Origin of the sequence: Alkalicoccobacillus plakortidis, from assembly GCF_023703085.1 — a bacterium.
Lineage (GTDB): Bacteria > Bacillota > Bacilli > Bacillales > Bacillaceae_D > Alkalicoccobacillus > Alkalicoccobacillus plakortidis.
Window position 1 is genome coordinate 2248946 of the sequence record NZ_JAMQJY010000001.1, and the last position, 115343, is coordinate 2364288.

109 protein-coding genes and 12 pseudogenes (2 of these 121 running past the window's edge) are annotated in these 115343 nt (G+C 40.7%); 35 read left to right on the forward strand and 86 right to left on the reverse strand.

The genetic code is table 11. The features are described 5' to 3' along the window. The 14 genes and pseudogenes from NDM98_RS11880 to iolG form a co-directional block, all read right to left on the reverse strand. Positions 1–363, reverse strand: the 5' portion of a protein-coding gene (locus NDM98_RS11880; RefSeq protein ID WP_251609122.1) for an alpha-ketoacid dehydrogenase subunit beta. It extends 621 nt beyond the left edge of the window; 363 of the gene's 984 nt are visible here — the first part of the coding sequence; its start codon is at positions 361–363; the stop codon falls past the left edge of the window. A gap of 13 nt (positions 364–376) precedes the next feature. Continuing rightward, a pseudogene (locus tag NDM98_RS11885) lies at positions 377–1356 on the reverse strand (thiamine pyrophosphate-dependent dehydrogenase E1 component subunit alpha). A gap of 126 nt (positions 1357–1482) precedes the next feature. Beyond that, a complete protein-coding gene (locus tag NDM98_RS11890; protein ID WP_251607842.1) occupies positions 1483–1827 on the reverse strand; it encodes a bh protein in 345 nt (114 codons plus the stop codon). Between the two features lie 98 nt (positions 1828–1925). After that, positions 1926–3146, reverse strand: coding sequence for an NAD(P)H-dependent oxidoreductase (locus tag NDM98_RS11895; RefSeq protein WP_307728796.1), 1221 nt, complete (start codon positions 3144–3146; stop codon positions 1926–1928). A gap of 26 nt (positions 3147–3172) precedes the next feature. After that, a complete protein-coding gene (locus tag NDM98_RS11900; RefSeq protein WP_251607844.1) occupies positions 3173–3550 on the reverse strand; it encodes a PTS glucitol/sorbitol transporter subunit IIA in 378 nt (125 codons plus the stop codon). Positions 3551–3578: 28 nt separating this feature from the next. Then, entirely contained in the window at positions 3579–4604 is a 1026-nt protein-coding gene (srlE, locus tag NDM98_RS11905) for a PTS glucitol/sorbitol transporter subunit IIB (protein WP_251607846.1), read from the reverse strand. Between the two features lie 23 nt (positions 4605–4627). Then, positions 4628–5167 carry a PTS glucitol/sorbitol transporter subunit IIC gene (gene srlA, locus NDM98_RS11910; protein ID WP_251607849.1) on the reverse strand — a complete coding sequence of 180 codons (540 nt, stop codon included), beginning with the start codon at positions 5165–5167 and terminating at the stop codon, positions 4628–4630. Between the two features lie 12 nt (positions 5168–5179). Next, positions 5180–5560: a transcriptional regulator GutM gene (locus NDM98_RS11915; RefSeq protein ID WP_251607852.1), complete on the reverse strand. Its 381-nt coding sequence runs from the start codon at positions 5558–5560 to the stop codon at positions 5180–5182. A 148-nt stretch (positions 5561–5708) separates the two neighbouring features. Further along, positions 5709–6518 carry a sugar-binding transcriptional regulator gene (locus NDM98_RS11920; protein ID WP_307728797.1) on the reverse strand — a complete coding sequence of 270 codons (810 nt, stop codon included), beginning with the start codon at positions 6516–6518 and terminating at the stop codon, positions 5709–5711. A 258-nt stretch (positions 6519–6776) separates the two neighbouring features. Continuing rightward, complete coding sequence (locus NDM98_RS11925; RefSeq protein WP_251607854.1) at positions 6777–7139, reverse strand: DUF1516 family protein; 363 nt, start codon at positions 7137–7139, stop codon at positions 6777–6779. Positions 7140–7228: 89 nt separating this feature from the next. Further along, on the reverse strand, positions 7229–8821 hold the full coding sequence (locus NDM98_RS11930; RefSeq protein ID WP_251607856.1) for a glutathione ABC transporter substrate-binding protein: 1593 nt from the start codon (positions 8819–8821) through the stop codon (positions 7229–7231). 384 nt (positions 8822–9205) lie between these two features. After that, positions 9206–11287 carry a Fe(3+)-hydroxamate ABC transporter permease FhuB gene (gene fhuB / locus NDM98_RS11935; RefSeq protein WP_285803918.1) on the reverse strand — a complete coding sequence of 694 codons (2082 nt, stop codon included), beginning with the start codon at positions 11285–11287 and terminating at the stop codon, positions 9206–9208. 22 nt (positions 11288–11309) lie between these two features. After that, complete coding sequence (locus NDM98_RS11940; RefSeq protein WP_251607859.1) at positions 11310–12311, reverse strand: ABC transporter substrate-binding protein; 1002 nt, start codon at positions 12309–12311, stop codon at positions 11310–11312. 162 nt (positions 12312–12473) lie between these two features. Further along, a pseudogene (gene iolG, locus NDM98_RS11945) lies at positions 12474–13473 on the reverse strand (inositol 2-dehydrogenase). A 196-nt stretch (positions 13474–13669) separates the two neighbouring features. On the opposite strand from iolG, the gene NDM98_RS23520 reads away from it, so the two are divergent. Then, the gene (locus tag NDM98_RS23520) at positions 13670–14890 is read left to right on the forward strand and encodes a globin-coupled sensor protein (RefSeq protein ID WP_285803919.1); all 1221 of its coding nucleotides are present in this window, start codon (positions 13670–13672) and stop codon (positions 14888–14890) included. 129 nt (positions 14891–15019) lie between these two features. Here the strand turns inward: NDM98_RS23520 and NDM98_RS11960 are convergent, their stop codons facing one another. The 11 genes and pseudogenes from NDM98_RS11960 to NDM98_RS12010 form a co-directional block, all read right to left on the reverse strand. Continuing rightward, positions 15020–16327, reverse strand: coding sequence for a TRAP transporter large permease (locus tag NDM98_RS11960; protein ID WP_251607862.1), 1308 nt, complete (start codon positions 16325–16327; stop codon positions 15020–15022). Further along, entirely contained in the window at positions 16324–16527 is a 204-nt protein-coding gene (locus tag NDM98_RS11965; RefSeq protein ID WP_251607865.1) for a TRAP transporter small permease subunit, read from the reverse strand. Before NDM98_RS11965 ends, NDM98_RS11960 begins: the two co-directional genes overlap by 4 nt. A 25-nt stretch (positions 16528–16552) precedes the next feature. Further along, complete coding sequence (locus NDM98_RS24465) at positions 16553–16813, reverse strand: TRAP transporter small permease (protein ID WP_251607867.1); 261 nt, start codon at positions 16811–16813, stop codon at positions 16553–16555. Between the two features lie 14 nt (positions 16814–16827). After that, entirely contained in the window at positions 16828–17553 is a 726-nt protein-coding gene (locus tag NDM98_RS11975; RefSeq protein ID WP_251607870.1) for a TRAP transporter substrate-binding protein, read from the reverse strand. Between the two features lies 1 nt (position 17554). Continuing rightward, the gene (locus tag NDM98_RS11980) at positions 17555–17833 is read right to left on the reverse strand and encodes a hypothetical protein (protein WP_251607873.1); all 279 of its coding nucleotides are present in this window, start codon (positions 17831–17833) and stop codon (positions 17555–17557) included. 138 nt (positions 17834–17971) lie between these two features. After that, positions 17972–19117: a Gfo/Idh/MocA family protein gene (locus NDM98_RS11985; protein ID WP_251607875.1), complete on the reverse strand. Its 1146-nt coding sequence runs from the start codon at positions 19115–19117 to the stop codon at positions 17972–17974. Beyond that, positions 19114–19944 carry a Gfo/Idh/MocA family protein gene (locus NDM98_RS11990; protein WP_251607877.1) on the reverse strand — a complete coding sequence of 277 codons (831 nt, stop codon included), beginning with the start codon at positions 19942–19944 and terminating at the stop codon, positions 19114–19116. The genes NDM98_RS11985 and NDM98_RS11990 overlap by 4 nt, the downstream gene beginning before the upstream one ends. A 94-nt stretch (positions 19945–20038) precedes the next feature. Further along, positions 20039–20203: a hypothetical protein gene (locus NDM98_RS11995; protein ID WP_251607880.1), complete on the reverse strand. Its 165-nt coding sequence runs from the start codon at positions 20201–20203 to the stop codon at positions 20039–20041. A 26-nt stretch (positions 20204–20229) separates the two neighbouring features. Next, positions 20230–21052, reverse strand: a pseudogene (locus NDM98_RS12000) (sugar phosphate isomerase/epimerase family protein). Then, a complete protein-coding gene (locus NDM98_RS12005; protein WP_251609126.1) occupies positions 21049–22227 on the reverse strand; it encodes a dihydrodipicolinate synthase family protein in 1179 nt (392 codons plus the stop codon). Before NDM98_RS12005 ends, NDM98_RS12000 begins: the two are co-directional and overlap by 4 nt. A gap of 10 nt (positions 22228–22237) precedes the next feature. Beyond that, positions 22238–23388, reverse strand: a pseudogene (locus tag NDM98_RS12010) (Gfo/Idh/MocA family protein). A 175-nt stretch (positions 23389–23563) separates the two neighbouring features. Here NDM98_RS12010 and NDM98_RS12015 point away from each other — a divergent pair. From NDM98_RS12015 to NDM98_RS12025, 3 genes are all read left to right on the forward strand, one after another. Next, entirely contained in the window at positions 23564–23803 is a 240-nt protein-coding gene (locus NDM98_RS12015) for a YuzF family protein (RefSeq protein WP_373370377.1), read from the forward strand. Between the two features lie 31 nt (positions 23804–23834). Beyond that, the gene (locus NDM98_RS12020; RefSeq protein ID WP_251607882.1) at positions 23835–24725 is read left to right on the forward strand and encodes a manganese catalase family protein; all 891 of its coding nucleotides are present in this window, start codon (positions 23835–23837) and stop codon (positions 24723–24725) included. 183 nt (positions 24726–24908) lie between these two features. Then, on the forward strand, positions 24909–26084 hold the full coding sequence (locus tag NDM98_RS12025) for an MFS transporter (RefSeq protein WP_251607884.1): 1176 nt from the start codon (positions 24909–24911) through the stop codon (positions 26082–26084). 109 nt (positions 26085–26193) lie between these two features. On the opposite strand, the gene NDM98_RS24470 is transcribed toward NDM98_RS12025, so the two are convergent. From NDM98_RS24470 to NDM98_RS12055, 6 genes are all read right to left on the reverse strand, one after another. Continuing rightward, the gene (locus tag NDM98_RS24470; RefSeq protein ID WP_251607887.1) at positions 26194–26994 is read right to left on the reverse strand and encodes an AraC family transcriptional regulator; all 801 of its coding nucleotides are present in this window, start codon (positions 26992–26994) and stop codon (positions 26194–26196) included. 77 nt (positions 26995–27071) lie between these two features. After that, the gene (locus NDM98_RS12035; protein WP_251607890.1) at positions 27072–27809 is read right to left on the reverse strand and encodes a glycerophosphodiester phosphodiesterase; all 738 of its coding nucleotides are present in this window, start codon (positions 27807–27809) and stop codon (positions 27072–27074) included. A 16-nt stretch (positions 27810–27825) separates the two neighbouring features. Then, entirely contained in the window at positions 27826–28644 is an 819-nt protein-coding gene (locus tag NDM98_RS12040) for a carbohydrate ABC transporter permease (protein WP_251607893.1), read from the reverse strand. An 18-nt stretch (positions 28645–28662) separates the two neighbouring features. Further along, the gene (locus tag NDM98_RS12045) at positions 28663–29529 is read right to left on the reverse strand and encodes a carbohydrate ABC transporter permease (RefSeq protein WP_251607895.1); all 867 of its coding nucleotides are present in this window, start codon (positions 29527–29529) and stop codon (positions 28663–28665) included. Then, positions 29526–30596, reverse strand: a complete 1071-nt coding sequence (locus NDM98_RS12050) for an ABC transporter ATP-binding protein (protein WP_251607897.1) — start codon at positions 30594–30596, stop codon at positions 29526–29528. The genes NDM98_RS12045 and NDM98_RS12050 overlap by 4 nt, the downstream gene beginning before the upstream one ends. A gap of 20 nt (positions 30597–30616) precedes the next feature. Next, a complete protein-coding gene (locus NDM98_RS12055; protein ID WP_251607900.1) occupies positions 30617–31897 on the reverse strand; it encodes an ABC transporter substrate-binding protein in 1281 nt (426 codons plus the stop codon). A 228-nt stretch (positions 31898–32125) separates the two neighbouring features. Between NDM98_RS12055 and NDM98_RS12060 the strand changes: the two genes are divergently transcribed. The 5 genes from NDM98_RS12060 to NDM98_RS12080 all read left to right on the forward strand — a co-directional run bounded on the left by NDM98_RS12060 (position 32126) and on the right by NDM98_RS12080 (position 37577). After that, complete coding sequence (locus NDM98_RS12060; protein WP_251607903.1) at positions 32126–33295, forward strand: iron-containing alcohol dehydrogenase; 1170 nt, start codon at positions 32126–32128, stop codon at positions 33293–33295. A 290-nt stretch (positions 33296–33585) separates the two neighbouring features. Beyond that, complete coding sequence (locus NDM98_RS12065; protein WP_251607906.1) at positions 33586–34275, forward strand: carbonic anhydrase; 690 nt, start codon at positions 33586–33588, stop codon at positions 34273–34275. A 422-nt stretch (positions 34276–34697) separates the two neighbouring features. Next, entirely contained in the window at positions 34698–35423 is a 726-nt protein-coding gene (locus NDM98_RS12070; RefSeq protein WP_251607908.1) for a (Fe-S)-binding protein, read from the forward strand. 14 nt (positions 35424–35437) lie between these two features. Continuing rightward, positions 35438–36883, forward strand: a complete 1446-nt coding sequence (locus NDM98_RS12075; RefSeq protein ID WP_251607910.1) for a LutB/LldF family L-lactate oxidation iron-sulfur protein — start codon at positions 35438–35440, stop codon at positions 36881–36883. Then, positions 36861–37577 carry a LutC/YkgG family protein gene (locus NDM98_RS12080; protein ID WP_251607912.1) on the forward strand — a complete coding sequence of 239 codons (717 nt, stop codon included), beginning with the start codon at positions 36861–36863 and terminating at the stop codon, positions 37575–37577. Before NDM98_RS12075 ends, NDM98_RS12080 begins: the two co-directional genes overlap by 23 nt. A gap of 20 nt (positions 37578–37597) precedes the next feature. Here NDM98_RS12080 and NDM98_RS12085 read toward each other — a convergent pair whose 3' ends face one another. The 6 genes and pseudogenes from NDM98_RS12085 to NDM98_RS12105 all read right to left on the reverse strand — a co-directional run bounded on the left by NDM98_RS12085 (position 37598) and on the right by NDM98_RS12105 (position 44625). Beyond that, positions 37598–38323, reverse strand: a complete 726-nt coding sequence (locus NDM98_RS12085; protein ID WP_251607914.1) for a FadR/GntR family transcriptional regulator — start codon at positions 38321–38323, stop codon at positions 37598–37600. A gap of 443 nt (positions 38324–38766) precedes the next feature. Further along, positions 38767–40831: pseudogene (locus NDM98_RS12090) on the reverse strand (bifunctional aldolase/short-chain dehydrogenase). A gap of 30 nt (positions 40832–40861) precedes the next feature. Further along, positions 40862–42115, reverse strand: coding sequence for an L-rhamnose isomerase (gene rhaA / locus NDM98_RS12095; protein ID WP_251607916.1), 1254 nt, complete (start codon positions 42113–42115; stop codon positions 40862–40864). Further along, positions 42108–42803, reverse strand: a complete 696-nt coding sequence (locus tag NDM98_RS24055; RefSeq protein WP_308807718.1) for an FGGY-family carbohydrate kinase — start codon at positions 42801–42803, stop codon at positions 42108–42110. Before NDM98_RS24055 ends, rhaA begins: the two co-directional genes overlap by 8 nt. A 13-nt stretch (positions 42804–42816) precedes the next feature. Further along, complete coding sequence (locus tag NDM98_RS24060) at positions 42817–43392, reverse strand: FGGY family carbohydrate kinase (protein WP_307728798.1); 576 nt, start codon at positions 43390–43392, stop codon at positions 42817–42819. A gap of 270 nt (positions 43393–43662) precedes the next feature. Next, positions 43663–44625: an AraC family transcriptional regulator gene (locus tag NDM98_RS12105; protein WP_251607918.1), complete on the reverse strand. Its 963-nt coding sequence runs from the start codon at positions 44623–44625 to the stop codon at positions 43663–43665. A gap of 132 nt (positions 44626–44757) precedes the next feature. Here NDM98_RS12105 and NDM98_RS12110 point away from each other — a divergent pair, with 132 nt between their 5' ends. The 3 genes and pseudogenes from NDM98_RS12110 to NDM98_RS12120 all read left to right on the forward strand — a co-directional run bounded on the left by NDM98_RS12110 (position 44758) and on the right by NDM98_RS12120 (position 47088). After that, the gene (locus tag NDM98_RS12110) at positions 44758–44907 is read left to right on the forward strand and encodes a hypothetical protein (RefSeq protein WP_251607921.1); all 150 of its coding nucleotides are present in this window, start codon (positions 44758–44760) and stop codon (positions 44905–44907) included. 75 nt (positions 44908–44982) lie between these two features. Further along, positions 44983–45387 (forward strand): annotated as a pseudogene (locus tag NDM98_RS12115) (carbon starvation CstA family protein); the annotation flags it as partial. Between the two features lie 114 nt (positions 45388–45501). Then, on the forward strand, positions 45502–47088 hold the full coding sequence (locus tag NDM98_RS12120) for a glutathione ABC transporter substrate-binding protein (RefSeq protein ID WP_251607923.1): 1587 nt from the start codon (positions 45502–45504) through the stop codon (positions 47086–47088). Between the two features lie 39 nt (positions 47089–47127). On the opposite strand, the gene NDM98_RS12125 is transcribed toward NDM98_RS12120, so the two are convergent. The 6 genes from NDM98_RS12125 to NDM98_RS12150 all read right to left on the reverse strand — a co-directional run bounded on the left by NDM98_RS12125 (position 47128) and on the right by NDM98_RS12150 (position 54485). Then, positions 47128–48729 (reverse strand): response regulator transcription factor, encoded by a 1602-nt coding sequence (locus NDM98_RS12125; RefSeq protein ID WP_251607926.1) that lies wholly within the window; start codon positions 48727–48729, stop codon positions 47128–47130. 13 nt (positions 48730–48742) lie between these two features. After that, positions 48743–50509: a sensor histidine kinase gene (locus tag NDM98_RS12130; RefSeq protein ID WP_251607929.1), complete on the reverse strand. Its 1767-nt coding sequence runs from the start codon at positions 50507–50509 to the stop codon at positions 48743–48745. 111 nt (positions 50510–50620) lie between these two features. Continuing rightward, positions 50621–51169, reverse strand: coding sequence for a DUF624 domain-containing protein (locus NDM98_RS12135; RefSeq protein WP_251607932.1), 549 nt, complete (start codon positions 51167–51169; stop codon positions 50621–50623). Between the two features lie 122 nt (positions 51170–51291). Further along, positions 51292–52134 carry a carbohydrate ABC transporter permease gene (locus NDM98_RS12140; protein WP_373370407.1) on the reverse strand — a complete coding sequence of 281 codons (843 nt, stop codon included), beginning with the start codon at positions 52132–52134 and terminating at the stop codon, positions 51292–51294. Between the two features lie 2 nt (positions 52135–52136). Then, positions 52137–53084, reverse strand: coding sequence for a carbohydrate ABC transporter permease (locus tag NDM98_RS12145; RefSeq protein ID WP_251607938.1), 948 nt, complete (start codon positions 53082–53084; stop codon positions 52137–52139). 108 nt (positions 53085–53192) lie between these two features. Beyond that, on the reverse strand, positions 53193–54485 hold the full coding sequence (locus tag NDM98_RS12150) for an ABC transporter substrate-binding protein (RefSeq protein WP_251607941.1): 1293 nt from the start codon (positions 54483–54485) through the stop codon (positions 53193–53195). 261 nt (positions 54486–54746) lie between these two features. On the opposite strand from NDM98_RS12150, the gene NDM98_RS12155 reads away from it, so the two are divergent. Genes NDM98_RS12155 through NDM98_RS12165 form a run of 4 tightly spaced genes read left to right on the forward strand, consistent with a single transcriptional unit; the run spans position 54747 to position 57763 of the window. Beyond that, a complete protein-coding gene (locus NDM98_RS12155) occupies positions 54747–55988 on the forward strand; it encodes a glycoside hydrolase family 95 protein (protein WP_251607944.1) in 1242 nt (413 codons plus the stop codon). After that, a complete protein-coding gene (locus NDM98_RS24675; protein ID WP_373370408.1) occupies positions 55942–56061 on the forward strand; it encodes a glycosyl hydrolase family 95 catalytic domain-containing protein in 120 nt (39 codons plus the stop codon). The genes NDM98_RS12155 and NDM98_RS24675 overlap by 47 nt, the downstream gene beginning before the upstream one ends. 22 nt (positions 56062–56083) lie before the next feature. Further along, positions 56084–57118: a glycosyl hydrolase family 95 catalytic domain-containing protein gene (locus NDM98_RS12160; protein ID WP_373370378.1), complete on the forward strand. Its 1035-nt coding sequence runs from the start codon at positions 56084–56086 to the stop codon at positions 57116–57118. Positions 57119–57139: 21 nt separating this feature from the next. Then, positions 57140–57763 (forward strand): SGNH/GDSL hydrolase family protein, encoded by a 624-nt coding sequence (locus tag NDM98_RS12165; RefSeq protein ID WP_251607949.1) that lies wholly within the window; start codon positions 57140–57142, stop codon positions 57761–57763. 39 nt (positions 57764–57802) lie between these two features. Here NDM98_RS12165 and NDM98_RS12170 read toward each other — a convergent pair whose 3' ends face one another. From NDM98_RS12170 to NDM98_RS12185, 4 genes are all read right to left on the reverse strand, one after another. Continuing rightward, positions 57803–58081: an AI-2E family transporter gene (locus NDM98_RS12170; protein ID WP_251607951.1), complete on the reverse strand. Its 279-nt coding sequence runs from the start codon at positions 58079–58081 to the stop codon at positions 57803–57805. Continuing rightward, positions 58014–58895, reverse strand: coding sequence for a sporulation integral membrane protein YtvI (gene ytvI, locus NDM98_RS12175; protein WP_251607954.1), 882 nt, complete (start codon positions 58893–58895; stop codon positions 58014–58016). The genes NDM98_RS12170 and ytvI overlap by 68 nt, the downstream gene beginning before the upstream one ends. Before the next feature lie 173 nt (positions 58896–59068). After that, positions 59069–59737, reverse strand: a complete 669-nt coding sequence (locus NDM98_RS12180; RefSeq protein ID WP_308807741.1) for an SDR family NAD(P)-dependent oxidoreductase — start codon at positions 59735–59737, stop codon at positions 59069–59071. Between the two features lie 178 nt (positions 59738–59915). Continuing rightward, entirely contained in the window at positions 59916–60062 is a 147-nt protein-coding gene (locus NDM98_RS12185) for a hypothetical protein (protein ID WP_251607956.1), read from the reverse strand. Positions 60063–60270: 208 nt separating this feature from the next. Here NDM98_RS12185 and NDM98_RS12190 point away from each other — a divergent pair, with 208 nt between their 5' ends. After that, a complete protein-coding gene (locus NDM98_RS12190; protein ID WP_251607958.1) occupies positions 60271–60897 on the forward strand; it encodes an FMN-dependent NADH-azoreductase in 627 nt (208 codons plus the stop codon). Positions 60898–60950: 53 nt separating this feature from the next. Here the strand turns inward: NDM98_RS12190 and NDM98_RS12195 are convergent, their stop codons facing one another. Both NDM98_RS12195 and NDM98_RS12200 read right to left on the reverse strand, forming a co-directional pair. Further along, on the reverse strand, positions 60951–61736 hold the full coding sequence (locus tag NDM98_RS12195) for an SDR family NAD(P)-dependent oxidoreductase (RefSeq protein ID WP_251607960.1): 786 nt from the start codon (positions 61734–61736) through the stop codon (positions 60951–60953). A gap of 54 nt (positions 61737–61790) precedes the next feature. Next, a complete protein-coding gene (locus NDM98_RS12200) occupies positions 61791–62135 on the reverse strand; it encodes a hypothetical protein (RefSeq protein ID WP_251607962.1) in 345 nt (114 codons plus the stop codon). A gap of 271 nt (positions 62136–62406) precedes the next feature. Between NDM98_RS12200 and NDM98_RS12205 the strand changes: the two are divergent. The 8 genes and pseudogenes from NDM98_RS12205 to NDM98_RS12240 all read left to right on the forward strand — a co-directional run bounded on the left by NDM98_RS12205 (position 62407) and on the right by NDM98_RS12240 (position 69428). Next, positions 62407–63751: pseudogene (locus tag NDM98_RS12205) on the forward strand (LLM class flavin-dependent oxidoreductase). After that, a complete protein-coding gene (locus NDM98_RS12210) occupies positions 63744–64265 on the forward strand; it encodes a GNAT family N-acetyltransferase (protein WP_251607964.1) in 522 nt (173 codons plus the stop codon). The pseudogene NDM98_RS12205 and the gene NDM98_RS12210 overlap by 8 nt, the downstream one beginning before the upstream one ends. A 20-nt stretch (positions 64266–64285) precedes the next feature. After that, on the forward strand, positions 64286–65092 hold the full coding sequence (locus NDM98_RS12215; RefSeq protein WP_251607965.1) for an amino acid ABC transporter substrate-binding protein: 807 nt from the start codon (positions 64286–64288) through the stop codon (positions 65090–65092). 15 nt (positions 65093–65107) lie between these two features. Then, complete coding sequence (locus NDM98_RS12220) at positions 65108–65779, forward strand: amino acid ABC transporter permease (RefSeq protein ID WP_251607967.1); 672 nt, start codon at positions 65108–65110, stop codon at positions 65777–65779. Positions 65780–65790: 11 nt separating this feature from the next. Beyond that, positions 65791–66546 carry an amino acid ABC transporter ATP-binding protein gene (locus NDM98_RS12225; protein WP_251607969.1) on the forward strand — a complete coding sequence of 252 codons (756 nt, stop codon included), beginning with the start codon at positions 65791–65793 and terminating at the stop codon, positions 66544–66546. Positions 66547–66605: 59 nt separating this feature from the next. After that, positions 66606–67025, forward strand: a pseudogene (locus tag NDM98_RS12230) (MmgE/PrpD family protein); the annotation flags it as partial. A 1-nt stretch (position 67026) separates the two neighbouring features. Further along, positions 67027–67950 carry an MmgE/PrpD family protein gene (locus tag NDM98_RS12235; RefSeq protein WP_251607971.1) on the forward strand — a complete coding sequence of 308 codons (924 nt, stop codon included), beginning with the start codon at positions 67027–67029 and terminating at the stop codon, positions 67948–67950. A 107-nt stretch (positions 67951–68057) separates the two neighbouring features. Then, a complete protein-coding gene (locus NDM98_RS12240) occupies positions 68058–69428 on the forward strand; it encodes a sodium-dependent transporter (RefSeq protein ID WP_251607974.1) in 1371 nt (456 codons plus the stop codon). 243 nt (positions 69429–69671) lie between these two features. Here NDM98_RS12240 and NDM98_RS12245 read toward each other — a convergent pair whose 3' ends face one another. The 7 genes from NDM98_RS12245 to NDM98_RS12275 form a co-directional block, all read right to left on the reverse strand. Continuing rightward, on the reverse strand, positions 69672–70013 hold the full coding sequence (locus NDM98_RS12245) for a YxeA family protein (RefSeq protein ID WP_251607976.1): 342 nt from the start codon (positions 70011–70013) through the stop codon (positions 69672–69674). Positions 70014–70105: 92 nt separating this feature from the next. Further along, entirely contained in the window at positions 70106–70783 is a 678-nt protein-coding gene (locus NDM98_RS12250; RefSeq protein ID WP_251607979.1) for an AEC family transporter, read from the reverse strand. Next, on the reverse strand, positions 70776–71036 hold the full coding sequence (locus NDM98_RS12255; protein ID WP_251607982.1) for a hypothetical protein: 261 nt from the start codon (positions 71034–71036) through the stop codon (positions 70776–70778). Before NDM98_RS12255 ends, NDM98_RS12250 begins: the two co-directional genes overlap by 8 nt. Positions 71037–71060: 24 nt before the next feature. Continuing rightward, on the reverse strand, positions 71061–72104 hold the full coding sequence (locus NDM98_RS12260) for an enoyl-CoA hydratase/isomerase family protein (protein WP_251607984.1): 1044 nt from the start codon (positions 72102–72104) through the stop codon (positions 71061–71063). A gap of 126 nt (positions 72105–72230) precedes the next feature. Then, positions 72231–72857 carry a hypothetical protein gene (locus NDM98_RS12265; RefSeq protein ID WP_251607986.1) on the reverse strand — a complete coding sequence of 209 codons (627 nt, stop codon included), beginning with the start codon at positions 72855–72857 and terminating at the stop codon, positions 72231–72233. Beyond that, the gene (locus NDM98_RS12270; RefSeq protein WP_251607988.1) at positions 72857–73276 is read right to left on the reverse strand and encodes a permease prefix domain 1-containing protein; all 420 of its coding nucleotides are present in this window, start codon (positions 73274–73276) and stop codon (positions 72857–72859) included. Before NDM98_RS12270 ends, NDM98_RS12265 begins: the two co-directional genes overlap by 1 nt. Next, positions 73273–73605: a PadR family transcriptional regulator gene (locus NDM98_RS12275; RefSeq protein ID WP_251609129.1), complete on the reverse strand. Its 333-nt coding sequence runs from the start codon at positions 73603–73605 to the stop codon at positions 73273–73275. Before NDM98_RS12275 ends, NDM98_RS12270 begins: the two co-directional genes overlap by 4 nt. Positions 73606–73938: 333 nt before the next feature. Here NDM98_RS12275 and NDM98_RS12280 point away from each other — a divergent pair, with 333 nt between their 5' ends. Next, positions 73939–74286 carry a hypothetical protein gene (locus NDM98_RS12280; RefSeq protein WP_251607990.1) on the forward strand — a complete coding sequence of 116 codons (348 nt, stop codon included), beginning with the start codon at positions 73939–73941 and terminating at the stop codon, positions 74284–74286. Between the two features lie 41 nt (positions 74287–74327). Here the strand turns inward: NDM98_RS12280 and NDM98_RS24065 are convergent, their stop codons facing one another. From NDM98_RS24065 to NDM98_RS12295, 3 genes are all read right to left on the reverse strand, one after another. Beyond that, positions 74328–75155 (reverse strand): ankyrin repeat domain-containing protein, encoded by an 828-nt coding sequence (locus tag NDM98_RS24065; protein ID WP_251609131.1) that lies wholly within the window; start codon positions 75153–75155, stop codon positions 74328–74330. Next, on the reverse strand, positions 75118–75630 hold the full coding sequence (locus tag NDM98_RS12290; RefSeq protein WP_251607992.1) for a M48 family metallopeptidase: 513 nt from the start codon (positions 75628–75630) through the stop codon (positions 75118–75120). Before NDM98_RS12290 ends, NDM98_RS24065 begins: the two co-directional genes overlap by 38 nt. Positions 75631–75738: 108 nt before the next feature. Then, entirely contained in the window at positions 75739–77208 is a 1470-nt protein-coding gene (locus tag NDM98_RS12295) for an FAD-binding oxidoreductase (RefSeq protein ID WP_251607994.1), read from the reverse strand. A 166-nt stretch (positions 77209–77374) separates the two neighbouring features. Here NDM98_RS12295 and NDM98_RS12300 point away from each other — a divergent pair. Both NDM98_RS12300 and rluF read left to right on the forward strand, forming a co-directional pair. Next, a pseudogene (locus tag NDM98_RS12300) lies at positions 77375–78350 on the forward strand (iron-hydroxamate ABC transporter substrate-binding protein). A gap of 126 nt (positions 78351–78476) precedes the next feature. Next, on the forward strand, positions 78477–79184 hold the full coding sequence (gene rluF, locus NDM98_RS12305; RefSeq protein WP_251607996.1) for a 23S rRNA pseudouridine(2604) synthase RluF: 708 nt from the start codon (positions 78477–78479) through the stop codon (positions 79182–79184). A 52-nt stretch (positions 79185–79236) separates the two neighbouring features. Here rluF and NDM98_RS12310 read toward each other — a convergent pair whose 3' ends face one another. Both NDM98_RS12310 and NDM98_RS12315 read right to left on the reverse strand, forming a co-directional pair. Beyond that, positions 79237–80244, reverse strand: a complete 1008-nt coding sequence (locus tag NDM98_RS12310; RefSeq protein WP_251607999.1) for a zinc-binding alcohol dehydrogenase family protein — start codon at positions 80242–80244, stop codon at positions 79237–79239. 29 nt (positions 80245–80273) lie between these two features. Next, entirely contained in the window at positions 80274–80978 is a 705-nt protein-coding gene (locus NDM98_RS12315; protein ID WP_251608002.1) for a hypothetical protein, read from the reverse strand. Positions 80979–81129: 151 nt separating this feature from the next. Here NDM98_RS12315 and NDM98_RS24070 point away from each other — a divergent pair, with 151 nt between their 5' ends. From NDM98_RS24070 to NDM98_RS12325, 3 genes are read left to right on the forward strand one after another with little or no spacing between them, the layout of a single operon-like run. Next, positions 81130–81570, forward strand: a complete 441-nt coding sequence (locus tag NDM98_RS24070; protein WP_307728800.1) for a DMT family transporter — start codon at positions 81130–81132, stop codon at positions 81568–81570. Next, positions 81539–82030, forward strand: a complete 492-nt coding sequence (locus tag NDM98_RS24075; protein WP_308807719.1) for a DMT family transporter — start codon at positions 81539–81541, stop codon at positions 82028–82030. The genes NDM98_RS24070 and NDM98_RS24075 overlap by 32 nt, the downstream gene beginning before the upstream one ends. A 10-nt stretch (positions 82031–82040) precedes the next feature. Then, a complete protein-coding gene (locus NDM98_RS12325; protein WP_251608005.1) occupies positions 82041–82622 on the forward strand; it encodes a cysteine dioxygenase in 582 nt (193 codons plus the stop codon). Here the strand turns inward: NDM98_RS12325 and NDM98_RS12330 are convergent. The 9 genes and pseudogenes from NDM98_RS12330 to NDM98_RS12370 all read right to left on the reverse strand — a co-directional run bounded on the left by NDM98_RS12330 (position 82581) and on the right by NDM98_RS12370 (position 94466). Next, positions 82581–83501 (reverse strand): AEC family transporter, encoded by a 921-nt coding sequence (locus NDM98_RS12330; RefSeq protein ID WP_251608008.1) that lies wholly within the window; start codon positions 83499–83501, stop codon positions 82581–82583. The genes NDM98_RS12325 and NDM98_RS12330 overlap by 42 nt on opposite strands. Before the next feature lie 599 nt (positions 83502–84100). After that, a complete protein-coding gene (locus NDM98_RS12335; protein WP_251608011.1) occupies positions 84101–85831 on the reverse strand; it encodes an ABC transporter ATP-binding protein in 1731 nt (576 codons plus the stop codon). Between the two features lie 213 nt (positions 85832–86044). Beyond that, positions 86045–87397 carry an aminotransferase gene (locus tag NDM98_RS12340; protein ID WP_251609133.1) on the reverse strand — a complete coding sequence of 451 codons (1353 nt, stop codon included), beginning with the start codon at positions 87395–87397 and terminating at the stop codon, positions 86045–86047. A gap of 20 nt (positions 87398–87417) precedes the next feature. Beyond that, positions 87418–88653 (reverse strand): Zn-dependent hydrolase, encoded by a 1236-nt coding sequence (locus NDM98_RS12345; protein WP_251608014.1) that lies wholly within the window; start codon positions 88651–88653, stop codon positions 87418–87420. Continuing rightward, positions 88650–88877, reverse strand: coding sequence for a hypothetical protein (locus NDM98_RS12350; RefSeq protein WP_251608016.1), 228 nt, complete (start codon positions 88875–88877; stop codon positions 88650–88652). Before NDM98_RS12350 ends, NDM98_RS12345 begins: the two co-directional genes overlap by 4 nt. Positions 88878–88892: 15 nt before the next feature. Beyond that, the gene (locus NDM98_RS12355; protein WP_251608019.1) at positions 88893–90359 is read right to left on the reverse strand and encodes an NCS1 family transporter; all 1467 of its coding nucleotides are present in this window, start codon (positions 90357–90359) and stop codon (positions 88893–88895) included. A 35-nt stretch (positions 90360–90394) separates the two neighbouring features. Then, complete coding sequence (gene hydA / locus NDM98_RS12360; protein WP_251608022.1) at positions 90395–91810, reverse strand: dihydropyrimidinase; 1416 nt, start codon at positions 91808–91810, stop codon at positions 90395–90397. Positions 91811–91821: 11 nt separating this feature from the next. Then, positions 91822–93096 carry an NAD-dependent dihydropyrimidine dehydrogenase subunit PreA gene (gene preA / locus NDM98_RS12365; protein ID WP_251608026.1) on the reverse strand — a complete coding sequence of 425 codons (1275 nt, stop codon included), beginning with the start codon at positions 93094–93096 and terminating at the stop codon, positions 91822–91824. 10 nt (positions 93097–93106) lie between these two features. Then, positions 93107–94466 (reverse strand): annotated as a pseudogene (locus tag NDM98_RS12370) (NAD(P)-dependent oxidoreductase). Positions 94467–94763: 297 nt separating this feature from the next. Between NDM98_RS12370 and htpX the strand changes: the two are divergent. Continuing rightward, a complete protein-coding gene (htpX, locus tag NDM98_RS12375) occupies positions 94764–95675 on the forward strand; it encodes a protease HtpX (RefSeq protein WP_251608028.1) in 912 nt (303 codons plus the stop codon). Between the two features lie 412 nt (positions 95676–96087). Here the strand turns inward: htpX and NDM98_RS12380 are convergent, their stop codons facing one another. From NDM98_RS12380 to kduI, 9 genes and pseudogenes are all read right to left on the reverse strand, one after another. Next, a complete protein-coding gene (locus NDM98_RS12380) occupies positions 96088–96237 on the reverse strand; it encodes a hypothetical protein (RefSeq protein WP_251608031.1) in 150 nt (49 codons plus the stop codon). Positions 96238–96358: 121 nt separating this feature from the next. Further along, positions 96359–98182 carry a UbiD family decarboxylase gene (locus NDM98_RS12385; RefSeq protein WP_251608034.1) on the reverse strand — a complete coding sequence of 608 codons (1824 nt, stop codon included), beginning with the start codon at positions 98180–98182 and terminating at the stop codon, positions 96359–96361. 168 nt (positions 98183–98350) lie between these two features. Then, positions 98351–99108, reverse strand: a pseudogene (kduD, locus tag NDM98_RS12390) (2-dehydro-3-deoxy-D-gluconate 5-dehydrogenase KduD). 2 nt (positions 99109–99110) lie between these two features. Beyond that, the gene (locus NDM98_RS12395) at positions 99111–100028 is read right to left on the reverse strand and encodes a zinc-dependent alcohol dehydrogenase (RefSeq protein ID WP_251608037.1); all 918 of its coding nucleotides are present in this window, start codon (positions 100026–100028) and stop codon (positions 99111–99113) included. A 121-nt stretch (positions 100029–100149) separates the two neighbouring features. After that, a complete protein-coding gene (locus NDM98_RS12400) occupies positions 100150–101451 on the reverse strand; it encodes a TRAP transporter large permease (RefSeq protein ID WP_373370409.1) in 1302 nt (433 codons plus the stop codon). A gap of 24 nt (positions 101452–101475) precedes the next feature. Further along, complete coding sequence (locus NDM98_RS12405) at positions 101476–101949, reverse strand: TRAP transporter small permease (RefSeq protein WP_251608042.1); 474 nt, start codon at positions 101947–101949, stop codon at positions 101476–101478. A gap of 15 nt (positions 101950–101964) precedes the next feature. Then, positions 101965–102987: a TRAP transporter substrate-binding protein gene (locus NDM98_RS12410; protein ID WP_251608044.1), complete on the reverse strand. Its 1023-nt coding sequence runs from the start codon at positions 102985–102987 to the stop codon at positions 101965–101967. A 20-nt stretch (positions 102988–103007) separates the two neighbouring features. After that, a complete protein-coding gene (locus tag NDM98_RS12415; RefSeq protein WP_251608046.1) occupies positions 103008–103973 on the reverse strand; it encodes a C-terminal binding protein in 966 nt (321 codons plus the stop codon). 19 nt (positions 103974–103992) lie between these two features. Beyond that, positions 103993–104824, reverse strand: a pseudogene (kduI, locus tag NDM98_RS12420) (5-dehydro-4-deoxy-D-glucuronate isomerase). Positions 104825–105040: 216 nt separating this feature from the next. On the opposite strand from kduI, the gene NDM98_RS12425 reads away from it, so the two are divergent. Then, positions 105041–105808, forward strand: a complete 768-nt coding sequence (locus NDM98_RS12425) for an IclR family transcriptional regulator (RefSeq protein ID WP_251608048.1) — start codon at positions 105041–105043, stop codon at positions 105806–105808. 104 nt (positions 105809–105912) lie between these two features. Here NDM98_RS12425 and eutH read toward each other — a convergent pair whose 3' ends face one another. Next, positions 105913–106989: an ethanolamine utilization protein EutH gene (eutH, locus tag NDM98_RS12430; protein ID WP_373370410.1), complete on the reverse strand. Its 1077-nt coding sequence runs from the start codon at positions 106987–106989 to the stop codon at positions 105913–105915. A gap of 127 nt (positions 106990–107116) precedes the next feature. Between eutH and NDM98_RS12435 the strand changes: the two genes are divergently transcribed. Both NDM98_RS12435 and NDM98_RS12440 read left to right on the forward strand, forming a co-directional pair. Then, on the forward strand, positions 107117–107887 hold the full coding sequence (locus NDM98_RS12435; RefSeq protein ID WP_251608051.1) for a zinc ribbon domain-containing protein: 771 nt from the start codon (positions 107117–107119) through the stop codon (positions 107885–107887). Between the two features lie 80 nt (positions 107888–107967). Next, positions 107968–108477: a hypothetical protein gene (locus tag NDM98_RS12440; protein ID WP_251608053.1), complete on the forward strand. Its 510-nt coding sequence runs from the start codon at positions 107968–107970 to the stop codon at positions 108475–108477. A 104-nt stretch (positions 108478–108581) separates the two neighbouring features. Here NDM98_RS12440 and NDM98_RS12445 read toward each other — a convergent pair whose 3' ends face one another. The 6 genes from NDM98_RS12445 to NDM98_RS12470 form a co-directional block, all read right to left on the reverse strand. Continuing rightward, the gene (locus NDM98_RS12445; RefSeq protein WP_251608056.1) at positions 108582–109517 is read right to left on the reverse strand and encodes an ABC transporter substrate-binding protein; all 936 of its coding nucleotides are present in this window, start codon (positions 109515–109517) and stop codon (positions 108582–108584) included. Between the two features lie 127 nt (positions 109518–109644). Next, positions 109645–109890: a hypothetical protein gene (locus NDM98_RS12450; protein WP_251608059.1), complete on the reverse strand. Its 246-nt coding sequence runs from the start codon at positions 109888–109890 to the stop codon at positions 109645–109647. Positions 109891–109900: 10 nt separating this feature from the next. Continuing rightward, the gene (gene abc-f / locus NDM98_RS12455; RefSeq protein ID WP_251608062.1) at positions 109901–111262 is read right to left on the reverse strand and encodes a ribosomal protection-like ABC-F family protein; all 1362 of its coding nucleotides are present in this window, start codon (positions 111260–111262) and stop codon (positions 109901–109903) included. 326 nt (positions 111263–111588) lie between these two features. Further along, the gene (locus NDM98_RS12460) at positions 111589–112731 is read right to left on the reverse strand and encodes an MFS transporter (RefSeq protein ID WP_373370379.1); all 1143 of its coding nucleotides are present in this window, start codon (positions 112729–112731) and stop codon (positions 111589–111591) included. Positions 112732–113411: 680 nt separating this feature from the next. After that, positions 113412–114740 carry a Na+/H+ antiporter family protein gene (locus NDM98_RS12465; RefSeq protein ID WP_251608065.1) on the reverse strand — a complete coding sequence of 443 codons (1329 nt, stop codon included), beginning with the start codon at positions 114738–114740 and terminating at the stop codon, positions 113412–113414. A 111-nt stretch (positions 114741–114851) separates the two neighbouring features. Further along, on the reverse strand, positions 114852–115343 hold the 3' portion of the coding sequence (locus tag NDM98_RS12470) for a D-glycero-alpha-D-manno-heptose-1,7-bisphosphate 7-phosphatase (protein ID WP_251608068.1). The gene runs 42 nt beyond the window's last position; 492 of the gene's 534 nt are visible here — the last part of the coding sequence; its start codon lies off the right edge, out of view; the stop codon is at positions 114852–114854.

The following is a 115343-nucleotide window of genomic DNA, read 5'->3' on the forward strand; positions in this document are numbered from 1 at the left end:
TGAGCCTGCAGGAGTACGTAAAACCATCGGGACCTTACCTTCTCCTCCATACATATAGCGAAGCTTGGCTGCCTGATTTACCATATTATCCATGGCAATCGTAATAAAATCAGAGAATTGGAGTTCCAAAATTGGACGCATCCCTGTTAAAGCTGCTCCGATTGCTGTACCAGAGATGGCCGCCTCTGAGATCGGTGTATTACGAATTCTCTCTGGACCAAATTCTTCAATCATGCCACGTGTCACGCCAAACGCTCCACCATACACACCAATGTCCTCACCTAAAATAAACACATCTTCGTTCGCTCGCATTTCCTGACTCATTGCTTCCCTAACCGCTTCTAAATACGTAAGCTCTCTCACCATTTCCCCTCCCTTAGGCATAGATATTTTCCATTAATGTCTCGAGCCCAGGCTCAGGGCTATTTTTGCAAATTCAACCGATCCCTCTACTTCTAGCTTTGCTTCCTCACGAATTCGTTGTGCATCTTCTTCTGTAAACAATTCTTCCTCTATTAAAAGATCCTTAAATCTAGCGATCGGATCCTTATCTCTCCATTCTTTTTCTTCCTCACGCGTACGATACTTCTTCGCATCACTTTTCGAATGCCCCTTCCAGCGATATGTTTTAGCTTCAATAATAGAAGGACCACCGCCACCACGAGCAAAATCAACTGCTCCTTGAACCACTGCCATCACATCAACCAGGTCGTTACCTTCTACGATATGACCAGGAATCCCATATGCGGCAGCCCTTTCAGCAATGTTCTCTATATTCACCATTTCTTTAACAGGACCTGACATCCCATATTGATTGTTTTCGCAAAAGAAAATGACTGGTAGCTTCCAGATTGAAGCCAGATTCACTGCCTCGTGAAAACTACCTTCATTTGATGCTCCATCTCCAAAATAACAGAGAACTACTTTGCCTTGATTCTTCATTTTGGAAGTAAGTGCTGCCCCTGTTGCAATGGAAAAGCCCCCACCTACAATTCCATTTGCTCCGAGGTTACCTTTACTCACATCGGCAATGTGCATCGATCCACCTTTGCCTTTGCAATAGCCGGTTGTTCGACCAAACAGCTCAGCCATCATCCGATTAACATCAGCTCCCTTAGCGATGCAATGACCATGTCCTCTGTGTGTACTAGTAATCATGTCATCTTCAGCTAAAGCAGCGCAGGAACCCACCGCCGACGCCTCCTGCCCAACAGCAAGGTGGGTCGTACCATGAATCATACCTTTAGCAAAGAATTCATCTACTTTCTCCTCAAAAAACCGAATCAACCACATTTGTTTATAGAGTGGAATTAGCTTTTCCTTGGAACCAATCAAGGCTTGTTTCTCCTTATTCATACTTGTAACCTCCTATGTTTTATCATTTGTTCTAAACACGAACAAATGTAATGATTTGAGTAAAAAAAGATCCGATTCCTCTCAAGTTTCCTATTCCCAAGCAGGGAATAGGACCAACAGAGAGGATCAGCGGTCATCCTTTTCTTGATCAAACTCTTTTATTACATGACGAGATTGTTTCATATCTTTAAACAAACGGTATGGCTTGCTAATAACCCTTACAGGCAGAGAGAATAAAAACCGACTAAGATCTTCACGATATTCTTGCGTCATTCGTTTTGGTTTGGTTACCACACGTTTTTGTGTTTCTTCATAAAATTCTTTATTAAGATCCATGACAATTTCAAGGTCATGACGACACTCTAAACACTCAATACTTTTTAATTGATTATTTACATACGTAATTTCATGAAGAACTTCCTCTTTACAATGAATGCAATAAAGATCGGCTTCCATCTGACTTGTTTTCATACACACACCACCTTCTTTTTGTGTGTTTTTAGTTCACAGTATCATCCTGAAGCTTGCGTAGCTGCCAGATAAACGATTCTTTTGTCTGAGTAATATCCTTACGAAATATATTCACCCTTTTTAATAGAACGATTGACACGCACATTTCGATCAACAAGTCCAAGAGGTAATAAATCTTGTTCTCTAGCCTCTTCTGCTTTCAAAATACTTCCATAAACAGTGAATCCACCGATACTGTCTAAATGTTCTCCAACTTCTAAATCCCTTTTTGCAACTGTAACCGTTTCAGCAACAAGTCCTTTCCAAGGGGCGATGGTTGCTTCCTGATAAAAATAGGCTCGCGCAACAGAGATTGGTGTTTCCAGACTTGTTAGATGATAAGGACGGTATAATACGTAATAGGGTCCGTCCCCCATGCTTAAATATTTCATCTCATGATTTACTTCTTCTTGATCCGATGCAATAATGGCGAACACTCCAGGCGCAACACCATTTACAAATTCAACAATTTGTTTATTCTCAACTTGTCCCCCATCAGCAATGAAGCGGAACATTGCTGGCAAATCTTTCACCTCACCCGTTAAGCCGTTCATACCAGGTTTGTCTGGCAAAAATCCTGTGGCATTCGCTACAGCCGTCATCTCAACCATCGTTTTTGACCCATCTTGGAAGGACGCAATCATTTTAGGACTTGCTCCTTTTTCAGCTGCGACCTGAGCAGTCGAGTCAGGGTTTGCTTCTAGATTAAGTGGATTGTTTTTCCCTTTCCCTAGCGCAATAACCTCAAATCCACTAGCGTCAGCCAAATCATTTAGCTCCATTACTGCACCTGGCTCATCGCCCGCTGATCCTGTATATACCACCCCGCTTGAATCGGCTAACTGTTTTAATAACGGTCCAACCGTTACATCTGCTTCTACGTTCAACATGACAATATGCTTCTTATTCATAATGGTATCCCAAGCAATTCTAGCACCAATATCTGGAACACCCGTTGCATCTACCACTACATCAACAGATGGAAGTGATGTAACTAGCTTAGAAGAAGATGTGCTTACTACTTTTCCTAAACGAACAGCTGACTCAGCATCCTCTAGATTTGTTGTCTGCACGATCTGATCTGGGTTAACGCCTGCTTTTTTATAGGCGTTGATAGCATTTTCAACTTGAATATCAGCGGTAATAACTACTCGCATTCCCTTCATACCCTCAATTTGAGCGACCATACCTCTTCCCATTTGGCCTGCTCCTACTAGTCCTACGTTTATTACTTTGCCTTGCTGTTCTAGTTCTGCTAGTTTTCTATTAATGCCTAACATACAACCACTCCTATAATACGTATTAGTTAGCCTCTATATATAGCAATCTTTCCACCGATTTCTAGATTTGGAGCAACTTTTTTCTCAACACACAAGGTTCCTGGCAAATCAGAGAATGACTTGCCGCTGAACTCAATCGTGCAATGACCAAGATCTCTTAACGTCTCGTTAGCCTTTTCCCCTACAAACAAAATTTTGTAATGGTTGTCCTGTATTTGCAACGTATCACCAACTACAACGTGGTGTAAAAGCTCTGTTTTTTTATGAATCGCAGAGATATCCTTTAAATCAGCAGGGACTGTTTCATTAAAAATGACCAACATATTTTCTTCTAAAAAAATACCAGTCTGTGAACCTAGTTCAATAATTTCAGATTGATAAACAGTTGTCTTCGTTTGTTCCATTTCTCTCGCTCCTTTATTTATCTATTCTTTATGAATACAATCCAAAGCTGAATAGATAAGCAATCACTACAGCTAACGGACCAGTAATCATTCTAGACATTAATACTGCCGGTACACCTACTTCTATTGTTTCAGGCTGAGCCTCTCCAAGTGTTAATCCCACTGGAACAAAATCAGCACCTGCTTGAGGATTGATTGCAAATAATGCTGGCAAAGCAAGGTGAGGAGGAATATTACCTCGACCAATTTCAACTCCAATCAGCACTCCAACAACTTGAGCGATTACGGCTCCTGGCCCAAGTAACGGTGACAGTAAAGGAATAGAGCACAATACAGATAAAATCAAAAGTCCAACAAAATTTCCAGCAAGCGGTGAGACAAAGTTTGCGATAAAGTCTCCGATACCCGTAAACGTGATAATCCCAATTAACATGCTCACAAACGCCATAAAAGGAAGAATGTTTTTAATGACTTGATCAATCGTTTCACGGCCAGCCTGGTAGAATACACCAACAACCTTACCAGCGCCTCTACCTACAATTTCAATAATATTGGCTTTTTTCTTCGGCTGACTAAGATTTGCAGCCTTTGCTTTTGCCTCTTCTTTGATTCTGTTTGCAGCATCTTTATCAAGACGTGATGTCTCTTCACTTGTGGCTGTTGATGGTTGTACACTCGTTCCTTCTTCTGTAGTTACATTCGAAACTTTGACCCCAGACACAAAATTTTTATCATTAATAAACTTCATTAATGGTCCCGATGGAGAGGTTGGATTTAAATTAATGGTTAATACACCCATTTGTGGGTATACACCGCAACGTGCTGTTCCTCCACAATCAATGACAACACAAGCCATTTCCTCTTTATTTACAGATGACTTAAAGCCATCAACTGCTTCGGCACCCGTTACATCCGCAATATGCTGAGCTAGTGGATCAATTCCTCCACCTGTGACAGATACCACATATTTCTTTTGCTCGGTTGGCTGTATAATAAGTGGTCCTCCCCAACCGCCATTTCCTTTTTCGATTTTAACTTGTTTGTAGTCTGCCATGGTCATTACCCCCTATTGTTCTCTTATGTTTGTGAGGCAAGCTCTTGCTCTCTCTTTTTAATAAGACGACCTGTAATAATTTCTGTTACGATACCTCGAATTAGAATGACAATCAGACCTACAATAAAGAAACGGATAGCTAATGGCCCAAGAGAAAGACCTAGTGTTGTGATACCTGAGGCAATGCCCATGTAGACAAATAACTCTGCTGGATTACCATGCGGAAATAACCCTGTAATTGGATGAACAAACGATACTGCGGAATCATAAAAGGCCGGCTTTTGATGCTCTGGTAAAAACCGCCCAAACGTATAAGCCATTGGGTTCGTCAAGAAAAATACTGCAAGAAAGGGGAATAGCGTGTAACGTAAAATGATATTTTTTGTACTCTTTTGTGCTAATCGGTTAATCCGTTCCTCTCCAACCATTTTTATGACAGCATTTACAGCGGTAATTAAACAAATTAAGGTTGGTATAATCCCAGTTACCATCCCTATAAAGGTCGTGCCGCCTTCTTGAAACATTCCGATAAAGCCTTCAGCAAGCTGTACTAAAAAATCCATCTGCCCTTCCCCCTATCCTGCTATCGATTTTTTTCGTTGTTTATTTATTTGTTCTAAGGATGTTTCAATGGCTACGCGAAGCGGATGTTCATGGATCATTTCCTTTATTTCCTGAACAAGTAGCCCATTAAATGTGTCAAAAGGAACAAATCGAGAGAAAACCGTTACACCCGCCATTTTTCTGCCGTCTACAACTTCTCCATCTTGATTTGTAACAAGAATGACAATACTGCCTATCCCTATTCTCTGTTTATGAATGCCTACGCCTAGATATCCTGAAGAACGATTACTCATTTCCTTAAGAGTCTTCTGATAGTTTTTCATTTGAATCCGTGTCAGTAAAAGCTGTAAAACCCAAGTTGCAGCAAACAATCCGATGAGCCAACCCCACATACCATTTCACCCCTTCTTTACATTTGTTCTTTGCCGTTACTTATGTTTGTATTATAAAAGCGCTTTCATAATTCTGTCAAGTAGTTTTCTGAAAAATATGTCGAAAACTACTCGCATAGTAAGAAAGCGCTTTTATTAGTATTTTTTTTTAAACATGTTCATTTAATAAGGATTGAGCTGTAGAATCATCAAGAATAAGTACATTCAGATAGCCGGTTTTTAAAGCAATTAGTAAACTCTCCACTTTGTGTGCGCCTTCTGCTACTCCTACTACCTCAGGAATTCCTTGTAATTCTTTTAAATTCAAGCCAATAACTCTGTCATTTAAAGGGTGCTTAATCTGCTCACCTACCACATCATAAAATCTAGAACCAATATCTCCAACAACACCAGATTTGCGAAGTGAAACAAGATCCTCTTCTTTTAAATACTCCATTGTACTCATAGTAGAATTTAACAGTGGATTTCCGATCCCAACAAGTGCCATATCAACTTGTCTGCCTTCTTCTAACACCTTCGCAATATCCTCACTCTCAATTAAACGCTGCTTCAAGTCCTCACTCTCAACCATAGTTGGTGCATATAAATAAGAACAGGTCCCGTTCACCTTTTGTGCCAGCTGATAGGCCAGTAGATTTGAATGAATATCAACTAGTTTCCTACCCATACCTCCTACAAGTGGTACGATATTCAGCTCCGGCCGGTTCTCATAAGGATACTCATTCACCATGTTATACAAAGCCGTTCCCCAGGAGATACCTAGACTATTAATTCCATCGAGATTTTTACTTACATAATAGGCCGCCGCTTTTCCTACTGAGCGCTTGATCATTTCTGGTGTTAACCCTGCGGTTGGAACAACAACTGCCTCTTTGAGGTTATACATTTTCTCTAACTTGTGCTCAAGTGCAGCAGTATGAGCATTCTCATCCTTAATATAAATTTCTACAATGCCCAATTCTCTCGCCCGGTTTAACATCTTAGAAATTACCGGTCTTGATACAGACATTTTTTTAGCGATTTGTGCTTGAGTCCAAGCCATCAAAATAATAAAGGTTTGCGGCCTTAACGAGCAGTCTTCTATCTTCCCAATTACTCATTTTTATAACACTTCCTTTCGTAGAATCATATTATATTTAATTATTTTTATTATATAACAAATGTTCACATCGTGCACATACGTCATTCTAACTTAAATAAACAAAATTTGACTCATTCACCAAAACCGCAGATAGATTCCAAGAGGTAGGAATAAGCCAATGAGTATCGTTAATGAGATCACAACAATTAATGAGACTGTGGTGAATTTCGTCAAATCTCCTTTGTTAAGGTGCATGAGAAAAATTTCCATCATCCCCATACTAATGATCCCAAGTAGTAGCTTAGCGCCGCGCATTAATGAAAAAGGCATCATTGGTACAAGCAGAATGCCTGTTGCAAGCACAAATAAAAAAGAGACCCTCATAAGCTGATGTAGGAGAACAGCCGGTTTTTTCTGTCCTTTTCGATAAAGGCTTAATACCAATCCAAATAAACTGAGTGTAAGGATAATAGCAAGTAAATGATACTGAGTTAACATGATAAAAACCTCCTCATCACAGTGTACCTTTTTTTATTGAAAAAGAGAGCATCTACTCGTCATTTGAGTAAGATGCTCTCTTTAGTATGTTACGGAATCGTGACCTCTCTTAGCTGATAGAACCCTGAAGCATCTGCCCAGAATCCTTCCACTCCATCTGCATAACCCATAATATGAGATGGATGATAGAGGAAGGTCATTGGTGCTTCTTCATTTAAATAATTTGTCGCTTCTTCATAAAGTCCTAAGCGAGTATCTTCGTCTTGCTCTATCCGAGCATTGTAAAGCATCTCATCAAATGTATCATCTTCCATAAACACTCGGTTTCCTGGAGGACCAGCATTATCAGAGTGGAACAGCATATGCATTGGGTAATCGGCATCTCCCGTTCCTAGTGACAAGCCTAAAATAAACATATCGTGTTCTCCAGATCCTGTCGCATCAAGATATGCGCCCCACTCGACAACGTTAATCTGCGCATCAATATTAATTTCTTTCAAATTTTGCTGGACCATCTCTGCGATATCCATTCTTTCACGACTATCATTTGTCCAAATCGTTGTCTCAAAGCCATCTTCATGTCCTGCCTCAGCAAGAAGTCTTTTCGCCTCTTCTACATCTCTTTCAACAACATTTACATTCTCACTAAAACCAAAGTTTGTATCATTCACAGGACCTAGTGCCACTTCTCCTGTCCCATCTAATATGCCATTCATCATATCTTCTTTGTTTATAGTCATTGCAATTGCTTTACGAACGTTATTATCATCAAACGGTTCTTTCTGCATATTGAATCCTAAATACGTGATACTTGCTGCATTTCGTTCATACGCATTAATCCCATCAGATGTGTTTAGTCGGTTCAGATCACTAGCTGTTACCGGAGAAATAATATGTGCTGCTCCAGTTTGTAAATCAGCTATTCTGGTCTGATCTTCAGGTATGACACGAAATGTTACAGTATCAACTTTTGCAGGCTCTCTCCAATAATCAGGGTTTCTGTCTAAGACAATTTGATCTCCTGGAGCCCAGTTGTTAAATGTGAAATACCCTGTTCCTATTGGATTTTCATTTATGTAGTCGCCTGGTTGTCCTCCAGTTTCAACATTAGCGTAATCCTCTTTGATCGCCTCATGACTTACGATACTAGAAGCATAGTGTGCAAAGTGAGCCGGTAAAGGAGCAAACGGTACCTCCGTTTGTAAATGAATCGTATAATCATCTATGACTTGAATATCTTCTATAATTTCAAAAAGGATTTTTCTAGGTGACGCCACCTCTTCATCAAGAATACGTTCAATATTTGCTTTTACTACCTCGGCATTAAACGCTGAATCATCGTGAAATGTGACCCCTTCACTCAATTTAAATTCCCATACATTATCCTCAATGGCCTCCCACGACTCGGCCAACAAAGGTTCAAGCTCCATCTCTTCATTGTACTTAACCAACGTTTCATACATGTTCACCTGAATGTTACCAGACGGAACATCATTGGCCGTATGTGGATCAAGCGTATTAGCATCGGATAAGACACCTAAAATAAGATCCCCACCAGATTCAACCTCCGCACCCTCAATCTCTGAACCACTTTCAACATTTGCATCACTGCCGCATGCACCCAATACCATTACAGCCGCCAATCCAATCGAGCCCACTCCAATCCTTGCCTTCTTTCGCATATCGTTCCTCCTCTAAAGTAATTGTAGCTTCATTCATTTGTCTTCTCTCCATAGCACAAACTTAAATTAGTGATGTAAAAAGACTCTCTTAGGGGAGAGGACAAATGAATAAAAACGTATCTACACAGTAGACTCTTTTAACCTACTATACTTCGCGGAAAGAAAATGGATTATAATGTGAAGGTTTTGTGTCTTTTGTTTATTCTGACTATTTAACATCCTAACAAATTGAAAATAATGGACTATAGATGGTAAAAAAGGATAGCTATTGGTGGTTTGTATTGGCTTGACCTTGGGTGGTGTTTGATATTTGAGCGGTCGCAAGCCACAAAACTCAACACAAAAAAAGCAGGATGAAATCATCTCATTTCATCCTGCATCCTGCTATCTTTTTAGTAGCTTTGGTCTTGCTGATCGATACATGAGATATAAGAGGTATGGCGCACCTATTAATGCGGTCACAACTCCTGCAGGTAATTCTTTTGGCGCAAGAAGTACGACGCCAATCCAATCCGCTGCTGCAAGTAATAATCCGCCTATTAATGCTGATAGTACTACCGCATGGCGATGATGCGGTCCCACAAGCATTCTTGCGGCATGTGGCGCGAGTAACCCTATAAAACCTACTGCTCCAACATTTGCTGCTGCAATAGATGCGAGCAAAACAGCGATTATTGCTACAGATAATCGTGTCTGCTTTACTTTGAGTCCGAGCCCAGTTGAGCTCTCTTCGCTAAAGGAAAGCAGATCTACTTTTCTTCCCTGCCACCAGGCAAGCAGCAATAGAATGACCACAGATGGAAGAAGTACACGTAGTTCACTCCAGCCACGTCCATAAGCACTGCCCGCCATCCATGTTAAGGCTGGGGCAACAGAGACTTTTGCATATACGATTAATATATTAATAAAGGCTGCTCCTGCTGCCGCTACTGCTATTCCAACTAAAGTAAGGATCATTGGATCAAGTCCTCGGCGCCAAGAGACAGAATAAACAATACTAGCTGCGGCGATACCACCGAGTACTGCTCCAATTGGAAGCCATACTCCTGAGAGCTGTGGAAACACAACAATCACTAATAAGGCTCCGACTCCTGCCCCACTTGTAATTCCGATAACTTGCGGGTCACCAAGTGGATTTCGAATTGTATTTTGAATGAGACTTCCGCTAACTGCAATCGCCATACCTGAGATTCCGGCAATAAGTAAGCGTGGCAAACGGAAATCAAATAAAATCTTCTCATGTAGTGCTTGTCCCTGTCCGATTAGAGCAGCCCACACATCCGTTAGAGGAATATAAAGACTTCCGCTTGTTAGGCTCACTATCCAAACCGAGAGCATTAGAATTGAAAAGATACTAACCCATACTTTAAACGAACCAATCCGTCTAGCTCCTCCGACATTCATTGACATGTTGGAACTGAACCCTGTGCTTCCATTTGTATGTTTAGACATTCTGAGTGCAAGCCAAATCAACCAAGGAGCTCCAATCGCTGCAGTAATGGCTCCAGCTGGCAATTCTCCATAGGCATCAATAAAACTTCTGGCGATTGTATCTGCTAGAAGTAAAACAACAGCTCCCCAGAGAGCACTTATCGGCAGTAACCACACATGTTTTCTTACGCCCATCATACGAACAAGGTGAGGTGCTACTAATCCAATAAAGCCTATAGGACCAACCACACTCACACTTACACAGGCGATCACAACAGCAATGGCCATGGCAAGAAATCTAGTTTGTCGTACTCTTTGCCCTAAAGATTTTGAGGTTTCTTCATTTAATGTTAAAACATCCAACTGACGTGACGTTAAACAAACAAGCAAAATTCCTCCTGCGACCCAAGGCCAAGAAAAGCTGACACCACTCCAGTCATTCTGAACAAGAGAACCAGATCCCCACAGGAAGACACCTTGCACCGTTTGCTGGTTGAGCATAATTAATGCGCTAGTCACAGATGAAAGAACTAGTGTGACAATCATCCCAGAGAGAGCCACGCGAATCGGTGTGCTTCGTCGTCCACCACCTAATGCAAATACTGCCATGGCTGCTCCAGCTCCACCAAGAACAGCGATCGGAAATGCAAACTGAGACTGAAGTGTCGGAAAAAAGATCATCCCTGTGATCACAGCCAAGTATGCCCCAGCATTTACACCTAATGTTGTCTCTGAAGCGAGTGGGTTACGAGTAACTGTCTGCATAAGAGCACCAGCAACCGCAAGTGCACATCCTGATATGACACCTATTACGGCGCGTGGAAATCGGTTAGCCCATATCAAATGATGTTCAGCGAGATCCTGACGATTAAACAAAGCTTGAATGACATCATTTACTGACACATCTGCTCTACCTTGAGTCAAACTAATAAACAAGGTAAGAACTAAAGCAATAAAACCACCAATTAGCATCATTAGTGGTCTTAAGCTTCTTTTGACTGAGATGTCTGGAGCTAATCCATTATTTGCAACCATCGCTCCATCACCTCTCCTTTTATTACTCATTCGTAATGGCGTTTACGACCTTTTCAGCATATACCTGTGCAGAAAGAGGTCCTCCATATGGCCACGCATCGCCACCTAATGGATAGATACGATCTTCTTGTACAAAGTTTAATCCATTCCAAATGGGATTATCTTTTAATTGATTCTCAATGACATCGTCACTATCTTGAATAATCGTAAAGAAATTAACATCTTCTATCGCAGGAAGAGCTTCAACATCAGCCGAAGTAAAACCGTATTGTTCGAATTGGTTGGAATGGAAACCATTTACAAGGCCCATTTTTTCAACCATTGGAGCTGCCATGGATGTATCATCATGCAATCTGAAGGTTACTGCATTTTGATCACTATATGCCATGGCAACGACGAATTCTTCTCCGCCCTTACCAGCGTCCTCTATTTTTTGTTTAGATTCTTCAAACATTGTATCAATTCCATCTAATACTTCTTTTGCTTCTTCTTCCTTGTCCATAATGGTTGCAATTTCATTAAACGTTTCAATCATTCGATCGTACTGAGTACCTTCTCCTTCAGCAGGATAAGGGTTATATACAAGTGTAGGAGCAATTTCATTTAACTCATCGTAGCTTGTCTCTACATTCGATTCCAATCCTACAATTAGATCTGGCTCAAGAGCTGCAATCATTTCAAGGTTAGGAGTATTACGCATACCGATGTCTTCAATTCCATCAGGCATCTCCATTCCGATGTCAACCCATTGATTCATTCCTTCTATATCTGCGACTCCAACTGGATTAATTCCAAGTGCTAAAAAGTCTTCTACATAACCCCATTCAAGCACAACGACTTTTTCTGGAACGCCTTCGATTTTTGCCGTTCCTCTAGTATGTTCAAAAGAGCGAACTTCACCTGAGACCTCTTCACCTTGTGGATCAGCTGTTTCATTTTCTGTTTCACCACTCCCACAACCAGCCAATAATACTAACGATGTACCAATAGCGCCTGCAACCCATTTCCCTTTTGACCATACCATCTTCATTTTCCCCCATTATATGTATTCTCTTTAAACAATAATAAAAATCATTCTCAATTGAGAATAGCAAGATCACTCGTCCCCGTCAATAAGCAGTTTATAGCAACTCACAAAAACGTTGTACAGTCTTAGGATCTGTACAACGTTTTTGATCACTTCTTATTATATTTCTACTGGTTGCCCACTCGTAAGCGATTGTTGCGCTGCACTCGCAATCCGCTCAGCTTGTAGTCCATCAAAACCACTACATGTTATCTCACTATTTGATAAAACCGAGTCAACAAATGCTTCTAATTCCGTAACGTAGGCCTGTTGATAACGTTCTAAGAAAAAGTTCAGCGGCTTATCACGATACACCATCTCAGCCGATGAAACCTGAACCGTATTAGGATGAACATTCGTCGTTTCAGCTGAGCCCTTTGAACCAAATGCCTCCACTCGCTGATCATAACCGTAAACCGCTTGTCTGCTATTATCAATTACTGCAATGGTTCCGTTTTTAAATGTTAAGGTGACAACCGCGGTATCAATGTCTTCACACCGACCAAACGTTGGATCAACTAGATTTGCACCAGTAGCATATACCTTCTCTACCTCACTATCTAATAAATATCTTGCCATATCAAAGTCATGAATAGTCATATCCATAAACATCCCACCTGACGTGCGAATGTAGGATTCTGGTGGTGGCGCTTGGATCGCGCGATGTAATTTTTAAGAGATGAATGTCTCCAAGATGACCATTATGGACCAACTCTCTCACTCTCATAAAGTTTGCATCAAACCTTCGATTAAAACCAACCTGGAGCTTTACGCCATGTTGATTGACTGCTTCAAGTGCCTCTTCTGTTTGTTCTTTAGAAAAACTAACCGGCTTCTCACAAAAGATATGCTTTTTCGCTTTCGCCGCTTCTTTTATTATTGATAGATGTGTATCTGTGGGTGAACAAATGAGGATTGCATCAATATCAGGGTCTTGAATAATGTCCTGATACTCTGTGGTTAATATCTCTACTTTATGTTCATCTGCCCAAGATCGAAGCTCTTCTCCCCTTACATCTGATACCGCTTTCAATTTTACGCGATGGTTTCCTACTAGATTTTTTGCATGCAACTGTCCAATACGTCCCGCTCCAATGATACCAATCGTTAGCTTATCCATGTTTGTTTCCTCCTGTAGTAAAAACTGCGGAATCACTTCCTAAAAACCTACTAACAGATTTCTTTACAGTGAGCGTAATTCCCTGCTTTTTCTCTATATTTCTCCACATTTAGCACGAATAAAAAGAAGATTAATTCCAAAGATTTCAAGATTACGCCGATATAAATAGTAAAGGTTTTAAAAAGGGGAAGAATTTATGAAACTTACATTTAAGAAAACAAAACCACTTACTACTATTACGAAGCCCAATCAACTTATTGACTTTAGTCCACCTGAAGATATTCTTATACAAATAAAAATGATTAACCTATCAGAAGAAGAGATTGAGAGTCTCGTAAGTGTTAAAGACTTGGTTTGTAATTCGATAAACGTTATTACAGATGCTTTCTATGACTCAATTATTCAACAACCCAACTTGTTAGCAATTATAGAAGCTCATTCATCAGTTGAGAAGCTTAAAAAAACATTAAAAACGCATATACTCGATATGTTTTCAGGTGTCCTGAATGAAGAATCCGTAGAAAAGCGTAAACGAATTGCCTCTGCACACGTTCGCATTGGTTTACAATCTAAATGGTACCTAGCGGCTTTTTGCAACTTACAATCAGCACTTTTTAAAGTAATCCAAAACGCCCACACACTTCAGCTTAATCAGAAACACAAAGCCATTCAAGCTGTGGCAATATTTCTTAGCTTTGAACAGCAGCTTGTCATGGATTCATATGAAGCTCAAAATCAACTACAAAACAAACAAGAACTTTCTAATCGAGCAAATCTATTAAATAGAATGGATCAATCTGCTGAGGACCTTGCTTCCATTTCAATTGAGACGAATACGTCGATCGAATCAACTGAGTCACACGCCAACTTAATCAGTGAAATAGCTAGTGAAGGTGTTACCCTTGCAAAAGAAGCAACATCTTTATGCAAAGTGGGGCAAACAGAACAGCTTCACTCTAGTACAGAAGAAATTACAGATATTATTGATATAGTTAGTGGAATTGCGGAACAAACAAATCTACTCGCCTTAAACGCATCCATTGAAGCTGCAAGAGCAGGAGAAACCGGAAAGGGCTTTGCAGTTGTAGCCCAGGAAGTAAGAAAGTTAGCGGAACAAACGAGAGCAGCTACTGCGAATATTGAGGCACTTATTGCAGGTACAGCCAAACAAACGAATCAAGTCCTTTCTTCAATCACAACAATTGATACGTCAATGAAAAAAACACGAGCATTGACTGAAAAAGCTGCCTCATCCTTTACACAAATTCAGGATTCAACAAATCTAAGTAAACAGCAAAATGACACGATTACTGCAAGAATTAAAGAGCTACTCATCAAAATTGAAGAGATGAAACAGGATGCCTTAAACGTATCTAACGCTGCTGACATGCTAAAAAAAATGAAACAAAACTCATAACGTTTAGAAAATCTCTTAATCATTTATTTTTAATGATCTTCACCAGAAAAAACCACCCATAACCAACAGTGATTTTGGGTGGTTTTTGTGTACTTTCGATAATCAATTTTTAATATGAATATCATTTCATTAATCAATTAACCCAAATAAACGAGGGAGCCAAAGACTAATTTCCGGTATAAAAGCTACCGCAAGTAGAGCCATAACCATTGGAATGTAGAAAATCAATAATGGTTTTATGACTTGTTCAACACTAACTCCTCCAACCTTGCTACCAATAAATAGGACGGTCCCTACTGGAGGTGTGGTTGTACCAATCGCTAAACCTAATGACATAATTATACCAAAATGTACCGGGTGAATGCCTAAAGATGTGGCGACTGGGAAAAGGATTGGAGTGAAAATCAGCAGTCCTGGAGCAATATCCATGAATGTTCCTAACACTAATAACAATAGAACCATAATTAAAACTAACAAAATTCCGTTCTCTGTCACTCCAAGCAAACCACTTGAGATGGCCTGTGGAATATTTGAGTATGACAAGACCCATGACATTGCGCTAGAAGCCCCAATGAGTAAAAGGATAATTCCACTAAAGATAACCGTATCTTTTAAAATGATCGGAATATCTTTTAATTTTAAGCTTCGATAGCAAAGACTTAATAAAATGGAATAGAGCACGGCAACCGCCGCTCCTTCTGTTGCTGTGAAGATACCCGCAGCAATTCCGCCAATGACAATCACGATTAAAAACAGAGCCGGAATTGCTTGCAATACTACTTTTAGTCCTTCTGAAAATGGCACAGGTGTTTCTACCGTATATTTTTTACGTTTGGCTATAATGTATGCCATGACCATCACTAAAAATGCCATGAGGAATCCAGGCAAATAACCGGCTATAAATAAAGCTCCAATAGATGTACCTCCTGTTAGTAGAGAGTACAAGATAGGTGTTCCACTTGGGGGAATAACTAAGCCTGTAGGTGCAGACGCAATGTTAACCGCTGCAGAATAAGATGGATCATACCCTTCCTTTTTCTGCATTGGCCCCATAATACGTCCCATCGTAGCGGCCGAAGCAATCGTCGATCCAGATATTGAACCAAATAATGTGTTACCGATTACATTTGTGTGCGCCAACAATCCAGACATTCTTCCTCCTAAGAGTTTGGCCAAATTTATTAGCCGTAAAGCAATGCCTCCTGTATTCATAATACTGCCTGCTAACGTAAAAAACACAAGTGCAAGCAATACAAAGCTATCAATTCCCGTAATAAATTGCTGGGAAAGGACCATTAAAGCATCCCAAAATGGCATGATAACCAATGCAGCAGCAAATGAAGCGATACCAATACTAATGCTAATTGGCACCCCAATCACAATTAACAGAAAAAACACAGCAAAGAGAACGATCCCAGTTAAAACAATATCACTCATGCAGCTTCCCTCTTTTCCCTATCTAGTTGGGCAGCATCTATTTTTATATTGAGAAGCTGGTAGAATATGATTAGCACACCTGCAATAGGCAAGACGCCATATACAACTCCCATCGGTAATCCGAGCACAGGAGATACTTGATTAATCGTCGCAATAACAAGCCGCGTTCCACCTATTACAAAGACAACAACTGCAAACACAATAATGCTACTATCAATGACTAGATTAGAGACTCTTTTTTTGTCCTGCAAGTTTAGACGTTAGAAACGTAAGGGCTAAATGCTCTCTATGTCCAAATGCATAACTTGCCCCTAAAAAGCCAATCCATATCAATGAAAACCGTAGAACCTCTTCCGTAAACACACTCGGATTCTGCAAAACAAACCTAGTAAATACTTGCCAAATGGCTCCCGCAACAAGAAACACTACTAACACACTTGAACATCCAATAATTATTCGATCAATCCAATTTTTTATTCTCTCCACGACTGATCCACCTTTCACTCCAAAATTGAAAACGCATCCAAAATTTCTTTTACTTGTGGATTTTCTCTACTCTCTTCTAATAATGGCTCTACTAACTCGCGAAATGGCTCTTGGTCCACTTCATTAAAAGTAACGCCCATCTCTTCCTCTGCTTTAACTACTCCATCAGCAATCATGTCTTTCCAGCGTTCATTGTGTTCATGAGTAGAATCTTGTGCTTCTTCGGTAATGATTGCTTGTTCCTCTTCACTTAAGTTATTCCACGTTTGATCACTCATAATTAAAAAGTCTGGAATTCGTGTATGTTCGTCATAAGAAAAATATTTAGCTACTTCTCCGTGATTAGCGTCTACAAGAGCAATTGAGCTACTTTCCGCACCGTCGATAACTCCCTGTTGAAGTCCTGTATATACCTCTGAGGCAGGTAGTGGAGTTGGAGCTGCACCTAATAGTTTCATCGTATCAATCGATGTTTTATTAGTCATAACCCTAATCTTTAAGCCAGCCAAATCCTCTGGTTTCTCGATTGCATGATTAGATGTGTAAAAACTTCTAGCACCTGCATCAAAGTACGTAATACCTCTCAAGCCTATATCGGAAAGATTCCCATACATAGATTGCACAGTTTCCGAGTCCATGACACGTTCAAAATGTTCTTCATCACTAAACACATAAGGCAAACTAAATACTGAAAAAGATGGGTCAAAGCTCTCCAATGCGCCTGCATTTACCTTTACCATGTCAATAACACCAGTTTGCACCAAGCTCTAACATGACACGTTCATCACCAAGGGCACCATTAGGGTAAATCTCTACATTTAAATGGTCACCCGTTTGTTCGTTTACACCAGTAGCAAAGTCCTCGAGACTCTGGTAAACAGGGGCAGAGTCATTATGAATGTGGGCTATGGTAAGTGTTTTCTTTTCGCTACTTGCTTCAATGAGTTTGGGGATCATAATTGAAGCGCTTCCAATTAATACTGCAGTTAATCCGATTACAACAGTCTTTGAACCTTTCATGTTTTCACACTTCCTTCCGAAAAAATGCGCACAAAAAAACTGTTAATATAATGATACAAATCCCATTATATTAACAGTAAACGCTTTCGTCTTATTGAATAAAGAAATCCTTCTCAATATCAGAAGTAGATTCTTTGCTCAAAACGGCTGACTTGGAACCGTCCCCTTTTGATAGGAATCAGTTAATACCTCTCGTACATTTTCTACATAATGAAGCTTTGTAGCCGAATCAAATCGTTTCAGCTCTTCTGGAAACTCCTTGACTAAATCAAGTTGAGCATTCAGTTCTCCAAGCACTTGAACATGTACAGCTGCTGTAGAATAATCACATGGCGGTGTCGCCTCTGAATCATGTATAGCCCTCAAGCACCAATTCAGCTTATCTACATGAGGCACATGTGGATTTCCATAGTCCTTTTTGGTTCCATCATGAAACTCAGCACGCATGGAGGGCTGCTCATCCTCTGAGTTAAACGTGATGACACCTTTTTCAAATTCATAGTGGAAAATAGGGCCTTCTGATTTTTCAACAGCATGGGAAGCTAAAAATAACAATTCCGTCCCTTTTTCAGTCTGCATGTTCACTACACATGTATCAAATGTTTCAATTTCATTGACACGATACAATTGTGCCTCCACATCTTTTACTGGAGCACTTGTCTCCATTCGATCACCTAGCATGTAAAACATGTTGTGTAGAAAGTGAGCAGTCGCATTATTGGCAATGCTGTCCATGATCAATGTACCATCAGGACTATATTTTTTTCCTGCCCAGGTAGACCGATTAAAATAGTCTTCTGTTCGTGGCCAAAGCACAAGTGTTTTTAATTGAATTGCTTTGCCAAATACTCCTGCGATGATATCCTTTTTTAAAGATTGGATTGACTCTGTAAATGACCAGTTAAAACCAACCGCAGCCCACTTCCCGTTTTTTTCTGATGCTTTTTTCCAAAGCGGAAGGTCTGATGGATCTCCAGTAAGGGGCTTTTCACATAATACATGACTTCCCTGCTCCATAGCATAAATAGCTTGTTTTGTATGCAAATGGATTGGGGTAGAAATGATTGCAAGATCCGCAGAATGATTCTCATAAAAAGCTTCAATTGATTTATAAATTGGAATCGATCTTTCTTGTAAAACGCCAAAGAAACTGCTCTTTTCGGCAGCAATTTCAACTACACCTATAAGGCTTGCATCCGTTCGTTCAAGTAATAAACGTAAATAACTTTCCCCGTAGCCATTGATACCTATTAATACAACCTCAGCCTGTTTATCACTTTTCATTTGTCTTCCTCCAAGCCGTTCAAACGCAATGCCTTCTCCTGTGCCTCAACTGCCAATTCTGACACTCGAAACACATGCTCTTGAGTCATCGCATACTCTGTACCATTCTGGCAATCTTTGATCAGATCATAAAAATACGGTTTGCCTACACGTCCACTGACCGGTACATACAGTTCCTCAGATTGTGTGACAATGTACAAGTGATTTCGTTCTGTCGTGCGACCCACATCAAGATATTTGCGCAATTCAATATATCCATCCGTGCCAAAGATAACAGTCCGACCGTCTCCCCAAGTAGGTAATCCGTCTGGAGTGAACCAATCAACTCTCACATATTGAGTAGCACCATTATTCGCGAGTAATGTTGCATCACCAAAATCTTCCCAATCACCATATTCATGGTGTTGATAGTTAGCTGTTTTACTATGAAGAACCTTTGCATCCGTTGCTCCTGTGTAAATTAGAAACTGATCAAATTGATGGCTGCCAATATCGGTTAAAATCCCGCCGTTTTGCTTTGGATCAAAAAACCAATCTTCTCTAGATTCTTTATTTAAGCGGTGTGGCCCTGAGCCGGTCACTTGGAATACACGTCCAATTAGTCCTTTTTCAACGATGTATTGAGCAAGCATTGCCGACTCAACACCTAAACGCTCCCCAAAAAAGATAGACCATTTTTTATTTGATGATTTCATGGCTTCCCGAGCCTGCTTTACTTGATCAAGTGTAGTAAAACCTGCTTTTGCCGAGAAAAAATGCTTATCATGAGCAAGTACCTGCAGACCAAGCACTGCTCTTTCAGAAGGGATAATACTAGTCGCAATCATGTCTGATGAATCCTCTAGCACCTGCTCGATTGATTGTGCAGCAACAGCCGAGGGATAAGCATCCAGCAGTTTTTGTTGCTTCTCTTTATCGCGGTCATAGACATGATGAAGGGTTGCGCCAAGCTTGGCATAACCCTTCTACCATTCCAAAAATATGTCCATGATCCATTCCAATGACAGAAAAAGAAAAAGGCTCTTCGATTTGACGATTCAATTCAATCGATTGGATAATATCATCAATTGTTTCTTGTAATGCCATCTAACAACCTCTCCTTTTAAACCGTTTTATACATGTTCCGTATAACGTTCCTTCATTTGTTTAAGCACTTCGTCACCTGGACGGTCCCAGATTTCTTGATTAATGATTTCCACTTCAATCGGTCCGTGATACCCGGCTGCTTCTACTTGATTCCGCATGCCATTCAGATCAATGACACCATCACCCATCATGGCACGGCCCTTAAACATATCAAGCATTGGTACCTTCCAATCGGATACGTGGAAGCCAAGAATACTACCTTTAGCCGCTTCTATCTCTTGTGCGAGTTCTGGGTCCCACCACACGTGGAATACATCAACCACTACTCCAACTTGTTTAGAGTTATAATACTGAACTAATGAATTGGCTTGACCTAATGTGTTAATCACAGAGCGATCTGCCGCATACATTGGATGAAGTGGTTCAATTCCAAGTTTCACACCATGCTGTTCAGCGTGTGGAATGATGGACTCAATTCCTTCTTGCACCCAAATACGTGCTTGCTCTAAGTTTTTATCAGGTGCAGGACCACATACAAGCACTAATGTATCTGTGCCTATCTCAGCAGCCTCTTCAATCGCTCGCTTATTATCTTCTATTCGTTTATTACGTTCTTCTTGAGTAGCAGCTGGAAACATACCTCCACGACATAGGCTTGGAAACCTTGATGCCACTCTGCTTCAAATGGGCGGCCGTTTCCTTCACTCCATACTCAGCAAGCTTATGGCGCCAGATCGAGATCCAAGGCACTTCATTTCGTTCACAACCATCAATCGCCTCAGATAACGACCAGTTTTCAGTTGTTATTTGGTTCAGACTTAGTCTACTTAGTTCTGCTTTGCCGCTCATGTGAGCACCTCCTGTTCAATACCCGCAAGCTGTAGAACTCGGTTCATACGTGTTACAGCTAACTCAGGATCTTCAATGAGGTTTGCTTCATCCATTAACTTAAATAGCTTTGTAAGATGTTGGATAGAACGCGTACCCTCTGCACCACCAATCATTTTAAAATGTGATTGATGACCATTTAGGTATGCCATAAACACAATACCTGTTTTATAGGCGTAGGTTGGTGTTTCAAAAATATGACGACTTAATGCTACTGTAGGTTCAAGAACGCGTTTGTATGTCTCAAGATCATTGTGATCAAGAGCACGTAATGCATGCGATGCTGCTGGGGCAATTGCATCAAAAATGCCAAGTAGGGCATGACTGTATCCTTGTTCATCTCCTGCAATTAACTCTGGATAGTTAAAATCGTCCCCCGTATACATCCGTACTGACTCTGGAAGTAAACGACGCATTTTGATTTCTTTGTCTTTATCAAGAAGAGAAATTTTGATCCCATCGATCTTAGCTTCATTTTGGTGAATCATTTCCAAGCAGACATCCATTGCTCGGTCATAGTCTTCTTCTCCCCAATATCCTTGCAGAGCAGGATCAAACATAGGGCCAAGCCAGTGCAGAATCACAGGTTTGGCTGTTTGCCCTAAGATTTGTCCATATACATAACCGTAGTCTTCTGGTTTTTTTGCTGTTTTGGCCAAGGCACGACTCGCCATTAAAATAATGCCACTATCTTGGCTCTCAACGAACTCGCATTGTTCCGTATAAGCTCGAATAATATCATCCAATGAATGCTCTACACTTAAATCTAAATGATCTGTGCCCGCACCAGAAGCAATCAGCCCACCTGCACGTTTCGCTTCAAGCGACGACTGTTTAATTAGCTCTTGTGCACTTTCCCACGATAGGCCCATTCCGCGCTGCGCAGTATCCATCGCTTCAGCCACACCAAAGCCAAGCGACCAAAGGTGTCTACGGTAATGTAAGGTTCTTTCCCAGTCAATGTCTCCTCCAAGAACGGGGTGACTAGATGAAAGGGGATCAGCCACAACATGTGCTGCAGAATAAGCCGTACGAGAGGAGAATCCCCCCGCACCACTAAACGCAGATGGTGACCCTTTTAACTCATACGTCTCGACTGTACGATCTTCTGTTGGAAGTTTAATAGAGTATGCCATCATATGCCTCCTATAAATTCAATTCCGGTACATCTACCCACTTACGACCATGCCACGCTTCAAGTCCAAGGTCTGAAAGTTGAGTTCCTTTAGCCCCTTCAAGCAGATCCCACGGGAATGCATCGTCTTGATGAATATGCTTAAGGAATAGCTCCCATTGAATTTTGAAGCCATTATCGTACGTTTCATTTTCCGGCACTTGCTCCCACTGTTCTTGGAATGCAAACGGGTTTGGAATATCTGGGTTCCAAGTTGGACGTGGAGTCTGCACACGATGCTGCGTCTTGCAGTCGCGCAGTCCTGCCACTGCACTGCCTAGTTTTCCATCCACTTGAATCGTTAGAAGGTCATCACGATCTACACGAGTTGTCCATGAAGAATTAGCTTGAATAACAGCTCCACTCTTCATTTCAAAAATAGCATAAGCCGCATCATCCGCAGTTGCTTTGTACGTTTCTCCATTTTCATCAACACGGCTTGGTATATGTGTAGCTCCTAGGCATGTAAGAGATTTAATCTCTCCAAACAAATTATCAATAACATATCTCCAGTGAGCGAACATATCAACGATGATCCCGCCACCGTCTTCTTCTCTATAATTCAGCTTGGACGTTGACCTTCCTGCCAATCTCCTTCAAATACCCAGTATCCAAAATCAAGTTTGACAGAAAGAATCTCACCAAAGTAGCCGCTATCTACTAAACGCTTCAGCTTTAATAAACCTGGAAGAAATAATTTATCTTGAACAACCCCGTTTTTAACGCCTGCTTCTTGAGCTAACCTTGCTAGTTCAAGTGATCCTTCGACGCTAGTTGCAGTTGGTTTTTCGCAATAGATATGTTTTCCTGCTGCAATCGCTTGTTTAATCCCTTCAGCACGGCGTACTGTTGTTTGGGAATCAAAATAGATCACATTATGGTCATCAGCAAGTGCTGCTTCAAGATCCGTTCCAATACGCTCAATTCCATGAGTATCAGCAAGCGCCTGAAGTTTCGCTTCATTCCGACCCACTAGAATTGGATCTGGATAAAGTACATCTCCATTAGCTAATTTAACGCCTCCCTCTGAACGAATAGCCACAATCGAACGAATTAAGTGTTGATTTGTCCCCATTCTTCCTGTTACACCATTCATGATAATACCAATTTTATGCGTTGCCATATTTGCTTTCCCCTCTCTACTTTTAATCTATCTCTATCATAATTAAAGCGCATACATAAATCTTATTAGATCAGGCAGGAAATTCTCATTTTCGGAAATAGATTCATTTAGGGGTATTTTTCAAATGCATAGCATATACTGCCTAAGATTTAAAAATGGAGAAAGGATGATGAATGTGAATGATCAGCTTGACTGGACGCTTAATGATCCTTATTTGTATAGTGCAGCTTCAGAGTATTTAAATCAGATGGTTGAGGCACAGACAACCCGTGGAGCGGTAAGAGGAAAGCTGCTTGACGTACAACCCGATCATCTAGTTATTGAAATGGGTGGCACTCCATTTTACATTCGAACCCAACAAATTATTTGGTTTTTCCAGCAAAATAACACAATCCTCCCTACGCATATAACCTAACTTACTTAATAAGGAATGGAGGAACTGTTATATGATTAAACGGATAAATAAATTACAAATTGAACTTCCTAGACCTGAACACGGTGATGCCAATGCCGCAGCAGCTGTTCAAGAATTATTAGGTGGAAAATTTGGTGAGATGTCTACATTAAATAATTACATGTTCCAATCTTTTAACTTTCGAGGAAAATCAAAATACAAACCCTTTTATGATCTCATAGCCAGTATTACAGCTGAGGAGTTTGGTCACGTTGAATTAGTGGCAAACGCGATTAATCTCGTCTCCTATGGAACAACGTTTCCCGGAGACCCCGATACCGCCCCACTTCAAAACGGAAAAGATGATCGATACTCGACTCATTATACAACAACTGCACAAACAGCATTTCCAGGCGACAGCATGGGCAGACCCTGGAATGGTACATTCGTAAACAACAGTGGCGCTCTTGTAGAGGACTTACTACACAATTACACATTAGAAATTGGTGCACGTAATCATAAAATGCGAGTCTATGAAATGTCTACTAACCCAACAGTTCGAGAGCTTTGTGGATACTTACTAGTTCGAGGAGGCACACATATTATCGCTTATGCCAAGGCGATTCAAGTAGCTACTGGCGTTGATATTGGAAAAATGCTTCCTGTCCCGTATCCCGACAATACCAAATTTGCCGAAACAAATAAATTTATTGATCAAGGTCTTTACAATGTGCTTTATACATGGGGCGAACCGGAATATCGAGATATTCGGCAGATTTGGAAAGGTGAAAACCCAGAAACAAACGAACCTCTGCGAGTGATTGATGGGGTACCAGAAGGCGCTCCTATTCCCGATCTAGAAGAGAAGCCGCAGCTATTTGCTCCAGGAATTGATCCAGAACAATATGCGATGATTCAAAAAAGATTGAAAGAGAATCTTTAATCAACTAAGTCAGAGAGTGTCATTCTCTCTGATTTTTTGTTGTAGTATTAGCGGCCAAAATCCACGTAAGCGCAGTCATTTTAGTAATTTATAGTTTTTAAGTAAAATGCCTAGACATCACCCCCATAATGTTTTATTATAACCGCTTGTGCTAATAAAAAGCGTATTGTGAGGGGTGATGAAATGAATCGTTTACAGGCTTCAAGATCAACAGTTTTAATCGTTTTTATGCTTTCCACCTTTGCCATTGGAATGACTGAATATGTTGTGACAGGGTTGCTAACTCAATTCTCAATGGATCTAGATGTACCAATTTCAACCACAGGGTTGTTGCTCAGTGTATATGCACTCGGTGTTGCAGTGTTTGGACCGATCCTAAGGATGATTACAATTAAATTTCCAACCAAAACACTGTTAATCATATTTATGGGCATATTCGTAGCCAGTAATATCATAGCGGCAACCGCACCAAATTTTGAAATGCTGTTAGTATCAAGGTTATTGTCTGCCACTATGCACGCTCCATTTTTCGGATTGAGTATGGCTGTAGCGGTTAACATTTCCACCCCTGAGAAACGAACAGCAGCCATTGCCGCTGTGCAGGGTGGTCTAACCATAGCCATCATGCTTGGGGTTCCTTTTGGCTCGTACCTTGGTGGAATGTTTGATTGGAGATATGTCTTCTGGTTTATCGCTTTAATTGGAGCAATTGCTTTTATAGGCATTATCTTAACCACACCAAATCACAAACCAATCGACACGCCTAATCTCAAAAAAGAATTAGGTATGTTCAAAAATAAAAATGTACTTCTTGTCATTGCGATTATTGTGTTTGGATTCTCCGGAGTCTTTACAGCTTATACCTTCAAAGAACCAATGCTACGCGCTTTCGCGGGCTTTGAAGTGACTGGCATTACCACAGCTCTCTTTTGTTTTGGACTTGGAGCGGTTATAGGAAACTTTGCATCTGGACGTGTGATTCCTAAACTACTGACAGAACGTCTAATGGGGGCACTTGTGGTGCTCGCTGTGATCTTGGTATCGTTCACATACCTGTTACAGTTTCCAATCACAGCCTTTGTCGCTTGTTTCCTATTTGGAGTTGGAACATTCGGTACGACACCACTGTTAAATTCCAAAATTATTATTGCCGCAAGAGAAGCGCCTTCCTTATCAGGAACAGTCGCAGCCTCAGTTTTTAATCTGGCAAACGCGATCGGCGCTTTCCTTGGAACAATGATCTTAGATATCAGTGCCAGCTACGTCATTGTGACATTTGTGGCTGCAGGCTTGATTACACTCGGACTTGTGCTTACTTTTATCACGCATAAAGTTGAGGATAAGAGTTTATATGAATAGAATGAAACCACCTTCCGTTGTGGAAGGTGGTTTTTTGCTTTTGGTGGATTCTCTTTCCGCGCTTAAGCTGCCCCTTTCCGCTCATGAACGCTCCGGTCACACAGCAATCTTACTCCCTGCCAGCATACGTCGTTCGATAACGATGGGGCGGGACACCAACTTGCTTTTTAAAAACCCGGTAGAAGGTTGATAGAGATTCGAAACCTACTTCAAAACATATCGTGACAATATCAAGATCTGTCTCCGTCAGCATTTTTTTTACTCTGGTTAATCGAACTTCCGTTAGATAACGCATCGGGGTTTGCTCATACACTTCACTAAACATTTGGTTCATGTATCGTGAACTAATACCCATCTTGCCTGCCATTTCTTCAATACTTGTAATTTGATAGAAATTAGAATCAATATATTCCTTTAACCAGCTTGATCTCAGTGTGTTTGAGTCTTGCTGCGCCATTGATTGATTAGCACGCATTAAGATAAATAAAAGCTGACTAAGCAAAAGTTTGATACCTAGTTTATAATCAATGTTTTTTTGGGATTGTTCGTATAGCATTTTCCTCAAAAGCTTGCGGACTTCACTGCTACTAAAAAGATTTAGGCTCCACACCTTTGACTCTGCAAACACCGGAGATATAAGCAACTCTCTGCTTTCAGAATCTACATGCACTCGAGAAAACTCCAAAATAAGCACCGTCATTTTCGACGCTGCTAAAATAGAATGCTCTGTAGAAGGAGGAATAACAATCATACTGTCTGGTTTGAGTGGAAAGTCACGATCGTTTAACTTACAACGACCTTGGCCATCAAGAACATATAGAATTTGATGCGTGGCATGGGAATGTGGTTGGACAAAATCCTTTTCTTGATGCTTACTTTCATATAAGATGACATCTTGATGTTCTGACACGTTCGGTTCACTCCTCTAACCCGTTCTCTTCTTTAATCATATATGAACAGGTCAGGAAGTGAAAGCGGTACACCTATTTAAACGGTTGATGTTTTTAAGATATGGTCTTTCAAAATACGAGGATTATTTGTCGTGATATAGACGTCTTCAAAAGAGGTTCGTTTGCGGTTTATCATGAGTTCATCATCGATCGTCCAAACTCCCACATGAATGCCATGCCTCTTAAGCTCTTCTAGCAAATTAGGCTCCGCAAAATGGTGCTCAAGCATCAGATAGCGTGCCTTTACATAATCCAATTGCTCAAGAATCAAATTAGGTAGCTGACCAATGATTAGACCTCGATTGGCTTGTGGGGCTAGCTTAAAGATTCGCTCCACAGATACATGATCAAAAGAGGCAAAGATCACTTGCTCCACCATCTTTAAGCGTTCTACTACTTCAACTACTTTTTCCTCCAAGCCAGGATAACGAGACCCCACCTGCTTAAGCTCAATTGTCACCTTTTTCCCTGAATCTTTCATGGCTTGAAGTGCCTGCTCTAGGCTTGGGATTCGTTCATCAGAAAAGCTTTCACGATACCAACTTCCTGCGTCAAGCTGCAAAAGCTCGGCGTACGTGTACTCTCGTACTTCACCTGTTCCATTTGTTGTTCGACAAAGCGTATGATCATGGATAACAACAGGAATTCCATCCTTACTTAAATGAACATCTAACTCAATTCCGTAGATCCAATCATGATCTAGTGCTTTATAAAAAGCCGCCATCGTATTTTCAGGAGCAAAACTCGACCAACCTCTGTGTGCGATACATTTCATTAACAATCACCCTTTCTTATTTGACTCCCGTATAGGTAAATGCTCGAATGATCTGCCTTTGAGCAAGTAAAAACACAAACAGTACAGGAATGACAAGCAACATATTTCCCGCCATTAACGTGTTCCAGGAGACCCCTCCTTCTGTATTACGAAGCTGAGCAATACCAACTGGAAGGGTACGAGCATCATTATTTGTGGTCATCACAAGTGGCCAAAAATAATCGTTCCAATGTGTGATGAAGCTAAATAAAGCAAATGTGATTAACGTTGGTTTTGCTAGTGGAACCATGACTCTCCACATGATTTTCCACTCACTTGCATCATCTAGTCTTGCTGCTTCAATCAGTTCATGAGGGACTTGTTTAAATGACTGTCTTAGCAAAAAGATCCCAAAAGCACTAGAAGCAAAAGGTAAAATAAGTGCCCACGCTTGGTTGAGCAATCCCCAGTTACTCATCTGAATGTATACAGGAAGAAAGATAAGCTGTGCTGGAATCATTAATGTGACCATAATGAGTGCAAACAAAACCTTCTGTCCACGGAATTGATAACGAGCGAATGCATACGCAGCCGGAACTACTGTGACAAACTGCAATATAAGAATGCCACCTGTAACTAGTAAACTATTTGTTAGATACTGAAGAAACGGACCTGAATTCCATGCAGCCGCAAAATTCTGCCACTGCAGTACCTCTGGTAGCCATTTAGGCGGAAATGTCATCGCCTCTCCTAGAGTCTTTAAAGAGGTGGAAACCATCCAAACAAATGGAAAGATAAACAAGAGTGCTAGTAGGAGCAATCCCACTATGTTAAACGAGCGTTTTAACAAAATCATCAGGTGGAAGCTCCTTTTTTATTGGTAGTGAACCCGACGTGATAAGAGCCAGAAGTAAACTGCTGTGAAGATGCTAATAATACCAAGCAGCAGGACACCAGCTGCAGAGGCATAACCGATTTTAAAGAATTGAAACCCATACTCATAGATGTAATAAACCAGCATATTTGTTGAATTTATCGGTCCACCCTGCGTCATAATCGAAATGGTTTCAAAGACCTGAAAGGAACCAATAAGATTAATAATAACTAGAAAAAAGATAGTAGGTGACAACATGGGTAATGTAATCTCACGAAAGGTACTAAACCTTGAAGCATCGTCAAGGTCTGCCGCTTCGTATACAGTCTTGGGAATGCTCTGCAAACCAGCAATGAAAATAAGTGTGTTAAAACCAAGGCCTTTCCATACCGCTACAACAATTAATGAAAATAGCGAGGTCTCGGGTGCATTTAACCACTGAATACCATTGATTCCAACCAGATTAAGTGCCCAGTTTAATAAACCGTAATCAGGTTCCATCATCCACATCCACAAAAGCGCAATCGAAACAAGCGAGATCACATGTGGACTAAAAATTGCACCCTGTAAAAACGTATAGAGCAAGCCTTTTTTATTTAACCAAAGAGCTAATAGGATCGAGAGAGCTGTTGTTACACTTACACTTGATACGGTGTAGATGGTTGTATTTAGAAGCACTTCTTTAAATTCATTATCCGCAAACAACTGCTGAAAATTTTGCAGTCCAATAAAATTCATCTCAGGGCTGATAAAGTTCCAATCATGCAGACTCAACTGAATCAAATAGCCAATTGGATAGAGAAAAAACAAAGCAAATACGACTAGTGATGGCAAAATCATTAGATAAGGCTGAGCTTTTTGCATCATGCTTCAATGCCCACCTCTTTATGAACAATACTAACATTAGGTACAGCAACACCACTTCGGTCAAAGTAATGGAGATGCCCTTTAGCAATACTAATGTAAACCTGATCACCCATTTTTAAAGGTGGCTCAACACTTTTTGCGACCATACCGCCAAATGAAGTTTCCAGTTGATATAACGTTTCTGATCCTAGTGTTTCAACCGTTTTGATCTCTGCTTTAACGATCGCTTTTTCACCTGAAATAGCGAGTGTGGATGACATTGAGACATGCTCAGGCCTGAAGCCAATTCTCGTAATGCCCCCACTAACATTTTGAAACGAGTCAGGCAATTCATCGACTGTAAACACATTCATGGCTGGAGTTCCAATAAATTGTGCTGAAAATACATTCGCCGGCTTCTGATAGATATTCATCGGTGCATCCATTTGCTGAATAAGACCTTTGTTCAGAATGACAATCTCATCACCCATGGACATCGCCTCTGTTTGATCATGGGTAACGTACACAAAAGTTGTACCAAGTCGCTTATGGAGTTGGATTAGCTCTGTACGCATCTGACCTCTTAGTTTGGCATCCAAATTTGAGAGAGGTTCATCAAACACAAAGACCTTTGGTTTTTTTACCATAGCCCTTGCTAAGGCTACTCGCTGACGCTGTCCCCCAGAGAGGACTTGAGGTTTTTTGGATAGGTACGGAGTCAGCCCAACAATTCCGGCGATATCATGAATCAACGCCTCCCTCTCTGCTTTGGGCACTTTTTTATTTTTTAGACCAAATTCGATATTCCCTTTTACCGTCATCGTTGGATAGAGAGCATAGTTTTGAAAAACCATGGCAATATCACGTTTTCCTGGAGGTAATTGATCGACACGTTTGTCATCAATCCAGATCTCTCCATTTGTTTGTTCTTCAAGGCCTGCAATCATACGTAAAGTTGTAGATTTCCCACATCCAGAAGGACCAACAAACACTGTAAAGGAACCATCTTTGATATGGAGATTCAGATCATCAATAACCAGATCGTCTCCAAATTGCTTACTAATGTTTTTAAGAGTAATACTGGCCATTATCGACGCACCTCCTGGAATTATTTCAAAACGGCTTCTGCACGTTCGGTCGCATTGTCTAAAGCATCTTGACTTGAACCATCCTGTAAAACGGCTCTTGTGATCTCTTCGACTAATGCATTCACTACCTCAGGATAGCCCTCTACCATTGGTCGTTCATGTGCATATTCAAGCTGATCTACGGCTGTTTTGTATTGTGGAACCTCTTCATAAACCTTTTGCATTTTCTCCGTTTCAGAAGCAGAATGTCTACTTGGCAGATAACCAGTAAATTCACTTGAATAAGCTGTTTGCTCTGTATCTGTCATCCATTTTATAAATGTCCAGGCAGCTTCTTGTTTTGCGTCATCAAGACCTGCTGTCATCACTAAATTTGCTCCACCTGTCGGAACACCAAATTGCTTATTCTCTGGCATAAATGCTGTATCCACCTCATAGCCTTGATCATTTGCGTTCGTCATTAAATACGTTAGATCTGCTGTTGAGCTGAGCATCATTCCTGACTTTCCATTCACAAAATCTTGCTTCGCTGTATCTCCGGCTACATCGCCTGTTGGAACTTTGATTGAACCTGCTTCATACATCTCTTTAATAAAATCAATGGCTTCTGCCCCTGCTTCACTATTAAAAGCAGGCTTACCAGCATCATCAATCATTTCACCACCAGCTTGAGTAACGAAGGCTTCATAAAACCAGATATCAATAGGCATCGTTGCCCCTTTCATTTCTCCATCCTCTGATAAAACTGCAGCATACTCCTTAAATTCATCCCATGTTTTTGGACAAGCTGGGTCTAGTCCTTTTTCTTCTAGAAGCGTTGTATTTAAGTACAAAATTGGTGTGCTACGAAGATACGGTAGTGCATAAATTTCCTCATCTACGTAGGAATTCCCCATTAACCCTTCATTAAAGTCCTCAATATCTAACTCATCTTGATCAATAAAAGGCTGCAAGCTCTCTGTCATTCCATTTTTCGCAAAGGTCTCTACAGAAGCAATTTCATTTTGAGTTACTTCCGGCGCATCTTTAGCTGCAAACGCTGCTTGAGTTTTGGCATGCAATTCATCATAGGTTCCTTGGAATTCTGCAGTTACCTGGATGTTTGGGTGTGCCTCGTTAAACTGTTGAACAAGGTTTTCGTTATTTTCTCCAATCTTATCTCCCCAGGCATACCAATATGTAAGCTCTATAGGTTCATCAGGCTGTGCCCCACTAACTGATTCTGTTGATCCCGACGAACCACATCCTGCGATTACCAACATTGCCGCCATCGCGCTTCCAAGTGTCCAATATGTCTTCATGCTTTTGCCTCCTTAGTGATTTTCTATCTTGCCTTCATGCTACGCCCCTTTCATTAAGCATCTGTGAATGGAAGATAAAGTGTTTTTTAAGAGCTTAGGGGAACCGTTGAGTTTGTAAAGATCGTTCATGATTTAAAATTCCATGTTTTAATTTGTTTTGTGTGGGAACGCATATAAGTAGAGATCGTTGATCTTAAAACAACCCATTAAAAAGGAGACATGTTTTTCATGAGTCGCTTTACAATTCCTAGAAATATCTATTTTGAGGAAGATGCACTCGATACCTTAAAATCATTTGAAGGTAAAAAAGCAGCCCTTATCATTGGGGGCAGTTCACTTAAAAAGAATGGAAACTTAGATCGAATCGAAAAGCTTTTATCTGAGGCTGATATAGAAACTAAAGTATTTGATGGATTTAACCAAGAACCCACTGTAAAGATTGTAAAAGATGGTGCCAAAGCCGTTGAGAGTTTTGATCCTGATTGGATTATTGGGATTGGCGGTGGATCCGTGATCGATTCAGCTAAAGCTGTTTGGTTGTTCCACGAGCATCCTGATCTTTCATTTGAAGATGCAGCCAAACCATTTACCCTACCGAAACTTCGGACAAAAGCGAAGTTCGCCGGTATCCCAACCACAAGCGGAAGTGGTGCAGAGGTATCAAATCTCTCTGTAGTGACAGATGATGAAACCAATGTAAAATACCCACTGGCTGACTTTGAGCTAACACCAGATGTGGCAATCATTGATCCAAGCCTAGTAGATAGCCTACCTCAGCACTTGATTGCCAACACAGGTATGGACGCATTCACTCATACTATTGAAGCGTATGTAGCCAAACCACGAACAGTATTCACAGATGCTTTAGCTGTAGGTGGCGGCGAGATTTTGAAAGAGCATCTACTGTCTTCCTACAAAGGCAATAAAGAGTCTCGCAAGCAGGTGCATAACGCGCAAGCCATGGCCGGCATGTCCTTTGCTAACGCCGTTCTCGGTAACGTGCACAGCTTGGCTCACAAAAGTGGCCCAACCTTTGGTATTCCACACGGCTTAGCAAATGCGATTTATTTACCATACGTGATCGAGTTTAACCGCACAGTTGTGACAGATCGCTATGCAACATTTGCAAGAAAAATTGGACTTGAAGCATCTAGCGATGAGAAGCTAGTTGACGAGTTAATTGCTTATATCAATCAACTCAATAAAGATCTAGGCATCCAAGCTACGCTTAAAGAATATGGCGTCTCGGATGAAGACTTCCATAAACACGTGGATACTATGGCGAAAAATGCTGTTGAAGATCCGTGTACCGGTACAAACCCACGCGAAACCTCTGTTGAGCAAATGAAAGAACTTTATGAGATTTCGTTCCACGGAAAAGTACCAAGTCACGCATAAAAAAAGGATGGCACCTGATTGGTGTCCATCTTTTTTTATGTCTAATAAACTCATGTGGTTGGGAAACCCATATACCCCCTATTCTTATAAACAATGATCTTTATAATTGGAGGTATACTACTTATTGGAGGGATTAATATTGTCAAAAATGAAGACACTTAGAAAATTGTCATTGTATGCTGCATTTACACTTTCAAGCAGCTCGATGGTCACCGCTCCTCTCTTTGCACAGACAGATACACATCAACCACTTATCCCGTATCACTCACTCCACCTCTTGCTACATTCTAATGAGAAAGAAGGGTTGGTCTTATTCTGGCTCAACTGGCCCGCAGTTCTGGGCAGACCTACATGATGAATACATAGCATGCTCACAAGGAAAAGAACAATCGCCTGTAGCCTTACATAATGAAGACGCATCAGATGAAGGAAAATGGTCATTAGATCTTGACTATAACGAAACAGATTTCTCCATTGAGAATAACGGTCATACCATTCAAGCAAATGTAGGTGATCATTCATCAAATAAATTGATTGTAAATGGAACCGATTACAAGTTGGCGCAGTTCCATTTCCATTCTCAAAGTGAGCATACCTTAGACGATGATTATTACGAGATGGAACTTCATTTAGTTCATCAGGATGAGGAAGATAACTTGGCCGTCTTAGGAGTTCTAATTGAGGAAGGAGAAAAGAACGAGACTCTAGCAAACATGTGGGATGTGATACCCGAAACTGAAGGAGAAGCCGATGAAACCATTTCTCTTAATCCCTCAGAACTAGTACCTAAAGATCTATCAACCTTCCAATATCACGGTTCTCTAACTACGCCACCTTGCTCAGACCATGTTAAATGGAGTGTCAGTGACACCTCTATCAGCATGTCAGCTGAACAACTACAAACATTTCAACAGATCTATCCAGACAATCATCGTCCCATTCAAGATTTAGGAGATAGGGAGATTGGAACTCATTATTAAAAGGTAAGTAGACCAGCAGACGTTTGTTTGCTGGTTATCTGTTTAGATAGAGCGGAGAGTTTGATGGCGTCTCCGTTCCTTTTCCTCCCATCGCTCCAATCTGGTCTTCTATCGCTCAACTTCCTCCTCCATTGCTCCAATTCGGCTTTCTATCGTTCCACTTCCTCCTCCATCGCTCCAATTCGGCTTTCTATAGCTCCACTTTCCCTTCCATTGCTCCAATCTGGCCTTCTATCGTTCCACTTTCCCTTCCATTGCTCCAATTCGGCTTTCTATAGCTCCACTTTCCCTTCCATTGCTCCAATTCGGCTTTCTATCGTTCCACTTCCTCCACTAGTTTTCTATTGAACTCCCATCTTCACAGGTTTATAATAAAGACAATATTTAATGGTCTGACCATATGACTGATTGGAGTGATTGATATGAAAGTGTCCTTATTTATTACCTGTTTGGCGGATGTGTTTTACCCGAATGTCGGGAAAGATGTTGTTGAAGTCCTTGAACGCCAAGGCTGTGAGGTTGATTTCCCTGCTAGCCAGACCTGTTGTGGACAGCCGGCTTATAACAGTGGTTATCATAAGGAAACCAAAGAAGTTGCCAAAAGTATGATTCGATCGTTTGAGCATTCACAATATGTTGTCGCTCCTTCAGGTTCTTGTGCAGCGATGTTACATGAGTACCCTCATCTGTTTAAGGATGATACAGCCATCTGGTTAAAACGAGCGGAAGAGCTTGCAGCAAAAACCTATGAGTTTACTCAATTTCTTGTTGATGTACTAGGTGTTGAAGATGTCGGCGCAACGTGTCCTGCATCAGCCACGTATCATACGTCTTGTCATATGACGCGACTACTTGGTGTAAAGGAAGCACCTATGAAGCTTTTAAAAAATGTAAGCGGATTAAATTATACGGAGCTTCCTGGTAAAGAAACCTGTTGTGGGTTTGGAGGAACCTTTTCTGTCAAAATGAAACCGATTTCTGAACAGATGGTCGACGAAAAAATCGCTCATATTGAAGAAACGAATTCTGAGGTGCTAATTGGTGCGGACTGTGGCTGTTTAATGAATATTGGCGGACGCCTAGAACGTCTAGGTAAACCTGTTCAAGTAAAGCATATTGCTGAAATTTTAAATCAACAGAAAGTGTAAAGGAGGAACCAATCATGCCAATGAAAATTGGAGACAAACCGTTTTTTGATCGTGTGAATAAAGGCTTAGGCGACTCGTTTATGAGAGGCTCCGTTGTCTCCGCACAAGAACGCTTAAAAAATGCTAAAACACGTTCATCTGATCAACTAGGTAACTGGGAGGATTGGCGTGAACAATCGGAAGAAATTAGACAACACACACTTGAGAATCTTGATTTTTACCTAGAACAACTCGCAACAAATGTAACGAAACATGGCGGACACATCTATTTTGCACAAACTGCACAAGAAGCAAATGACTATATTAAAAGTGTTGCGGAGAAAAATAACGCAAAGAAAATCATTAAATCGAAATCAATGGTAACAGAGGAAATTGGCATGAATGATGCGTTAGAGTCAATAGGATGCGAGGTAATTGAGTCCGACCTTGGCGAATATATTTTGCAGCTAGATGACCATGACCCGCCCTCTCATATTGTTGCTCCCGCACTTCATAAAAACCGTGATCAGATTCGTGATACATTTGAATCTAAACGCCAATATAAGGGTAGCTCCACACCCGAGGAACTCGCATTATTTGCACGCCAACAGCTGAGAGAGGAGTTCCTAACAGCTGATCTCGGCATAACAGGCTGTAATTTTGCGGTTGCAGAATCTGGATCCGTTGCGCTTGTGACCAATGAAGGCAATGCGCATCTAACAGCCGATTTACCAAAAACTCAGATCTCAGTGATGGGAATGGAACGGATTGTGCCTACGTGGGAAGAGCTTGATGTCATGGTGACAATGCTTTGTCGTAGCGCCGTTGGTCAAAATCTCACAAGTTATGTAACGGGTTTAACCGGTCCACGACGTGAGGGTGAAACAGATGGTCCCGAGGAATTCCATTTAGTTGTAGTCGACAATGGTCGTTCTTCTATTCTTGGAACAGAATTTCAATCGGTTCTACAATGCATTCGGTGTGCAGCCTGTATAAACGTTTGTCCCATCTACAGACATATCGGCGGACACTCTTACGGTTCCATTTATCCCGGCCCCATTGGTGCCGTGCTTTCTCCATTACTTGGTGGTTATGACGATAATAAAGAGCTGCCTTTTGCTTCAAGCCTTTGTGCAGCCTGTACGGATGCTTGCCCTGTAAAAATTCCGCTTCATAATCTATTAATTGAACATCGCCGCAAAATTGTTGAGGATGAGAAGATGAATGGCTTGGGTGAAAAGCTCGCCATGAGAGGTTTTGGCTTAGCTATGAGCTCATCAAAAGTCATGAGCACCGGCGCAAAGCTTGCTCCAAGACTGATGAAACCTCTTGTGAAGGATGGAAAAATTGTTCGTGGTCCAGGACCAATGAAACCATGGACGGACATTCGTGACTTCCCGACACCTGCCAATCAGTCCTTTAGAAAATGGTATAAGACAGAAAAAGGGGGAGCAGATCATGACAACAACAAAAGAAAATAATCAAGAAACGTTTTTAAATGAAATTGCGAAAAACCTTGGACGCCCTAGAAAAAAAGAAGTCACTCGACCAATATGGAAAAAACGTCCTCAATGGGATGTCCTTGCAGATGCCTCCCCCGATCAGCTGGTTGAACAGCTGAAGGACCGTTGCCTAGCCATTCATACACAAGTAGAAGAGGCAACGCTTGAGACCCTTCCGGCTACATTAAATAAGGTACTGCAAGAGTACGAAGCCTCCTCTATCATTAATTGGAGCGATCCACGATTTGAAGAATTTGGCCTCCAATCATTTTTTGAAAAACATAGTGAAAATGGACATCCCGTTCACTATTGGGATCCAGAACGAGAAAAGGAAAACATCGCTTTTGCCGAAAAAGCAGACGTCGGTATCACATTTTCTGATATGACCCTTGCTGAATCAGGAACAGTGACACTGCTTAATACAGCGGGAAAAGGGCGATCCGTAAGCTTTTTGCCTAAATCGTACATCGCAATTATTCCTAAAAGCACACTAGTGCCGCGAATCAGCCAAGCTACTAGGATGCTTCATCAACTAGTGGAAGAGGATCAACCATTCCCTTCCTGTGTAAATTTTGTTTCTGGCCCAAGTAACAGCGCGGATATTGAAATGAATCTCGTTGTAGGTGTTCACGGACCCGTACGTGCCTGTTATATCCTTGTGGATGACAAGTAAATAAAATGGAGAGACATCAGCTACTCAGCTGAGATCTCTCCATTTTTTTGTTTGTATTCGACTAATAAGTCATTAATGGTATCTAAATGAATAGCCATTGCTTCTTTTGCTTCAGTTGGCTTTTTTGCCTTTATCGCCTCTGCTACGGCGATGTGCTGATCAACAAGCTTCTGTCTAATTGAGTACCCTTCTATAACCTTTACCATCCAGACCTTGGTTACAACACTCGAAATTTGTAGCACTTCTGAGAGAAAGGAATTTCTCGCCATATCTGCAACCAAACGATGAAACTCAAGATCAAGCTCTAAAAAGCGATCATGATTAGCGGAATCCTTCATTTTCCCAATCACTTCATCTAATTTTAAATGATCTTCTTCTGTGGACTTTGCCGCTGCCATTTCGGCCAAAACAGCTTCCATTTTCACTCTCGCCTCAACCAGTTCAAGAATATTATCATAGCTGATTTTGGACATCAACTCGAGGTGTTTAGTGAAGAAATCACCGAAGCTTTGTGCGACGAATGTCCCCTCAGGTACTCGGACTTCAACGAGACCTAACGCAACTAACGCTCGAATCGCTTCTCTGAGTGTACTTCTTCCAACACCAAACATTTCCATTAGCTGCTTCTCACTTGGCAACTTGCCACCAAGCGGGATCGTACCATTTATAATCAATTCCATTAACTGCTGTACAATATTTTGAGACATCGTTGTCTTTTTTACTTGGTTAATCTGACCCTCTAGCATCTACTCACTCCAATGATCTGACCTTAAGACCTTAATGATACATTAGGGTAGATGAAACGACAAGATCCTGCGTACTTTGCTTGTTCAGAATCAATGGTCTCCACACCGTCTAGCTGCAATGAACAGGAAATATGTTCGGTCTTATTCCGATGTATTCGAGCTTTCTCGGATGTATTTCCTGCTCTTTCCGTTGTATTCGATCTTCTTCGGATGTATTTCCTGCTCTTTCCGTTGTATTCGATCTTCTTCGGATGTATTTCCTGCTCTTTCCGTTGTATTCGGTCTTCTTCCGATGTATCACGCTTCCTCCTGATGTATTTTCTCTCTTTCCGATGTATTCAATCTTCTTCCGTTGTTTTTACCCTTCTTCACATACAAACAAGCTTGCCGATGGTTATCGACAAGCTCAAAAGTCTTTAGGTTCGTGCCTATTTTGCTTGCCTTTATCTCGTAAATGCAGCTGGCACTCCGCCATCAACGGTAATCATGCAGCCTGTTGTTTTCTCAGATTTTGATGAAGATAGGTACAGAACTGCATCGGCAATATCTTTCGGCAGAATCATTACACCTAGAGTGGTGCGTTTTTTGTAGTGATTTTCTAGCTCGTCTGGTTCGATGCCGTATGCCGCGGCACGTTCTTCGCGCCATGCAGAGCCCCAGATGGCTGATCCCTGCAAGACTGCATCAGGTAGGACCGTGTTAACTCGGATACCGAAGTCGCCGCCTTCAGCTGCAATCGTGCGAGCTAAATGAGCTTCAAGTGCTTTCACTGAGCTGTAAGCAGACACGTTTTTGCCTGCATAGATGGAGTTTTTTGATCCGATAAAGACCATACTTCCACCAATTTCTTGTTTTTTCAGAAGTTTAAAAGCTTCGCGAGATACAAGGAAATACCCTGTACCGAGCACGTTCATATTTAGGTTCCACTCTTTTAGGCTTGTTTCATCAAATGGACTTGAAGTAGCAAGTCCAGGCATTGTTTACAAGCATATCCATTCCACCATAGGTGCGAGCTACTTCAGCAAATGCCTCAACAATTGCTTCTTCACTCGTTACATCCATCTTAATCGCTAGTGCACGTCCTTCGCCGTACTCTGCGTTAATCTCAGCAGCTATTGTTTCAGCTCCTTCAAGATTTAGATCAGCAAGTACCACATGGGCTCCTTGGCTTACGTATTGACGGCATGTTTCACTACCAATGCCTCCAGCTCCTCCAGTGACAAACGCGATCTTACGAGAGAACTCAGCTTCAGCTTGGTGCTAAAGATAGTTTGTAAAGCTCAAGTGGCCAGTATTCAATGTGGAAGGATTCTTCCGCATTTAGGGAGACAAACTGACCTAGAGCTGTGGTTCCTTTCATAACAGAGATCGCTCTTGTGTACAGTGCACCACTAACCTTTGAATTCGCAAGGCTTTTACCTGTGTTCACCATTCCAAGTCCCGGAATTAGAATGACTCTTGGCGAAGGGTCAAACATCTTATCTCCTTCTGATTGGTGCGCTTGGAAATAAGCCTCATATTCTTCTTTATACGTTTTAATCCCTTCAATAAGCTTCTCCGCTAATATCTCTGCTCCTTCAGTATCTGGCTCCAGCTAATATAAAGTGGTACACGTTTGGTATGAACTAAATGATCTGGACACGCTGCTCCTACCTGAGATAGCACCTCTGCATCCTGACTGTTAACAAACTCAAGAATGCTCTCCCCATCATCGTAAGAAAGAATCGCTTTCTCTTGTTGACTCACTTGTCCACGGATCACTGGCATCACACTAGCCAACACAGCTTTTCGCTCATCTTCAGCTAATGACGTATACTTTGCACCGCCAAATATTTCAGCCTGCTTTGATTGAATAAAAGATTCGGCTTCATTGATCACGGAGATTGTGCGATCATAGCTCTCTTTTGCTGTCTCTCCCCATACAACTAGACCATGCTTCTCCATTAAGACAAGCTCTGCTTTCGGGTTATTCTGAACTCCTTCTGCAATCATCTTAGATAAGGTGAAGCCAGGACGAATATATGGAACCCAGACAAAACGGTCTCCGAAAATTTCTTTTGCTAGCTCTTGCCCGTTATCTGCGCAGCATAGGCTGATAATTGCATCTGGATGTGTATGGTCCACATGCTTAAATGGCAGGAAGGCATGTAGTAGAGTTTCAATGGACGCACGTGGATGCTTTTGGCTCAGCATGCAGTTTTCAAGATAGGCAACCATCTCTGCATCTGGCATCTCGACTTTTTCAATTAAGGGACGAACATCCTCAAGGCGAAGACCAGTAAAATTCTTTGCTCCCATTGTAGCAAGGTCCGATCCACTTCCTTTTACCCACATCACTTCTACTTCACGACCACGAAAATCTATTTCTGTTGTTTTCATCGATGTATTTCCGCCACCCCAGTTACACACGGCACGGTCAGATCCGATTAAATTCGATCGGTATACCAGTTCATCTAATCCTTGATTCAAAGACTGCGCTTCTTGATTATTCCAAAGGTTTTTCACCATTTGATCTCATCCTTTTCTCTTCGTTTTGCACTACACTCGCTTAGATTGAACCGTTTCTTCATACTGCTGGATATTTTTTAACAAGCTTTCCTTAACCGGCACCTGTTGTCTTTGGCAGTATTCATCCCAAATCGCTCCAAATGGATACGTTTTGAATTCCTCTAGCAATGCCAATCTCTCTGTAAAATTACCTTGCTCTTGAAGCGTTTTTAAATGCTCACTTGGCTCAAGCAATGCATATAGCAAGGCTTTTACTGTATTACGTGTCCCGATTGTCCAGGCAGCGACACGGTTTATGCTTGCATCAAAGAAATCGAGTCCAATGTTTACTCGTTCAAGCGCGTCTGAGCGAACGATTTCGTGCGCAATCTCCTTCAACTCATCATCAAATGTAACAACGTGATCACTATCCCATCTCACAGGACGCGATACATGCAGTGCAACACGTTCATTAAATAAGAGCAGGGATGATAGTTTGTTAGAAATCATTTCTGTTGGATGAAAATGCCCTGAGTCAAGCAAACAGAGCTTCTGATTCTGTTGCGCATAGCTCAGATAGAACTCATGAGATCCAACGACATACGCCTCTGAACCAATCCCGAACAATTTACTTTCTACCGCATCTAGAACTAAGCTTTCGTCATAGGTTTCAGAGAAAATCTCATCCAATGAATCTTTTAATCTTTTCCGTGGTGTTAATCGATCACTAGGTGTGTCCTTGTAGCCATCCGGCACCCAGATATTCACAAGAGTTGGTGTACCCAGTTGCTCACCAAAATAAGCAGCTATTTTCCGGCTTGCCTTACAATGATTAATCCAGAACTCTCGAATCTCTGGATCCGGGTGACTAAGCGTTAAGCCGTCCTCTGCCAACGGATGAGCAAAGACAGTCGGATTAAAATCAAGTCCAATTCCTCGTTCTTTTGCCCAAGCTACCCACTTTTCAAAATGCTTAGGTTCAATGGCATCACGGTCTACATCCTCTCCATCCGTTTCCGCGTAGATGGCGTGCAAATTCACTCGATGTTTTCCAGGAATAAGAGATAGTGCTTGATCCAAATCTGCACGGAGCTCATCTCCATTTCGTGCTTTTCCTAAGTAATTTCCGGTTACATCTATGCCTCCTGACAGCTCACGCTTGGCGACTTCAAATCCTGAGATATCATCACCCTGCCAGCAGTGAACAGAAATCGGTACACTCGCTAACTTCTTAAACGCTTCTTCTACATCAACACCAAAGCGTTCATAATGGGTTTTTGCGTCTGTAAATGTCGTGTTAGCCATAATGGATCTCTCCTTTTTGTGGGGTATATTGGTTTAACGAAAATGATACTGCAACAAGCTCTCGTGCTTCTGCTAAATCATGTATCTCTTTGCTCGCAATCATTTGGACAATGATATTACCGATAGCTGTGGCTTCTATTGGACCTGCCACAACCTGTTTTCTAGTTTGATTAGCTAATAGTTGATTCACATACTCATTTTGCGCACCACCGCCAATGATATTAACCTGATCAAATGGCTGCCCTACAATCTCTTCTATCTGATCAATTGCCGTTTGATAGCTTCGTGTTAAGCTGTGAAACACACATGCCGCCACCTCACCTGATTTAGCTGGTACGGGCTGATTGGTTTCAATGCATGCAGCTTGAATTTCTTCAATCATGTTAACGGGGTTCAAAAACCGGTGTTGATCGACATCAATTATGGCTGGATTCTCTACCTTTTTACTTGCTTGTACAAGGTCATCAAAGGAGTAGATATCCCCATATAGTCGCTTCACTTCTTGGATCATCCAAAAGCCCATGATATTTTTCAAGAAACGGAATCTATAGTCGACACCACCCTCGTTTGTGAAGTTGTAAGCCAACGCTTTTTCACCACAAATAGGCTCTTTGTTCTCCACGCCAAGCAACGACCACGTTCCAGAGCTTAGATAAATGGTTTCTTTAGATGCAGGTACTGCAGCCACTGCAGAGGCTGTATCATGTGTGGCTTGGTACTACAACGTCGATATCAAATCCGAATTCATTGACAAGCTCCTGCCTGAGGCCACCTATGCGCGTCCCTGGGGAAACAATCTCTTCAAATAGATCTGCACGGACACCAATACCCTCAAGCAGCACTGGGTCCCACTCTTTTGTGAATGCATTCATTAACTGTGTGGATGTTGCATTCGTATATTCATTAACCTTTTTCCCTGTAAGAAGGTAATGAAAGTAGTCTGGAATCATTAAAAAGGATTGTGCCTTCTCAAGTACGTCCGGCTGCGATTTTTTTAGAGCTGCAAGCTGGTAGATCGTATTAAATGGTTGAAATTGAATTCCAGTATAGGAGTAAATCTTCTCCTTAATAATCTTCTGGGTCACTTCATCCATCACGCCGTCTGTTCGCGTATCTCGGTAGGCAACAGCTGGTGTTAACAACTGATCTTGCTCATCTAACAAAACAAAATCTACCGCCCACGTATCTATTCCAATCGTAGAGGGCACGATTCCTCTGTCTCGGCATGTATGAATCCCTTTTTTGATCTCATCAAATAAGTAATCAATATCCAGCATAACTGTCCAGATTTGTTTATCATCGCATTCGAAAACCGATGAATCTCCTGCAGATCGAGCTTCTGATCCTGAAGACTGCCGACGAGAACCCGTCCACCTGAGGCTCCAATATCTACTGCAATATGATTAGATGTCACTATCTCACCTCTCTTTTTGAAATCGCTTTCTTTTGTTCAGTATATAAAATGACTTCAGACATCACTAGGTCCGTATTCATCAAATCATATGTCCTTATTTGCATATAAAAAAGACCTCCATTCATCAGAGGTCTTAAAGTGATTCACGATATATTTTGGGGGTCATCCCATATCTCTTCTGAAAAATACGGTAGAAATAGCTCACATTATCATAGCCGACTTGATTTACAATCATGACAATAGGTAGGTCTGTTTTTGCCATTAACTCACAAGCTATAGATAACCGTTTTTCCTGGAGAAGCTCTTTAAAAGTTTGATTTGTCATCTGCTTAATTGCACGGCTTAGAACATAATCATGCTGGTTTAACTTATCTGCAATTTCTACTAGGGTTGCCGTACTATATGATTGATTAATGTAGGCTAATGTTTCTTGTATCCAGCTACTATGTAACGTTAATGTCTCTGCCCCCTCAATCTGATGCTCGTTCTGCGATAATTCAACAAGTAACAGTCCAACCTGGAGCTTTACCCGAGCTTCTGAAACATCAACTGGATTAAGGATCTCATGTATTATTGTCAGAATGAGATTTTGTAACGTATGGTTATCCGCTGTTTTAAAGGTAAGATACTGTCCTTGATAGGAATAGGTATAGAGGCTGTCCATTAGAAATCGATAGATCGGCCCGCGAATATTTAAAAATGAAAAAATGTACTCAAAAAAGCTAGGCTGAATAATGAAGTTGATAATAATATCTTCCTTATTACAAGGATTAATCTCGTGTTCAATATGCTGATTAAGGAACATCAGCTCTCCTTCTTTTAGTTCAAGCTTCTTCCCTGCGATTGTTTGAGTGAATGAACCCTGGAGCACATAACTCATCTCAATGTAATCATGCTTATGCTTGGGGAAATGAACAAACCGCGTATGTTTACGTACCATAATCGTCTCATTATTTGTTAGGAATTTTTTGCTCTCTACAGTGGTAAATTGAGATTGTGATGTATATCGATTCTGTGAGACTTTATTGTCAGAGAGAATATCTCTCTCCTCATCGGTTAAAGGGGTTAGTTGTTCAAGGATTTTTTCCTTCATCATGATCACCTCTACTTCCTCAAACTATAGCACACGGAACTACCCTTTTTATAACGAAAACGTGTTCATCTTTTTAATTATGATATACTTCGTTCTAGGCTTTTTAAACTGTTTAGAAAAAGCGAGGCACACGATATGTTTGAATTGTTAATTACGATGTTAGAACGTCTGGGCATCATTGTCATGATTGCATTTATCCTGACTCGCTTTGGATTCTTTCGTCACCTTATTACATCAAATCAATCAAGCACACGGCAGCAGATTATCGCGATCTGCTTTTTTTAGGCGGTATTGTTCTGCTATTAGTAGGGTATTTCACTTACGGTAAAGTAGTAGAAAAAATATTCGTTCCAAACGACGCTTCTGCTTGGTTCCGTATTTGGTACATTAGCTATTTTAGGTGTTCCTTTGTTTGTTGTATCAGTATTTTTGACAACTGTTGACTTCACTCTATTATGGAGATACTTCTCTTGGGCGAATCAGTCAACTGCCGTCATTGCCTTATGGGTCGGTAGTATGTATTTGTTTATTGCTAAACGAAATTATTGGATTGCGGTTATTCCTGGTATCTTTATGACGATGGCGTGTGCAACCTATATACTAAATGCACCGATTGGTTTAGGACTGTCCATGAGTACATCGTATTTAATTGGAGCCGTTGTTACACTTCTCATTACTGCCTTGTTCTTTAAGGCAGCTGTAAAAGCAAGAGGGCAGAATATACCTCTTGAAGAAGATGTTTCAGATTGGAAAAACCAAGCGTAAGCCATTCCCCTACTAAAGCCGAGCACTTTAGTAGGGGTTTTTATTGTTTTACATACTATTTCAATGTATAGTAGATGGGATTTATCTTATAGAGAGAAAGAGGAGTGAAGAGACATGAAACAGAGAAAGAAATTTGGATTAGGTGTCTTAGTCGTCTCGATCAGTGCTGCGTTAATGGTAGGCTGCGCAAGCGATGATATCGGTTCGGATGAGACAGAATCAGAAGGCACTGCCGGTGGAGACCTTGTTGTAGATATGCAGTCAGACGTGGTTTCATTGGATGTACATGGTTCAAACGACACGGCATCAAGTAATGTCACCTCGAACATTTTCGAAACACTAGTCACACAGAACGAAGACTTGGAGTTGGAACCAGGATTGGCTGAAGATTGGAAACAAATTAGTGATACGGAGTGGGAATTTAATTTACGAGAAGGTGTCACTTTCCACGATGGAACCGAGTTTGATGGAGAAGCTGTAAAAGCTAATCTAGATCGTGTGCTTGATCCAGAGGTTAGCTCACCAAGAGCATTCTTATTTGAAATGATTAACGAAGTAGAAGTGGTTGATCCATATACCATTCGCCTACATACAGATTATCCTTTCGCACCACTTGCTGCGAATCTAGCTCACTACGGCGCGGCTATGATGAGCCCTGCAGCGATTGAAGAGGACTATCAAGCAATGGAAGACGGTGCCCAAGCAGGCAGCTATCTAAATGAACATCCTGTTGGTACTAGTTATTTTACATTTTATTCATGGAATACGGGTCAGTCCATTAAGCTGCTTAAAAATGAAGACTATTGGGGCGAACCTGCTCAAGTTGACTCTGTTACATTCCAAGTCATTCCTGAGGGTAATACACGTATCGCGAATCTTGAAACAGAAGCTAGTCATATCGCTAATAATATGAGCTCAAGTGACTTGAACAGATTTGAGAGCACAGATGGACTAGAAGTAAATCAAACCGAAAGTGTAGGCATGCTTTATCTCGGATTTAATAAACAGAATGAGATTTTGAATGACCCACTTGTACGCAAAGCTTTATCATTAGCGATAAATCGTACGGACATTGTTGAAGGGATCTTTAATGGTGTAGGTATTGAAGCTACCTCTCCACTTGCACCAAAGGTATTTGGACATGACGATTCCATTGTAAGCAATGAATACGATGTAGAGCAGGCAAAAGAACTGCTGGCTGAAGCAGGTTATGAAGATGGACTTGAAATCACATTAAATACAAGTGATCAGCGTGAACGTCAGGATATTGCGGAATACATTCAATCTGCACTTGGAGAAATTGGTGTAGATGTTTCCATTGAAACAAATGAATGGGGTTCTTTTCTTGATCTGACCTCACAAGGAGAACAAGAATTATTTATTTTAAGCTGGTCTACGGTTAATGGAGATGCCGATATGGGCTTATATCCACTTTTCCACTCAGATAACCAAGGGTCACAAGGGAACAGGACCTTTACATCTGAAGAAGATCTGGATGAGCTCCTTGAGCAAGCAAGAGTGAGCGAAGATGAAGACGAGCGTCTTGCATTGTATAACGAAGTGCAAACCATCGTAGCTGAAGACAGTATTATTCAACCATTAATTCATGAAGAATTTTTAGTTGGACTAAGAAGTAACGTGAATGGATTCTGGCAAAGCCCAACAGGAGTTTTGGTCTTACATGATGTGACCATTCAATAAGCATAGTTAAGACCGCAGCTAGATGTTGCGGTCTTTTTCTCACTGTGCTTTTGATTTTTTTTGGATCAAGTCTGTAGGGGTATATCCAGTATATTTTTTAAATGCGCTTGAAAAATATGCTGGGTTTCCATATCCTACATTCTCTGATATCTCATAAACGAGATACGTTCCTTCCTGTATCATCGATTTTGCCTTTTCCATACGAACACGCAGTAGATAATCTTTAAACGATTCTCCAACAACTTTCTTGAAGATTCTTCCTAAATAGTTTCTTGAGATATATAGTTGCTCTGCCAAATCCTGCAGCGTAATATTTTGATCCATTTGTTCCTGTACAAAATCTATAATTTGTTCAACAAGCTGACGATGCTTGAGGTTTTCATCCCATTTTTGACTATGACAGATATTAATTACATTATTCTTAAAAAGCTCTGCAAACTCTTCCCATGAATGTTGATCAGATAATTCCTTGTAAATATCATACCCACTTGGGAACAGATCTTCTATTCGAATGCCTATGTCATAAAGAGAATGCGTTTTTAATGTCCACAATTCAATTCCTAAGCGAATCGCTGTTTCTTTGTGAAAAGGATCCTCTTTTAACGTCTCGTATATGGAATTAATAACAGCACATGCACTGTCTTCGTCTGCATATCGAATCGCTTCAGATAATTTCTTATTACTTGTAATTAGATCTTCAGATAGTGCTGTTTTACTTGACTCAGTGATGGAAACTTTCCCTTGCTGAATAGGTACTAGTTTAAGCGCATCATTAGTCGATAAGTGAATCTGTGTCCAATTACTCACAATCGTACCTACCGTAATTAGAGGTTTAATTCCTAGATGCGTATTTAACCTTTCATCTAGCACTTCTTTTAGCTTCTGCAACTTGGATAATTGATCACTATGATTCTCTCGATCAAGATGAATGAGTAATGCAGCCTGATTGGAATGAAACTCCGTATAGTGGAAATGTTTAAAGATCGTTGATGCCGTTTCTTTTATGACATTACCTAATACAAATCGAAAAAGATACCAATCTCTATTCAAAAGCTGTGAGCGATCCTTTTGTTCAACGTAGGTAATTAATACACTTGCATGATCTAATTGTTCCCATTGCTCAGTCAGTTTTTTGGCAACCTCAGGAGTGCTTTTTGTAACTGTTGAGTCAGTGATGACAGATTTGATCCATTCCTTCTCTATAAGTGGTTCATAAAGCATAACCTTATTTCTTAGTTCAGAGAGCTTCATCTCTTCTATATATTTTTCTTCTAGTTGCGAAATTGTCCTCATTAATACTTCTTCTATTGTGGCTCTTGAAGCTGGTTTTGAAAGGTAGTCGTTTATCTTAAGACGCATTGCTTTTCTAGCGTATTCAAAATCACTATAACCACTTAGAATAATGACGTGTCCATTAAATCCCGAATCTCGAAGTTCTTCAACCATATCCAAACCGTTTTTAATAGGCATGTAGATGTCTGTGATCACCAAGTCCGGACTTGTATCATAGATAAGCTGTAATCCCTCTTGTCCATTGTTTGCCTGTCCTACCCATTTGCACTCTAAACGGTCCCAAGGGATAATCATCTTTAATCCTCTTAGCACTCGTTCATCGTCATCAATAATAACGACCTTCCACATCCAACCGCCTCCTTTACTCATCCTGGTCTTGCAAATGAAAGTATTCGGCATTCACTTTTGGAATTACTAATTGAACGGTCACACCACCAAATTGGTTCTCAGTTAGTTGGACACTTGCTTCCGTTCCAAAATAGACATCAAGTCGCTCTCTAACATTTTTAATACCATAACCACCTGTCTCAAATTTAGGGTGTTCTAGGTCTTGCTCAGGAAACCCGCTGCCGTTATCAATAATTTCAATCGTAAGAGTTTGATCTTGTTCAGTAATGATGATGTGAATGGAGCAAGTATTCATTCCCGAAAAACCATGGATGACTGCATTTTCAACAAATGGCTGAAGTGTCAACTTCGGGATAAAATAGTTATTCATATCTCCTTCACTCGTTATTTCATAGGTTAACCGATTGTCACTGTTAATCTTTTGAAGCTCTACATAGTTAACTAAGTATTCTAACTCGCGCGATACAGAAATGATATTATCTCCTTTTGATAATCCAATTCGAAGCATATTGCCTAACAGCTCGAGCATTTTGCTCATATCATCATCGCCACGTTCTATTGCTCTCCAGTTTAATTGATCAAGTGTGTTGTAGAGAAAGTGTGGGTTAATATTCGCTTGTAGTGCTTTGATCTCAGCAATCCTCTGTCTTTTTGTTTGTTCAATAACAGAGGCATGTAATGAATCGCTCCTTTTTACAAGCTCTCTATATCCATTATATAGAAGACCAATCTCGTTCTGATAGTCCGTTGGTAATTCTTCAGTTACTCTAGTGTGCGGATACTTCTGCATGACATTTTTTAATTGAATAATAGGTTCAGTGAATTTTTTTGTTAAGAATAATGTCACAGCTGTTAATAGTAAAATTGACAGGATCCCTATACATGAAAGCCAGATTGAAATTGACTTACTTCCTGCTGTTATTACTTCCTTTGGCGTTACTTCTATAATTGTCCAATCAGAGGATGGCACAGCACTAGAGACAACTAGATCCCCATTGGTAATCGTTGCCTGTTCCGATACACCTCTTTGTTCCTGTAATCTCTGTGCCGATTGCTGCAAAAAAGAGCTTAATTCAGTTGAGACGTCATCTACATTGTGGTTTGAGAGAAAAGAGGCATCGCCATCTAAAATGAATAAGCTAGATCCTTCTCCTTTTTGATGAAGCCAGTCTCGAATGAATTGGGTGTGTATATTTAGAATTAATACAGCTTCAAGGTCTCCCCTTGTTGAATACACATTTCTCCCATAACTAATGACCTCGTCCGTGTTAAACAATAAGCTTACTTCCCTCTCTCCTAACCAGCCTCCAGTTACATCAGCAAGCTTCATAGCCCAATTTGAAGAACGAAACTCTTCTATTTCATGATATTGAACAGGATGCTGCGAATTAACAGGGGGATTGTCCATGTATACAGATACAGATTGCAACCCTGGAACACTATAAACAATATTTGAAAAATCCAGATCCACTAATGTTCGTTGACGAGAGGACGCAGGTAACTCATTCATTTCTGCTTCCTTTGCCTGAGTAATAAGGTCTTGAAAAGCCTTCTGTCTCGACATACCGATTGAAGTTTCTTGAAAGCTACCTAACTCACTACTTAATTCACTGCTTAATATATTTAACTTCTCTTCTTGATGCTTAATAATTGTTTGAGTATTTTCCCTTGTTGTTAGTTGATAGGTCACAACAATAATCGTTAAAAGTAGCAACAAGACAAATGTAAAAAAACTACTAAAAAAGATCTGTCTAATTTTATATTTTTTAAACACGTCCATAGTCTCTTCTCCAAACTATCTCGTCATGTTACCGCTTTCAACTATATCTTATCAAATTACTCTCATATTGGAAATAAGGGAAGGCATGAGCCTTCCCTATAGGTACATTATTTATACTGTTTGATAACTAGCGGCAAGACCCGCCTTTGTGAAAATACGTAAAGCAAACTGCATGATAAGCGCAGCAGGTAAACTGACCCCATAAAAGAGTAGTAAACCAGGGAATAAAAAGTATAGATACGTAATCAAGCTTAGCAAGATGCATAACAGTAAAACATAATGCAAATTGGCTACACCAAGAAGAAGTGCATATCTAACTGCTTGAAGAGAAGGCAGATCCATATAAGCTTTTAATGGAAATGCTAATAGTGAAATAGATACAAATAGAAAGACAATCGTTAACAGAAGCATTCGTGGCAGTATACCGGCCTCCATTAATATCATTGCACGACCACTAATGACTAGTGAAAGTAAACCCAATGCGATGGTCCAACCAAAGAGATTAGCATGTACAAACTCTTTTTTATAACTAGCTTTAAACTCCTTAAATAGAGAAGCTGTACGGGTCCCAGTCAGTCCTGCCCCTAAAAAGGACTTTTTCATGACAGAATAAGCAGCAGCTGAAGCTGGAGCCCAACCAAATAGTCCTAGTCCAAGCAACCGTAAACCCGATCCACATCAGATTAATCACAGCGAGTCTCATTAGAATTTCACAATAGTACATGACGCCTTCTCCAAGTTTCTGAATATTCATTAGGCCCTCCTTTTTCTTCTGCGGCTTATTATTTAAGACCAGTTGTTGCAATACCTTCTACTAAATATCGTTGGAAAAACATGAATAGAATCAGCTGTGGTAATAAGGACAATGACGACATAGCAAGCAATGGTCCCCATGACGTACCAGCTTCTGCATCCATAAAGTTTCTTAACCCTAATGAAATCGTATGAATTTCAGAGCTATTCAAATAGATAAGAGGAGAAAGAAAATCATCCCATGACCACATAAAAGCAAAGATCGCAACTGTTACAAGCGCTGGCTTAAGCAACGGTAGAATGATACGCCAAAACACGCCGAAAGTTGAGCAACCATCAATAATCGCTGCCTCATCTAATTCTTTAGGAATACCTCTAATAAACTGGATCAACAGAAAGATAAAAAACGGTGTTCCACCAAGAAAAGCAGGCACAATTAGAGGATAAAATGTATTTACCCAATTAAACTGCTGGAACAAGATGTATTGCGGAATGAGGGTGATCTGCATTGGTAACATCACTGTTGAGATTAGGCAGGCAAATAGTATTTTTTTGAATCTAAAGCGTAATCTCGCAAATCCATACGCTACAATACTAGATGATAGTATGGCTCCTACAACAACACTACCCGTTACAAATAATGAGTTTCTAAAATAAACATCAAAACCTATTCCTCCAAATCCTGCCCATCCCTCAGGATAATTAAGCCAATCCACCTCTATTGGAATTAAAGAGATTGCGTTTGCAAAAATCTCCGTCTCTGGTTTAAGCGAGCTTCCAAACATCCACAGAATTGGGTACAACATAAGAAAACTAAAACCGATGACAAATATATAATAGATAGAGTTAGATAATTTGGTTGGTTTGTTCATCATTAGTTCCCTCCATCCGAATCATAGTGTACCCATAGACTAGATGTTTTGAAGATAATCAGTGTGAACACTCCGATTATGACAAGAAGCACCCAAGCCATTGCTGATGCGTAACCCATATTTAAGAACTCAAAAGCAACTTCGTACAAATACACAGCATAAAACAATGTTGCGTCTCTTGGGCCTCCTCCAGTGACTAGGAAAGCCTGTGTAAATGTCATGAATCCTCCTATCATTTCCATGATAAGGTTAAAAAAGATGATCGGTGTAAGCATCGGTAAGGTTATTTTGAAAAATTGTCTGACTCGATTTGCACCATCAACACTAGCCGCTTCATACAAGTCTTTTGGGATCTGTCTTAAGCCAGCTAAAAAGATAATCATCGGCGCTCCAAATTGCCAAACAACAAGTAAAACTAGAATAGACATCGATGCATTGGGGTCTCCAAAAAAACTGATCGTACTTAACCCTAAGGAGTCTAGCATCGAATTAACTGCCCCGTTCCGACCAAATAACTGTCTCCATACCACCGCAATCGCAACACTTCCTCCGATTATAGATGGAACATAATAAATGGTTGTAAAGAGTCCAGAGCCCTTTTTACCAGCATTAAAAATCATCGCAAGAAATAAGGAAAAGGCAAGCTTTAAAGGTACGGCGATAATGACAAATGTAAAGGTTGCCTTCAGGGATTGAATAAACCTCGGATCATTTGTAAACAGCTTTACATAGTTACTAATACCAGTCCAAACAGGCGCTGTTAGCATATTGTAATTTGTGAAGGATAAATAAAATGAATAGATCATGGGTCCTATAACTAAGCCAAAGAAACCAATTAGCCAAGGAGATATCACAAGATAAGCAGTTAAACTTTCTTTCCAGCTTTTCTTTCTAATTCTTTTCTTTTCATCAAGCGTAAGCTTTTGAGCTGTTGATTTGACTGTCTCCATTTCCCACCTCTATTTATTAGACATTTTTAGACAGGTAAAAAGAAAAGAGAAAAGGTCAGTCCAAAATTGGCCTGACCTCTACCCATACTCGTGTATGTGAAGCCAATGTTAGTCGAGAATTTGCTCAGCTTCAGAGCGGAAAGTCTCCGCACCTTCTTCAGGAGTCATATCTCCGTACTTAACTGCTTCTAACATACGATTAAATGAAGCTCTCACTTCAGCCTCTCCTGGTGGTGGTAAAGGTTCTGATTCACCCGCGCGTTCTCCTACAATCTCTAAGAACTCAAATGTTTTGGCTACACTTTCATCAACCTGATCTAATAAATGATTACGAACCTCTGATGAAATCGGAACACCACGTTCTGCCATTAAGATCTCATTACCTTCAATATCATTGGTCATAAAATCAATAAATTTACCTGCTGCTTCTTGTTTGTCTGTTGCAGCTGAGATGCTAAATGACATACTTGGACGGATCCAATCTCCTGGAGCTGTAGCTCCTTCAGCTACAGGAAGTACATTCACACCAATTGGGTCCTCAGACATTGGCTGAATTCCAATTACACCGTTACTCGCACCAACCGCCATTGCTGCTTCTCTGTTTGCAATCATCGACTCACCGCTGTCGTTGATCTCCACTGTTACATCGTGTGGAGTGGAAACTCCATTATCAATCATGTTTTTCTCTAACGTTAAGAAGTCTACGAGCGTCTGATCCTCAAAACCTAGTTGCCCATCTTCTCCATAGAGATGTTGTTCAAACTGGCGTGCATAATGGGTGAATGCTTCATACTCAGCTTTTACAAAGTCAAAGCCCCATGCCCCATCTCCTTCACCCTTGGATACTGTATCCATCGCCTCATAAAGGTCGTCATAGGTATATCCAGGCTCTAGATTTATATCATATTTCTCAAATAATGCTTCATTATATAGTGTAGAAAAGGCATTCGCTCCCGAAGCTATCGCGTACGTACTACCATCCTTAATGTTCATTTCCTGATACACATCTTCTACATCATCCATATTAATCGTACCGTTCTCAATTAGTTCATTTAGATCTAGCACTAGTTCACTTGAAATATACTGTTCAAGCTTAGATGTATCCATTTGAATAACGTCTGGTAGATTGCTACCAGCAGCTTGTGTTGTTAACCTCTCCCAGTAACTATCAAACCCAGTGTACTCAGGTTCAACACGAATATCAGGATTTTTCTCTTCAAATAATGCGATGGCCTCTGTCGTCATATTATGACGCTCATCTGATCCCCACCAAGACACACGTATGACAGTCTGTCCATCTCCTGAGTCTTGATTTCCCCCAGTTGGTCCACCAGGAGTACAGCCAGCAACAACTAAACTTAATACGGTTACACCTGTGATCATTCCCCATTTTCTATTCAAAAGTAACCAACCCCCGCTCAATTTGTAAGTGCTTTCATATTCTAATTATAAGCGCTTACATTATGTAGATATATATAATAAATGTTAAATATCTATCAAAAACCAACACACTTACAAAAGTCTTCACGCATTTTAACTTTATCACATAAATATCGCCATTTTTTATTTCAAAGAGTCATACACTTATGCAGAGTTGTGATATGATCTTATTAATTAATTTATGTATACGCTTACAATTAAAATTATGAAGGATGTGTATCAGTGAAGCTTCAATACGAAAAACCTGCTGAACTTTGGACAGACGCACTACCCATCGGAAATGGAAGTCTTGGAGCCATGGTATTTGGAGGTGTTCACAATGAACGACTTCAATGCAATCAGGATACACTTTGGTCCGGTTCACCTCGGGATCAGTCTAACCCCGAAGCTTACGAACACCTTCCACATGTTCGTAAGCTGTTAAAAGAAAAAAAGTACATCGAGGCTGATGAAGCTGCCAAGAAATTAATGGGGGCGTATACTCAATCGTATCTGCCTTTCTGTGACATCCATCTTGCATTTGATCATGAGGACTCTTATTCCAACTATCAAAGAAATCTCGATTTAACAAGAGCCGTTTTGAATACAAGCTATGAATCTCGAGGTGTTACATATAAGAGAGAACTATTTTCCTCCTTTCCAGATCGTGCGATTGTGCTGAAACTATCTTCTAATCAGCCTCAAGCCTTATCATTTTCTGTTCGTATATCAAGCCAATTACAAACCATTAGTCAAGCGAGTGGTCAGCAAATTCATTTAATAGGACGTTGTCCAGATCACGTAGATCCTTCTTATTACAACACACCAGATCCAATTATATATAAAAACGATCTTGAATCGGAGGCCATTCGTTTTGAAGCTATATTAGATCTTCAACATATTGATGGCGAGATCAACGTTTCCAAGGATTCTTTGATCATTACAGATGCAACAGAAGTTATCATTCGTTTTGCAGCTGCTACAAGCTTTAATGGCTATGATCGCTTGCCAAAAACAGAGGGTAAGGATTATCGGGCTGAGGTATCGACTATTCTTCAACAAGCTGTCGCCAAACCGTATCATGATCTTCTTCGTTCTCACCTGGAAGATTACCAACCACTTTTTCAAAGAGTAGACTTTGAGCTGGATTCAAGCGCATCAAAAAACAACCTACCTACAGATCAAAGAATTAGTAAATATGGTGCACGGGATCAAGGGTTAGTTGAGCTATTATTTCACTATGGACGCTACTTGATGATTGCGAGTTCAAGGCCTGGTTCACAACCCGCTAATCTACAAGGGATATGGAATGATGAGCTTCGCCCACCGTGGAGCAGTAATTATACATTAAATATTAATGCACAAATGAACTACTGGCCGGTTGAAGTTTGCCAAGCTTTCAGAATGCCATACACCTTTTTTAGGCTTCATTCAAGAACTGAGCGAGACTGGCAAACAAACTGCTTCCATTCATTATGGATGTGATGGTTGGACGGCTCATCATAATTCTGACATTTGGAGACACTCTCTTCCAAGCAGGAAACAAAAATCATGGTGAAACAATATGGACCATATGGCCAATGGCTAGCGCTTGGCTGTCTCAACATGTTTGGGAGCATTACCTGTTCCACTTAGATGAACAATATCTAAGTGAATTCGCCTATCCTATCATGAAAGGAGCTGCTGAATTTTGCCTTGATTGGCTTATCCTAAATCAAGATGGCTATCTCATTACATCGCCATCTACTTCTCCTGAGCACTGCTTTATGATAAACGGTAAACCATGTGGTGTAAGTGAAGCCTCAACGATGGATATGGCGTTAATAAGGGAGTTGTTTGTAAATGTGTTAGAGGCAGCAACCATTTTAGATACGGACCAAGCTTTCAGTTTAAATCTAGAGAAGGCATTAGAGAAGCTGATCCCCTATCAAATCGGTGAGCGTAATCGACTACAAGAGTGGTCAGAGGATTTTCTGGATCATGAAGAAAAGCACAGGCACGTTTCACATCTATATGGTGTCTATCCTGGCAGTCATCTTACTCAAAAAAGTGCTGAACCATTCTTAGATGCAGCCAAAAAAGCACTTATTATACGAAGTAACGAGGGCACTGGCTGGAGTTTAGCATGGAAAATCTGTTTATGGGCTCGATTTGGAGATGGAGAACAAGCTCATCAACTAATTGAAAACTTACTCGAGCTAGCTGAGGATCAATCTGGATTTGCACAAAAAGGTGGCGTGTACAACAATTTATTTGATGCCCATCCTCCCTTTCAGATTGATGGTAATTTCGGCTACACTGCCGGAGTTGTTGAGATGTTAGTCCAGTCTCATAACGATTATCTTGAATTTTTACCTACTCTGCCAAAACAATGGAATAAAGGAAGACTAAAAGGGGTTAGAGCTCGCGGCGGATTTATTATTGATATAGAATGGGTCGAAGAAAAGTTAGTTCATGCTTCCATATTATCTGAAAAAGGTCAGCCCATAAAATTATTCTCTACACATCAAGTGCTCGTACATTCAGAAGGAGAACAAGTGGAAACGACTTTTAACTCAAAAGAAAGTATTCTGTCCTTTCCAACTACAGCTTGGACAAAAATATCAAATTACTAGTCATTAATTGGAGGAATATACATGTTAAATAAAAACGATACACTCATTCTAATAGGAGATAGCATTACTGAAAATGGTCGATTTGAGGACCCACAAGAAATCGGGATTGGCTACGCAGCCATCATTCATGATTTTCTCACCGTTAAACATCCTGAGTTAAACCTTACTGTCTTAAATAAAGGCATTGGTGGTAATCGAGTGACCGATCTTGAAGCAAGATGGCAGCAGGATGTCATTGAACTTGAACCAGATTGGGTCTCAATTTCGATTGGTATTAATGATGTTTGGAGACAATTCGACCAACCAGAAATGGAACAGGTGCACCCCGAGCTTTTCGAAGAAGTCTACGACCGTCTTCTTAAACAGGTGGTTGACCGGACTGATGCCGGAATCATTCTAATGGAACCAACGATTATTCAGGAACAGACAGATTCTAAAGAGAACCTGACGTTGAAGCCTTATATTGAAGCAACAAATAAACTTGCTTCAAAGTATCAGGCCATACTCGTTCCTACCCATCAGGCTTTTCAAAACTACCTTGAAGCAGGTTCAAAGGTTCCATTAACAACTGATGGAGTTCATATGAATTCTAAAGGAGATATCCTCATGGCCTCTACGTGGCTCCACTCCTTTTATAAGAGTTAACCAAAAAACCCTCCATTTCATCATGGAGGGTTTTTTGTATTATTTCTTTAAAGGTTGGTTCGATAAATCGCCAGTCATATTTAATTCAAATAATCCTGCTTCCTTTGCAGATCGAATAGCAATATATACAAATGGCCCAAGGATTAATCCCATAACACCAAAGAACACATAACCAAAATACATCGATAAAACAGTTGGCAATGCAGCTAGGCCAATGGAGTCTCCGAGTACTTTAGGTTCAATAATTCGTCTAACAATAAGTAAAACAGCTGCCAAAATCATTAATTGAAGTCCTGTATTTGTACCGCCCAACACCATAGCTAGGATTCCCCAAGGTACAAGAATTAAGGCTTGGTCCTACATACAGTGGAATAATGTCCACAAGCCAAATTAGGACAGACATAATCAATGCATACTTTGGCGAGACAAATAACAAACTGATATAAGTAACAATAAAAACCCCTACGCTCAAAATGAATTGAGCTTTCCAATATCCTAGAAACACCTTGCTCATACGTTGAAACACAAATCTAAGCTTGCTGGCTGTTTCCATTTTAAATAAATTAAAAAACAGGTTAAGCAGCCTTGGAAGATCCAAACTGAATAAGAACAATGTAATCAAATACACAAGTAATACAAATAGCATATTAGGAATAGCCGTTAAAATAGAAGTTATACCTGAGAGAATATCGGAAGTAATGCCTACAGCCCGATCAAATAAACCCTCTGATTGTCTTTCTATTTCACGCACGATTTGATTTCCCTGTGGAATTTCAGCAATGGTCTGGTTAAAGCTAACAATAAAGTTATCAATAAAGATTTGAACTTCTCGAGCATATTGTGGCAGCTGCAGTGACAAATCATAGATAACTCGAATGACCCTAGTAAAGGTTAAGTATAGTAGATAACCACCAACTGTAACAAAAAGCAAAAACACAATGGTTACAGGAAGAATTCTCTTCTCTGTTTTAAGATGTTTCTTGAGCATTTTCACAAAAGGCTCAAAAATCATAGCAGTCAGTAAGGCGAACAAAATCGGTGAAAACAGCGAAAAGTTAAAATATACAAAAACAGTGATTGCAAGAATAGCAATCAAAGTCAAAATTCGTTTGACTAAAACTTGATTAAACAATAAACAACCTCCTGACCACGATTAAAAAGGTGATGCCTCATTATTATATCAGGATGGCGAAACGATACACAATTTTTTGAGAAGTTTTTCTTGATTCTTTTTTAACACACGATAAAAAGAGTTACGCACCTGTTTTGAACCCTGGATGCGTAACTCTTTTTTAAGCTTTTAAATTAAACGGAAGTAGCTCCTTGTCCACCATCAATTCGGTAGTACGTTCCGGAAATAAAGGCAGCATCATCTGAGGCTAGGAATGCCATAAGATTTGCGATTTCTTCTGAGGTCGCATATCGATTTAACGGAACACTAGCTTCAAATTGCTTTCTTGGATCTTTTGCACCAGTTGATTCTGCGTTTGATTCAATTGATCTCATCATTTGTGTGTCCACACCTGATGGAGCAACTGCATTTACTCTTATATTGTTTGGTGCTCCTTCAAGTGCTGCTGTTTTTGTTAAACCTATCACACCATGTTTTGAAGCTACGTATAGTCCCATACCTGGAGCACCTAATAGTCCACCATTAGAAGCTGTATTCACAATTGCACCGCTCTTTTGTTCATTCATTACACGCATAACGTGTTTCAAACCATAAAATACACCTTTTAGGTTAACGTTCATAACCATTTCAAAATTCTCAGTTGTTTGATCTACAAGATTTTTAAACTCACCGTTGATACCAGCATTGTTAACAAATACATCAATTCGACCGTATTTTTCTTTTGTTTTAGAAACAAACGCTTCAACATCCTCTTCTTTTCCTACATTTCCATCAAGTAAAAGAAGATCAGTTGCGTCAATACCTTCAGCCGCTTTTTTCAAGACATCTAATTTTAAATCCACCAATGCAAGCTTTGCTCCTTCTAGGGCAAATTTCTTTGCTGCGGCAATTCCAATTCCCCAGCAGCACCAGTAATGAGTACAACTTTGTTATGAAAATCCATCTTCCTATCCCCTTTTCACATTCGTTATTTATTTCTATACACGAAATAATACTACTTTCTCCTGAGGAAAAGTAGTATTATGACTTATCATTTCTAAACTCGTTTGGCTCTTCGTGTTTGGTTGAATTATGATTCTTTATTTGGCTGAGTCTGCCATTACGGTGTTCACCATGGTTTGTATTTTCTTTAAATTGGTTATCTGGTTTATGATCTTTTTTTGACATCAATAGCCCTCTTTTCCTAATGTATTAAGGATAGTTTTTGCTATTTAGCACAATCTATACATTCAGAAAGTGGCTTACCATTCATTAGTATCCTTTAGGAAACTATATTACTTTAAAGTGCGTACTACTATCATACATATCACTAATGTATACTAACGAAATACTGAGTAATCTGTATATCAATATTAACTTTTGGAGGAAATGACTAATGTCTAAAGTTTTATTTATCAAAGCAAATGACCGCCCTGCTGATCAAGCAGTAAGCGTTATGATGTATGATGCATTCCTTGCATCTTATAAAGAAGCTAATCCTAGCGACACTGTTACAGAATTGGATCTTTTCAAAGCGGACCTTCCTTACTATGGTAACGAAGCGATCACTGCTAACTACAAAAAGAGCCAAGGAATGGAATTAACTTCAGAGGATCAAACGTACATTGATCTTACTGAGCAATACCTTGGTCAGTTCTTCGACGCTGATAAAATTGTTTTCGCTACACCTTTATGGAATGGAACGGTTCCAGCACCACTTGTAACGTACATTTCGTACCTTGCACAAGCTGGACGTACATTTAAATATACAGCAGAAGGTCCAGTTGGACTTGCTGGTGATAAAAAAGTAGCCGTACTTGCTGCACGTGGTTCTGACTACGCTCTTGATTTCATGGTAGACGGTGAAATGGCTGTACGTTTTGTAAACAGAAACCTTGCTCTTTGGGGTATTCTTGAGCCAACTGAACTAATTATTGAAGGTCACAATCAATACCCTGAGCGTTCTCAGGAAATTATTGCTGACGGATTAGTTGAAGTAACAAAAGCTGCTGCTTCATTCTAATTCATATAAAAAAGCTGTCCTCTCTCACATTTCGTGGAGAAGGACAGCTTTTTTTAATCAAACATCAAAGGACGAGCAATTTTATTAATCGCGGCCCCGTCTACCATCAACGTTTGGCCACTGACGTATGTTGCTTCATCAGAAACCATAAACAAGCATGCATTCGCAATGTCATCAACCGTACCAATTCGGCCAAACGGCTGGAATTTAAGGGTTTGATTAAAAGCTTCTTCTGGATCATCAAGACTTGCGAAGGTTTTCTCTAATAACGGCGTATCTACTGTACTTGGACATACCGCATTTACACGAATATTATGTGGCCCTAAGTCAAGCGACATCTGTCTTGTCAGTGCAGTTAAACCACCCTTCGATGCAGCGTATGCTGCAAGACGTGTGATTGTTTTTTCCGCATGCCAAGACGCAATGTTAACAATCGCACCTCCCCCACGCTTTTTCATCTCAGCAATTGCATATTTCGAACATAAAAAAGCTCCGGTTAGATTCACACCTAAAATCTGCTGCCACTCTTCAAACGTGGTATCTTCAACTGATTTACGTACCGTCATGGCTGCATTATTAATGAGGATATCCACCCCACCAAATACATCAACTGTTTTATTTATTAACTGTTTAACTTGATCTTCCTTACTAACATCTGCCTCAACAAAGTATGCAGCTACACCATTTTCTTTTAGTTCGTTCACTAGATTGGTTCCCAGTTCTGTATTCACATCCGCAACAACTACACTCGCGCCTTCTCTAGCAAAGGTTCGCGTAATGCCCTCGCCAATACCTTGACTTGCTCCTGTCACAATGGCTATTTTGGTTTTTAACCTCATTTGTTTCCCTCCAAATTTAAAAAGGAACCCTATAGTGCATAGGGCTCCACCTCTTTAATTCATGCTACTTAAGTCTAGTTTGTAGCCGTTCTCATCATTACTTTCTTTTTCAGGTGCATTAAAAAGCGTTTCTTTATTAATCTTATGTTTCTCAGCTGCACGATCAGCAAATGCATCTGCAATCTCAGTGTCCTCATTTAATACAAATTCAAGTGCGTTAATTTGTGTACGAAGACGTTGAACTGTACGATCAAGATAAATGTATACTTGTTGATCATATTGAGATAGCTCTCTAAATGTTTTCTCGTCAACCTGCATTTCTTTAACCTTCTTAATACAATTTACAAGTTCACCACGTAACTCATTACGCTGTTCCTTCACTACTGCAAGATCTCTCATTCTCATGCCACCCTTTCTAATGATGCAAAATTCATTCAAATTTCCACTTTTCCAACTAATTCTAGTATATCGTTATCACGCTTGCTTTTAAAGTGAAAATTGTTCTCTTTCTTTCGCTTTCAATGTAAGACTCGATTTCTAATGGTTTTTTTTGGTTGTCCAATCTATTTGACAGAATAGAACCTGAGGCTTATGATTTCATTATTCCGATAAAACTACTAAACATAATCAGTTTAATGATAGATCTTTTTCTGAAATGAGGTAAATCATCATGTATAACAACAAGAAAAAACAGATGAAATTAGGCGTATTTCTAGCAGGAACAGGCCATCATGTTGCTTCATGGAGACACCCTCGTGCTATAAAAAACGGTTCGATGAATCTAAACTATTTTCAAGAGCTAGCTAAAACAGCAGAACGCGGTAAATTTGATCTTCTGTTTTTAGCAGACAGCTTGTCTATTAATCCTAAATCACATCCAAATGTTATGACACGTTTTGAACCTTTTACGATACTCGGCGCTTTGGCTCAGGCAACTGAAAAGATCGGTTTGGTTGCTACAGCTTCAACTACTTATAGCGAGCCATTTCATATTGCCCGTCAATTTGCTTCATTAGATCATCTTTCTGATGGCAGAGCAGGTTGGAATGTCGTAACTTCTTCCATTGCAGACACAGCAAAGAATTTCAGTGGCACTGACCATTTAGAACATCATCTCAGATATAAGCGAGCTGATGAATTTGTAGGGGTTGTTCAAGGTTTGTGGGATTCATGGGAAGAAGATTCGTTCATCCGCAATCAAGAAGCAGGGGTATTTTTTGACTCTACCAAATACCATGAACTGCATCATACGGGTGACTACTTCAAAGTGAAAGGCCCACTTAATGTGGAACGAACACCACAAGGCCAACCAGTCATCGTTCAAGCTGGATCATCAAAGGATGGAATGGCGCTTGCCTCTAAATATGCTGAGGTGATCTTCACTGCACAAAATAATGTAGACGCTGCTCAAGCATTCTATACAGATATTAAAAAACAGGTTGAATTAAACGGGCGTGATGCTGATCAAGTTCATGTTCTACCAGGAATTTTCCCGGTCATTGGTTTAACCGAAGAAGAAGCAGAAACTAAATATAAGGAACTTCAGGATCTCATTCAGCCAGAAGTAGGTTTGAGCATTCTTTCAACCGCACTTGGAGGCTTTGACCTTACAGGTTACCCACTAGATGGACCACTTCCCGACATTGATGTAGAGCAATCTAATGCTGTCAAAAGTCGCGCACAGCTTGTCATTGATTTAGCGAAACGTGATCAGTTAAGCATTCGACAGCTATATCAATATGTCGCTTGGGTCGCGTGGACATCACATCTTTGTAGGTACTCCAGTGCAACTAGCTGACAAATTAGAAGAATGGTTTACACGTGATGCGTGTGATGGATTTAATATCATGCCTCCATTGTTACCTGAGGGACTGGAACTATTTGTAGATCAGGTCGTTCCGATTTTACAAGAGCGCGGACTCTATCGAAGTGAATATACAACATCGACTTTACGTGGACATCTTGGTCTACATGAACCAGTGAATCGCTATGCAACGGGACCTGAAAATGAATAATCGAATCTCCTTTAGACTAGCTATGTTAGAAGATGCTGAGGCGCTACTTGAACTAACATTGCGTGCTTATGCACCTATTCGAGAGTTAGGCATTCATTTTGCCGCTGCAACAGCAGACCTCGACCTTGTGAAGAAAAATGTTCTAAATAACGCATGCTACGTCATGCTACGTGATGATGTCATCATCGCAACGGCAAGTCTGCGTATGCCATGGGGTCAACAACCTGGACCATTTGGTGTGCCACATCTTTGGTGGTTTGCAACTGACCCAGCAACTTCTCAAAAAGGGGATGGAAGTGCCTTCTTACATTGGCTTGAGACAGCAGTAGTAAAGGATCAGTTAAAGACTCCATACCTTTCTCTCGGGACCGCCGACAATCATCCATGGCTTATTGAGATGTATGAACGGCGTGGATATGTACGTTCTGGGAGCGCTGATCTTGGCAAGGGGCACCTTACCATTTATCTTAAAAAAACAATATTGCCTCATCTTATAAACAAATCAAACACCTAAGAGAACACAGGAGGAGAACAATGAAACGTACACATTCAATTACACTTGCACTTGGTCTGACAGCTATAATCGCTTTATCAGCTTGCGGAAATGGAGATTCATCTACTGAAGGTGGATCAGAAGATAAGGTTTTGAAGGTTGGGGCAACAGGACAAAGCTATCCATTTGCTTATAAAGAGGGAGATACGTTACAAGGATTTGATGTAGAGGTCATTGAGCATGTTGCCGATAAGATCGGCTATGATGTCGATTGGACACTTATGGAATTTAGTGGAGTTATGGGGCAACTACAAGCAGGAAAACTTGATACAGTGGCCAACCAAGTTGCCGTTACTGAAGAAAGAAAAGAACTCTATGACTTCTCAGACACATATTCCTATGCTTGGACTCAAATTGTTGTTGCAGAAGATAACAACGAAATAAAAGGTCTAGATGATCTGGCGGGTAAAGAAGTCGCTGCTGTTCTTGGTTCAAACCATGCCAAAAATCTAGAAAGTAAAGATCCAGATGGCGAGATTAATATTCGCACATATGAAACCCAAGAAGGTACATTAAATGACGTTGCCTTAGGCCGTGTTGATGCGTACGTAAATGGACGCAGTGTACTACTTGCACAATTGGAATTAAATGACCTTCCACTTAAGCTTGTAGGTGATCCTATTGTGTATGAAGAGGTTGGTTTCCCATTCTCCAAAGATGACACAGAGCTTAGAGAAGAAGTAAACCAAGCGTTAGATGAACTACGCGAAGACGGAACACTTACTGAGCTATCAGAGAAATATTTTAAAGATGATGTATCAGTTCCAATTAATGAAGAACAAGAGTAATTTGGGGTGAGTGTTATGAATTTTGATTTTGATTATATGATTAGTGTCTTCCCTGTTCTATTAAAGGCTCTTCCGCTCACCCTACTTATGGCTGTGGTTTCAATGATTCTTGCGGTCATTATGGGTGGCGTTCTCGCCCTTATAACAAAAGGGAAGATTCCAGTACTTTATCAGCTGGCTTCCATTTACATCTCATTTTTTAGAGCAGTGCCTACCATTGTCCAATTGTTTTTAATCTATTTTGGACTACCACAGCTATTTCCGGTGTTTAGTTCGTTAGACGCACTATCCGCTGCCATTATTGGACTCAGTTTGAAGAACTCATCGTATCTTGCTGAAATTTTCCGTGCTGCTCTTTACTCAGTAGATGAAGGCCAGATAGAAGCTTGTATGACTGTCGGTATGACAAAAACCCAAGCCTATATCCACATTATTATTCCACAAGCGATTAGAAATGCTATTCCTGCTACCGGGAACACATTTATTGGTCTGCTTAAAGAAACAGCTCTTGCATTCACCATTGGTGTTACGGAAATGCTTGCTTCAGGAAAAATGGCTGCCGCTTCAACATTACGTTTCTTTGAAGCCTATATGGCGGTTGCTCTTATTTACTGGGTTCTGGTAATTGGATACAGTGCTGTTCAGAGTTGGTTTGAACGCATTATCAACAAACCATATGTGCGTTAGGAGGGAACTCATTGATTGACATTAAGAACTTAAAAAAGCGATTTGGTGATCAAATTGTACTAGATGGAATTGACTTAACCGTTGGCAATGGTGAGGTTGTGGCTGTTATTGGTCCTTCTGGATCTGGGAAGTCTACACTACTTCGTTGTCTAAACCTTCTCGAAGAACCCGAAGAAGGTATGATACAAGTCGGTGATATAAAAATTAATGCCACAAGCTATACAAAAAAAGAAACATATGAATTACGTAAACAATCAGCAATGGTTTTTCAAAACTATAACTTATTTAAGAATAAAACCGTTTTAGAGAACATTGCTGCCTCCTTACGAATTACTAAGAAAATGAGCAAAACTGAGGCGCATCAAATCGCGTTTGGTCTACTTGAACAAGTTGGTTTAACTGAAAAAGCTTCCGCTTATCCAGTTACACTTTCTGGTGGACAGCAACAACGTGTAGGCATTGCCAGAGCATTAGCCGTGAATCCTACAGCCTTGCTGCTTGATGAGCCAACCTCAGCACTCGATCCAGAGCTTGTTTCAGAGGTTCTTCAGGTTATCAGGTCGATTGCAAAAAAAGACACAACAATGATGATTGTTACACATGAACTAGCCTTCGCCCGCGAAGTTGCCGACCGTGTTATTTTTATGGCAGACGGACATATTATTGAGCAAGGCCGTGCACGTGATTTATTTGACCACCCTAAGCATGAACGAACAAAACGTTTTATTAAACAAATTAACCAATCAGATGAACCCGTAACGATTTAATTTTTGTAAGAGACCGGTAGAAGCAATACCGGTCTTTTTCTTTATAGGAGTGAATGGTGATGACAAATATAACTTCTACTCTAGCTGAGTTAGTTGTTCATTCAAAACCAGATAGTGAAGCACTTAAGTCTGCTCAAAAAGGATTAATTGATTATTTCGCCTCTAGTTTAACAGCTAAAGATTCAGGCACAGGAAAACATCTCAAAGAATGGTTTAAAGAAGAAGGTGGCCATAAGCAAGTTCCATTAATTGGCCAGCACACTTCAGCTTCGGCAAAGCAGGCAGCATTATTTAACGGATATCTTGGTCATGCACTAGATCTTGATGATGTGCATACAGAGGTTCGTGGTCATCCTAGTACAGTCATCATCCAAGCGCTACTTTCAGCCGGCGCTTCTGGTGAATTTTCAGGCAAACGATTTTTAGAGGCTTATACAATCGGTGTAGAAGTTATGGCGCGAATGGGGCTCGCTATCGGGAATGAACATTATACAAAAGGCTTGGCACAATACTGCTACACTAGGCGGAATTGCTGCTGCATGTGCCTGTGCGTATTTAAAAGAATTCACTGTAAAACAAACGGAGCGAGTTATTGGGCTCGCTGCAACACAGGCCTCGGGCATGCGCAATCAGTTTGGAACAGAGACAAAACCTCTACACGCAGGATTAGCAGCCGAGCAAGCCTACTCATCGGTTCGTTTCATTGAATTTGGCTTATCTAGTTCAAGGGAGTCGCTAGATGGGGAAAACGGGTTTCTTAATTTATATGGAGCTGATGAGCATCAGGCAGATTTATTAACCTCAGACTGGGGTCATAGCTGGAGGATCACCTCTCCTGGACTTTGGTTTAAAGTCTACCCATTCTGCTCAGCTGCTTTCCATGCTGCCGATGCAACATTTGAATTACTTACACAATCTAATGTTCAAGTAGAAAACATTCAGCGAATTGAAGTCATTTTCCCTCCAGGTGGTGATGCCGCTTTGGTAAATAAGTGTCCAAAAAACACTGATGAAGGACGTTTTAGTGTGGAGTATGTCGTAGCTCTTATCCTAATTAAAAAATCAGTATCATTAGATGATTTTAATCAAGGAACAATTGGGGCAGACATACGTGCGTTAATGGATAAAATAAATCGAAGGCACGATCCAGATATTACTGCTTCCCGTCGATCTGCTCCAAAAGGAAGATTCACGATTGTCCGTCTCTTTCAGGAAGATGGTGAAGTTCTCGAGGCTAGAGTTGACGCACCAACTGGATCTCCACAAAAACCACTTAAGCTCAGTCAGCTTGAACAAAAACTGAGAGACTCATGTGATGAAACTCAGTTTGAAAACATTAAAAAAGCAGTTAACGAGTTATCATCAGTTGAACAGTTAACTAACCTATTGAAAGCTCTTTACTGACATACCACTGATACACCTCTTCGATATCCAAGTATTAACTTGTTTATCATGATTTCCTCTGCTACCATGGAATAATGTTTTGAAGAGGAAAAGAGGACGTATACATCATGTCAAATGCAACTGAACAATGGTCATCAAAGCTTGGATTTATCTATGCAACCGCGGGTAGTGCAATTGGACTCGGTGCAATTTGGAAATTTCCGTACATCGTTGGTCAAAGCGGAGGCGGTGCATTTTTTATTGTTTTTCTATTATTAACGCTTTTCTTAGGCGTCCCACTTCTTATTGGTGAATATATTCTAGGACGGCACACTGGTAAAGATGCCATCCTTACTTACAAAACATTAGCTCCCCGTTCCGCCTTTCAAATGACAGGTTGGCTAGGGGTGATCTGCTGTTTTCTCATTCTCTCCTTTTATAGTGTAATAGGTGGTTGGTCCCTCTTGTATTTGGGCTCAGCCCTTTCTGGACAGCTTTCAGAGTTATCACTAGGGGAATCCCAGAATTATTTTGGTAATCTTATTGCAAGTCCTGCGCTTTCGCTTGGGGCACAGCTTTTGTTTCTTATGCTAACCGCGTTAGTTGTCGCAAAAGGTGTGCAAAAAGGAATAGAACGAGTGAGCAAATGGATGATTCCTGCTTTGCTTGTGTTATTGCTCATTCTTGCCATCTATTCACTTACCCTTGATGGAGCGGCTCAAGGTATTCAATATCTACTTGCCCCAAATTTCTCAGCAGTAGATGGCGAAACGATTCTATTTGCGTTAGGGCAAGCTTTTTTTGCATTATCTGTTGGTGTCTCCGTTATGGTTACCTTCAGTTCCTATGCCTCAAAACAACAAAACCTGCCTGCATCGGCTATGACCTTAGCCTTAATGAATATCTTTGTAGCTCTACTTGCTGGTCTGGTTATCTTCCCAGGAGTCTTTACATTTGGGTTCCAACCAGATGAAGGTCCTGAATTAATTTTTGCTGTTTTGCCAGCTATCTTTGAACAGATGGCCTTTGGACAGTTGTTGCTTATTGCTTTTTTCGTCTTATTTATGTTTGCTGCACTAAGTACTGCGTTCTCTTTACTAGAAATTATCGTGGCTGCTTTTGTCCGTGGAGATCAAGATAAACGAAAACGCGCAAGTTGGTTCTTCGCTCTTCTTATTTTTATTGTTGGCGTTCCGTCTACTCTTTCCTACGGTTTATTAGCTGACTTAGAGTTTGGCGGAAGATCGTTTTTTGACACGATTGATTATTTAACAAGTAATATCTTAATGCCGCTTGGCGCTTTATTAATCTGTCTTTTTATACCAAGAAAGATAAGCAAAGAAACGTTATGGAATGAATTTTCTTCAGGTTCCAATACAGGAAAACGACTGTTTGCCCTGTGGTATTCATTAGTAAAATACGTTGCTCCGATTGCCATTTGTATTGTGTTTATTGATCAACTATTTGGCTTAAATTTGATCACGATTTTATTTGGATAAAAGTGAATGAGTGGGGCTGTCTTGACTCTATACATTGTTGATTTTGAGGTTTAGCAAGAATGAATTGCGCGAAACCATAATGTAAGAGACAGTCCCATTTATCAGTAAAATTAAAGAGTTACTGAATGGACAAGTGATTATATCGCTCCATTTCTCCTGCAACCCCTCCACTCCCTCCTCACCGTACTATCAAAAAAAGCAATGAACCCTTTCAGGCTCACTGCTTTATCATCACGCACGTTATCATTGATTATCTAATTCCGTTTTTATATCAGCTGGAACATCTGACTCACTCACTTCTTCGTAGGTTACTGCATGATCATCTCTCATTTTCACCTTTAGATAAGCACCGATACGGAGTTTTTTCATGCCCATAAATTCAATCGTTCCACTTTCCCCATTCTCTGTAATGCCAAGTGTTTCATAGTTACGGTGATTAGCCTGTTCTGGCCCCTCCTCAATAGCAACTCCTTCATCTACAATTTTCACGTAGTAGTCATCTTCTTGAAGGCTATTAAATATCATATAACCAGCTACGGCTGCTACGATTAAACAAATGACTGTGATTCCTACTTTTTTCATCATTTCGCACCTCACCTCTACCTAGAATTCTACTAGTAAAAAGGAATAGGTCCTATTCAATTCTATTACACGAACCTTACATTTTTGTTAGGTACCTAGAACAGCATTTGACTAAGATAGATAAAAAATGTCACTGTGAAGCAGCTGGCAATTGTAGAGACCAACACTGCTTGGGCGGCATAGTCAGGATAGTTGTCATACTCTAAAGCAAACAACGCGCTATTTCTCGACATTGGAAATGAACTTGCGATTAGAAGTCCTTGGGCAACGGTACCATCTAGTCCCATCACCCATATGATACCCAAACCAATCAAGGGTGCTGCGATCAAGCGTGCAAAAATCGAGACAAAAAATAAAAAGGAAAACTGTTTTAACGTAGGATACGCGATTTGTGCCCCTAACACGACAAGAGCTAAAGCAATAAAGCCATTAGAAACCTGCTGCATCGGTGTTTGAATAAATGTTGGCAGCTCCCACGGCATTTGATAAAAAAGGAGTCCTAGCACAAGCGCATAAATAATTGGTGTTTTAAAAAGCTCAGAGAGATTACGCCAAAATCCTGTAGATCTCGTTGAAGCGGAAATGATCACACCGTATGTATACGTTATTAAATTTTGAAACATTAATACAATCACTTGAACCGAAATACCGAGTGGATTGCCAGCAAACACAAGCTGACTAACAGGCAATCCAAAGTTACCAGAATTCATTAAGACAATACTATTTTGAAAGGTTGGGGCAAGCTTCGGGTCCACCTTAAATAGCTTAACCATGCCCCAAGCTCAAACTGGCTAAGATCACAAATTGAATCATTAAAAAGCCACCGATTTCAACCAACAATGACGCATCCAAGTTACTATTTGAAATATTAACAAACACAACAACTGGAAGAAAAAAATAGGTTAATAGTTTTGAAAAGGATGATAAATGAAATGAGAATTTTCGATGTAGCAATGCACCCGCTACCAATAACACAAAGATAGGCAGCATGACCTGAAAGATAATCTCAACTAAAAATGTCCACATACACCGCTGATCCCTCTTTTATAACTAATTTTCGATAAATGACCTGACGTATTCAGTAGGTACTTCATCTACATCTTGGAACTCAAATGTTGGATGTGCACCTTTATCAATTAACAAACAGCGTACTCCTTCATAAAAATCCGGACACTCCATAAATCGTGCCGCAACCTGTTTATCAAATTCAAGTGCTTCCGAAAATGATGTAAAGGTCTCACTGTGCAATAAATGCGCAAAGGTTACAAGCAATGAAACAGGTGACCTCTCACTCAGAGTTTGGTAGAGATCTTGTGCCTGCTGGAATCGATCCCCTCTTAATGATTTTAGAATCTCCGTTAACGATTGATGTGAAAAATGTTTCTCTATAAAGAACGAGGATTCAGCTAGCTCACTTCGAGCAGGAGCCTCACTATATAAAGCAAGAGATGCAAGCACTTGTTGTTCGACGTTATTTTCTTTGGACCAATCCCTTTTCAGCACGTCATCTCGTAGTCTTTTTACAGATGAACTTGGTACGTAAAAGTCAGCTGCTCCAATATAAATAGCATCTTCAGCTTTAATTACTTTTCCAGTTAGTCCAAGATACATACCTATATGCCCTGGCGACTGATTTAGAAAATAACCCGCTCCAATATCCGGGAAAAAACTAATCGCCGTCTCTGGCATGGCCCACTTAGTTGCCTCAGTTACAACTCGATATGTGGCACCATAGGAGAGTCCCACTCCTCCTCCCATAACAATTCCATCCATTAAAGCAATGATTGGTTTAGAATACTCAGAAATGAGGCGATCCATATCATACTCAGTGTTTAGGAATGCTTTAGACTTTGCCATTCCTTCATTTGATGAGCCATTATGATAAATTTCCTTAATATCTCCGCCAGCACAAAAGGCCTTCTCTCCTGAACCTTCTATTATAATGACACGCACAGAGCGGTCATTCTTCCATTGTTGTAGGGTTTCATATATTACCTGAACCATACCAGACGAAAGAGAGTGTAGTGCCTTTTCTCTAGTAAGCGTGATGATTCCTACTCCTGTTTCCGTTACAACTATTTGAACGTCTGCCATGCTTTTGCCCCTCTTTCTTATACTACTCTACTAATTGACCTTAGCAGATCATTAGGAACAACCGCAAGCGCTTAACATAAGAACAAACAGAAAGTCCTGTCACGATTTACCATGACAGAACGTTGATTAAGCTGTTCGTTTATAAACAAAGAAATAAATGGACAACGGCCACCATAATACGGCGAAGATTGGATAGACAGCCCAAATGACGTCTGGAGTGGTTAATGTATTAACATTCCAAAAGAAAATTGCTACTAACAACGTACCAAACATGGAAAAAAGCATAGGACGTTTTGCAAATGTCACAGATAACGGCCACCATAAAATGACAAAGGCCGGGAAGATCAACCATGGGAATCCTGGTTCAAAATAAAGATTAAGCCCAACATAATAAACGACAAATACAATGCTTGCGATTACAGCAAAGTTTGGTGAAGCAGCACGTTTGCCTGCAAACATGATAAGCGGCCAATATAAAAGCGGAAGCCACGCATACAGAATCCACAAATAGTCAGGCGTCTGTATAAGATTAATCGTTAACAAAACAAGAATAAGCAGGATTGACGCAATCAATGAGTACCACTTATGTCCATCCTGAAACTTGAACAATGCATTGAGTGGCCAAAAAAGCAAAAATAAGGCCGGGTAGATCGCCCAAATCTCAGAAGGTGTAGTAAGCCAATTCACTACAAAAAGGAATAGGATGGTGAAAAGAGAAGCAATAATGGAAAAAGGTACATACCCCCTCTGCATTATTTCCCTCCTCCTTGCCTACGCCAGTAGTAATACATCGACAATGGCCACCAAAGGATCGCAAATGTTGGATACACAAACCAAATCGTATTAGGGGAATACTCCACATTCATAAACCACATCAGGGAAATAAACAGTACACTGCCCCACACAGAAAACCACAGGTTTAAGCGCGTATGTTTCTTTTTCACAGGACTCATTTGTTCTGATGGCTGCTGTAACTCGGCTTTAATCTCATCAATATCACCAAAATCAACAATTGTTTTATTTATGGCATCTTCTTCTGTTTTCCCTTGGACCATCAGATCTTGTGCTTTCTCCTGCAAGTTCAGAACAATTTCTTCTTTCACTTGAATGACTTCTTCTGTCTCAGGCAGATCGTGAAACAAACGCTCTACATGGTTTCGTATCTTCTTCATGAATCAAGCCCCTCCATAAATAAGTTCATAATGTTCTTCATCTCGTGCCACTCATTCATTGTTTCTTTTAAATAGGCTTTGCCTAAAGTAGTGATGGAATAGTACTTTCGCTTTCCTCCTTGCGATTGCTCTCCAAAATACGATGTAATGAGCTCTTTCTTCTCTAATCTCTGAAATACGGCGTAAAGTGTTGCTTCTTTTATTTCAAATTTCCCCTCAGTTCGTAGGCTAATTTCCTTGGAGATCTCATAGCCATATCGATCCTTTTCATAAACCAAACGAAGAATAATCGAGTCAACATGCCCTCTTAATATGTCACTACGGATAATTCGACACCTTCTTTCAAATTACTCTGTCTGATAGAACTATATCTGATAGAGTAATCATAGAACGGATTATTCTATCTGTCAAAGTAATTTTTAACCTAAAAATTTGTATTCAAACTATTTTACTTTTGCAACACACAAGCTTTCGTAATTAACCTTGAGTTTCCTTCACCATTTAATAAATGCTATCATTACACCTAACAATTAAATGACTGAGGGAGCAAATTCCCGGCAGAATTCTATTTTTGAGCATGAAGTTTTCATTCTTGAAAACCCACATTCTATTTTTGTGCACACGTCAGCTTCTACTCAACAAATGCAAGGAGGATCCATTCGATGTTTGCCTGTAAGGTCAGGTGCCGCACGACCGTTTTTATTAAATATGGAGAAGGCACCCCCACACTCGAATCAACAAAAGCTTTATTTAAACAGCTTCGAAAACAATCCAAGTTGATATCGGTCAAAAAAATCTATGATTATAAACATTGGAAAAATGACTTTGGTGAAGTAGCAGCTACTCTTGAGGTTGATGTATTGGTCGAGCATGATCAAAATGTGGACTATCTTTCTGATTATGAGTTACGAGCCTGTCGAGTTGTCCGTGAACAGTTTTTTACAGCTTGGTACGGCTATCCAGGCGTTAGACTCTCACCGTTATCAGCCTTTACGTGTGAGGGCTTTTAGGTAAAAAAAAGCAGCGAGCTAGTATGCCCGCTGCCTTGTATTTATTCAGTTAATGCTTCTCGGAGTTCTTCTTCGGTTTCAACGTTTAATAAATTCATAGCACTATCTCCATCTAAATCTTCTAGTTCTGGATTTGCCCCATAATCTAATAGAAGTAACGCTCCATCTAAATAATCGTAATAAACAGCTGCAATTAATGGTGTGGTTTCACGTTCGTTCTCATGATTAGGATCTGCACCTGCTTCTAGCAAAATTCCAACGATTTCTGTATTCCCATAAAAAACAGCATAGTGTAAAGCTGTTTCACCATATCCATCTTGATCGTTAAGATTTACTCCCGATTCAATTAAACGATTGACCTCGTCTAGATCCTCCGCATTAACAGCATCCATTAATTCGGTTGTTTCATACTCATAAAAAGTATCATCATATTCACCAAATCCTATCTCTTCTTCAAGCTCAGTTATTATACTCCCATATAACACAGTACCACCTGCCACACTTCCAATAATAGCAAAGTAAGCACCAATTGTTGCTGCACCAAGAATGAGCACTCCAACAACTACTTTTCCAGCATTTTCTGTATATATAGGTCTTGATGTTTCCCCCATAAATACACTGACTGATTGAATTCGTTTTGGTAGATTTGGGTGAGACGATAGAATTTCACTTACCCATACCACTCCGTGCGATTCAGCTGAAATTTGTTCAACAAATGCATCCTCATTTACTTCTCGATATACTTGTTTTCCGACACTTAAAATCGTGAGTGCTCGTTTGGCTGCAGGTGCGTTGTTTATAATATATGCCGCTTCCCGATCACATGTATATTCACATGAACGGCTGTAGGCTTGTGCTAGAAAGGGGATAAACTGAGCTTGGTGCGATTAAGATATTTTTCCACACATGGCGACGTTTCACGTGTGACAGCTCATGAGCAATAATAAAATCAAGCTCATCTTTGCCTTGTTCGCGTCCTAAATCAAAAATTTCTGAGTATAATACAACCATATTACGCCCCCAGAACCTTGTTGCAAAAGCATTTAGGATACCTTCTGATTGGATAACAAAGACATCGGGTACTTTTTGTAGTCCCATTTGCTCTGACATGACCTTTACTCGTTCATACACATCCGGAAACTGATTCTCACTAATGCGAACTCCGTTTCCTCGAATGGATCCTAGCATCGTCATATTTACAAAAAACATAAAAGCGAAGATAAATAAGGCAATTCCAATACCTATGATTGATATTGCCGCAATAACATACACCAGTACACTAAAAATAATGGCTAATACAAAATAAATAGTTTCTCTTGATGAAGCGATATTCTGTTGGTTCAACTCTTTTTCCTCCTGCAATTCCCTTAAAATAAATTTCTATTCTATCATAAGGTAAAGGGACGGAAAATAATAGATAATTTTGTCATGTGTTAGTTGGTTAAACCAATATCAGTTACCTGAATGATAGGTCTCGTAAAAGTAATTCATAAACCGTTCCTCTGGATCAAACTCTCTTTTTCTCTCAAAGAAGGTGTTGATCGTTGGGTAGGCTTGCTCTAATTGTCCCTTTTCAGGAAACGTTTGATAGGTTAAATAATATGTACCGTCTACTTCAATCGCAGCCTCAACCATTTGAATTGTCGCCTGCTCCATATGAGCCTTTCCCTCATCCGAAAGGGGATGATTAAATAGGAGAACAATGGCTAGCGTGTCTTCTCGGGCATAGTTCAAATAAGCTTCATGCTGCTCCGGTGTAAATCGTACTGTTGCGTTTAATAGATTTAACTCTTCATCTTCAACAATATCATTTAACTTCTCAACAAAGGTGGGAAACTCATTAACCGGTATAAAGTACTCCTGTAAGATATCTGTATCCTTAGTAGATTCATAGTCCAAAAACTTCACAGGTGGACGCATGGCATTATTTCGTGTGATGATCTGCACCTCGTCTGTATTTGAATATAATTTTTGCTGTAAATACCAAACAGCATTTTTACCCCAGTCATATGATCGGGCAAGATCTAAGAAAAATTGATCACGTTTGATATTCTTCTCCTCCAGTAATGGCCATAATTCATCGGCGTCAGCACCTTGCGGATAGACTGGATCCTCCTCATCTATTTTATAAAAAGTCGTTGTGTACATTTCTTCAAATAGACTTCCTGGAGTCGCAGAGAGACGAGCAAAGTGCAGGCCGATGTCCTCCTGATTTTTGATGTGGTTGTTTATATAGGCTGGATATTCCTCGTAGGTAATCGATTCTGTTTTAGACATATATACATCATTATCCGTCAACTCAAGAGTTACATCTAAGATAACCCCAAACAAACCAAATCCACCAATAGCTAGCTCAAAAAGCTCTGCATTTTCTTCTCTACTAACATGTTGAACAACTCCATCTCCATTTAAAAGCCTAAATGATTCTACAGTATCAATAATTGGACCAAATCTAGGATCACGGCCGTGAACATTCGAGCTTAACGATCCCCCAATTGTGAATATATTTGAGGACTGCATCACTTTAACAGATAATGCATAAGGGTTAATATACTCTTGAATCGCTTCCCATGTTATCCCGCTTTGAACGGTAATGGTTTTGCCTTCTTCGTCTAAAGAAAGAACCTGATCAAAACCCTTCATATTCAACCAGACAGAGTCTTCATAGAAGGCATGTCCACCCTGGCTATGTCTCGCTCCAGCAATAGAAACCTTAAGGTCTTGTCTTTTAGCCCTTAAAACAGCATCAATAAGTGCTTGTTCTTCTTTTCCTTCTACTATCTCTTGAACGTAAACTGACTGTAATCGGCTCACATCATTGATGAGATGGGGATTTTCCGTTGATTGATCTGAGGACGAAGAGATGATGAGTATAGTAAGAGCTAGTAACAAGCTCAGAGATGCAACATGTTTCTTTTTCATTTAGAAAAGCCTCCCCCTTTATGACTCGCTTTCACACTTATGTAAATAATACCATATCAACCATTATTAAATGGTTACTAGTTTGAGTAGACGGTTCGCTAAAATTTTGGTATATTTTTAATGATAATGATTTTCATTATTATTTACTTTAGGAGGAAAAAGATAGATGACATCGACTAAATGGTTTTTAGGGCTACTCACTTTATGTATGGTTCTATTTGTTAGCGCATGCAATACAAATTCAGATACGGAAGACAAATCAGATGGGAACAATGAAACAGCTGAAGCGGAAACAAAGATCTTTGCATCTGAGAGCGGAGATGTAGAGATTCCAGGAAAAACCCGAACGGATTGTAACAGACATCTACGCAGGAGAATTTTTCTCGGTAGGAGCAAACGTTGTTGGTGCAGGATCTTGGACCTTTGGAAACCCAATACTTGAAGAGCAGCTCGAGGATGTTACTGACATTGGTGATCCAGTGAATCTAGAGAGTGTCTTGGAATCAAAGCCTGATTTGATTGTGGTCATGAGTGATGATCAATATGAAGAGCTTTCACAAATTGCACCAACGATTGTTATTCCTTATAACACAACAACAAATATTCAAGATACCGTAGAGATGTTTGGCGAAATAGCTGGTGCCGAAGAAGAAGCTGATTCTTTTATAGCTGACTTTGAAGAGAAAGCGGCTCAAGCTCGTGAGGAAATTAATGGAGTGATTGATGAGGGTGCTACAGTTGGCATCTATGAGATCACAGACCAAGGATCCTTCTGGGTGTTTGGAGAAAATGGCGGTCGTGGTGGACAAGCACTTTATAATGCCTTAGAACTAGAGGCACCCGCGTCTATAAAAGCTGACATTATCGAAACCGATGAGGTTAAAGAACTTTCGATGGAAGTTGTTCCTGAGTATGCCGCTGATTATATGTTTATCACAGACTATAACCCAGACGGGACAAGTGACAGTCTCAATCAGTTTACAGAATCATCTATTTGGCAAGATTTAGAGGCTGTAAAGAACAATCGTGTCTTTGTGAATGATTTTGATACCTTTTATCCTTATAATCCGATTTCTGTTTCCCATCAAATTGATTTATTTGTTGAGATGATTAAGGATCGTGCAGAGGAAAACGGCGAATAAGCAAAAGCGGGTGAGAGACTTACGTTTTCTCAGCCGCTTTTTCCCGTTCCTGTACAATGAACGGTGATTATTGTATGGTTAAGTCACTAAAATCATATGAACAATCAATGCTAGGATGTGTGAGAGATGCGAATTAACAAATTTATAAGTGAAACGGGCAAGTCTTCTAGGCGTGGTGCTGATAAACTCATTAACGATGGTCGAGTAAGCATTAACGGTAAAGTGGCAAAGCTCGGTGACCAAGTAAATCCAGGTGATCATGTTGTAGTAAACGGGGAAACGATTAATATCGTAAAAAACAATGTTTATATTGCCTTAAATAAACCAGTTGGAATTACGAGTACATCCGAGAAAAAGGTCAAAGGTAATATTATTGATCTTGTGAACCATCCGCTTAAGGTGAATCACGTCGGTCGTTTGGACAAGGATTCAGAAGGCTTAATCCTACTGACAAATGACGGTGACATTGTAAACGAAATTCTTCGTGCGGAAAATCGCCATGAAAAAGAATACATCGTCTCAGTCGATAAACCAATCACTCCCGATTTTCTTAAGCAAATGGCAGAAGGTGTGAACATACTCGGAACCAAAACCTTGCCATGTGAGGTAACTCAGCTCTCCAAGTTTGAGTTCCAAATCATTTTGACACAAGGTCTAAACCGCCAAATCCGTAGAATGTGCGAAGAGTTAGGCTATGAAGTATATCGCCTTCAACGCACACGCATCATGAATATTCATCTAAAAAACCTACCTGTCGGGCAATGGCGCGATCTAACAAAAAAAGAGCGGACGCAGCTTTTTAAAGAATTGGATTATGAGCCAAGGGATTGGTAAAAACAAAGTGAGCCAAGCGATATATCAATCGTTGGCTCACTTCTTTTATAACTTAAAAACCTTCTACAACAACCTTACCAATCATACCCCCACTCTCGACCATTTTATGAGCTTCTTTGATTGTGCGCGCTTCAATAGGTGATAATGTCTCAGTTAAAGTAGTTTGTAAATGCCCTTCTTCTATCAGCTTACTGACTTTGTTTAACAATTGATGCTGCTTACTCATATCGTCCGTTTCATACATCGCACGTGTAAACATAAACTCCCAAACAAAAGTTGCGCTTTTACTTTTAAGTACATTCAGATCTAGTGGTTCTTTATTTTCAACAATTGAGCAGATTTTACCTTGAGGCTTGATAATCTCTGCTATGGCCTGCCAATGCTGATCCGTATTATTGAGGCATAGAATGTAATCAACCTCTGCATCCAGCTGTTCTTTTAAAGATTCATGATGATTCACTACGTTATCTGCTCCAAGCTTTTTCACCCAGGTGGAGGTTTCCTCACGTGATGCAGTAGCTGTAACTGTTAGTCCAGCCCATTTTGCAAGTTGAATCGCTATGGAACCGACACCACCTGCTCCTCCAATGATTAACAGATGGCTTTTCTTATTTATCTCGCTCGCTTCTGGATCAATAGCAAGTCGTTCAAATAATGCTTCCCAAGCTGTAATCGTGGTTAACGGTAGGGCAGCTGCCTTGGCAAAACTGAGAGAGCTTGGTTTTTTACCAACAATTCGCTCATCCACAAGCTGATACTCGCTGTAAGAGCCAGACCTGGTAATACTGCCTGCATAATAAACCTCATCACCCACTTTAAATTCCGTACAACCTTCGCCAACTTCCTCCACAATACCACTAGCATCCCAACCAAGAATTCGAGGCTCTTCTTCAACCTCATCCTTCGGCGCACGTTGTTTTGTATCAACTGGATTCACAGAGATCGCATGTACTTTTACAAGCAGGTCGCATCCTTTTGGTACGGGTCTTGCCATTTCTACATCTAGAAAACTCTCGTCATGTTCAATAGGTAAGTATCTTTTTAGTCCAACTGCTTTCATTTTAACGACTCCTTTGTATAAATCTGTTTTCACCAATTATAAATTGATTTCAGTGCAATAATTGCCGTTGCGTATACTAGCGCTGATATTAAAAAGGTTGGTAGATGTGCGTTTCTCTCGTTAGGAATTTCTTTGCTTATTACATTTAGAATCATTGCTCCAGAGGTGAACGCAATAAGCGAATCAACAAATAGTCCTGATGATGGACCTATCACACCTATTATAGCTCCTATGAGTGTAGATCCGGCTAATATATAGCGTCCGACCTTCTTAAATAATCTCTGGTTTTCATGCCAAAGGTTATAGGAGATCCCAATAAAATGCAACCCTACGGCCATTCCATAAAAAATAGCTTCAACTGCTTGAACATCTGATGAAAAAACGATGTACGTAACCATAAACGTATACAAAGCGAAAAATCCTACTTGCATATAATAAAAATGAGGGTGACCTTCTCCCTCCCTCGATGCGGCCAATTTATAGACGGCAAAATAAATTAAAAGCCCAATCAAACCAAGAAAATAAAGCTCAGAATCTAGAGCTAAGCTTCCACCAAGTTTACTCTGTTCCTCATGTAAGGTGGGCAGGATATACACAAAAACATACGAGATTGCTACGCCTCCCGAAAGAGACAGCCACTTTTGCGTATGAAGCTTTGAAGATGAGATTAGTTGAAAGGCGAATAGTTGAATCAAGATAAAAAGGATCCCAATTATTAAAGAGTCTACGGTCAATCGTCATTCCTCCTAATGGCTATACCCCTTTCATACCCTTGAATGCGAATGTATAACTTCCCAAATTGTAACAAGTTTTCTCCCTTTATCTCATATCTCAGTTGGACGAGCATATGCTTGTACAAAGCTTACTGAGAAAGGATCCGTACCTATGTCCTTTGTAAAACCATCAACGACTGCTTCTATGTATGCACTGCTCTCCATTAGCTTCTGGGGTGTTTCCTTTGTATCAACTAAAGCGGTTCTAGGTACTCTCGACCCCCTCACATTACTTGTTATGCGGTTTGGAATTGGCGCGGTGTTTTTATTTATATTAATAGTCGCTCAAAAACATAGTCTGCGTATTCAATTCAGCTATCTTCCACACCTTTTGATCCTTGGCGTATTAGGTGTGTTTGTGCATCAACTCATCCAAGCCTCCGCACTCTTAACCATTGATGCAACAGATGCAGGCTGGATGATCTCATTTTCACCCATTTTTACAGTGGTTCTTTCCATCCTGTTTCTTCATGAACGAGTAACGATTTTCAAGGTCAGTGGGATGTTGCTCGCAGTAATCGGTGTCCTGTTCATTACAACTGCTTGGACCTGACCGCTCTCTCTCGTTTGGACTTCATATTGGTTATTTCCTCATGCTACTCAGTACCTTTAATTGGGCTGTGTATTCTATTTTGCTGAAAAAGTTGCAGATTCCTATGCCTTCTATAGTCATTACCTTTTATATGTGTACGATTGGTTTCCTGTTCACACTGCCATTTATCATTCGAAATAATGGATGGGAAGCCCTTCCTCTTCTATCTGAGTCCGAGTGGATCCACCTACTTTTTCTTGGTGTCTTTGTTTCAAGTGTCTCCTATTGGTTTTGGGCAAAATCACTTGAAGTCATGGAGGCTTCAAAGGTCTCGGTCTTTCTTTATCTCGAGCCACTAACAACACTTATCGCAGCAGTGTTCCTTTTAAACGAACAGATTTTACTCATAAGTGTACTTGGTGGCTTCATAATTATCTTAGGAGTGGTCTTAGTTAATCGACCGGTGTCATCAAACCGATAAGGAGGTTTTCATGGATTACCTCAAGAGAATAGAACTGTATTTAGAGCATTTGGAATCCCCAAGCCCTGAGGACTTGCGAAATGCACTCGTTACGTTAGATACAAAGCTTAGCGACCTCACTCCGTTTCTTCACACAGATCACAAAAAGCCGTATTATCGTAAGCTACTTTTTCAGAATACTGAGGTTGAACTACTTCTGATGAATTGGTCACAAATTGCTTGCGCTCCGCATGATCACGGACAATCATGTGGCTGGATTCAAGTGATATCGGGCACAACCATCAATACCATTTATCAAAGTAGAGATCGTTATTTGCCTGAAGCCTATTTCTCTCAAAAAATGCAGCAGGGCTCAGTGTTTTTCGCCCCTAAAACAGGCATTCATCATATGAAAGCAAAAGACGAAGAATTGGTAACTCTGCACCTCTACTCCCCACCGATTAAGAATATGAAGGTATATGACCTTAACGCGTGCGCCGCCTGCGTGGTTACAGAGCAATGCGGGGCATGGTGGCCAGAGGAACAGCGCGAGAAGGTGATGGAAATCAAACTAAAAAAACAGCGGATGCAGCCAACCAAAGAGCCAAAATAACAGCGGCAGTGTGCCTGATGCAGCTAATGTAGTGATTAATACGGAGACAGTTGCAAGATTTGTGTCTCCCCCGTATTTCTCTGCAAATAAACTTATAGTCGGCGCACACGGTGTCGCAGATAATAAGACAGCTACCGCCAGCCACTCAAATGGAATACCTAGTAGAAGCACGGGTAGAAATAAACAAACTGGAAAAATAAGTAACCGCATGAAAATAACGATCCACACCGTTTTTGAAGAGAGATATTGACCTAATTCCTTGAGCGAGATAGAAGCCACAAAACAACCAATCACAAGCATCGACAATGGGACTGTCATCTCACCAATATCGCTTAACGCTTGAAATACAGGCGTCGGCAATGAGATCGGCATAAAAAAGAAACATAGGCCAACAGCTGTTGCAATAAGTCCAGGATTTTTCCACAAAGAGCTCAGTTTTATTGTTGATATTTCTCTACCCATCACCCAAATTCCATACGTCCAAATGAGAACAAAATAAACAAGATTAAATACAACAGCTAAAAACAAGCCCGACGTGCCAATTAACTGCGACACAACGGCTATGCCAATAAATCCCTGGTTTCCAAACAGCAGCAAATTCTGAAACACACCAGTCGTTTGGACACCTAGATTTAAACGACTTGCTGTCCATTTAGCAATAACCGCCGTACTACCAAGAAAATAAATAGAAAGCAGAATAAGGACAAAGATACCTTCCCCCAAACTCACGTCAAACGGGATGTGCAAAGAAGAAATAATCAAACAAGGCAACGTCACATACAGCAACAAATTCGTTAATACTAACCGACTTACAGGTACGAGCCAACCCACACGATACGCAATAAAGCCTGCGATAAAAATAAGATATAGTTCAAGCAAAGTACTCCCTCCAGATAAAGATCGTTGGAGTATGGTATTCATCAAGATGTGTGTCTGCGACTAACGTAATGGTGAGAGGGGGGTGTGGCTCGTTACCTCCTCTCTTTGGCTTGTTAGACTCCTCCTTGGCCTATTACCTTCTCCCTTTGGCTCGTTAGACCTCGCCTTGGCCTGTTACCTTCTCTCTTTGGCTCGTTAGACCCCTCCTTGGCCTATTACCTCCTCCCTTTGGCTTGTTAGACCCCTCCTTGGCCTGTTACCTTCTCTCTTTGGCTCGTTAGACCTCCCCTTGGCTCGTTACCTCCTCCCTTTGGCTTGTTAGACCCCTCCTTGGCCTGTTACCTTCTCTCTTTGGCTCGTTAGACCTCCCCTTGGCTCGTTACCTCCTCCCTTTGGCCTGTTACCTTCTCCCTTTGGCTCGTTAGACCTCCCCTTGGCTCGTTACCTCCTCCCTTTGGCCTGTTACCTCCTCCCTTTGGCTTGTTAGACCTCTCCTTGGCCTGTTACCTTCCCGTTCTGGCCCATTAACTCCTCCTTTTTCTACTTCTGTCCATAAAAAAAGAGACACACCTCTTCGGCATGTCTCGTTTTCTTATATCTTAAGCACCCGCATAATCAAAATCAAATTGCGCATGATGAAGGCGGCTGTATGCTCCTTTTTTCTGCAGTAATTCTTGGTGTGTACCTTCTTCTTCTATCCCATTTTCCGTTACAACAAAGATACGGTCTGCTTCTTTAATTGTAGCTAAACGGTGAGCAATGATAATAGTTGTGCGGCCTACCGCTAGTTCAGCAAGTGCACTTTGAATCGCTGCTTCTGTTTCTGTATCAAGGGCAGATGTCGCTTCGTCCAGGATGAGAATAGCTGGATTTTTCAAGAACATGCGAGCAATCGAAAGCCGTTGTTTTTGACCTCCAGATAGCTTCACACCACGTTCTCCAATTAGGGTATCTAAACCTTCTGGAAGTGCTTTGATAATGGAGGTCATTTGAGCTCGTTCTGCTGCCTTCCAAATCTCATCGTCTGTAGCATCAAGCTTTCCGTAAGCAATGTTTTCTCTGATGGATGCGTCAAACAAGAAGACATCCTGTTGAACCACTCCAATTTGTTCTCTTAATGATGCCATTGAAAGATCATGGATATCCATTGAATCAATTGAAATCTCTCCACTTTCAATCTCATAAAATCGTGGCAATAGACTACAAATCGTGGTTTTACCTGCTCCTGAAGGTCCTACAAGTGCAACGGTTTCGCCCGCCTTTATGTTGAAATTAACACCATTTAGTACCTTGTTTTTATTTTCATAACCAAACACAACGTCCTTATACGAGATTTCTCCCTTTACTTCATCTACATGAATGGCATTAGGTCGATCCTCTTGCTCCGGCTTCATGTTTAACAGATCAAGATATCGTCTAAAACCAGCAATTCCTTTAGGATACATCTCCATAACCGCGTTTAATTTATTTATTGGACCAACCATAACATTGGCAAGCAAAACAAACGCTACAAACTCACCGTAAGTCAGTTGGCCATCGATCACAAACCATGTTCCGCATAACAAAACAAAAATAAGTAGAAACTTCATTAGAATTTGGCTGAATGCTGTGTGTTTTGCCATGATTTTATAGGACGCTAATTTTGAAAAGCGAAAATGATTATTGTTAGCTGAGAATTTATCCATCTCATGCTTTTCATTTACAAATGCTTTCACTACACGAATACCTGTTACATTGTTCTCGACGCGAGAGTTAAAGTCGGCAATACTGCCAAACAACATCGTCATGGCAACCGACATTTTCTTCCCGAAATAATAAGTAAATAAAATTAAAAATGGAACGAGCACAAAGGTTAATACAGCAAGCTTCCAGTTGATTGAAAGCATAATACCAAACGCACCTAAGAGAGTCATAATAGAAATAGCCAATTCCTCTGGACCATGGTGAGCAACTTCACCTATATCCATCAAGTCATTTGTAAGACGAGAGATCAAATGTCCCGTTTTGGTATTATCAAAATATTGTACAGACTGATTTTGGATATGCGCAAACAAATCTCGTCTCATATCTGTTTCAATATTAATACCTAGCTTATGTCCCCAATACGTTACCACATAATGAAAACCACCATTAAAGATATACATGGAGAAAAGACCTAATCCACCCCAAAAAATCCATTGCCAATTCCCTGAAGGCAGCAGGTTATCAATAACATGATTAACCGCAAGAGGAAATGCAAGTTCTAAGGCTCCAGCTAATATTCCACAAAACAGCGTAAACGCAAACAGACGTTTATACGGTTTGTAATAAGACATAAATGCTCGTAACATGGTTTTGCTCCTTTTTCACACTTCTGATATTCATTCTCATTTATCTAGTTTACGATACTGGCTTTTACTTAGCAATAATTAGTTTCTGAAGTTTTACACAATAGGAGACATTGCTTCACACACTAAGAGAATATATTACAAAAGTGATTGAATTTCTGCCCACAAAAAAAGTAAGATGAACAGCTGACGTGTTCACCTTACTTTTTTCTACTGTCATGTCATTGAGTTGATAACCTCCGCAACGGTTTTCACCAAAAAGCGAAGATCCTGCTCTGTTGAGGTTAGAGGAGGAGCAATAATAAGCACGTTTCCTCCATCAGGTATGGTATCGCTGTTTTTACCGATGATTAGTCCTTTTGCCTGACATGCAGCTACGATAGACTTCATCGTTGCATCAGAGGCGGGCTTCTTAGATTCTTTGTCTATTACTAATTCAATTCCATATAGAAAGCCGATCCCACGGACATCGCCTACCCACTCGTTTTCTGTAAGTTGCTTCAGCTCACCTAAAACCGTTTCACCTAACTCTTCTACTCGATCAACAATCTTTTCACGCTCAAGTATTTCAATTGCTTTTAAAGCCACTGCACAAGAGGCAGGATGACCACCATATGTAGAAATGTGCCGGAAGTGATGGTCATCAGATCCTTCTTTAAACGATTCATAAATGCTTTGCTTCACGCATGTTGCTCCGAGCGGCAAATACCCACTCGTTAACCCTTTTGCTAACGTGATGATATCTGGTTTGAAATTTTCCGCATGCATATACCCAAACATTTTGCCGGTGCGACCAAAGCCCGATACCACTTCATCCAAAATTAACAAGACATTATACTTGTCACAGATCTCCCTCACTCGATCGTAATATAAGGAGGTTTGAGGATATAAAACGCCACCTCCCGAAATAATTGGCTCCATGATAAAGGCTGCAACCGATTCTGGTCCCTCCCAGAGAATGGTCTGCTCCAGATAATTTGCAGCTAGTTCATCATCTCTCTGTGAATCTCCAAAGCTTGAGCGATAGGCGTATGGAGGAGGTACATGTAAAAACCCAGGGGCTACAGGATCATATTTCATCTTGCGGTTAGCCTGCGCAGTGGCACTAAGAGCCCCCAGTGAGTTCCCGTGATAGGCGCGATAACGCGAGATGATCTTATACTTCTCTGGATGCCCTGTCTGTTTATGGTGTTGTCTTGCAATTTTAAAGGCTGTTTCATTTGCATCTGACCCTCCATTCGCAAAAAAGGTGCGGTATCCGCCCAAAAGCTGATCAAGCTTTTCAGCCAGCGCAATGGCTGGCTTATGACCAAAAGATAATGGAAAATATGCGAGTTCACTCATTTGTTTTGTTGCAGCTTCTATCATCTCCGTTTGTCCATGGCCGAGATTAAGGCACCATAATCCAGATACACCATCCATAAACCGATTACCATTTGTATCTGTAAACCACGATCCATCTCCTTTGTCAGCAATAAAAGGTAATGCATCGGGATGGTAACGATGCACGGCATGCCACAAATACGATTGATCTTTATCTTCTATCGTTTTGTTTGCTGGTGTATTCATCATGAGGCGTTCTCCCTTCATCATTTAGCTTCAGAAAGCTCTAACACTGTCTCCAATAAGACATTAACGCCATTCTCACATTCTTTCCACGTTGTATATTCATCTTCATCGTGACTTTTGCCTCCTGCACTCGGAACAAAAATCATAGCAGTAGGTACCATGGTTGCGATGAATTGAGCATCGTGCCCCGCTCCACTAACCATACGTTTATAGGGTAGATTTAATGTCTGAGCTGACTTCTCAATCGTTTGAACCAAATCCGAATCAAACCAAACAGTCTCTCTGGACCAAAGCTTTTTGACTGTGAGGGAGCAACCACTTTTTTGTTGCTTCACAATTTCATCTATAATAGCCTCAACCTCTTGTAAAATCTCTTCATTTTGATGCCGCGCTTCAAGAGAAAAAACAACTTTATTTGGAATGACTGTATGGATATTTGGGTAGACATTAAATCGCCCCATTGTATAAACAAGCGTGTCATTAAGACTACTTAATCGTTGATGAAGTTCACTCATACACAAATTTGCAGTCGTGAGCGCATCCTTTCTCATGTTCTGCGGTGTAGTCCCTGCGTGGTTTGATTCACCGGTAATCTCTATTTCATAACAACCCATTCCTACTACACATTCAACTGCTCCAATTTGTAGAGACTCCGCTTCTAAGATCGGTCCTTGTTCAATGTGAAGTTCGAGAAAGGCTTTGCCACTTAATAAGCGATTTTCTATAGAACCCACATAACCGATTTTGTTTAATGCATCTGCAAATGTAACTCCTTCTGTATCTGTAACACCCATCATTGTCTCTTTATCAAATTTTCCAGAGACTATTCCAGAAGTCATCATGGAAGGCTCAAATCGTGCTCCTTCTTCATTTGTAAAATTAATGAGGACAATCGAACACTCTGGTTTGATCTTGTTCCGGACAAAACTGCGCGCCACTTCTAGTCCCGCCACGACTCCTAGCACACCGTCAAAGCGTCCTCCTTTTTTGACAGAATCAAGATGAGAACCCATATAGATAGCTGGTCTATCGGGATCTTCTCCTTCTAACGTACTGTACATAATACCTAAATCATCGACTGTAACGACCATATCTAATGCTTCACATTGGCTACGGAAATACTCTCTAGCCTGTAAATCCTCTTCTGAAAGAGCTAGTCTTGTTACTCCTTGATTTTCTGTCGCTCCAAATGCAGAAAAATCTTCTAGAGTCTGTCGCAATTGTGCTCCATCAATGACTAGTTTCTGTTGATTCATGTGGCTCTCCTTTCATTTGCTAGCTGCAAGGCAAGCATCGTCGTCACGTATTTCCTTGCATTCGCATTGCCTAATTGCAGAGTGGTTGGTTCAGTAGAATCGGCTCGTTTCAACAGCACTTCGGACCCGTTTAAATGATCCTTTACATCATCAATTAAATAACCCTGCTCTAGCAATTCATCTAGCTTCTGCTTTTCATCTATATATTGTTGATGCTCGGCCATGCGACTCCCTCCGCTCTATGCTTCTTCTGCTAATAATTCTTCTTTCCCTGATTCAGTTTCATCGATTGTCCAATCTCGACCAACCGTTAGTCCTAGGTAAAGTTCGTCATTTGGGTTCTCAAGCTCCGCCTGTTTGTACTTTTTAAACCACCAATACTTTGCACTCACGTAATATAGTAGACCGCCAACGACAAATCCTACTAGATAGGAATAACTAGGTATGAGTAGAGAGACACCTCCACCAATCACCCAGGATAGTAATCCAGCAAGATTCATTCCTTTCCAATAATGGTACTGCCCTTTATCTTCATAGAGCTCGGTGACATTCACTCGCCTTTTCCGAATAAAATAATAATCTGCTACCAATATGCCTACGATAGAGGCAAGAATACCACCAACGATTAATAAAGCCGGTACAATAATTGCAAATAGATTCCATGGCTGAACTAGGACCCCGATTAAACCGGCAATGATTACACCAACCCAGTGTGGAACACGAGGACCGCCCACATTAGAAAAAATAGTGGCTGCAGGAATTAAGTTTGAAGATGTGTTTGTGGACCATTGCGCCAACGCAATCATCAGCATCAATACACCAAGTAGCAGAATATTATTTGTTGTTTCAAGCAATGCATCGACTGGATTCGAGATGGATACAGCGATATAAGAAACCGCTCCAACAATCACCATAAAGGTATGAACCAAGGGCATTGCAATTAAACTGCCAATCAATTGACCTTTATTACGCTTAAACCAATTTCGCTCGTACTTTGGTGCTTTTATAAATCTAGAAATAGATGGCATGTCTGCAGCCAAGGTTCCCCAGAAACCCATTGTAGCCATAGCAATAACGGCAAACGATCCGATCATCGCTGGACCTGCTACCGGATTTTCTACCCATCCCCAGATATTTCGGCCGGCTGCCTGCGCTTGATCTGATAAGGTGATATACATCCACCCTGAAATGATCACGATGATAGGAGCAGCTAGGTTCGCAAATCGTTCTACAGCTTTTATTCCAAAAGCTGTATTAAACAACTGGAGTGCTGCAAATACAAGGAAGCAAAGAAACCACTGATCAATGCCAAATACCATTAGTAAAATAGCATTCATTCCTGTTGCCCCAAAAAACGTGTTTACACCAAACCAACAGGAAGCGACAAATCCTCGCATGATGGATGGGATATGTGTACCAATTGTGCCAAATGGAGCTCTGAGATAGACAGGAAAGGAGAGCCCATGTTCAATACCGATATCTCCCGTTAAGGTCATACAGATTCCAATTCCAATGGATCCGACAAGCGTCGCCAAAATGACTAGGTGGAGCGGAAGTTGTTGAATTCCGTCTCCTCCAATCGCAAACGCAGCTAGCACCACCGCCATACTTACCCAAAGAATGGCAAAACAAGCTGTACTCATTTTTCGATTTTGCTGAGAGATAGGAAACAAATCAGGAGATTTCAGATACCCACTTTTGGCCATTGTACACATTCATCCTCTCATTATGGTTTTACACATTACACTCGTTCTGCTAAGGCTGAGTTTCTTAATTGCTCGCTGTATTTAGCTCTTTTAATATACGTTCCATCTCCTATCGTTCCTTTGTACGTATCATCCTGGATAATGACTTTTCCTTTTGAGAGCACCGTTTGTACCACCCCTTTTACCCGTTTGCCTTCAAACGCGTTATAATCAACTTTCATATGATGAGTTTCACTTGAAATCGTTCGAACAGTAAAAGGGTCAAAGATAACAAGGTCTGCATCTGCACCTACGGAGATCGTCCCCTTTTTTGGATAGAGTCCAAAAAGCTTTGCCGCACGCGTTGAGGTAATGTCCACAAATTGGTTTAGGCTAATTCTGCCCTCCGCGACGCCTTCTGAATAGAGAATACTCATACGATCTTCTATCATCGGTCCACCATTTGGTATCTTGGTAAAATCATCAATGCCTAGACTTTTCTGGCCTTTAAAGTCAAAGGAACATTGATCACTTCCAATCGTCTGCAAAGCCCCTGTGCGTAATGCATTCCATAAGACCTCTTGATGCTTTTTCTCACGCAAAGGCGGTGACCACACATATTTAGCTCCTTCAAAATCCGGTTTTCTCAGATCATCTAGATCAAGAGTTAGATACTGCGGACATGTCTCTCCCCATACATCCGCACCCTTACGACGGGCTGATTCGATTTGTTTCACTGCTTCTTCACAGCTTACATGAACAACATATAGCTGCGAGCCAGCAAGTGATGTGAGCTGACACGCACGTCCGGTCGCTTCGCCTTCTGCTTCAACAGGTCGAGTCAGTGCATGATAAATCGGATCTGTTTGACCGTTTGCTAATGCTTCTTTGGTCAAATAATCAATGACGTCTCCATTTTCCGCGTGCACCATCACAAGTGCTCCTAATTCCTTTGCTTTTATAAGCGTTTGAAACAAGGTGGCATCATCTGCCTGGAAGACATTTTTGTAAGCCATAAATACTTTAAAAGATGTGATACCATCCTCTTGGATAACAGAAGGTAATTCTGCTAATACATCTTCTGTCATTTCACCAATCATGAGGTGAAAACTATAATCAATCGCTGCTTTTCCTTTTGATTTTTCATGCCATGTCTTAATCGCGTTTTTGAGTGGCTTTCCCTTCTCTGTTAAACAAAAATCAACGACTGTGGTTGTCCCTCCAAATGCAGCCGCAGTTGTTCCTGATGTAAAATCATCCTTTGTCACTGTGCCTCCAAAAGGCATATCTAAATGTGTATGAGGATCTACTCCTCCAGGAAATACATAACAACCTTCCGCTTCAATGACATCTGCTCCTTCTAGTGGAAAGTCCCTGCCAATCGCCGCTATCTGCTCACCTTCAATTAATAGATCTGCTTCAAATGTATCCGATGCCGTTACAATAATGCCGTTTTGAATGATTGTTCTCATCGCTTTCCCTCCTAAGAATTAGACACATGTAATGACTTCATTGCTCGCTGCCTGTCATTCCAAGATAGTGGTGGTAGCCCGTTTGCTATTGTGACCATATCAATGGCACCATCAACAGGACACACAATCGAACAAAGATTACAGCCTACACATTCATCTTCGTCAACCATTAAGTATGATGCGCCCGTTCCATCCTTGTACCTGCTAATACATTGATGAGCGGTATCTTCGCATGCTATTTGACACTTATTACAGTTAATACAGGTCTCTGTATTGATTCGAGCGACAATTTGGTGATTCAGATTCACATTGCCCCAATCTGAATATTTGTGTACAGAACGCCCAATTAGCTGCTGGACTGAATCGAGTCCTTTTTCATCTAAATAGTTACTTAATCCATCAATCATATCCTCAACAATTCGGAATCCATGATGCATTGCTGCTGTACAAACCTGAACATTTGAAGCCCCCATCAGCATAAACTCAACCACGTTCTGCCAATTAGAGATCCCACCAATGCCTGAGATTGGTACAGTTACTCGCTCATTTCTGGCACACTCACCAAGCATATGCAGTGCAATCGGTTTAACCGCCGGACCACAATAACCACCATGCGTTCCGATCCCATCTACATTTGGAACGGTGTCCCATGTATGAATGTCCACCGACGCCAAACTATTTATTGTGTTGATGAGGCTGATCGAGTCTGCACCACCAAGAACAGCCGCCTCTGCCGTTGATGTAATATCCGTGATGTTTGGGGTGAGTTTAACAATGACAGGAGTCTCCGCAACCTCTTTAACCCAATAGGTCTGTTGTTCCACCAAGGATGGAACTTGACCAGAAGCTGCTCCCATGCCTCTCTCAGCCATACCGTGTGGACAGCCAAAGTTCAGCTCTAAGCCGTCTACCCCAATGGCTTCCACTTGCTTTACAATCTCATGCCACTTCTCCTGCTGTGGCTCAACCATTAACGACGCAACAATCGCTCGATCTGGAAATCGCTTTTTTGTCTCAGCAATCTCACGTAAGTTCACCTCAAGTGGTCGATCGCTAATAAGCTCAATATTGTTAAAACCAGCCACTCTCTGCCCATTAAATGAAACAGCAGCAAAGCGGGAGGTAGAATTAATAATTGGTTCGCCAAGTGTTTTCCAAACTACTCCTCCCCATCCTGCCTCAAACGCACGTTGCACCTGGTAGCCAGAATTAGTTGGTGGCGCGCTTGCCAGCCAAAATGGATTAGGTGATGCAATTCCTGCAAGATTGCTATATAAATCAGCCATAAACTACCTCCTACGCACTAGTTTCTGCTCGTTGTCCCATTAGCTTTTGATGAACGCCATAAGCCGTTTGCTTTCCTTGCTCCGCTGCAGAGACGACCATCGCTTCACCTTGCCCATTTCCAAAAATCACATCCCCACAGGCAAATATCCCGCTGACGGACGTTTCTAAAGTCTCTTGATCGACTTCGATCACACCATAAGTGGTTTTTATACCTGCCTTTTGTAGCCAGTCTGTATAGCGAGACTGACCAATGGCACGGATGACAAAATCAACGTCAAGCGAGTGACTCCGTTTGGTCGGAATTGCTCTGCGCCTGCCATCCACATCTGGCTCTGCAAGCTCCATATCTACACATTCAATCGATTGCACTCTACCTGATTGATCACCATTAATCTTTGTTGGAGAAGTCAACCAACGAAACTCCACGCCATCTTGTTTGGCAAACTCATACTCAAAGTCGTAAGCAGTCATTTCTTCAGCCGTTCTCCGGTAAAGTATTTTTACGTTTTTTGCCCCTAGTCGAGTGGCACAAGTTGCTCCATCGATGGCAGTATTGCCAGCTCCAATCACCACTCCACTTTTTCCAATAAACTGATTAGAGAGCTGACCGTTTTTGGTAGCCTTTACAAATTCAACGGCATCATAAACTCCTTCAAGTTCTTCTCCTTCAATCTTTAAAAGAGGAACAGATGACATACCAATTGCGAGGATCACGGCATCAAATGTTTTGGTGAGTGTACGCAAATCGATATCCCTTCCGACTTTTGTATTTGTATGAATCGTGACACCAACTGATTTCACCTGTTCTACTTCCCAGAAAGACACTTGTTTCGGTAGTCGGAACGAGACAATGCCATACGTGTTAAGACCTCCCGCTTCCGCTTCAGCCTCATATATCGCGACTTCATAACCCATCACAGCTAGTTCTCTGGCCGCTGATAATCCAGCTTGGACCTCCGCCTACAATAGCCACGGATTTACCTTTTGCATGTCCTGCCTTAAAAAGGACCTTTTCATTTTGCATTGCCCAATCCGTCGCATAACGCTGTAGTTTGCCAATTAAGATCGGTTTAGTTGATTCATTAAGGACACAGGACCCCTCACACAGCTCTTCTGTTGGACAAACTCTTGCGCAGCTTGCCCCAACTGGGTTAGCTTCCATAATCGTGCGCGCCGAACCAAGCAAATTATCCGTCGTAATTTTTTTGATAAACGACGGAATATCAATACCCGTTGGACACGCGGTTATACAGGGTGCATCATAGCAATACAAACAGCGACTTGCTTCCTCAAACGCTTCCTGAGCCGATAATGGCAGCTCCACTTCCTCAAAATTCAAACGCAACCTGTCTAGGTGATTCTCATTCATTTATGATTTCCCCCCATTCGCTGACAACTCCAATTACTATTTCCTACTACTACCATAAAAGCGCAATATTCAGACATCAACGACCTTGTTAGATAATGTGATAGATAATTTGGTATAACTGCATGTCGACCATTTAATTAGATCAAATCTGACATAATTCGCACCCTAATAGCGAAAGATTGACAGATATTGATCCTAGCTGATTATTAGATTTTCACAAAATGATGACATCTTATTTGGAATATGCGGTATCGTACGTGGTATGATGAAGTATACAACTATTTCGGGGGTGTCACTTTGGGCAAGCGTATTCTACTCTTTTTATTAACCAATATTTTGATTATGACAACCGTTGTCATCGTTTGGGGATTACTTGTTAATTTCACAAGCCTTGATTTAAACTTTAGAAATGACAGCGCACTAGGCATCAATCTTCCTGCTGTGATGATCTTTAGTTTGATTATTGGTTTTGGGGGAGCCTTCATTTCATTGGCTATGTCAAGATGGGTAGCCAAAATGATGATGAAAGTAAAAGTCTTGAATCCAGACGAATCACTTACACAAGCAGAACGTGCCATCGTTGAGAAGGTTCATCGCCTTTCACGCGCAGCTGGTTTGGCTCACATGCCAGAAGTTGGGATTTATCAGTCAGCTGAGGTTAACGCCTTCGCAACTGGCCCATCAAAAAAACGTTCATTAGTAGCCGTATCTTCAGGCTTACTTCAAACGATGGATGATGCTGCAGTTGAGGGTGTAATCGCTCACGAGGTTGCTCACGTAGCAAACGGAGACATGGTTACCATGACCCTACTTCAAGGCGTTGTGAATACATTTGTTGTATTCTTATCACGAGTAATCGCAATGATCGCTTCTCGTTTTGTCCGTCCAGAATTACAGTTTGTTGTGCAATTTGCAGCGATCATTATTCTGCAAATTCTCTTCTCGATTCTTGGTAGTATGGTTGTCAGCGCCTACTCACGCCATCGTGAATTTCACGCAGACCGTGGCGGGGCAGACCTTGCTGGTAACGACAAAATGATTCATGCACTCCGTTCATTAAAACAATACGCTAATCGCGCTGTTGCAAATGATCGTACCGATGATTCAGCCATTCAAACAATGAAAATTAGTGGTAAGGGCGGAATGATGAAACTTTTATCTACTCACCCTGACCTAAATGATCGTATCGCTCGTTTAGAGCAACGTTAATATTGAGGAAGCGACTCCATGATTGGGGTCGTTTTTTTGTGTGGGTTGGGGCTGGCGGGGCGCGGAGGCGTTTAGCAAGAGAGATTCGCGTGAAGGCAAGACGGACAGAAGATTTGGCAAGAGGGATGGATGTTTTAGCAAGACGAAAAAGCGTTAGCAAGACAAATAGCCATTTAAATAAGACCGATACGACCTGGAGCAAGAACTCCCCCTCCTCACCAAGATCTCTGCTCCCTCCATCAAGAACTACTCCTCCTTACCAAGACACCAGCTCCCTCCATCAAGAACTACTCCTCCTTACCAAGACCAATTTCGTCGCCATTTCTCATCCCCCCAAAAAAACGAGCACTACCCCAAATTGGGCTGTGCTCGTTTTATCTATTCAGAACTTTATTGCTCATTCACGCACTATCTATGTGTCTTTAAGTACCTTTTCTAAATGATTGATATCATCTTTTATCACGTTGGAGAAGCGAGTCTCTTTTTCGGTCATTTTCGCTCTTAACATTTTAAGAAAATCCAATTCCCGTTGAAATAGTTCTCGCTCTATGCGATCAATCATAGATATTCTCCTCACTTCAAATAATGGCTGATTTCTATACTATCTCTATAACCATTTATGGGAAGGTAGAAACATGATCTAGTAAAAAACCGCAACCAGGTTTGGTCACGGTTCTCTCGTTTTATGCTTTAAATACACCATTATCCCCGAAAAAACGATCGATTCGACGTTCAACTTCATCGTTTTCGACAAGAGGTGGTGCATGATGTGGCTTAATTCTTGCATCAATAATGACTGCATCACATCCCCAGTGCTTATGCTCTGTAAAGCTGTTCACACCATAGATATCATGTGATGGATTGCTTCTTGTAAATGTGGTCCAGAGGAAGTTATCCTTAGTCTCGCTTACGAAACGACTATCATCGGCCAAAATAAGCAACGGACATGAGCTTAAGCTACCTGCTTCAGCTAATTCTTTTGTCAGTTGCTCAAGCTCTTGAGCTGCTTGATCGTAACTAACAAACGGGTTCAATTCAAAACTAACAACTCCCGGTGTGACAAGTTCCGCATTTTTTACAGATTGAAGCGCTACGAGTTCTTCTGGTACTGAGCCACAAAGAGTACGTTTTTTCTCACCATACGCAGCAAATACAACCTTACTTCCGCTATTTAAACCCGTTCCGCTATAATCGAGTGTATCAATGGTTGTATTTGTATAGAAGTGAAGATCGCGCCGAAGATCCATTCGTTCTAAGACATACCGCAAAAAGGCTAGCTCATCATGTGTACTAATTGGCTGATCCTCTTCTGCTGTAATAAACAAATACTTCGCCAAGCTCAACTGCCCGAATCCGAGCACTCGGTTAGCAATCGTCAAAAGTTCTGTTGGCTGCTTAACCTTTTGATAAGGCGTATACCGTTCACTTCCTAGTGCAAATAAAAGCGGGTGCACACCGGCTGCATCAACAGCATGAACCTCTTTCACACCAGGGAGTTCTTGGGTGACAGCTTTTCCTGTTAACTCATGAATAATTGCACCAAAGCTGGTATCCTCTTGCGGAGGACGGCCCACCACGGTAAATGGCCAGATTGCATTTTGTTTTGCATATACTTTATGAACCTTCAGAACCGGAAATTCATGAATTAAGCTGTAATAACCAAGATGGTCACCAAACGGACCCTCTGGTTTTGTTTCATCCGGATAAATTTCACCGGTAATCACAAAATCAGCGTCATGACTAACACAGTAGCCATCTTCATAGCTATAGCGGAATCTACGTCCCGCCAATAGCCCAGCAAACAGCGTTTCGCTTAATCCTTCTGGTAGCGGCATCACTGCAGAGAGAGTATGTGCAGGTGGTCCACCAACAAAAATACTAACTTTGAGTGGCTCTCCTTTTTTAGCTGCCTCTGTTTGGTGCACTCCAATACCTCGTTGAATCTGGTAATGAAGCCCAATTTCTTTATTAGGCTCGTATTCATTTCCTGTTAACTGTACTCTATACATGCCAACATTGGCACTTTTTATACCAGGATTAGATGGGTCTTCACTATATACTTGTGGCAAAGTAACAAATGCCCCTCCATCCATTGGCCAGGAATGAATTGGTGGCAAATCAGAAATTGAGATTTCCTCAAATCCAGCGCCAGAAAGACTTGATTTCTTTTGCGGCAAAGCCTTGAGTGCAGCCAGTCCCTTACCTGCATTCTTAATCGGGTGTTTGGCCGCCTTCATTGGATCATCACGTAATTCTACTAACTCTTTAATATCCTCCCAATTTTTTCGGAACATAAATTTACTACGTTCGGGAGTACCAAATAAGTTGGAAACGGCACGATATTTTGATCCCTTCACGTTCTCAAACAAGATAGCTGGTCCACCCTGCTGATAAACTCTACGCTGAATTGAAGCCATCTCAAGATATGGGTCAACCTCTTCTTTTATACGAACAAGATGTCCGTGTTTCTCTAAATCTATAATCGTTTCTTCTAGGTTTTGATACATAGAGTTTTAATTGGAGCACATGTTACCGGCACCCCGTTCCTTTCTGCTGCTCATAAGCGGCTAATCAATATGTATCTATCATATCATTAGTCATTACTGCGCTTCCAATGATATTGTATATTACAAAAAACCCTGCTTTCGCAAGGCTTTCAGGATATATAGTACATATTATCTTCCTAACCAAGCCACCATCAACAGCTAGTGTAAATCCATTTACGTAGTCTGATGCAGAGGAAGCGAGAAATACGACTGCTCCCTGCATGTCTTTAGGTTGTCCCCATCTTTCTGCAGGGATTCGATCAAGAATTTGTTTACTGCGTGTTCCATCTTCAATTAAAGCCGTATTCATATCTGTTTCCATGTAGCCTGGTGCAATACAATTTATATTGATTCCATGCTTCGCCCACTCATTTGCTAGTGATTTAGTAAACTGCATCACTGCACCCTTACTTGCTGCATATGCCGGAACTGTGAGACCACCTTGGAACGATAATAATGAAGCTAAATTAATGATTTTACCGCTTTTTTGTTCAAGCATTCTTTTTCCAACCTTTTGACACAAAAAGAATACAGCGTTCGCATTCACATCCATAACCATATCCCAATCTTCTTTAGGGAATTCAACAGATGGGTGCCTAGACTGAACACCCGCATTATTTACCAAAATATCAATGGATCCCATGCTCTGCTCAATCATATCAAGCAGTTCATCGTATTTATGGTGATCCTGCAAGTCAAAAGCAATACTCAAACCTTTTACACCTAATTCGGCCATTTCATCAGCAAACGTATCCTGCTTCACTCTGGAAATAATGACAACATTAGCTCCAAGCATGAGCTAAGCCTTTTGCCATGTCTTTCCCAAGACCTCTACTGCCTCCTGTTACGACTGCTACTTTTCCAGTTAAATCGAATAAATTAGACACTCTTACGCCTCCCCTGTAAAATCAAATAATACTTTTACGGCATCTGATGATTGCGTTAACAAATCAAAGCCCTCTTTTGCCTCTTCTGGGGGTAATGTATGTGTGATAATCGCTTGATATTGATCATGTTTCATTAATAAATCTAAAGCAATATCAAAATCCTTATCTGTATACACACGAACAAATTGGATTGACAGCTCTTTAAACATTCCTTTTAGTAGATTCACTTCTGCAGGTTTTTTATAGCCAGCTATGATCACAATCTTACCTCTAACTCTTACAGATTCCATAACATTTGCAAGAACTGCGGGGTGTCCTGCACAATCAAATACACAGTCATACCCTGATCCGTTTGTTTGAGTGTTAACAAAATCCATAACAGGAGTATCTAATGGATTAATAGCGACAAACCCTAACTCTTCAGCTTTTTTTAGTCGGTGAGCATTGGTCTCAACAATAACGACTTCTGATGCACCTGTTGCTCTTAACGTCAAAGCCAGACATAAGCCGATTGTACCTGCTCCAAATACTAATGCACGATCTCCTGGCGTGTAACCTCCTTGGCGAATCGCATGAACCGTTACAGCAACTGGTTCAGCAAGCGCACCGACCTCAAGTGGCATCTGCTCAGGTAGGGTGACAATATTTCCAACAGGTACATCAACAAATTCAGCCATTCCACCGTCACAATCAATTCCAATTAGCTTAAGAGTTTCGCAAACATGCGGGTGTCCAGTCGTACACGGTGTACACTGACCGCAAGAGAGTAATGGGTTAACCGTAACCTTAGTACCAGCAGGAAGGGAAGGGTGTCCATTCTCTATTGTCCCCGAAAATTCATGGCCCATCGTTAGATTCTCTTGAGCACGTGGGTGGGTTCCCGCAAAAATACTTAAGTCTGTTCCACAGATTCCAAGCATACGCCGTTCGAATTCGCACAGATTGAGTAGTAAGCTCTAATTTTTTTTCTTTTGCTATTACCTTTCCGGCTTTTTCATAAACAATCGCTTTCATTTCTCCACTCCTCCATACATTTCTCTATTAATCAAACAATCCTAATAATTCAGGGACTATTAAAGACAGCTCCGGAATAAACGTTACGAGTAATAATACAGCTACTGTTACCACAAAAAACGGCATTAAAGGCTTAATGACATGTTCCAGTTTTAATCCGGCAACTTTTGATCCTACAAATAATACAGGTCCCATTGGAGGCGTAATCGTTCCAATACTTAAGTTAAAGACAATCATGATCCCAAAGTGAACCGGATCAACACCATAGCTCTGAGCAATTGGCCAGAAAATTGGTGTGAAGATCAAAATCGCAGGGGTGGGATCTAGGAACGTCCCGATTAATAGAAGAACAATGTTCATAATCAATAGAATAATAATGATGTTATCTGTAAAACCAAATAATGAATTAGCTAATAAAGATGGAATATTTGTATAGGCCATCACCCACGACATAATCATTGATACCCCAATCAAGAAAATAACAATAACCGTTGTTCGAGTGGCCGTTAAGAAAATTAATGGTAGATCCTTAACCTTAACCGTTCGGTAGATAAAGGAGAGCAATAACGAATAAATAACAGCAATGGCTGATCCTTCTGTAGCTGTAAATACTCCACCTACAATCCCACCTATAACAATCACAATCAACATCAGACTAGGTATAGCCTGTGCAAAGACCTTAAGTGCTTGCTTAAATGTAACAGATTCAGAGCGAGGCATATTTTTCTTTCTAGCCATAAAGAAAATAACAGCCATACAAGCTAGTCCCCAAAGGATTCCAGGTAGGTAACCAGCAATAAATAAAGCGGCAATCGAAGTCCCTCCACTTGCCAGTGAATAAACAATTAATGTGTTACTAGGAGGAATAATCATCCCTGCAGGAGCGGATCCAATATTAACAGCCGCACTGAATTCTTTTTTGTAGCCTTCCTTTTCTTGAAGTGGACCCATTGTCTGACCTACAGCCGCAGCCGATGCTACAGCAGAGCCACTAATTGACCCAAATAACATATTAGCTACTACGTTTGTGTGAGCAAGAGACCCAGGCATTCTTCCACTTATAACCTTCGCACAATTTATGAGACGAAGAGCCATTCCTCCATTATTCATAATGACTCCTGCTAAAACAAAGAATGGAATAGCAAGAAGAGTAAAAGAGTTCATTCCAATAAACATTCGTTGAGCCGAAACGATTAAACCTTGATTCAATCCTACGATGCTGATGATTGCAAGCATCGAACCCAATCCTACACTAATACTGATTGGTACACCTAAGACAAGCATGACACCAACTACAGTGAATAAGATTAGAGCAGCCTGTAATGCTATATCCATGTATTAACCCCCATATCGTTAGAAGCTCCGCTTACCTGTAAGCGCATACAAATTAGCTATACTATATAAAATAATAAACAACCCACTGATCGGAATTGCGCTATAAAGAAATCCGATTGGAACCCCTAGAGAGGCAGATGTCTGCGACCAGGTAATAATAACCAGCTGTAAGCCACCTACAAACATAACCAGCAGCGTGAAAACAATTGTCACAATCTCAATCATCCAATTTAAACCGTATTGAACAGGTTCGGAAAATTTTTCTTTAATAAAATCAATCGCCATATGTCCCTTTTCACCAAATACAAAGGCTCCTCCAAATAACGCCAACCAAACAAAACAATACTTTGCCAATTCCTCAGAAAATGAACTTGGTGCATTAAAGAGAAATCGTGTTGCAACTTGCCAGGTTACTAGTGCTACAAGAAACACAAACAATGAGATACTGAATATACTAAGCACCTTATCTAATAGTAGCTTGATCTTATTCATCGCAGATCTCCTTCTCTACTTAAATGATTCTGCAGCAGCCTGCACATCGTTATATAATTTCTCAGACTCAGGCGTACTGAGCTTACTTTGTATAACTGGGGCTACAGCTTCCTGAAAAACGTCCATGTCCACTTCATTAAATGTAGCGCCGACCTCTTCCGCTTTTTGAACGGCCTGCTCTACCTCTGCATCAAATAGTTCAACTTGATGATTTACTGCTAATTGGATTTCTTCCATAAAAATTTCTTGATGTTCATCAGACATTCCGTCTACAAAATTTTTGTGACCGATAATATAATCTGGTACCATTAAGTGTTGTGTATATGAATAATAAGGTGCGATTTCAGAATGATTTAAATTAGAGAAAATTAGCTCGTTATTCTCTCCACCATCTAATACACCCGATTGAATAGCAGTATACACTTCCCCTTGTCCCATAGGGGTTCCTGTCCCGCCCATTCGGCTCATCATCTGAATGTTAGTGTCACTATCTATGATTCGAATCTTCATTCCTGCTAGATCATCTGGTGTTTCAACTGGTTTATCCTTGTTATACACATTTCGAACCCCACCGTGAAAAGCACCCAAAACCTTCATACCTTCGTCTTCAACCGACGCATACAAATCATCTACAATTTCTGGATTTTGCAATACATCTAGTTGGTGTTCTTTTGAATAGAAAACATATGGCAAATTAAAAACAGCAAATTCATCCACAAGATTTTCCATTAGACTACCAACAACAACAGCCATATCAACAGCCCCAACCTGAACCATCTCCATTGACTCTCTCTGTGCACCTAACAACTCACTAGGGTAGATCAACACCTCGTATGCGCCATTCGTTCTCTCTTTTAATCGCTCACCCATTTCTTCAAGAGCAATATATTGGGGATTACTCTCTGGCTGATTAAAGGATATTCGAATAATTTTGGCGTCGGTTTGCGGCGTTTCCACCGCACCGACTGAGACAGTATCTGAAGAACAACCTGCTAGTAAAAGTATAGAACCTGCTCCAACTGCCAAGAAACGTTTCATATCATCTATAGCTCCTCTCACTACTTTAAGTCATTAACTGGATAGTGAACTGGCTCACCCTGCAAAAAGCGCACAGCTTCAAGAGCAACCTTCTCTTTTAGCTCAACAGCAGCCTGCTCTGAATACCAGCCCATATGCGGAGTACACAGGAAGTTATCAAGCTTAAGAATTGGGTGATCTTTTGCGACAGGTTCCTTCTCCAACACATCTACAGCTGCTCCTGCAATGTCTTTGTTCACTAATGCTTGCTCTAATGCCTCTTCATTAATGATTCCTCCACGAGAGACGTTAATTAGGTAAGCATTATTCTTCATTTTCTTTAATTCATCTGCTCCAATTAAGTTCTGCGCACGGTCCAGTGGACAATGAATCGAGATCACATCAGATTCCGTCAGCAGATCCTCAAAGCTTTTATATTCAACAAACTCAGGCATTCTATTTTGCTTCTCTTGATCGTACTTAGGATCATAAGCAATCACACGACATCCTAGCGCTGAAGCCTTCTGAGCAAATGCCGCACCAATACGACCAAGACCAATTACACCAACTGTTTGTTTACTGTGACGAAATAGCGGAACAGCATGCTGATAGTTCCATTCGCCTTCTTTTACACCTTTGACCATCTTATAAATACCGCGTGTAAACGCCAACATAAATGCCAAAGCATGATCCGCAACTTCCTGAGTTCCATAGTCAGGAACGTTACACACCTGAACTCCAAGCTCACTGGCAACATCTAGGTCTACATTGTTCACTCCTACACCATAACGAACCACCAGCTTTACATCAGACAAAGCTTGAAGAACCTCTCGTGTGATAGGTGCATATTGATTAATCAACACACTTGCACCCTGACAATTCTTAATTAGATCTTCTTCGGTTTTACACTGTTTCAACTCAAATTCAATCTCATTTTTCTCTAGAATTTTTGTTTCATATTCAATATGTTCATGGTCACAATCCGTTATATATACTTTAGGTTCCATTAGTCCACTCCTTAATTGATTAACGTAAGTCCTTCATTTCTACAAAATCCATATCATCAAAATCCTGGTTCTCTCCACACATTCCCCAGATAAATGTGTAGTTAGCCGTTCCTATGCCTGAATGAATCGACCAGCTTGGAGAGAGTACTGCTTGCTCATTTCTAACGACAATATGTCTTGTTTCATGCGGCTGACCCATTAGGTGGAATACATTTGTATCCTCTTCCATATTAAAATAAAAGTACACTTCCATTCTGCGCTCATGTGTGTGGCATGGCATTGTGTTCCAACCACTTCCTTTAGCGATTTCCGTCATTCCCATTGAGAGCTGACAGGTATCCAATACATCAGGATGAATGTATTGATTAATCACTCGCTCATTCATTGTGTCACTCGAACCAAGGAAGCGTTTTGCTGCTTGTTCTTTTGTGACTTTTCGAGTTGGATACGTATGGTGTGCAGGACAACTGTTTAAATAAAACTTGGCTTGGAGTTTGTGAATCCACAGAATAAAACGTGACATTTTCAGCTCCCATTCCAATATAAAGTGCTTCAGCATGGCCCACTTGATAGGTCTCATCTCCCACCTCAACATAACCATCTCCACCAATATTAATTGCGCCCAATTCTCTTCTCTCTAAAAAATATGCTGCAGATAATTGGTTCCCTTCAGGTAAACTCACGCCCGTATCAACAGGGTTTACGCCACCATAAATGATTCGATCTACGTGACTATAAGTAATCACAATTTCATTAGATTCAAAGACTTGCTCCATTAAAAATTGCTCACGTAACTTCTCAGTAGTGTACAAACGTACATCGTCTGGATGATGCGGATAAAGAGTTTTCAAAATAAACCTCTCCTTGTTTCATATTGTGGAACAATGTTTCATTATATATTCATCTTGATTATAAGCGCTTTCATAAATAAAGCAATGCTTTTTGGGAAATTTTATTCTAAATTTTTCCCTTGCTTATTTTTATCTGTACGAAGGGACTTTCATTTCATTTACAAATACCACTCTCTTGATTAAGATTAGAAGAACTACTCACAAAGGTGGAAACCCATGTCTACTGTCCAATCCGTCACCAGAGCTTTGTCTATACTGAACGTGCTTGCGGAGCATCCGAACGGAATAAAGATTACAACCCTTGCTTCAGAGCTAGAATTGTCAAAAGCAACAGTCCACCGACTTCTTGCGACATTAATATCGTCCAATTACGTACGACAGGACCCAGACACAGAACGCTACAAGATAGGCTATCAAATCGTTTCTCTAGCTACTCATTTTTTAAATCATTTTGATATTATTGAAGTTGCAAAACCACATCTAACAAAACTGTCCAACGATATTAATGAAACGGTCCACCTATGTATTGAAGATAAAGGACAAGCTTTATACATTGATAAAATAGAAAGTACACAGCCAATTGCGATGTATTCTCGTATTGGTACACGTGCGCCGATGTATTGTACTGCAGTTGGAAAGGTTCTCCTGTCCGGGATGTCTCCTACTAAATATGGAGAAGTGGTTCAAGAAATACAGTTCAATCAAGTGACAACTCACACGATTAACTCTGCTGAATCACTAGCCACTGAAATAAAGCTTGTGAAAGAGCAAAAATATGCGATCGATGAACAGGAGATTACAGAAGGTGTTCGGTGTCTAGCCTTTCCTTTATATAATTTTAAAGGAGAAATTGTAGCTAGCTTTAGTGTATCCGGCCCGGTAAATCGAATTACGGAACAGTATCTTCATGACTCATTAAAGGAAAAAATGAGAGAGACCGCTAATACAATTTCTCGTGAATTAGGCCATCTTCATAGTTTATAAAAGGATACAAAAAAAGGAGAAACGGGCACTTAAGCTGTCCGCTTCTCCTTTTTATTAAAATGAGAGGTCTTCTGATAAATCCAAGCTTCTACCTATTTGCTCATCTAAACTGCTTCCCTCTCAAACCACAACGCTATAACAGCAGCACTTATTCCCCCTACCAACTTACCAATCATCATATAAATCACCATGTCGCGATTAATACCAGCTACAAATCCAAGATGTCCTCCCAGTACAAATGCACCGCTAACGGAAAAAGCAACAACTACCACTTTGCCTTTAGCAGACATGTTATGTAACAAGGTGAAGGCTGGAATGACATGAGCAAGTGAGGCGACTAGACCCGTAACCGAATTCCCGTCTAAGCCAATTAAAGCACCAGCTTTTTCAAGTGGTTTGCGAAATATGGTCGAAATAAAGGCTACTAGAGGGAATGCGCCGGCTAGTACAACTGCAATTGTTCCAACAATCATCAATCCTTCAGAATATGGCGCCATCTCTTGAAATACTCTGTAGCCAGTGAGTAGCTCTAAACCAGCAATGAATAAACCAATGACACCAACAAACTGAATACTTTTTCCGAAGTAGATAAAAAGAGTAATGCATACATCTGGCTTTTTCCAAAGACCAAGCATAATAATCAAGGAAAAAAGGATTGGGATTAGTAGATTTAGCAAGATCATACTTATCTCAAAGCCTGCAAAAACCGCACCAACAAAGCAGCCCAACGGAATTGTGCCAAGTCCTATTAAAATTCCTTTTGAAAAAAATGCATAATCTTCTTTTTTTATGATTGATAAAGCAATTGGAAGGGTAAAGACAATGGTAGGACCTAGCATCGTACCAAGAAATACCCATGAGAATAAGCCTGCTTCAGGATCAATCGCCATCGCTTCCGCCAAAGCATATCCGCCCATATCCAACGCAAGGATTGTATTAGCAAACGATGCTGGATCCGCACCAATCAGTATGTATAAGGGAGAAACAACGGGTATAAGAAACTGTGCTGCAATTGGCGCTAACGTAATAATGCCAATCATCGCTAAGGCAACTGACCCCATACTTCCTATTCCATCTTGAAAAGCTTTGCCGAGTCCCATCTTATTACCCAAACAGTAATCAAGAGCTCCTAGCCCTAGAAAAACTGTCAACATGAGCATAATGCCCTCATTAATCAAAATCATCTTAGCAACAGCCTCTCAGGTGAATGATCTACACTCAAGTATACTTCTAGATTGTTCATCATTAAATAGAGGCAGCGAACTTTTTCCCTATACGAACCATTACACTTATTAGGAGGCTATTATTATGACTTGTGCAAAATGTGGAACAACACTATCACCAGAAAGTACATATTGCGAAAATTGCGGGGAGCACATTGCAACAGATCAACCCTCAATTGAACAACAGATCCCTCAACAAGAAGAGGCTAGTACGGTTGAGCAAGTAGAAAAAACACCTAATGAAACAGTTGAAAAAATAACAGCTGTAAGTAAAAGCTATTGGCAGTACTTCCTTGCTCACTTAAAGGCGCCAACTCAAAAAGGGATGGATTCGAACCACTCCAATACTAGTTTTGCCATCATTAACGCTGCACTTATTTCCATATTCTTTGCTTTGACTCTTTTTGCACAGCTTAGTCTACGTACGTCTAGTATGTTTGGTCTAAGCTTTACAGAGACCTTTATTCCTGGTCTAGTCTTTATGCTGCTCTTAATAGGCATTACTACAGGTGGCTTATTCCTAGCTATCAAAATAGTCTTTAAGTCTGAAGTAGATTTTAAAGCGCTATTCGTCAAATTTGGCGGGGTTTTACCTCTTCCTGTTGCATTGTCCGTTGCCGCTTTTATTAGTGGATTAATCGGCATTAGTGAGCTCACAAGTTTATTTATCGGCTTACTATTCTTAACCATTTTCGCACTGATGGTTTTAACCTATCAATCCTATCGCAAGCCCGGAGTCGACACGAACATTGATCCTTTATATGGGTTAGTTGGACTATTCGCGATCGTATTGATTCTACTATCTGTCATTTTTTCTTATATGTTAGCTGGGGTTTTGGTATCGATGTTGATGTAAATAGATAAAAGGCTCCAGTTAGTTTGGAGCCTTTTCTAATGTGAATTTTATTCGCATTCTATATTAACTAGGAGGAAAACATGTCCAGAGAATCTGCTTTAAAGGAACCAATAAATCTTAATGAAATTCCCTCAACCGAAGAAGAAGCACTTCAACTGTATATAGGGGAGAAGTATGATTATTACAAGAAAAAATGGTCAATTGGTCGAAACAGAAAACCTGCATTAGTTAGCTTTAATGTAGGAGGGTTTTTCGGAACATTCTGGTGGTCAGCAGGACGAGCGATGTATCTCTATGCTTCTTTTTTCTTTCTGTTCATGTTTCTTGCAGATCTTTTATTCTTACTTACTGGGTATGAGGTTTGGGAAGATTCGATTTATCCCACTGTAGGACTTGTGGTGTATGGTTTATTCGGAAACTATAATTACTATTACTACGCTATGAAAAAGGTTAAGAAAATGATGGGTGAGAACCGATCCAGAAGAGAGATAATAGCTGCAGGTGGGTTTAGATGGAGGAGGTTTTTCGCATGTATAGGTCTTACCTTTATCTATTTTTTATTCAGTGTATTTGTGTTAGGGATTGGATAAGAGCTGTACATATTGGCCCCGCTTTGTAGAGCAAAGATCCTATTTCACTGAATCTGAATAAACCTAAAGAAGCTTCCGCCTGGACAGAAGCTTCTTATCGTTAATTAGTTTGTTTCAGCTAACCAATCGGCCAATTCCTCGGTTTGCTCTACTATTGCAAAGGGATCGTAATACCAAGATCTCTCTTCCTGCCAAACATATACGCGATCGTTTTTGACCGCATCTAAACCACTCCAAATTGGGTCGCTTTTTAAGTCATCTATGGTTTTGTCATTTGATGTAAGAACAATATAATCTGCTGCATATTCATCCAGAACTTCAAATGATAGTTCTTTCCATTGTTCCTCCATGATAATATCTGCTACTTCCTCATCAGGTTGGAAATCAAGTGCTTGATACACAGCTTGTCCACCTCGGCCAAAATTATCTCCATACACATAGATCGATTTTCCTGTAGCCTCCAATATAGAGAAAGATGCATCTTCTCCAACGGCATCTTGTGCTTTTTGACGTGCTGCTTCAATTCGAGTCTGATAGTTCTCTAACCATTTTTCTCCTTGCTCTTCTTTTCCTAGTAGTTGTGCAATTCCTGTGATTTCTTCTTCTGTATTTTTTAACGTACCAAAAGGAATGGCTACGGTTGGTGCAATTTTAGCGAGTTCATCATAAACAGCCTGATCACTTGTACCCGTTATAATAAGGTCGGGCTGGAGTGACAAAATCTTCTCATACGATTCGTTACCATCCATTCCAATACTCTCAATTTGATCCGTATATTCAGTTAAGTAAGGATTCTTTAATGATAATTCCTTTGCCCCGATAGGCATACTTCCTAACGCTATAACACTTGCTAGGTATTCATCCGCTATTATCCGCTTTGGGTTAGCGGGTATTTCTACTTTTTCATTTGTGAATTCACTATCTACTTCAACAACTTCATTAGCTGAAGCATTATTTTCCTCACTGGAACCTGCTTCCCCGCAAGCAGCGCAAACTAGTACGACACTGATTATCCCCAAACCTAACATATATGATTTCATTTTCTCTCTCCCTCTTTCTTATCTAAAGCCATCCTCATTATATCGATAATGATTATCATTATCAATTTTATTTTAAAATAAAAAGACCACTACTCAAAAGTAGCGGCCAAAAATTATACGTATACCTTTATATTAAACGCTTCTTCTTCTGCAAAAGCTCTTGAAATTGCTGATCTAGCTCTTTCTTTTCTTCTTCTTTTACAGCCATCGATAAGCGGCTCACTACTTCTGTGATCTGCATATCAATTGTGAGCAGCTCCGTTTCTTTTGAATCACTTTGGATACTGTCTTCAATTGACTTCGTATGTTCTAGAGTGACAATAGTAGGTTCTGCCTCTTCAAAAGATAGAGTATGCGTCGCTAATGTGGTCACTAACGATCGATCATGAGTCACAAATATGATCGTACCAGGAGGCTGCCAAAACCTCAGTTAGCGCTTCTTTTGTATCTAGATCAAGATAGTTTGTTGGCTCATCCAGAACAAGCACATTATAATTTCCTAGAAACACTTTTACGAGTGAAGCTCTCATTCGTTCACCGCCACTTAATACATTCGCCTTTTTATGAACATCATCTCTTTTGAATGCAAGCCTTGCCAGCATCTTGCGGATGAATGTTTGATTGTACGGACTATCTTTCATCGTATTTTCAAGAATGGTTTTATTGTTCTCAAGGTTTTCCTGATGCTGATTAAAGAAACCAATTTTGGCAGGCTGCGCAATCGTCAAACTCGGATCATGATTAACAATCTGATTTAAAAGTGTTGATTTCCCTGAACCATTGCCTCCTATAATAGCTAATCTACTTCCAAGTGAGACTTCTCCATTTACATGTTGCTTTAATGTTACACTCCCTACTTTTACGGGACTTCCGTTAAATTGTATGATCCTCTTACTATGAAGCGCAGGAAATTCCGCTAGATCAAAAACGATTGGTTCGTGTTCTTTTGGTTTCTCTTTTTTCTCTAGCTTCCGCGACCTTGTTTCCATCGCTTCTGCGGCACGATTTAACTTCGCTTTTTGCACACCCGCACTTCTCTTGTGAAGTCTCGCCTCAGAGTTCCCCATACGACTAGGTGCTTTTTTAATTCCATCCGACTTTGCCTTAAGTTGTCTTGCCGCTTGTTCGAGCCGATTTTTTTCCCGGGTGTACTCTTGATACTCCCTTTGACTCTTGTCTGTTTCTATCTGCTTCTGCTTTAGATATGCATCATAATTGCCTTCATACACGGTTACCTGCCCAGCTTCGATTTCCCAGATTGCTGTACAGAGCTTGTTCAGAAAATCCTTATCATGAGAGGTTAAGAGGATCGCACCTTTAAAGGCTTGCAGTTCATGTTCAAGTTGCTCAATCCCTGCTACATCCAAGTGACTGGTTGGTTCATCCGCTATTAACACATTGGCATTAGACGTTAGGGCCTGAGCGATTTTCCGCCTTGTTTGCTCACCACCGCTAATCTGATCTTGGCCTTGATCCGCAAGCTTCCATTTTCCATTTAAGTCCGCACTTATTTCCGAATCTAACTCCTCAAGCTTGGGAACATATGAGACTGAACCATATCGTTCCACTACTCCGGCATCGGGATCAGCTGTGCCCGCAAGCATGGACAACAGGGTTGATTTCCCCTCGCCGTTTCGGCCAACAAGGCCAATTCGGTCCTGATCATACAAATATAATGATTCAATGGAGAAAATCGTACGTCCTCCATAGCTTTTTTCTAAATGATCTACTTTTAAAAACAACATAAAAAAACTCCCTCCAGTTGCTAGAGAGAGTTCGTCCGATGCTAATTAACTATACTCAAATAAAGCCATACGTCCCCTTAAAGGCGGACTTAGGCTGAATATAGATTAGTACCCATACAAACACAGACGAATCTCATCTCTAAACATACTCGTTAATTACACTTAAATGAATGCAGACCTATTGCGCTGGCTGTTCATTTAAAATCATTAAGATGTACTGTTTATTTGATAAGATTCTACTTCATTGTACGAGGTACCATCCTTTCCACATAATTGCTATTATCTTTGCACAGAAATCAGTTAATTGTCAAGAAGCTGATTCACTTTCAATCGTTGGTTGACGGAATGAAAAGAGTGCAAAGCCAACAGACAGAACAACTAAGAGACTTCCAAGCAATCGGCGCTGCTTCAACAGAAAAGCCATTCACCACTAAACCACCTACTCCAGATCCAATAGCGATACCAAACTGAAGAGCGGACGTATTAATACTCTGCTGAATATCCGATGTGCTTGGAGCCGTTTTAATGAGATAACCCTGTTGTGCAGGAGCAATCGACCAGCTCAACATTCCCCAAATAATGAGGGAAACGGTAAATAGGATAACCGATTGATTAGTTAACGGCATAGTTGCTAATACAATAAAGAAAAGCACCGTAAAGAAAATAACCGTTCTTTCCGGACCAATTCGATCTGTCAGCCAACCACCAATGCCGCCACCACTCACAGCCGAGATACCAAAAACAAAAAATGCGATGCTAATCAAATAAGGTTCAGCGTTCATTGTTACATTTAGATACTCCGCAAAATACGCGTACATCGTGTAATGGCCTGCCAAAACTAACAGTGTCACGATATGAGCACTAGAAAGCTTCACATATTTAAGTGATTTAAGCTGATCACGAACCGAGCTCACCTGCTCAGGAGGAATCGGATCCAAGTACTTCATAATCACAACCCCAGCAATTAACGTCAGAACCGCAATGATCAGAAATAAAATTCTCCATCCATACGCCTCACCAATTAACACACCAAGCGGTACGCCAAGAACCAGCGCCGAGCTTACGCCCATCGTAATCATACCAATCGCACGAGATCGATAGGCTGGATCCACAATCTTTGGCGCGATGGTTAGGGACAATACGATGATAAGCGCAGCGCTCATCGATGTAATTACTCGAAAAACAATAAGAACCGCATAACCAGGACTTAAAAACGACCCGATGTTTGCCAAAAAGAAAATCCCAAGTGCAATCAAGTAGAGACGCTTCCTCTCATACTTACTTGTCAGGGACATCAACACCGGCCCAGAAATGGCAAACACCAGCGCAAAGATTGTAATTAACTGACCAGCCGCTCCCACCGAAACGCCTAGATCTCTAGATATAACAGGGAGAATTCCTCCAATAATTAACTCAACCATACCAACAACAAACGCCGAGACAGCGAGAACATATACTTTAAAATTCAAAATGATGCACCTTCTTCTATGATGTAAAATCCACCTGTGTTAGTTTACCTTACATACAGACAAACAACAAGGAGCCAGCTCAGATAGAGGCAAGGAAAATATCGGGACCGTGGGTGGGGAGGGGTTTTGTATATAGGGTTTATGGTTTTACATGTCGTTTCTTCTTCGTCCCGTGTCCGTTTTCCCTCTCGCATGTCAGTTTGGCGTTCTTGCGTGTCGGTTCCGCTCCGCCGCATGTCCGTTTTCCCTCTCGCATGTCGGTTTGGCTTTCTTGCATGTCAGTTCCTCTCCGCCGTGTGTCCGTTTTCCCTCTCGCATGTAAGTTTGGCTTTCTTGCATGTCGGTTCCGCTCCGCCGTATTTCCGATCTCCCTCTCGCATGTAAGTTTGACGTTCTTGCATGTCGGTTTCGCTTCGTCCCGTGTCCGTTTTCCCTCTCGCATGTAAGTTTGGCTTTCTTGCATGTCGGTTTCGCTTCGTCCCGTGTCCGTTTTCCCTCTCGCATGTAGGTTTGGCTTTCTTGCATGTCGGTTCCGCTCCGCCGCGTGTCCGTTTTCCCTCTCGCATGTCAGTTTTACGTTCTTGCGTCTCGATTCCGACCCGCCACTACTCTCCCACGAACAAACAAAAAAGAGCTTCCTATCAGCCAATTTTATGGTTAATAGGAAACTCTTAATCAGATTACAATGTAACGGCTGCAATCCATCCAAAAATGATGAGTGGAATATTAAAGTGGATAAAGGTTGGCACACAGGTATCCCAAATGTGGTTGTGCTGCCCATCCGCATTTAGCCCAGCTGTTGGTCCAAGGGTACTGTCAGACGCCGGTGCCCCTGCATCTCCTATCGCACCGGCTGTACCGATTAAGGAAAGTGTAGCCAGCGGACTAAAACCCATTGCCGCACACATTGGTACAAAAAGCGCTGCAATAATAGGAACAGTCGCAAAGGATGACCCAATTCCCATCGTAATTAAAAGGCCGATCAGAATCATCATGATCGCAGCCAGGCTTTTACTATCACCCATCCAGGCAGCAGATGACTGCACCAGCTGTTCTACATCTCCGGTAGCTCTCATGACTTCCGCGAACCCAGATGCAGCGATCATGACAAAGCCAATAAACGCCATCATTTTCATACCTTCTGTTAAAAGAGCATCCGATTCCTTAAATCGAACGGAACCGCTAAACACAAGGACAATTAATCCTGCAACACCTGCTATAACCATTGAATCCGAACTAATCTGAACAATGACAGTTGCAAGGATTGCCGTTGCAGCACTAATCAATGAATACACAGAATAGGTAATTGTCTCAGCCTCGTCGTTAATCTTTGCTTCTAATGGTTTCTGCTTATATAAACGTGGTTTTCTATACGTGATGAACACAGCTACAATAAGGCCCAAAAACATACCTATAGTAGGAAGAAGCATCGCATATGGCATATCGCTAAGAGACGCAGTCATTCCATTCGCCTCCATATTATCAACAACGATGCCATGAAAAATAGCTCCGAATCCGAATGGCAGGAGCATATATGGCGCCTGCAGACCAAACGTCATAATACTTGCAACAGCACGACGATCCACTGCCATCTCATTTAAGACCTGTAAAATCGGCGGAATCAAAATCGGGATAAATGCAATATGAATCGGCACCAAATTTTGTGACATACCTGAAATGAAAAAGATAATCAGAAAAATCAATACCTTAGGTAATGTCTTAGAACGAATTTCCTCTTTTTTACCAACAATCTTTATTGAGAAATCTACCAATAACTGAGGGAGTCCAGTCTTGGAAAGGGCTACCGCAAAAGCACCTAAAACCGCATAACTTAAGGCGATATTTGCACTATGACCCAGTCCTTCTGTAAAGACATCAATCGTCCCATTAAAACCTAGTCCACCTAAAATCCCACCAGTGAGAGCCCCTATGATCAATGCAATCACTACGTGTACACGTAGTAAGCTAAGTATAATCATCAATAAAACAGCTATAACAACAGCATTCATTATAAACACCCTAACATTTGCTTTAGTTCGATAAATCACTAAATCGAACTTTATCATCTCGGTTAAGTGGCTGTCAACCTTTCTGTGACATAAAGAGTAAATGGTTTTTTATCAACTCTTATGCTGTAATATCCAGGGCAAGGCGCGCTTGAGATCATCAAAAATAACATCTGCACCGTAGGTTTGTTTTGATCTCGAATGAACAAGAACCGTTCTACATCCAGCCTCTTTACCCGCAAGAATGTCTGGCTCTCGATCGCCCACCATAATACTTTGATGGAGATCGACACTGTATTTATCCGCTAATGTATGGAGCATGTGTGCTTTTGGCTTACGACAAGGGCAGTCTGAATTCGGTTTGTGAGAGCAATAGGCAATATCATCTATCATTGCGCCTTGTTTAGCGAGTTTTTCTCTCATAGCAATATGGATCGTTTCTAAGATACTCTCAGTCATATACCCTAGACCTATTCCTCCTTGATTTGTCACGATAAATACGAGAAACCCCGACTCGTTTAAGCATTTTATTGATTCACCTACACCCTTTAGTAAGTAGAAATCACGAGGTTTATTAACAAATTTCACTCTACTAGTTAGAACTTC

What these genes read in the sequence shown, in the direction of transcription:
- srlE (WP_251607846.1), bottom strand. Translation starts at nt 4,604, where the DNA reads ATGGCAGACTACAAACAAGTTAAAATCGAAAAAGGAAATGGCGGTTGG.
- NDM98_RS12240 (WP_251607974.1), top strand. Translation starts at nt 68,058, where the DNA reads ATGTCAAATGCAACTGAACAATGGTCATCAAAGCTTGGATTTATCTAT.
- NDM98_RS12195 (WP_251607960.1), bottom strand. Translation starts at nt 61,736, where the DNA reads ATGAGGTTAAAAACCAAAATAGCCATTGTGACAGGAGCAAGTCAAGGT.
- NDM98_RS12425 (WP_251608048.1), top strand. Translation starts at nt 105,041, where the DNA reads ATGTCTACTGTCCAATCCGTCACCAGAGCTTTGTCTATACTGAACGTG.
- NDM98_RS12280 (WP_251607990.1), top strand. Translation starts at nt 73,939, where the DNA reads ATGTTTGCCTGTAAGGTCAGGTGCCGCACGACCGTTTTTATTAAATAT.
- NDM98_RS12340 (WP_251609133.1), bottom strand. Translation starts at nt 87,397, where the DNA reads ATGAATACACCAGCAAACAAAACGATAGAAGATAAAGATCAATCGTAT.
- NDM98_RS12255 (WP_251607982.1), bottom strand. Translation starts at nt 71,036, where the DNA reads ATGTGGACATTTTTAGTTGAGATTATCTTTCAGGTCATGCTGCCTATC.
- NDM98_RS12020 (WP_251607882.1), top strand. Translation starts at nt 23,835, where the DNA reads ATGATTAAACGGATAAATAAATTACAAATTGAACTTCCTAGACCTGAA.
- NDM98_RS11895 (WP_307728796.1), bottom strand. Translation starts at nt 3,146, where the DNA reads ATGTTAGGCATTAATAGAAAACTAGCAGAACTAGAACAGCAAGGCAAA.
- NDM98_RS12105 (WP_251607918.1), bottom strand. Translation starts at nt 44,625, where the DNA reads ATGATGAAGGAAAAAATCCTTGAACAACTAACCCCTTTAACCGATGAG.
- NDM98_RS12040 (WP_251607893.1), bottom strand. Translation starts at nt 28,644, where the DNA reads ATGATTTTGTTAAAACGCTCGTTTAACATAGTGGGATTGCTCCTACTA.
- NDM98_RS11985 (WP_251607875.1), bottom strand. Translation starts at nt 19,117, where the DNA reads ATGAAAAGTGATAAACAGGCTGAGGTTGTATTAATAGGTATCAATGGC.
- NDM98_RS12035 (WP_251607890.1), bottom strand. Translation starts at nt 27,809, where the DNA reads ATGAAATGTATCGCACACAGAGGTTGGTCGAGTTTTGCTCCTGAAAAT.
- abc-f (WP_251608062.1), bottom strand. Translation starts at nt 111,262, where the DNA reads ATGTTGTTTTTAAAAGTAGATCATTTAGAAAAAAGCTATGGAGGACGT.
- NDM98_RS12160 (WP_373370378.1), top strand. Translation starts at nt 56,084, where the DNA reads ATGGCTAGCGCTTGGCTGTCTCAACATGTTTGGGAGCATTACCTGTTC.
- NDM98_RS12410 (WP_251608044.1), bottom strand. Translation starts at nt 102,987, where the DNA reads ATGAAACGTTTCTTGGCAGTTGGAGCAGGTTCTATACTTTTACTAGCA.
- NDM98_RS12190 (WP_251607958.1), top strand. Translation starts at nt 60,271, where the DNA reads ATGTCTAAAGTTTTATTTATCAAAGCAAATGACCGCCCTGCTGATCAA.
- NDM98_RS12165 (WP_251607949.1), top strand. Translation starts at nt 57,140, where the DNA reads ATGTTAAATAAAAACGATACACTCATTCTAATAGGAGATAGCATTACT.
- NDM98_RS12025 (WP_251607884.1), top strand. Translation starts at nt 24,909, where the DNA reads ATGAATCGTTTACAGGCTTCAAGATCAACAGTTTTAATCGTTTTTATG.
- srlA (WP_251607849.1), bottom strand. Translation starts at nt 5,167, where the DNA reads ATGGATTTTTTAGTACAGCTTGCTGAAGGCTTTATCGGAATGTTTCAA.
- NDM98_RS12210 (WP_251607964.1), top strand. Translation starts at nt 63,744, where the DNA reads ATGAATAATCGAATCTCCTTTAGACTAGCTATGTTAGAAGATGCTGAG.
- NDM98_RS12440 (WP_251608053.1), top strand. Translation starts at nt 107,968, where the DNA reads ATGTCCAGAGAATCTGCTTTAAAGGAACCAATAAATCTTAATGAAATT.
- NDM98_RS12415 (WP_251608046.1), bottom strand. Translation starts at nt 103,973, where the DNA reads ATGGAACCTAAAGTATATATAACGGATTGTGACCATGAACATATTGAA.
- NDM98_RS12310 (WP_251607999.1), bottom strand. Translation starts at nt 80,244, where the DNA reads ATGAAAGCAGTTGGACTAAAAAGATACTTACCTATTGAACATGACGAG.
- NDM98_RS12045 (WP_251607895.1), bottom strand. Translation starts at nt 29,529, where the DNA reads ATGATGCAAAAAGCTCAGCCTTATCTAATGATTTTGCCATCACTAGTC.
- NDM98_RS11960 (WP_251607862.1), bottom strand. Translation starts at nt 16,327, where the DNA reads ATGAGTGATATTGTTTTAACTGGGATCGTTCTCTTTGCTGTGTTTTTT.
- NDM98_RS12080 (WP_251607912.1), top strand. Translation starts at nt 36,861, where the DNA reads ATGACAACAACAAAAGAAAATAATCAAGAAACGTTTTTAAATGAAATT.
- NDM98_RS11930 (WP_251607856.1), bottom strand. Translation starts at nt 8,821, where the DNA reads ATGCGAAAGAAGGCAAGGATTGGAGTGGGCTCGATTGGATTGGCGGCT.
- NDM98_RS12145 (WP_251607938.1), bottom strand. Translation starts at nt 53,084, where the DNA reads ATGGAGACAGTCAAATCAACAGCTCAAAAGCTTACGCTTGATGAAAAG.
- NDM98_RS12050 (WP_251607897.1), bottom strand. Translation starts at nt 30,596, where the DNA reads ATGGCCAGTATTACTCTTAAAAACATTAGTAAGCAATTTGGAGACGAT.
- NDM98_RS11925 (WP_251607854.1), bottom strand. Translation starts at nt 7,139, where the DNA reads ATGTTAACTCAGTATCATTTACTTGCTATTATCCTTACACTCAGTTTA.
- NDM98_RS11890 (WP_251607842.1), bottom strand. Translation starts at nt 1,827, where the DNA reads ATGAAAACAAGTCAGATGGAAGCCGATCTTTATTGCATTCATTGTAAA.
- NDM98_RS12265 (WP_251607986.1), bottom strand. Translation starts at nt 72,857, where the DNA reads ATGCAGAGGGGGTATGTACCTTTTTCCATTATTGCTTCTCTTTTCACC.
- NDM98_RS12395 (WP_251608037.1), bottom strand. Translation starts at nt 100,028, where the DNA reads ATGCTTGGAATCTGTGGAACAGACTTAAGTATTTTTGCGGGAACCCAC.
- NDM98_RS12055 (WP_251607900.1), bottom strand. Translation starts at nt 31,897, where the DNA reads ATGAAGACATATTGGACACTTGGAAGCGCGATGGCGGCAATGTTGGTA.
- NDM98_RS12060 (WP_251607903.1), top strand. Translation starts at nt 32,126, where the DNA reads ATGAGTCGCTTTACAATTCCTAGAAATATCTATTTTGAGGAAGATGCA.
- NDM98_RS12385 (WP_251608034.1), bottom strand. Translation starts at nt 98,182, where the DNA reads ATGTATCAAAACCTAGAAGAAACGATTATAGATTTAGAGAAACACGGA.
- NDM98_RS12345 (WP_251608014.1), bottom strand. Translation starts at nt 88,653, where the DNA reads ATGAATCAACAGAAACTAGTCATTGATGGAGCACAATTGCGACAGACT.
- NDM98_RS12130 (WP_251607929.1), bottom strand. Translation starts at nt 50,509, where the DNA reads ATGGACGTGTTTAAAAAATATAAAATTAGACAGATCTTTTTTAGTAGT.
- NDM98_RS12070 (WP_251607908.1), top strand. Translation starts at nt 34,698, where the DNA reads ATGAAAGTGTCCTTATTTATTACCTGTTTGGCGGATGTGTTTTACCCG.
- rhaA (WP_251607916.1), bottom strand. Translation starts at nt 42,115, where the DNA reads ATGGCTAACACGACATTTACAGACGCAAAAACCCATTATGAACGCTTT.
- NDM98_RS12325 (WP_251608005.1), top strand. Translation starts at nt 82,041, where the DNA reads ATGGATTACCTCAAGAGAATAGAACTGTATTTAGAGCATTTGGAATCC.
- NDM98_RS12075 (WP_251607910.1), top strand. Translation starts at nt 35,438, where the DNA reads ATGCCAATGAAAATTGGAGACAAACCGTTTTTTGATCGTGTGAATAAA.
- NDM98_RS12270 (WP_251607988.1), bottom strand. Translation starts at nt 73,276, where the DNA reads ATGAAGAAGATACGAAACCATGTAGAGCGTTTGTTTCACGATCTGCCT.
- NDM98_RS12355 (WP_251608019.1), bottom strand. Translation starts at nt 90,359, where the DNA reads ATGGCCAAAAGTGGGTATCTGAAATCTCCTGATTTGTTTCCTATCTCT.
- NDM98_RS12235 (WP_251607971.1), top strand. Translation starts at nt 67,027, where the DNA reads ATGAACATTATACAAAAGGCTTGGCACAATACTGCTACACTAGGCGGA.
- NDM98_RS12185 (WP_251607956.1), bottom strand. Translation starts at nt 60,062, where the DNA reads ATGTCAAAAAAAGATCATAAACCAGATAACCAATTTAAAGAAAATACA.
- NDM98_RS12335 (WP_251608011.1), bottom strand. Translation starts at nt 85,831, where the DNA reads ATGTTACGAGCATTTATGTCTTATTACAAACCGTATAAACGTCTGTTT.
- NDM98_RS24070 (WP_307728800.1), top strand. Translation starts at nt 81,130, where the DNA reads ATGTCCTTTGTAAAACCATCAACGACTGCTTCTATGTATGCACTGCTC.
- NDM98_RS12005 (WP_251609126.1), bottom strand. Translation starts at nt 22,227, where the DNA reads ATGGCATACTCTATTAAACTTCCAACAGAAGATCGTACAGTCGAGACG.
- NDM98_RS24060 (WP_307728798.1), bottom strand. Translation starts at nt 43,392, where the DNA reads ATGCTGGATATTGATTACTTATTTGATGAGATCAAAAAAGGGATTCAT.
- NDM98_RS23520 (WP_285803919.1), top strand. Translation starts at nt 13,670, where the DNA reads ATGAAACTTACATTTAAGAAAACAAAACCACTTACTACTATTACGAAG.
- NDM98_RS12380 (WP_251608031.1), bottom strand. Translation starts at nt 96,237, where the DNA reads ATGATTGATCGCATAGAGCGAGAACTATTTCAACGGGAATTGGATTTT.
- NDM98_RS11940 (WP_251607859.1), bottom strand. Translation starts at nt 12,311, where the DNA reads ATGGTATGGTCAAAAGGGAAATGGGTTGCAGGCGCTATTGGTACATCG.
- NDM98_RS12170 (WP_251607951.1), bottom strand. Translation starts at nt 58,081, where the DNA reads ATGGTGTTGGGCGGTACAAATACAGGACTTCAATTAATGATTTTGGCA.
- NDM98_RS12120 (WP_251607923.1), top strand. Translation starts at nt 45,502, where the DNA reads ATGAAACAGAGAAAGAAATTTGGATTAGGTGTCTTAGTCGTCTCGATC.
- NDM98_RS12215 (WP_251607965.1), top strand. Translation starts at nt 64,286, where the DNA reads ATGAAACGTACACATTCAATTACACTTGCACTTGGTCTGACAGCTATA.
- rluF (WP_251607996.1), top strand. Translation starts at nt 78,477, where the DNA reads ATGCGAATTAACAAATTTATAAGTGAAACGGGCAAGTCTTCTAGGCGT.
- NDM98_RS12405 (WP_251608042.1), bottom strand. Translation starts at nt 101,949, where the DNA reads ATGAATAAGATCAAGCTACTATTAGATAAGGTGCTTAGTATATTCAGT.
- NDM98_RS12445 (WP_251608056.1), bottom strand. Translation starts at nt 109,517, where the DNA reads ATGAAATCATATATGTTAGGTTTGGGGATAATCAGTGTCGTACTAGTT.
- NDM98_RS11975 (WP_251607870.1), bottom strand. Translation starts at nt 17,553, where the DNA reads ATGGTAAAGGTAAATGCAGGCGCATTGGAGAGCTTTGACCCATCTTTT.
- NDM98_RS12260 (WP_251607984.1), bottom strand. Translation starts at nt 72,104, where the DNA reads ATGGCAGACGTTCAAATAGTTGTAACGGAAACAGGAGTAGGAATCATC.
- NDM98_RS11995 (WP_251607880.1), bottom strand. Translation starts at nt 20,203, where the DNA reads ATGGCATTACAAGAAACAATTGATGATATTATCCAATCGATTGAATTG.
- NDM98_RS12220 (WP_251607967.1), top strand. Translation starts at nt 65,108, where the DNA reads ATGAATTTTGATTTTGATTATATGATTAGTGTCTTCCCTGTTCTATTA.
- NDM98_RS12125 (WP_251607926.1), bottom strand. Translation starts at nt 48,729, where the DNA reads ATGTGGAAGGTCGTTATTATTGATGACGATGAACGAGTGCTAAGAGGA.
- NDM98_RS11980 (WP_251607873.1), bottom strand. Translation starts at nt 17,833, where the DNA reads ATGAAAGGTTCAAAGACTGTTGTAATCGGATTAACTGCAGTATTAATT.
- preA (WP_251608026.1), bottom strand. Translation starts at nt 93,096, where the DNA reads ATGGCTGATTTATATAGCAATCTTGCAGGAATTGCATCACCTAATCCA.
- NDM98_RS11990 (WP_251607877.1), bottom strand. Translation starts at nt 19,944, where the DNA reads ATGATTGCGACTAGTATTATCCCTTCTGAAAGAGCAGTGCTTGGTCTG.
- NDM98_RS11900 (WP_251607844.1), bottom strand. Translation starts at nt 3,550, where the DNA reads ATGGAACAAACGAAGACAACTGTTTATCAATCTGAAATTATTGAACTA.
- NDM98_RS12085 (WP_251607914.1), bottom strand. Translation starts at nt 38,323, where the DNA reads ATGCTAGAGGGTCAGATTAACCAAGTAAAAAAGACAACGATGTCTCAA.
- NDM98_RS12250 (WP_251607979.1), bottom strand. Translation starts at nt 70,783, where the DNA reads ATGGTTAAGCTATTTAAGGTGGACCCGAAGCTTGCCCCAACCTTTCAA.
- NDM98_RS12465 (WP_251608065.1), bottom strand. Translation starts at nt 114,740, where the DNA reads ATGAATGCTGTTGTTATAGCTGTTTTATTGATGATTATACTTAGCTTA.
- NDM98_RS12200 (WP_251607962.1), bottom strand. Translation starts at nt 62,135, where the DNA reads ATGAGAGATCTTGCAGTAGTGAAGGAACAGCGTAATGAGTTACGTGGT.
- NDM98_RS12245 (WP_251607976.1), bottom strand. Translation starts at nt 70,013, where the DNA reads ATGATGAAAAAAGTAGGAATCACAGTCATTTGTTTAATCGTAGCAGCC.
- NDM98_RS11915 (WP_251607852.1), bottom strand. Translation starts at nt 5,560, where the DNA reads ATGTGGGGTTGGCTCATCGGATTGTTTGCTGCAACTTGGGTTTTACAG.
- NDM98_RS12295 (WP_251607994.1), bottom strand. Translation starts at nt 77,208, where the DNA reads ATGAAAAAGAAACATGTTGCATCTCTGAGCTTGTTACTAGCTCTTACT.
- hydA (WP_251608022.1), bottom strand. Translation starts at nt 91,810, where the DNA reads ATGAGAACAATCATTCAAAACGGCATTATTGTAACGGCATCGGATACA.
- NDM98_RS12110 (WP_251607921.1), top strand. Translation starts at nt 44,758, where the DNA reads ATGTTTGAATTGTTAATTACGATGTTAGAACGTCTGGGCATCATTGTC.
- fhuB (WP_285803918.1), bottom strand. Translation starts at nt 11,287, where the DNA reads ATGGTTGCAAATAATGGATTAGCTCCAGACATCTCAGTCAAAAGAAGC.
- NDM98_RS12435 (WP_251608051.1), top strand. Translation starts at nt 107,117, where the DNA reads ATGACTTGTGCAAAATGTGGAACAACACTATCACCAGAAAGTACATAT.
- NDM98_RS12140 (WP_373370407.1), bottom strand. Translation starts at nt 52,134, where the DNA reads ATGAACAAACCAACCAAATTATCTAACTCTATCTATTATATATTTGTC.
- NDM98_RS12350 (WP_251608016.1), bottom strand. Translation starts at nt 88,877, where the DNA reads ATGGCCGAGCATCAACAATATATAGATGAAAAGCAGAAGCTAGATGAA.
- NDM98_RS12065 (WP_251607906.1), top strand. Translation starts at nt 33,586, where the DNA reads ATGAGAAAGAAGGGTTGGTCTTATTCTGGCTCAACTGGCCCGCAGTTC.